107 protein-coding genes and 3 tRNA genes (1 of these 110 running past the window's edge) are annotated in these 115343 nt (G+C 65.9%); 52 read left to right on the forward strand and 58 right to left on the reverse strand.

Features of this window, described 5'->3' with window-relative positions; translation table 11 throughout:
• Positions 1 to 39: 39 nt before the first annotated feature.
• The 4 genes from ABEA50_RS25715 to ABEA50_RS25730 all read right to left on the reverse strand — a co-directional run bounded on the left by ABEA50_RS25715 (position 40) and on the right by ABEA50_RS25730 (position 2761).
• Entirely contained in the window at positions 40 to 774 is a 735-nt protein-coding gene (locus ABEA50_RS25715) for an SDR family NAD(P)-dependent oxidoreductase (RefSeq protein ID WP_345498591.1), read from the reverse strand.
• 372 nt (positions 775 to 1146) lie between these two features.
• Positions 1147 to 1743 (reverse strand): TetR/AcrR family transcriptional regulator, encoded by a 597-nt coding sequence (locus ABEA50_RS25720; protein ID WP_345498593.1) that lies wholly within the window; start codon positions 1741 to 1743, stop codon positions 1147 to 1149.
• A 194-nt stretch (positions 1744 to 1937) separates the two neighbouring features.
• Positions 1938 to 2429: an SRPBCC domain-containing protein gene (locus ABEA50_RS25725; RefSeq protein ID WP_345498595.1), complete on the reverse strand. Its 492-nt coding sequence runs from the start codon at positions 2427 to 2429 to the stop codon at positions 1938 to 1940.
• The gene (locus ABEA50_RS25730; protein WP_345498597.1) at positions 2426 to 2761 is read right to left on the reverse strand and encodes an ArsR/SmtB family transcription factor; all 336 of its coding nucleotides are present in this window, start codon (positions 2759 to 2761) and stop codon (positions 2426 to 2428) included. Before ABEA50_RS25730 ends, ABEA50_RS25725 begins: the two co-directional genes overlap by 4 nt.
• A gap of 148 nt (positions 2762 to 2909) precedes the next feature.
• Here ABEA50_RS25730 and ABEA50_RS25735 point away from each other — a divergent pair, with 148 nt between their 5' ends.
• The 4 genes from ABEA50_RS25735 (at position 2910) to ABEA50_RS25750 (ending at position 6627) form a co-directional block, all read left to right on the forward strand.
• Positions 2910 to 3326, forward strand: a complete 417-nt coding sequence (locus ABEA50_RS25735) for a hypothetical protein (RefSeq protein WP_345498599.1) — start codon at positions 2910 to 2912, stop codon at positions 3324 to 3326.
• Entirely contained in the window at positions 3323 to 4282 is a 960-nt protein-coding gene (locus ABEA50_RS25740; RefSeq protein ID WP_345498601.1) for an MlaD family protein, read from the forward strand. The genes ABEA50_RS25735 and ABEA50_RS25740 overlap by 4 nt, the downstream gene beginning before the upstream one ends.
• Positions 4283 to 4341: 59 nt before the next feature.
• Positions 4342 to 5031 carry a hypothetical protein gene (locus tag ABEA50_RS25745; protein ID WP_345498603.1) on the forward strand — a complete coding sequence of 230 codons (690 nt, stop codon included), beginning with the start codon at positions 4342 to 4344 and terminating at the stop codon, positions 5029 to 5031.
• 672 nt (positions 5032 to 5703) lie between these two features.
• Positions 5704 to 6627, forward strand: a complete 924-nt coding sequence (locus tag ABEA50_RS25750) for an Acg family FMN-binding oxidoreductase (RefSeq protein WP_345498605.1) — start codon at positions 5704 to 5706, stop codon at positions 6625 to 6627.
• A 762-nt stretch (positions 6628 to 7389) separates the two neighbouring features.
• Here the strand turns inward: ABEA50_RS25750 and ABEA50_RS25755 are convergent.
• Positions 7390 to 7800: a restriction endonuclease subunit S gene (locus ABEA50_RS25755; protein WP_345498607.1), complete on the reverse strand. Its 411-nt coding sequence runs from the start codon at positions 7798 to 7800 to the stop codon at positions 7390 to 7392.
• An 88-nt stretch (positions 7801 to 7888) separates the two neighbouring features.
• On the opposite strand from ABEA50_RS25755, the gene ABEA50_RS25760 reads away from it, so the two are divergent.
• On the forward strand, positions 7889 to 8212 hold the full coding sequence (locus ABEA50_RS25760) for a hypothetical protein (RefSeq protein ID WP_345498609.1): 324 nt from the start codon (positions 7889 to 7891) through the stop codon (positions 8210 to 8212).
• A 40-nt stretch (positions 8213 to 8252) separates the two neighbouring features.
• Here ABEA50_RS25760 and ABEA50_RS25765 read toward each other — a convergent pair.
• Positions 8253 to 8334 (reverse strand) — tRNA-Leu (locus ABEA50_RS25765).
• Positions 8335 to 8722: 388 nt separating this feature from the next.
• Between ABEA50_RS25765 and ABEA50_RS25770 the strand changes: the two genes are divergently transcribed.
• Both ABEA50_RS25770 and acpS read left to right on the forward strand, forming a co-directional pair.
• Complete coding sequence (locus ABEA50_RS25770; RefSeq protein ID WP_345498611.1) at positions 8723 to 18118, forward strand: fatty acid synthase subunit beta domain-containing protein; 9396 nt, start codon at positions 8723 to 8725, stop codon at positions 18116 to 18118.
• Between the two features lie 11 nt (positions 18119 to 18129).
• Complete coding sequence (acpS, locus tag ABEA50_RS25775; protein WP_345498613.1) at positions 18130 to 18567, forward strand: holo-ACP synthase AcpS; 438 nt, start codon at positions 18130 to 18132, stop codon at positions 18565 to 18567.
• 120 nt (positions 18568 to 18687) lie between these two features.
• On the opposite strand, the gene ABEA50_RS25780 is transcribed toward acpS, so the two are convergent.
• Both ABEA50_RS25780 and bcp read right to left on the reverse strand, forming a co-directional pair.
• Positions 18688 to 19308, reverse strand: a complete 621-nt coding sequence (locus ABEA50_RS25780) for a TetR/AcrR family transcriptional regulator (RefSeq protein WP_345498791.1) — start codon at positions 19306 to 19308, stop codon at positions 18688 to 18690.
• 226 nt (positions 19309 to 19534) lie between these two features.
• A complete protein-coding gene (gene bcp, locus ABEA50_RS25785; RefSeq protein WP_345498615.1) occupies positions 19535 to 20008 on the reverse strand; it encodes a thioredoxin-dependent thiol peroxidase in 474 nt (157 codons plus the stop codon).
• A gap of 170 nt (positions 20009 to 20178) precedes the next feature.
• Between bcp and ABEA50_RS25790 the strand changes: the two genes are divergently transcribed.
• Positions 20179 to 20400 carry a DUF3618 domain-containing protein gene (locus ABEA50_RS25790; RefSeq protein WP_345498617.1) on the forward strand — a complete coding sequence of 74 codons (222 nt, stop codon included), beginning with the start codon at positions 20179 to 20181 and terminating at the stop codon, positions 20398 to 20400.
• Between the two features lie 64 nt (positions 20401 to 20464).
• Here ABEA50_RS25790 and ABEA50_RS25795 read toward each other — a convergent pair whose 3' ends face one another.
• A complete protein-coding gene (locus ABEA50_RS25795; protein ID WP_345498620.1) occupies positions 20465 to 20764 on the reverse strand; it encodes an excalibur calcium-binding domain-containing protein in 300 nt (99 codons plus the stop codon).
• Between the two features lie 623 nt (positions 20765 to 21387).
• On the opposite strand from ABEA50_RS25795, the gene ABEA50_RS25800 reads away from it, so the two are divergent.
• Positions 21388 to 21840 (forward strand): MarR family winged helix-turn-helix transcriptional regulator, encoded by a 453-nt coding sequence (locus tag ABEA50_RS25800; protein ID WP_345498622.1) that lies wholly within the window; start codon positions 21388 to 21390, stop codon positions 21838 to 21840.
• A gap of 97 nt (positions 21841 to 21937) precedes the next feature.
• On the opposite strand, the gene ABEA50_RS25805 is transcribed toward ABEA50_RS25800, so the two are convergent.
• From ABEA50_RS25805 to ABEA50_RS25820, 4 genes are all read right to left on the reverse strand, one after another.
• Positions 21938 to 22141: a hypothetical protein gene (locus ABEA50_RS25805; protein ID WP_345498624.1), complete on the reverse strand. Its 204-nt coding sequence runs from the start codon at positions 22139 to 22141 to the stop codon at positions 21938 to 21940.
• 170 nt (positions 22142 to 22311) lie between these two features.
• Positions 22312 to 22821: a DnaJ family domain-containing protein gene (locus tag ABEA50_RS25810; RefSeq protein WP_345498626.1), complete on the reverse strand. Its 510-nt coding sequence runs from the start codon at positions 22819 to 22821 to the stop codon at positions 22312 to 22314.
• Positions 22822 to 22964: 143 nt separating this feature from the next.
• Positions 22965 to 23279: a hypothetical protein gene (locus ABEA50_RS25815; protein WP_345498628.1), complete on the reverse strand. Its 315-nt coding sequence runs from the start codon at positions 23277 to 23279 to the stop codon at positions 22965 to 22967.
• 686 nt (positions 23280 to 23965) lie between these two features.
• Positions 23966 to 24604, reverse strand: a complete 639-nt coding sequence (locus tag ABEA50_RS25820) for a transglycosylase SLT domain-containing protein (protein WP_345498630.1) — start codon at positions 24602 to 24604, stop codon at positions 23966 to 23968.
• 754 nt (positions 24605 to 25358) lie between these two features.
• Between ABEA50_RS25820 and ABEA50_RS25825 the strand changes: the two genes are divergently transcribed.
• The 9 genes from ABEA50_RS25825 to ABEA50_RS25865 all read left to right on the forward strand — a co-directional run bounded on the left by ABEA50_RS25825 (position 25359) and on the right by ABEA50_RS25865 (position 35382).
• Positions 25359 to 25958, forward strand: a complete 600-nt coding sequence (locus tag ABEA50_RS25825; RefSeq protein ID WP_425577713.1) for a TetR/AcrR family transcriptional regulator — start codon at positions 25359 to 25361, stop codon at positions 25956 to 25958.
• Between the two features lie 601 nt (positions 25959 to 26559).
• The gene (locus tag ABEA50_RS25830; protein ID WP_345498792.1) at positions 26560 to 27273 is read left to right on the forward strand and encodes an MlaE family ABC transporter permease; all 714 of its coding nucleotides are present in this window, start codon (positions 26560 to 26562) and stop codon (positions 27271 to 27273) included.
• 11 nt (positions 27274 to 27284) lie between these two features.
• A complete protein-coding gene (locus tag ABEA50_RS25835) occupies positions 27285 to 28130 on the forward strand; it encodes an MlaE family ABC transporter permease (protein ID WP_345498635.1) in 846 nt (281 codons plus the stop codon).
• 6 nt (positions 28131 to 28136) lie between these two features.
• Positions 28137 to 29462: an MCE family protein gene (locus tag ABEA50_RS25840; RefSeq protein ID WP_345498637.1), complete on the forward strand. Its 1326-nt coding sequence runs from the start codon at positions 28137 to 28139 to the stop codon at positions 29460 to 29462.
• Positions 29459 to 30481, forward strand: coding sequence for an MCE family protein (locus ABEA50_RS25845; protein WP_345498639.1), 1023 nt, complete (start codon positions 29459 to 29461; stop codon positions 30479 to 30481). The genes ABEA50_RS25840 and ABEA50_RS25845 overlap by 4 nt, the downstream gene beginning before the upstream one ends.
• Positions 30481 to 31515: an MCE family protein gene (locus ABEA50_RS25850; protein WP_345498641.1), complete on the forward strand. Its 1035-nt coding sequence runs from the start codon at positions 30481 to 30483 to the stop codon at positions 31513 to 31515. The genes ABEA50_RS25845 and ABEA50_RS25850 overlap by 1 nt, the downstream gene beginning before the upstream one ends.
• Entirely contained in the window at positions 31512 to 32762 is a 1251-nt protein-coding gene (locus ABEA50_RS25855) for an MCE family protein (RefSeq protein WP_345498643.1), read from the forward strand. Before ABEA50_RS25850 ends, ABEA50_RS25855 begins: the two co-directional genes overlap by 4 nt.
• Complete coding sequence (locus ABEA50_RS25860) at positions 32759 to 33904, forward strand: MCE family protein (protein WP_345498645.1); 1146 nt, start codon at positions 32759 to 32761, stop codon at positions 33902 to 33904. Before ABEA50_RS25855 ends, ABEA50_RS25860 begins: the two co-directional genes overlap by 4 nt.
• Positions 33904 to 35382 (forward strand): MlaD family protein, encoded by a 1479-nt coding sequence (locus tag ABEA50_RS25865; protein ID WP_345498793.1) that lies wholly within the window; start codon positions 33904 to 33906, stop codon positions 35380 to 35382. The genes ABEA50_RS25860 and ABEA50_RS25865 overlap by 1 nt, the downstream gene beginning before the upstream one ends.
• A 338-nt stretch (positions 35383 to 35720) precedes the next feature.
• On the opposite strand, the gene ABEA50_RS25870 is transcribed toward ABEA50_RS25865, so the two are convergent.
• The 3 genes from ABEA50_RS25870 to ABEA50_RS31060 form a co-directional block, all read right to left on the reverse strand.
• Positions 35721 to 36413 carry a class I SAM-dependent methyltransferase gene (locus ABEA50_RS25870; protein ID WP_345498647.1) on the reverse strand — a complete coding sequence of 231 codons (693 nt, stop codon included), beginning with the start codon at positions 36411 to 36413 and terminating at the stop codon, positions 35721 to 35723.
• Between the two features lie 89 nt (positions 36414 to 36502).
• Entirely contained in the window at positions 36503 to 37204 is a 702-nt protein-coding gene (locus ABEA50_RS25875; RefSeq protein WP_345498649.1) for a twin-arginine translocation pathway signal, read from the reverse strand.
• A complete protein-coding gene (locus ABEA50_RS31060; protein WP_425577717.1) occupies positions 37201 to 37983 on the reverse strand; it encodes a hypothetical protein in 783 nt (260 codons plus the stop codon). The genes ABEA50_RS25875 and ABEA50_RS31060 overlap by 4 nt, the downstream gene beginning before the upstream one ends.
• Positions 37984 to 38872: 889 nt before the next feature.
• Here ABEA50_RS31060 and ABEA50_RS25885 point away from each other — a divergent pair.
• The 3 genes from ABEA50_RS25885 to ABEA50_RS25895 all read left to right on the forward strand — a co-directional run bounded on the left by ABEA50_RS25885 (position 38873) and on the right by ABEA50_RS25895 (position 41301).
• Positions 38873 to 40372 carry a class I adenylate-forming enzyme family protein gene (locus tag ABEA50_RS25885; protein WP_345498653.1) on the forward strand — a complete coding sequence of 500 codons (1500 nt, stop codon included), beginning with the start codon at positions 38873 to 38875 and terminating at the stop codon, positions 40370 to 40372.
• A gap of 31 nt (positions 40373 to 40403) precedes the next feature.
• Positions 40404 to 40706 carry a hypothetical protein gene (locus ABEA50_RS25890; RefSeq protein ID WP_345498655.1) on the forward strand — a complete coding sequence of 101 codons (303 nt, stop codon included), beginning with the start codon at positions 40404 to 40406 and terminating at the stop codon, positions 40704 to 40706.
• A 247-nt stretch (positions 40707 to 40953) separates the two neighbouring features.
• The gene (locus ABEA50_RS25895; RefSeq protein WP_345498657.1) at positions 40954 to 41301 is read left to right on the forward strand and encodes a hypothetical protein; all 348 of its coding nucleotides are present in this window, start codon (positions 40954 to 40956) and stop codon (positions 41299 to 41301) included.
• 307 nt (positions 41302 to 41608) lie between these two features.
• Here ABEA50_RS25895 and ABEA50_RS25900 read toward each other — a convergent pair whose 3' ends face one another.
• From ABEA50_RS25900 to ABEA50_RS25920, 5 genes are read right to left on the reverse strand one after another with little or no spacing between them, the layout of a single operon-like run.
• A complete protein-coding gene (locus ABEA50_RS25900; RefSeq protein WP_345498659.1) occupies positions 41609 to 43234 on the reverse strand; it encodes an FAD-dependent oxidoreductase in 1626 nt (541 codons plus the stop codon).
• A 26-nt stretch (positions 43235 to 43260) separates the two neighbouring features.
• Entirely contained in the window at positions 43261 to 44073 is an 813-nt protein-coding gene (locus tag ABEA50_RS25905; protein WP_345498661.1) for an acyl-CoA thioesterase, read from the reverse strand.
• Positions 44074 to 44078: 5 nt separating this feature from the next.
• Positions 44079 to 44270 (reverse strand): ferredoxin, encoded by a 192-nt coding sequence (locus ABEA50_RS25910; protein WP_345498664.1) that lies wholly within the window; start codon positions 44268 to 44270, stop codon positions 44079 to 44081.
• 14 nt (positions 44271 to 44284) lie between these two features.
• Complete coding sequence (locus tag ABEA50_RS25915; RefSeq protein WP_345498666.1) at positions 44285 to 44497, reverse strand: ferredoxin; 213 nt, start codon at positions 44495 to 44497, stop codon at positions 44285 to 44287.
• Entirely contained in the window at positions 44494 to 45810 is a 1317-nt protein-coding gene (locus ABEA50_RS25920) for an NADH-ubiquinone oxidoreductase-F iron-sulfur binding region domain-containing protein (protein WP_345498795.1), read from the reverse strand. The genes ABEA50_RS25915 and ABEA50_RS25920 overlap by 4 nt, the downstream gene beginning before the upstream one ends.
• 66 nt (positions 45811 to 45876) lie before the next feature.
• On the opposite strand from ABEA50_RS25920, the gene ABEA50_RS25925 reads away from it, so the two are divergent.
• On the forward strand, positions 45877 to 46347 hold the full coding sequence (locus ABEA50_RS25925; protein WP_345498668.1) for a hypothetical protein: 471 nt from the start codon (positions 45877 to 45879) through the stop codon (positions 46345 to 46347).
• Positions 46348 to 46370: 23 nt separating this feature from the next.
• Here the strand turns inward: ABEA50_RS25925 and ABEA50_RS25930 are convergent, their stop codons facing one another.
• From ABEA50_RS25930 to ABEA50_RS25960, 7 genes are all read right to left on the reverse strand, one after another.
• Positions 46371 to 47240: an alpha/beta fold hydrolase gene (locus ABEA50_RS25930; RefSeq protein ID WP_345498670.1), complete on the reverse strand. Its 870-nt coding sequence runs from the start codon at positions 47238 to 47240 to the stop codon at positions 46371 to 46373.
• Positions 47241 to 47254: 14 nt separating this feature from the next.
• On the reverse strand, positions 47255 to 47599 hold the full coding sequence (locus tag ABEA50_RS25935) for a Rieske (2Fe-2S) protein (RefSeq protein WP_345498796.1): 345 nt from the start codon (positions 47597 to 47599) through the stop codon (positions 47255 to 47257).
• A gap of 142 nt (positions 47600 to 47741) precedes the next feature.
• On the reverse strand, positions 47742 to 48887 hold the full coding sequence (locus ABEA50_RS25940; protein WP_345498672.1) for an amidohydrolase family protein: 1146 nt from the start codon (positions 48885 to 48887) through the stop codon (positions 47742 to 47744).
• 20 nt (positions 48888 to 48907) lie between these two features.
• Positions 48908 to 49999 (reverse strand): amidohydrolase family protein, encoded by a 1092-nt coding sequence (locus tag ABEA50_RS25945; RefSeq protein WP_345498674.1) that lies wholly within the window; start codon positions 49997 to 49999, stop codon positions 48908 to 48910.
• A 146-nt stretch (positions 50000 to 50145) separates the two neighbouring features.
• The gene (locus ABEA50_RS25950) at positions 50146 to 51513 is read right to left on the reverse strand and encodes a cytochrome P450 (protein WP_345498676.1); all 1368 of its coding nucleotides are present in this window, start codon (positions 51511 to 51513) and stop codon (positions 50146 to 50148) included.
• A gap of 45 nt (positions 51514 to 51558) precedes the next feature.
• Entirely contained in the window at positions 51559 to 51750 is a 192-nt protein-coding gene (locus tag ABEA50_RS25955) for a ferredoxin (RefSeq protein WP_345498678.1), read from the reverse strand.
• Positions 51751 to 51818: 68 nt separating this feature from the next.
• On the reverse strand, positions 51819 to 52679 hold the full coding sequence (locus ABEA50_RS25960; protein WP_345498680.1) for a mycofactocin-coupled SDR family oxidoreductase: 861 nt from the start codon (positions 52677 to 52679) through the stop codon (positions 51819 to 51821).
• 343 nt (positions 52680 to 53022) lie between these two features.
• Here ABEA50_RS25960 and ABEA50_RS25965 point away from each other — a divergent pair, with 343 nt between their 5' ends.
• From ABEA50_RS25965 to ABEA50_RS26045, 17 genes are all read left to right on the forward strand, one after another.
• On the forward strand, positions 53023 to 54561 hold the full coding sequence (locus ABEA50_RS25965; protein WP_345498682.1) for an AMP-binding protein: 1539 nt from the start codon (positions 53023 to 53025) through the stop codon (positions 54559 to 54561).
• Positions 54562 to 54767: 206 nt separating this feature from the next.
• Entirely contained in the window at positions 54768 to 56414 is a 1647-nt protein-coding gene (locus ABEA50_RS25970) for an FAD-dependent oxidoreductase (protein ID WP_345498685.1), read from the forward strand.
• A 64-nt stretch (positions 56415 to 56478) separates the two neighbouring features.
• The gene (locus ABEA50_RS25975; RefSeq protein WP_345498687.1) at positions 56479 to 57342 is read left to right on the forward strand and encodes an alpha/beta fold hydrolase; all 864 of its coding nucleotides are present in this window, start codon (positions 56479 to 56481) and stop codon (positions 57340 to 57342) included.
• A 1-nt stretch (position 57343) separates the two neighbouring features.
• Positions 57344 to 59047: a bifunctional 3-(3-hydroxy-phenyl)propionate/3-hydroxycinnamic acid hydroxylase gene (locus ABEA50_RS25980; RefSeq protein WP_345498688.1), complete on the forward strand. Its 1704-nt coding sequence runs from the start codon at positions 57344 to 57346 to the stop codon at positions 59045 to 59047.
• A complete protein-coding gene (locus ABEA50_RS25985; protein ID WP_459077168.1) occupies positions 59004 to 60044 on the forward strand; it encodes a 3-carboxyethylcatechol 2,3-dioxygenase in 1041 nt (346 codons plus the stop codon). The genes ABEA50_RS25980 and ABEA50_RS25985 overlap by 44 nt, the downstream gene beginning before the upstream one ends.
• Positions 60041 to 61804, forward strand: coding sequence for an FAD-binding protein (locus tag ABEA50_RS25990; protein ID WP_345498689.1), 1764 nt, complete (start codon positions 60041 to 60043; stop codon positions 61802 to 61804). The genes ABEA50_RS25985 and ABEA50_RS25990 overlap by 4 nt, the downstream gene beginning before the upstream one ends.
• A 14-nt stretch (positions 61805 to 61818) precedes the next feature.
• Positions 61819 to 63120, forward strand: a complete 1302-nt coding sequence (locus ABEA50_RS25995; protein WP_345498690.1) for an LLM class flavin-dependent oxidoreductase — start codon at positions 61819 to 61821, stop codon at positions 63118 to 63120.
• 10 nt (positions 63121 to 63130) lie between these two features.
• A complete protein-coding gene (locus tag ABEA50_RS26000; protein ID WP_345498691.1) occupies positions 63131 to 63946 on the forward strand; it encodes a coniferyl-alcohol dehydrogenase in 816 nt (271 codons plus the stop codon).
• A 3-nt stretch (positions 63947 to 63949) separates the two neighbouring features.
• A complete protein-coding gene (locus tag ABEA50_RS26005; RefSeq protein ID WP_345498692.1) occupies positions 63950 to 64939 on the forward strand; it encodes a cyclase family protein in 990 nt (329 codons plus the stop codon).
• A gap of 7 nt (positions 64940 to 64946) precedes the next feature.
• On the forward strand, positions 64947 to 65543 hold the full coding sequence (locus ABEA50_RS26010; protein ID WP_345498694.1) for an NADPH-dependent FMN reductase: 597 nt from the start codon (positions 64947 to 64949) through the stop codon (positions 65541 to 65543).
• Between the two features lie 49 nt (positions 65544 to 65592).
• Positions 65593 to 66513 carry an alpha/beta fold hydrolase gene (locus tag ABEA50_RS26015; protein WP_345498695.1) on the forward strand — a complete coding sequence of 307 codons (921 nt, stop codon included), beginning with the start codon at positions 65593 to 65595 and terminating at the stop codon, positions 66511 to 66513.
• Positions 66503 to 67339: an SDR family NAD(P)-dependent oxidoreductase gene (locus ABEA50_RS26020; RefSeq protein WP_345498696.1), complete on the forward strand. Its 837-nt coding sequence runs from the start codon at positions 66503 to 66505 to the stop codon at positions 67337 to 67339. The genes ABEA50_RS26015 and ABEA50_RS26020 overlap by 11 nt, the downstream gene beginning before the upstream one ends.
• A 59-nt stretch (positions 67340 to 67398) precedes the next feature.
• Positions 67399 to 68085 (forward strand): TetR/AcrR family transcriptional regulator, encoded by a 687-nt coding sequence (locus tag ABEA50_RS26025; protein ID WP_425577714.1) that lies wholly within the window; start codon positions 67399 to 67401, stop codon positions 68083 to 68085.
• A gap of 200 nt (positions 68086 to 68285) precedes the next feature.
• Positions 68286 to 68480, forward strand: coding sequence for a ferredoxin (locus ABEA50_RS26030; protein ID WP_345498699.1), 195 nt, complete (start codon positions 68286 to 68288; stop codon positions 68478 to 68480).
• A 40-nt stretch (positions 68481 to 68520) separates the two neighbouring features.
• Positions 68521 to 69762, forward strand: coding sequence for a cytochrome P450 (locus ABEA50_RS26035; protein ID WP_345498700.1), 1242 nt, complete (start codon positions 68521 to 68523; stop codon positions 69760 to 69762).
• A gap of 229 nt (positions 69763 to 69991) precedes the next feature.
• On the forward strand, positions 69992 to 71194 hold the full coding sequence (locus ABEA50_RS26040; protein ID WP_345498701.1) for a cytochrome P450: 1203 nt from the start codon (positions 69992 to 69994) through the stop codon (positions 71192 to 71194).
• A gap of 96 nt (positions 71195 to 71290) precedes the next feature.
• Positions 71291 to 72127, forward strand: a complete 837-nt coding sequence (locus ABEA50_RS26045; RefSeq protein ID WP_345498702.1) for a mycofactocin-coupled SDR family oxidoreductase — start codon at positions 71291 to 71293, stop codon at positions 72125 to 72127.
• 98 nt (positions 72128 to 72225) lie between these two features.
• Here ABEA50_RS26045 and ABEA50_RS26050 read toward each other — a convergent pair whose 3' ends face one another.
• The 10 genes from ABEA50_RS26050 to ABEA50_RS26095 form a co-directional block, all read right to left on the reverse strand.
• Complete coding sequence (locus ABEA50_RS26050) at positions 72226 to 72915, reverse strand: hypothetical protein (RefSeq protein ID WP_345498703.1); 690 nt, start codon at positions 72913 to 72915, stop codon at positions 72226 to 72228.
• A gap of 374 nt (positions 72916 to 73289) precedes the next feature.
• Positions 73290 to 73787 carry a hypothetical protein gene (locus tag ABEA50_RS26055; protein WP_345498705.1) on the reverse strand — a complete coding sequence of 166 codons (498 nt, stop codon included), beginning with the start codon at positions 73785 to 73787 and terminating at the stop codon, positions 73290 to 73292.
• 338 nt (positions 73788 to 74125) lie between these two features.
• Positions 74126 to 76555 (reverse strand): CaiB/BaiF CoA-transferase family protein, encoded by a 2430-nt coding sequence (locus tag ABEA50_RS26060; protein WP_345498707.1) that lies wholly within the window; start codon positions 76553 to 76555, stop codon positions 74126 to 74128.
• An 88-nt stretch (positions 76556 to 76643) separates the two neighbouring features.
• Positions 76644 to 77657 (reverse strand): enoyl-CoA hydratase/isomerase family protein, encoded by a 1014-nt coding sequence (locus tag ABEA50_RS26065; protein ID WP_345498709.1) that lies wholly within the window; start codon positions 77655 to 77657, stop codon positions 76644 to 76646.
• A gap of 5 nt (positions 77658 to 77662) precedes the next feature.
• Positions 77663 to 78787, reverse strand: coding sequence for a M24 family metallopeptidase (locus tag ABEA50_RS26070; RefSeq protein ID WP_345498710.1), 1125 nt, complete (start codon positions 78785 to 78787; stop codon positions 77663 to 77665).
• A complete protein-coding gene (locus ABEA50_RS26075; protein WP_345498712.1) occupies positions 78787 to 80037 on the reverse strand; it encodes a M24 family metallopeptidase in 1251 nt (416 codons plus the stop codon). Before ABEA50_RS26075 ends, ABEA50_RS26070 begins: the two co-directional genes overlap by 1 nt.
• A gap of 116 nt (positions 80038 to 80153) precedes the next feature.
• Entirely contained in the window at positions 80154 to 81323 is a 1170-nt protein-coding gene (locus ABEA50_RS26080) for an amidohydrolase family protein (RefSeq protein ID WP_345498714.1), read from the reverse strand.
• Between the two features lie 570 nt (positions 81324 to 81893).
• Positions 81894 to 81969, reverse strand: a tRNA-His gene (locus tag ABEA50_RS26085).
• A 54-nt stretch (positions 81970 to 82023) separates the two neighbouring features.
• Positions 82024 to 82668 (reverse strand): oligoribonuclease, encoded by a 645-nt coding sequence (gene orn / locus ABEA50_RS26090; RefSeq protein ID WP_345498716.1) that lies wholly within the window; start codon positions 82666 to 82668, stop codon positions 82024 to 82026.
• 48 nt (positions 82669 to 82716) lie between these two features.
• On the reverse strand, positions 82717 to 83958 hold the full coding sequence (locus ABEA50_RS26095) for a L,D-transpeptidase (protein WP_425577715.1): 1242 nt from the start codon (positions 83956 to 83958) through the stop codon (positions 82717 to 82719).
• Positions 83959 to 84253: 295 nt separating this feature from the next.
• Here ABEA50_RS26095 and ABEA50_RS26100 point away from each other — a divergent pair.
• Positions 84254 to 84326, forward strand: a tRNA-Lys gene (locus ABEA50_RS26100).
• Positions 84327 to 84458: 132 nt separating this feature from the next.
• Here the strand turns inward: ABEA50_RS26100 and ABEA50_RS26105 are convergent.
• Positions 84459 to 84776 carry a hypothetical protein gene (locus tag ABEA50_RS26105; protein ID WP_345498719.1) on the reverse strand — a complete coding sequence of 106 codons (318 nt, stop codon included), beginning with the start codon at positions 84774 to 84776 and terminating at the stop codon, positions 84459 to 84461.
• Entirely contained in the window at positions 84773 to 85963 is a 1191-nt protein-coding gene (locus ABEA50_RS26110) for a hypothetical protein (RefSeq protein ID WP_345498720.1), read from the reverse strand. Before ABEA50_RS26110 ends, ABEA50_RS26105 begins: the two co-directional genes overlap by 4 nt.
• 261 nt (positions 85964 to 86224) lie before the next feature.
• Here ABEA50_RS26110 and ABEA50_RS26115 point away from each other — a divergent pair, with 261 nt between their 5' ends.
• From ABEA50_RS26115 to cyaB, 6 genes are read left to right on the forward strand one after another with little or no spacing between them, the layout of a single operon-like run.
• Positions 86225 to 86443, forward strand: coding sequence for a hypothetical protein (locus tag ABEA50_RS26115; RefSeq protein ID WP_345498721.1), 219 nt, complete (start codon positions 86225 to 86227; stop codon positions 86441 to 86443).
• Positions 86440 to 86565, forward strand: a complete 126-nt coding sequence (locus ABEA50_RS26120) for a hypothetical protein (protein WP_345498722.1) — start codon at positions 86440 to 86442, stop codon at positions 86563 to 86565. The genes ABEA50_RS26115 and ABEA50_RS26120 overlap by 4 nt, the downstream gene beginning before the upstream one ends.
• Positions 86562 to 86741: a hypothetical protein gene (locus tag ABEA50_RS26125; RefSeq protein WP_345498723.1), complete on the forward strand. Its 180-nt coding sequence runs from the start codon at positions 86562 to 86564 to the stop codon at positions 86739 to 86741. Before ABEA50_RS26120 ends, ABEA50_RS26125 begins: the two co-directional genes overlap by 4 nt.
• Positions 86738 to 86905, forward strand: a complete 168-nt coding sequence (locus ABEA50_RS26130; RefSeq protein WP_345498724.1) for a hypothetical protein — start codon at positions 86738 to 86740, stop codon at positions 86903 to 86905. Before ABEA50_RS26125 ends, ABEA50_RS26130 begins: the two co-directional genes overlap by 4 nt.
• A gap of 30 nt (positions 86906 to 86935) precedes the next feature.
• Complete coding sequence (locus ABEA50_RS26135) at positions 86936 to 88297, forward strand: hypothetical protein (RefSeq protein ID WP_345498725.1); 1362 nt, start codon at positions 86936 to 86938, stop codon at positions 88295 to 88297.
• Positions 88298 to 88314: 17 nt separating this feature from the next.
• On the forward strand, positions 88315 to 88860 hold the full coding sequence (cyaB, locus tag ABEA50_RS26140; protein ID WP_345498727.1) for a class IV adenylate cyclase: 546 nt from the start codon (positions 88315 to 88317) through the stop codon (positions 88858 to 88860).
• 243 nt (positions 88861 to 89103) lie between these two features.
• Here cyaB and ABEA50_RS26145 read toward each other — a convergent pair whose 3' ends face one another.
• The 6 genes from ABEA50_RS26145 to ABEA50_RS26170 all read right to left on the reverse strand — a co-directional run bounded on the left by ABEA50_RS26145 (position 89104) and on the right by ABEA50_RS26170 (position 97255).
• A complete protein-coding gene (locus ABEA50_RS26145; protein WP_345498728.1) occupies positions 89104 to 90321 on the reverse strand; it encodes a hypothetical protein in 1218 nt (405 codons plus the stop codon).
• Between the two features lie 121 nt (positions 90322 to 90442).
• A complete protein-coding gene (locus tag ABEA50_RS26150; protein WP_345498729.1) occupies positions 90443 to 91300 on the reverse strand; it encodes a hypothetical protein in 858 nt (285 codons plus the stop codon).
• A gap of 377 nt (positions 91301 to 91677) precedes the next feature.
• On the reverse strand, positions 91678 to 91968 hold the full coding sequence (locus tag ABEA50_RS26155; RefSeq protein ID WP_345498730.1) for a VOC family protein: 291 nt from the start codon (positions 91966 to 91968) through the stop codon (positions 91678 to 91680).
• A 129-nt stretch (positions 91969 to 92097) separates the two neighbouring features.
• A complete protein-coding gene (locus ABEA50_RS26160) occupies positions 92098 to 93294 on the reverse strand; it encodes an amidase (RefSeq protein WP_345498732.1) in 1197 nt (398 codons plus the stop codon).
• A 62-nt stretch (positions 93295 to 93356) separates the two neighbouring features.
• Entirely contained in the window at positions 93357 to 95174 is a 1818-nt protein-coding gene (locus ABEA50_RS26165; protein ID WP_345498733.1) for a hydantoinase B/oxoprolinase family protein, read from the reverse strand.
• Positions 95171 to 97255: a hydantoinase/oxoprolinase family protein gene (locus ABEA50_RS26170; protein ID WP_345498734.1), complete on the reverse strand. Its 2085-nt coding sequence runs from the start codon at positions 97253 to 97255 to the stop codon at positions 95171 to 95173. Before ABEA50_RS26170 ends, ABEA50_RS26165 begins: the two co-directional genes overlap by 4 nt.
• A gap of 393 nt (positions 97256 to 97648) precedes the next feature.
• Between ABEA50_RS26170 and ABEA50_RS26175 the strand changes: the two genes are divergently transcribed.
• Positions 97649 to 98401 carry a FadR/GntR family transcriptional regulator gene (locus tag ABEA50_RS26175; protein ID WP_345498735.1) on the forward strand — a complete coding sequence of 251 codons (753 nt, stop codon included), beginning with the start codon at positions 97649 to 97651 and terminating at the stop codon, positions 98399 to 98401.
• A 492-nt stretch (positions 98402 to 98893) separates the two neighbouring features.
• Here ABEA50_RS26175 and ABEA50_RS26180 read toward each other — a convergent pair whose 3' ends face one another.
• The 4 genes from ABEA50_RS26180 to ABEA50_RS26195 all read right to left on the reverse strand — a co-directional run bounded on the left by ABEA50_RS26180 (position 98894) and on the right by ABEA50_RS26195 (position 103996).
• Complete coding sequence (locus tag ABEA50_RS26180) at positions 98894 to 99355, reverse strand: hypothetical protein (RefSeq protein ID WP_345498736.1); 462 nt, start codon at positions 99353 to 99355, stop codon at positions 98894 to 98896.
• Between the two features lie 789 nt (positions 99356 to 100144).
• A complete protein-coding gene (gene cmrA / locus ABEA50_RS26185; RefSeq protein WP_345498737.1) occupies positions 100145 to 100984 on the reverse strand; it encodes a mycolate reductase in 840 nt (279 codons plus the stop codon).
• Between the two features lie 371 nt (positions 100985 to 101355).
• A complete protein-coding gene (locus ABEA50_RS26190) occupies positions 101356 to 103413 on the reverse strand; it encodes an NADPH-dependent 2,4-dienoyl-CoA reductase (RefSeq protein ID WP_345498738.1) in 2058 nt (685 codons plus the stop codon).
• Positions 103414 to 103438: 25 nt separating this feature from the next.
• Positions 103439 to 103996, reverse strand: coding sequence for a PadR family transcriptional regulator (locus tag ABEA50_RS26195; protein ID WP_345498740.1), 558 nt, complete (start codon positions 103994 to 103996; stop codon positions 103439 to 103441).
• Positions 103997 to 104104: 108 nt separating this feature from the next.
• Here ABEA50_RS26195 and ABEA50_RS26200 point away from each other — a divergent pair, with 108 nt between their 5' ends.
• Entirely contained in the window at positions 104105 to 105451 is a 1347-nt protein-coding gene (locus tag ABEA50_RS26200) for an MFS transporter (RefSeq protein ID WP_345498742.1), read from the forward strand.
• Positions 105452 to 105460: 9 nt separating this feature from the next.
• On the opposite strand, the gene ABEA50_RS26205 is transcribed toward ABEA50_RS26200, so the two are convergent.
• Positions 105461 to 106111, reverse strand: coding sequence for a TetR family transcriptional regulator (locus tag ABEA50_RS26205; RefSeq protein ID WP_345498744.1), 651 nt, complete (start codon positions 106109 to 106111; stop codon positions 105461 to 105463).
• Positions 106112 to 106311: 200 nt separating this feature from the next.
• Here ABEA50_RS26205 and ABEA50_RS26210 point away from each other — a divergent pair, with 200 nt between their 5' ends.
• The 4 genes from ABEA50_RS26210 (at position 106312) to ABEA50_RS26225 (ending at position 109557) form a co-directional block, all read left to right on the forward strand.
• A complete protein-coding gene (locus tag ABEA50_RS26210) occupies positions 106312 to 107391 on the forward strand; it encodes a ferredoxin reductase (protein ID WP_345498745.1) in 1080 nt (359 codons plus the stop codon).
• Between the two features lie 20 nt (positions 107392 to 107411).
• Entirely contained in the window at positions 107412 to 108560 is a 1149-nt protein-coding gene (locus ABEA50_RS26215) for a fatty acid desaturase family protein (protein WP_345498746.1), read from the forward strand.
• A complete protein-coding gene (locus ABEA50_RS26220; protein ID WP_345498747.1) occupies positions 108561 to 108956 on the forward strand; it encodes a hypothetical protein in 396 nt (131 codons plus the stop codon).
• A 271-nt stretch (positions 108957 to 109227) separates the two neighbouring features.
• Entirely contained in the window at positions 109228 to 109557 is a 330-nt protein-coding gene (locus ABEA50_RS26225; RefSeq protein ID WP_345498749.1) for a hypothetical protein, read from the forward strand.
• A 53-nt stretch (positions 109558 to 109610) separates the two neighbouring features.
• Here the strand turns inward: ABEA50_RS26225 and ABEA50_RS26230 are convergent, their stop codons facing one another.
• The 7 genes from ABEA50_RS26230 to ABEA50_RS26260 form a co-directional block, all read right to left on the reverse strand.
• Complete coding sequence (locus tag ABEA50_RS26230; RefSeq protein ID WP_345498750.1) at positions 109611 to 109733, reverse strand: hypothetical protein; 123 nt, start codon at positions 109731 to 109733, stop codon at positions 109611 to 109613.
• A gap of 23 nt (positions 109734 to 109756) precedes the next feature.
• On the reverse strand, positions 109757 to 110746 hold the full coding sequence (locus ABEA50_RS26235; protein ID WP_345498752.1) for an ABC transporter ATP-binding protein: 990 nt from the start codon (positions 110744 to 110746) through the stop codon (positions 109757 to 109759).
• Positions 110747 to 110748: 2 nt separating this feature from the next.
• Positions 110749 to 111567, reverse strand: a complete 819-nt coding sequence (locus tag ABEA50_RS26240) for an ABC transporter permease (protein ID WP_345498753.1) — start codon at positions 111565 to 111567, stop codon at positions 110749 to 110751.
• Positions 111560 to 112387, reverse strand: coding sequence for an ABC transporter permease (locus ABEA50_RS26245; protein WP_345498754.1), 828 nt, complete (start codon positions 112385 to 112387; stop codon positions 111560 to 111562). Before ABEA50_RS26245 ends, ABEA50_RS26240 begins: the two co-directional genes overlap by 8 nt.
• A gap of 308 nt (positions 112388 to 112695) precedes the next feature.
• A complete protein-coding gene (locus tag ABEA50_RS26250; protein ID WP_345498755.1) occupies positions 112696 to 114033 on the reverse strand; it encodes an acyltransferase family protein in 1338 nt (445 codons plus the stop codon).
• Positions 114034 to 114038: 5 nt separating this feature from the next.
• Positions 114039 to 114944 carry an SGNH/GDSL hydrolase family protein gene (locus ABEA50_RS26255; protein WP_345498757.1) on the reverse strand — a complete coding sequence of 302 codons (906 nt, stop codon included), beginning with the start codon at positions 114942 to 114944 and terminating at the stop codon, positions 114039 to 114041.
• Between the two features lie 47 nt (positions 114945 to 114991).
• Positions 114992 to 115343: the 3' portion of a hypothetical protein gene (locus tag ABEA50_RS26260; RefSeq protein ID WP_345498759.1), read on the reverse strand. Its footprint extends 38 nt past the window's final position; the window shows 352 of its 390 coding nt (coding positions 39-390); its start codon lies beyond the right edge, outside the window; it ends in the stop codon at positions 114992 to 114994.

The raw sequence follows: 115343 nt of genomic DNA on the forward strand, positions 1-115343 counted from the left end.
GAGCGGGAAGCGTCGGAATGTGCAGTGGGCAGCGAGCATTCACACCTGTGCGTAGCCACCGTCGGCGAAGAACTCGGCACCGTTGACATAGCTCGACGCGTCCGAGGCGAGGAACGTCGTGACGGCGGCGATCTCCTCGGGCTCGGCGAGGCGACCGAGGGGTACGGCAGCTTCGGACTGCTCGAGTACCTCGGGGGAGAGCAACGCGAGCAGGCCGGGGGTGCGGGTGCCGCCGGGGGAGACGACGTTGACCCGGAAGCCGTGCGCGTGCGAGCTGCGGGCCCAACCGCGAGCGAGGCTGCGGACCGCGGCCTTCGATGCCCCGTAGACCTCTAGGCCCTGATCGGGCCGCGTTGCGGCCGTCGAACCTGTCAGAATCACCGAGGCGTTCGCGCCGAGGTGTGGCAGCGCCTGCTGCACGGTGAAGATCGTTCCCTTCACGTTGATGTCGAATATCGAGTCGATCAGATTCTCCGTCACCGTGCCGAACGGCGCAGCGGCACCTATTCCGGCGTTGGCGACCAGTACGTCGATCCGCCCGGCCCGGTCGCGCACGGTCTCGTAGAGCGCGTCGAGATCCGAGGGCACCGAAGAGTCGCAGACCACGCCCGTCACATCGGGTCCGAGCTCGCCGACCGCCGCGTCGAGTGCGTCTTTGCGGCGGCCGGTGATGAACACCCTGGCGCCCTCGTCGTGGAATGCGCGTGCGGTCGCGAACCCGATGCCGGTGCTCGCCCCGGTGACCACGGCGACCTTGTCTGCCAAGACGGACATGCCGTTCTCCTTACTAGTTATGGACCCTAACGTCCATAACCCTGGCAGATATGGACCGAACGGTCAAGATTTATCCGGCATCGGAAGGGTCAGCTCTTCGTCGTGATCGCGGCGAAGAGCTGAACACACTGCGGCGCAGCAGATCCCAGCGCGACCTCAGGGCTGCTGGACGGGTGTCTGCCGTGGCCGCCCGGCTGAGTCGAACGCCGCAGCGGGTATCAGCTGGTCTGTAGCCCGAACCGGCTGACAGTCGGGAGCCGCGCCGGAGGTTGGTAGACCTCGGATGGACCCCGGCCCAGCACGAGCCGCGGTGTGCGGCCCAGGGGCACATTCGCCGGTGTTCGGTGGCGCGGGTCGGCTGGTGCGTTGTCGCTACTGCGTGGGGGCGTGCGGCAATCCCGCCAGGATGGACTGGGCCGCCGTGGTGAGCACGGCGATATCCGTGCCGGTGCGTCCGAGTGCGGTGAGGCCGAGTTGCGCGACGAGGACCGCGCGGGCGATCTCGGCGGGATCAGCGTCCGCGTCGAGGTCGCCTTCGCGTTGAGCGCGCTGTAGCGCGGTGGTGAGGATGGAGGTGATCGCGTCGTAGCTGCGGCGAGCCTCGGCCGCCACAGCGGGCGTGCTGGTGGCGAGCTCGGCGTTGCTGTTGGCCAGGAGACAACCTCGACGCGCGGTCGCCCCGGTCGGGTCGTCGGCCGGGGCGACCACGAATTCGCGGACCAGATCGATCCCCCGTGTCGCAGCCGCCAGGTGCTCGCGCAGGGCCAGCAGGTTGGCGTCGTCGTATTCACGCAATACTCGCAAGAACAAGCTGAGCTTGTCCCCGAACGCCCCGTAGAGGCTGCCTTTGCCCAGGCCGCTCACCCGCAGTAGGTCGTCCATTGTCGTCGCCGCGTAGCCCTTGTCCCAAAACTCATCGCGCACAGCGAGAACCACGCGGTCTTCATCGAACTCACGAGGGCGGGGCATGTCCGCCACCCTACTAATTCTGGACCGCATGGGCCACAATGCTGCGACGTCAACTTGCCCGCGACACCGGTCGGATCCGTGGCTGACCGCTCCTGGGCCGGATCCTGCCGCGCTCGATCAGGTCGGCTCCGCCCCGGCTGAGGCATCACCTCGACGCGCGCTGTCGAGGGTGTCGAACCGAGTGACGTTGATCCTCACGCCGCGGCCTCCTGCTCTGCCAGGTTCGCGAGTGCCGCGGTGACCGATCCCCACCCTTCGAAGAAGCCCAGGTCGTGGTGTCGCGCACGAATCGCGGGGGTGCCGTGGCGCACGACGACCTGGTAGTCGGTGCCGTCGGGGTGATCAGCGAGGACGATTTCCGCGGTCATCGCCACCGGTTCCGGTGCGGCGGGCCGCCAAGCGCTGCTGACCGCGTTGGTGAACACCAGCCGACGGTCCTTTTCCACGACGAGGAACACCCCGTCGGTATGCGAGACGAATTCCTTGCCGTCCTCGCTCATGCTGGTGACGAAACCTCCGCCCGGGCTGACGTCGAGCTGGTCGACGCGGGTGACCATCGGTGCCGGAATCCACCACTGCGCGAGCCGCGCGGGATCTGTCCATGCCCGCCAGATATCCGAGGCGGATGCCCGGATGACGCGTTGCAAGGTGAGGTCGTAGTCGGAATCTACTGCGGGGCTTGTCACGGTGTCTCCTTCAGGTGATCGAGGGTCTGTTCGAGGCGGTCGGTGCGGTCTTCCCAGATGAGTCGCTGCTCGGCCAACCAGTCGTTGACGAGCGCGAGTCGCGCCTTGTTGAGTGTGCAGGTGCGCACCCGCCCGGACTTGATCGTGTGAATCAGTCCGCTCGACTCCAAAGTCCGCACATGTTTCATGAACGAGGGCAGCGTGATCGGGAACGGACCCGCCAATTCCCCCACACTCACCGGCCCACGCCCGAGTCGCTGGATCACCGCGCGCCGAGTTGGGTCGGCAAGCGCCATGAGCACGTCATCCAGCGGGTGTAGATGGTTAGCCACAGGGGAAAGTGTTGCACAAACTTAGCCGCTCGGCAAACTATTTGCGCGCGCAGAAGGTGCGCCAGGCGGAGGTCATGTCGGCGGGCCGAGGAGTTCCGGTGGATGCCCTGCGACGCGGCCGGGCAAGATCGCCGGGTTCGAGCTGCTCATGACGGCGCTGGTCGGCGGCGATGCAGCTCGCCCTGACCGTTGCGCCGAGAAGTCCCCTGCGGGTGAGGCCCTGGCGACGATGTTCTCCCAGGGCAGCGTGCACTACTGGCGTCGGGTCGCGGTGAGCATCGTCTCCTACATCAGCCAGATCCTGCCGTCGGTGGGCAGCGTGTACGAAGGCGGCCTGTGGATGGTGCCGATGCTGAATTCCTTGGCCGACGCGGGTGGGACCCTGCGGGGGATCTGGGACGAAGGCCCCGCCGACACGGCGAAACTGTCGGAGTTCTTGCGCACCACCGTTTTACCGTTCGCCGAGCACCCATCGGTCGACATCCGGTCGGTCCAGACGGCCGACGGCGAACAGGTGGTCACCGATGTCGAGAACGTACTGCGCATGTTGGGAGCGGTGAAATGAGCGCAAAGACCTACCTCTCGATCGTCGGCATGGTCGCCATCGCCGTGTCGTCGGCGGTCTATCTCGACCGGATCGGATTGGAGACCGGTGTACTCGACGACGTGAAGTCGGCCAGCATGCCGTTACCCGACTCCAACGGCCTGGTCGTCGGGTCGCGGGTGTTGCTGCGCGGGGTTCCGGTCGGCCACATCACGGCGGTGCACTCCGATGTCGACAAGGTCGCCATCGAATGGAACTACGACCGCGAGTACGAGATTCCGGTCGAGAGCCGGTATCGCGTGGACAATCTCTCCGCGCTGGGGGAGTCGTATCTCGCGGTCTCGCCCGTGCGGTCGTCGGGGCCGTACCTGGCCGACGACGCGGCTGTTCCCGCCGCCGATGTCGTCGTGCCCACCACCTTCAAGGAGCTTTCGGAGCGGCTGACCAAAATGCTCGAACAGGTGGAGCCGCAACGGGTGCGCGAGATATTCCGGACCATCGATGTCGCGCTGCCCGAGGACTCCTGGGTGCTCGCCGACCTGTCGCGTGCCGGTGAACTGCTGGCGAGCGAGCTGACCAACGAGTCCGGCAATCTGACCACGCTGTTGACCAAAATTCAGCCGCTGTTGCAGCAAACCGGTTCGGTACCAGGAGATCTCGCGGCGGCCGCGCCCAACCTGCCCGCCTTCGGCTCCGGTTTCCGCGACGTACTCGGCGGGGTGTATTTCGCGGCATCGTTCGGACCGCTCAAGGACGGGATCGAGGTCGGCGCCGCGCCGCTGATCGACCAATTGCAGGCATTCCTGGACAAGACATCCGGCGACCTCCAGACCCTCGGCGTCGATCTCCTGCCCGGTGTGCGTGCCGGGGCGGCGGCGATGTCGACGGTGAACGTGGGGCAGGTGCTCGACGCCGCGCTCGCCTCGACCGCATCCGGTGACGCGATCACCGTCCACCTGCGGCCCCCGGGGAGGTAGTGCCCCCACGAATCCCCACTCTCGACAGACAGACCGAACCCGTGCGAAGAAGGCCGAAAATGACTCAACTCACCAGCGTTGTCGACAAGAACGCGAAATCCGAAACCACCGCGGCGTCAGTCGAAGAGCCGAGGGAAGCCACTGCCTCGCACGCCGACCCAGGCGCGCGCAAGCACTCGGTCGTGAACTCAGCTCTGCGTCGGGGGCGCGACGCGGGTGACTCCTCCATCAAGGTGCGGACCGTCGTCGCGGGGGTCGTCGCGGTCGCGATGGCGGTGACGATCGGTGTCCTGGGCTGGCAATTACACAGCAAGACAGGCGAACTGACCGGGATCAACGATCACGCGGCGCAGGTCGCGCACGCCGAGCAGGTAGCACTCGACTACTCGGCGGGCGCCGCGGAAATGAACTTCCAGGACCTGGCCAGCTGGCGAGGACGGCTGGTGCATGGCACGAGCCCCGAGCTGTCCAACCGGCTGACCCAGGCCGCGAACTCCATGGAACAGATCATCACCCCACTGCAATGGGTCTCCACCGCACAGCCCGTGGCGGCGAAGGTCCGTTCGGAGGCGAACGGGGTGTACTCCGTCGACTGCTTCGTCAGCGTGCTGACCAAGAACAGTCAGGCGCCCGAAGGTATCCAGTCCACCGCCACTTACCAACTCAGCGTCGACAGCCGAAACGGGTGGAACCTGACCGACATCGGCGGCGTCGGCGCCCCGTTCGGTGGCGCGCAGCCTCCCCGGTAGATCCGGGAAAATCGGGTGGTCTGGTCGGGGTTCTGTCGGTCGTCGGAGGGGTCGGCTCGTGCAGCACTCGGTGCGCGTCGACCGACACCGTGTCGCGCACAGTGCTCGGATGAGCCGACTTTTCACGTCGCGCCCCCGACCCAAAGTGCTCGGATTCTCGACTTCGCGGCGGCCCCCTGTGCGTGGGACGCAAGTGGGCGCCGCGATCGCGGCTGGCCAGATTCCCGTCATCCGCGCGGGACCCGGACAAGATGCGTCCTCCGGGCACGGGGGTTCACGCACGACGGCGCCGTCGTGCGATCCGGCGATTCAGTGCGGTAGGAGTGCGCGCTGCGGTCGTATTCCCTGACAGCGGTATCAGCTGGGCCGACCCGGTAACAGAAGGGTGTAGACCCTGCGATTTCTGTCACCCCGCGGAGTCGGTGACGGACCGGCGAACGACCGGGGCGGAACCGGTGTGAACTCCGCCCAGGGCGCCGATCCTGCGGCGCTGTGCACGGATTCGGACGGTCGGTCACGCGTCGGTAACGACCAGAGAACTCGGTCGTTCGTTCAATTGCGTCGGCTATTTTGCGTTCGTACGGAACTTTGGCTCTAAGACGGGTGTGATCTGATTCGGAAGGGATGTGCCGTATGCGACCCAGCCTCGCGACGTGTCGAGACGCGCTCGAGATGACCGTACGGGCGCCTTCGGTGCACAACACGCAGCCTTGGCGGTGGCGAATACTGCCGGACCGAATCGACCTCTACGCGGACTCGCACCGACATTTGAAGGCCACTGACCCGCTGGCGCGCGCGATGGTGGTCAGCTGCGGTGCCGCGCTGCACCACATGGAGATCGCTTTCGCGGTTTTGGGCTGGGGAGTGCAGATCATGCGGTTCCCCGATGCGACCGACCGTGATCTCCTGGCCTCGGTGCGGTTCGTGCCGCGCCCGATCGCTGATACCGATATCCAGTTGGCCGCCGCGATTTTGCTGCGACGATCCGATCGCAGGCGTTTCCCTGCCGGGGAGTTGCCTGCGGGCAGTATCCGGGCGATCGCGGCAGCGGGTTGCAGACTCGGCGCGGCCGCACGGCAGATGCCCGAGCGCTTCTTGCACCAGTTGGGCGGTCCGATGCGGGAGGCGGCCGACCGTCACGCCATCGATCCCGAATATTGTGCGGAACTGGCGGCCTGGAGCGGATGTCACGGGGCGGCGTCGGGCGTCCCCGCTCGCAACACTCCTGCCGCCAGATCGGCGGACGAGCTACCGGTCCGCGCATTCGCGGGGCCGGAACTGCCGGAATTCACCTCGGCGCCGGACGCGGCGCAATGGTTGGTGGTGTGCACCCCGAACGACGACCGCTCTTCGCAGCTGCGGGCCGGCGAGGCGACCAGCGCGATGTTGTTGCAGGCCGCCCGTCTCGGCCTCGCCAGCAGTGTGCAGTCGGAACCGTTGGGGATGTTGGATCTGCGCGACCAGATTCGACAATCGGCGCTGCACCGGTGCGCTTATCCGCACATAATGATCCGCGTCGGTGCGATGCCGAGCGGCGCGAGCCCACTGCAATTCACACCGCGCCGTTGCGTCGAGGAAGTCATTCAGGTGGCCTGAGCGCGGCTGCGCGCAGGTGCCTCGGGTGCCTGTGCCCAGTTGGGCACACACAGCAGAGGGGGCGAAGCACGCGCCGAGTCGCCCAGGTCGCAGATCGGATTCGTGCTGGTCTCGCGGGCGAGAGTTCACGTGACACCGTTGGCGGTGCGTGGGTACCATCTGCGCTGGACAGCTGAACCGGAGGGGAGCTCGTGGGCGAAGAATTCAAGTAGAACCTGATTATTTGGACGTCGCCGCCGGAAAGCTTCGCAAGCTGGCTGACGACAACGCACAGATCGGTACACATCTGAACAACTGGCTCGCACTCCGCCCTCGGCCGCGGCCGAACTCTTCTGTGAATGGTCGGTGTGCGCGAACTGTGTCAGGCGGCGGCGAGTGCTTCGTTGGATCAGCTTCGCCCTCGTCTCGGTCGGTGCTATTGCACTCGCAGGACTGGCATTGGGTGGGTATCTCGGATTTGTGACGGCCCCGCCTGCAGTGCCATTGGTTCTTGCCCTTGTTCCTGGATGGTTCCCCGTAGGTATCGTGATCGCCGTTGTGCTGGTGGACCGGTCGAGCAGATACGTTCTGATCAACCCGATCGTCGTCGACGATGAGGTCGTGCTTCGCGCGCATCCACGATTCGCTGAATCAGTTGCAGCACAATGATCCGGTGTTCACTGCGCCAGCGCACGGCGTATCGGCACTACGGCGTCTTCTTGGCGGGCCAGGCACAGTTGGTCGAGCCGACGGTGCGTTGGACGACGTCCCTGTGTTGACCGCCTACTCGATCTCGAGTGCTGGGGTTGACGACATCAGAATCGCTAGAAGTGTTCTGTAAATTTCCCCTGTGTTCGTTGCGATCTGATTATGCGTTGACGCTGTTTTAACAGGGTCGAGGATCTCGACGATTGAGCGCTGAATGTACAAGGGCAGCAGTCGAATTGACATGCCACGCAAGGTCGTCGTATTGACATGCTGGATAGCGGTGAGCAGACGATTGAAGTGCGCGTTGTAGGTCCCGCGGGTGCCTGTGCCCCATCGGGCACGGACCTTGGGTATCACGTCACCGAAGGTCGGCATTGCGGTTGCGACGCCGACGAGATCGGCGGGCCCGATACCCATCTGCGACAACAGCATGCGCGCTGCGGCGATCGCTTCAGCGTTGGCATGGGGACGAGTAGGTGTCGTCATATGCTCACTGCTCCAGCAGACGCAAGCATGTGGAGAACACTTCATCGAGCGTTGCGGCCGGACGGATCAACAGCCGTCGGCGGGCCCGGTGCCCGATCAGCAGGGCGCGGTCATCGATGAACAGGCTCGTCCGCCGACGCTGGCGATACGGGATCCGAAAGAAACGACCCGCAGTGACAGCGGTATCTGCCGCCTCGACGTCCACGGCGTCACTGACCAGCAGAACACCTTCATCGAGGCACCGAACCTCGAGCCGACTGCCTGGGTGCCAACCCGCCGCCGCGGGCATTGTTCTGTCGAGGATTCGCCCGGACTCACCGATCGTGCACATGCCATAGACGATGTTCTTGTCCGCAGTGCGCACCGCCGCAGGAACGACACTCGGCCCGTGGATGAGCTCTTGCAGCGGTGACTGCGGCGGAACAACTGGCGACCTGTATGCCACAAATCTGTGCGCGAGAGGGGACTTGAACCCCTACGTCCGAGGACACCAGAACCTAAATCTGGCGCGTCTGCCAATTCCGCCACTCGCGCTTGCTTGGTACGACCGTCCAAACTCTACCGGGCTTGACGGGGATTGCGAAGCTCTGGGCGGGCGTGGCGTACTGGCCGGTAACCCCACCTGGGGTTATAACGATTAGATAACGGTCAACATGAGGAGCACTCATGTTTCGTACGGGTTGGTAACCGAGGCGACCAGCGGGTTCAAACATGAGGAGGGGTCATGTTTCTGCGAGTTCTTGTACGGGTGTGCACGAATACTCGGGAGTATCCGGCTCACCGACGGGCAAACGTGAGGCTTTCCTCATGATTTTGTGCCATCCTCGCGTCTATCAGGCCAAAGGCTGAGGAACGCCCATGCACCGGTAGGGAGCGGCGTGTCCCCGCAGGGCATGTCGCCAGAGAAGGAAGTCGAAACGTCTTGACGATCAATGAAGGCACCGAGGCAGGTACCGGATCGAACTCGAAGGCAGCCAAGGCTGCTGGGAGGGGATCGAAGACCAGCGCCCGCTCGCCGCTGTTGGATCGACTGTTGACCGGCACGCCCTACGCTCTCGCCTTCGGTGGGCAGGGCGCGCAGTGGCTCGGGGAGCTGGAGGAGATCGCTCGCGACAGCGCGCTGGAGCCGGAGCTGACCGCTCTGGTGAACGAGGCGCAGCAGTTGCTGGAGCCGGTCGCCGAGCAGCTACTCGTTGTACGACCCGTCGGCTTCGACCCCATGGGATGGCTGCTGGAGGACGAGCTGGCCGACCCTGATCAGGGCGAGGTCTCCTCGGGACCGAGCCCGCAGGTGCTGCGCTCGGCCGCGGTGTCGATGCCGGGTGTGCTGCTGGCGCAGCTCGCCGCTACGCGTTCGCTGCGGTTGCAGGGGCTGGACACGGGTGTGCAGGCGCCCGTCGCGGTGGTCGGGCATTCGCAGGGACTGCTCGCCGCGGCTGCCGTGGAAGCCAACGGTGAGCGCGACGGCGAACTGCTCGCGGTGGCCCAGATGATCGGCGCCGCAGCGGCTCTGGTCGCGCGGCGGCGCGGTTTGATGTCGGTGGGCGATCGTTCGCCGATGATCGCGGTGTCGAATGTCGACCCCGAGCAGTTGCGTGCCGTTGTCGCCGAGGTGAGTGCGGGCGTCGACCCGAACCTCGCCGCGGTGGTGTCCATCCGCAACGGACGCAAGCGCGTGGTGCTGTCGGGTACGCCCGCGCACCTGGAGCGAGTGCGCCAGCGGTGCGCGGTGATCCACGACGAGCAGACTCGTGAGCGCGAGGCCAAGGTGCGCGGCGGCGCGGTGTTCGCGCCGGTGTTCGAGGACGTGTCGGTGGACGTCGCGTTCCATCACCCCGCCCTGGCCGACACCGTCGACCTGGTGCGCGGCTGGGCGACCCAGTGCGGCGTCGACGCGGAATTCGCCGGGTCGCTGGCGCGCGCGATTCTCGTCGACCCCATCGACTGGGTCGCGATCGTCGACAGCGTGATCGGCGCTGGCGCGCAATGGATTCTGGACCTGGGCCCCGGTGATCTGCTGTCGCGGCTGACCGGTGGTTCGCTCAAGGGCACCGGCGTCGGTGTCATCGCGGCGGCGACACGGCCGGGTCAGCGCAGCCTGCTCACCCCGGGTGCAGCGCCGGAACTTGCCGCGCCGTGGTCGGCGTTCGCGCCGCAGCCGGTGCGACTGCCCGACGGGCGGATCGTCGTGCAGACCTCGTTCACGAAGCTGACCGGACGTTCCCCGATCCTGCTCGCGGGCATGACCCCGACCACGGTGGACGCGAAAATCGTTGCGGCAGCGGCGAACGCGGGACACTGGGCGGAGCTGGCCGGTGGCGGCCAGGTGACCGAGCAGATCTTCGCCGACCGGGTGACCGAACTGAAGCAGCTGCTGCACCCCGGTCGCTCGGTGCAGTTCAACTCACTGTTCCTCGACCCCTACCTGTGGAAGTTGCAGCTCGGCGGTAGGCGGCTCGTGCAGCGGGCGCGCTCGGCGGGTGCGCCGCTGGACGGCGTGATCGTCACGGCGGGCATTCCCGAGCTGGAAGAAGCGGTCGCGTTGATCGCCGAGCTCTCCGAGGTCGGCATCCCGCACGTGGCGTTCAAGCCGGGCACGGTCGCGCAGATTCGCGCGGTGCTGCGCATCGCCGACGAGGTGCGGGACTACCCGGTGATCATGCACATCGAGGGCGGCAGGGCCGGTGGTCACCACTCGTGGGAGGACCTGGACGACCTGCTGCTCGCCACCTACGCGGAGCTGCGTAATCGCGCCAACGTGGTGGTGTGTGTCGGCGGCGGCATCGGCACTCCTGAGCGGGCGACCGAATACCTGACCGGTGTCTGGGCGAACGCGCACGGCTACCCGGCCATGCCGCTGGACGGCGTGCTGGTCGGCACGGCCGCGATGGCGACCCTCGAGGCGACGACGGCGCCCGAGGTGAAGCAGCTGCTCGTGGACACTCCCGGCACTCAGGACTGGGTGGGCGCTGGCACCGCGAACGGCGGAATGGCCTCCGGCCGCAGCCAATTGGGTGCCGATATTCACGAGATCGACAATGCCGCCTCGCGGACCGGTCGCCTGTTGGACGAGGTCGCCGGCGACGCCGACGCGGTGGCCGAGCGCAGGGACGAGATCGTCGCCGCGCTGAACGCCACGGCGAAGCCGTATTTCGGTGACGTGCGCACGATGACCTACCTGGACTGGCTGGAACGCTACGTCGAGCTGGCGATCGGACTCGACCGGCGCAAGGACTTCGATTGCGGCAGCGACCTGGGTGACGCGATCGCCGACGCGACGAGTTCGGTGTGGTTGGACATCACCTGGCGTGACCGTTACGCGGAGATGTTGCGCCGCACCGAGTCCAGGATGCACCCGGCCGACCGCGGCGAGATCCCGACGCTGTTCGGTGCCGACGAGGACCTCGAGCAGCCCGTCGAGGCGCTGTGCGCGCTGAAGGAGCGCTACCCCGCGATCGAGCAGACCGTCCTGCACCCCGCGGACGTGCCGTTCTTCTTCTCGCTGTGCAAGACGCCCGGCAAGCCGGTGAACTTCGTGCCCGTGGTCGACGGTGATGTGCGTCGTTGGTGGCGCTCGGATTCGCTGTGGCAGGCCCATGACCCGCGATACTCCGCCGACCAGGTCTGTGTCATTCCCGGCACGGTGGCCGTCGCCGGCATCACCAGGGTCGATGAGCCCGTGGGCGAACTGCTCGATCGGTTCGAGCAGGACACCGCGTACTCGTTGGTGCGCGGTGGTGCTACTCCCGCCGCGGTGGACGCGCGCCGCGTCGCCGGGGTCACCGCCGGTCCGATCGATGCCGTGCTCGCCGCGCCGGATGTGCAGTGGGCCGGACGCACCACGATCAGCCCGGTCCACCGCCTCGGTGACATCGCGGAGTGGGTCGTCGACAACAAGGGTGCGGCGCACCCGCCGACCGGCGCCACGCTCACCGAGACCACGGGACCGGAATCCGAGCACGCGTATGTCGAACTGACGGTCCCGCTTTCGGGTCGCGCTGTGACCGGCGCCGCTGTGCGGATCAGGGTCACCGTCCCGGTTTCCACGTACAACGGTGGCGCACCGGTCGTCACCGAGGACGACGCGCACGCGGCGATGGCCGCCCTGCTGGCCGTGGCGGCGGGTCAGGAGCTGCCAGAGGTGAAGGGCAAGGTCGCGCACCTGAACATCGCGTGGACGCCGGACCTGATCGCCGATCACGCCGGGGTCACCGGCTCCGGCCTGCCCACCACCCTGAGCACGCTCGGCCGTGCGGTGCCCGACGTCCTGGTCGGTGCCTGCTGGCCCGCCGTGTTCGCGGTGCTGGGTGCGGCACGTGCGCACGCGGGACAGAGCGTGATCGAGGGCATGCTCGACCTGGTCCATCTCGACCACCAGATCGATCTGAGTGGCGAATTGCCCACGGAAACAGCCGTTCTCGCGGTGCGTGCGGAAGCGGGGGAGACCCTGGACACCGATCTCGGCCGCGTGGTCGAGGTGCGGGTGCGCATCAGCACCATGCTGGACAAGCCGGAGACCGGCATGTCCATGCCGACCATCGCGACGCTCACCGAGCGGTTCGCCATTCGTGGCCGCACCGGTGCCGGTGAGCTCACCGATCCGGCGCGCGCGGCGGGCACCGTGTCCGAGGACGCCACCGAGACGCCGCGGCGCCGTCGTCGTGACCTCACCCTGATCGCGCCGCGCGCCATGCACGCCTTCGCGTCGGTGTCGGGCGACCACAACCCGATTCACACCAGCGAGTCGGCGGCCAAGCTCGCCGGGCTCGGCAGCCCGATCGTGCACGGCATGTGGCTCTCGGCCGCCGCGCAGCACGCGGTCTCGGCGCTGGACCCCGAAAGCTCCACTCCCGCACGAACAGTGACGGCGTGGACCACCCGTTTCCTGGGCATGGTCCGGCCGGGCGCGGAGATCGATGTGCGCGTCGAGCGGGTCGCGTTGGACGCGGGCGGCGAGATCATCGAGGTGTCCTGCCGCACCGGCGGTGACCTGGTGTTGACCGCGACCGGTCGGATCGCGGCGCCGAAGACCGTGTACGCCTTCCCCGGTCAGGGCATTCAGGCCAAGGGGATGGGTCTGGACGCGCGGTCGCGGTCCAAGGCGGCCAAGGAGGTGTGGGAGCGGGCCGACAAGCACACCCGTGCGGCGCTCGGCTTCTCCATCCTGGCTGTCGTGCGCGACAACCCGACATACCTCAAGGCGCGCGGTGTCGAACACCGCCACCCCGACGGCGTGCTGCACCTGACGCAGTTCACCCAGGTCGCGATGGCGACGCTCGGTGTCGCCCAGGTCGCCGAACTGCGGGAATCCGGTGCGTTCGTCGAAGGTGCGATGCTGGCGGGACACTCGGTCGGCGAATACAACGCACTGGCCGCGGTGGCCGGTGTGCTGCCGCTGGAAGCGGTGCTCGAGGTGGTGTTCCAGCGCGGCTCGGCGATGCATGAGCTGGTACCCCGGGACGAGCAGGGCCGCAGCGATTACCGGATGGCGGCCATTCGTCCCTCGCAGATCGGACTGCCCGACGACGAGGTGATCGACTTTGTCACCCGCGTCGGCGCCGAGGTCGGCGAGTTCCTCGAGGTGGTGAACCTGAACCTGCGCGGCGCGCAGTACGCGATCGCGGGCACCGTTGCCGGTCTGGAGGCGCTGGAGACCGAGATCGACCGTCGGCGTGCGGAATTCGGCGGCAAGCGTGCCTTCATCCTGGTGCCGGGCATCGACGTGCCGTTCCACTCGACGGTGCTGCGCAAGGGCGTGCCGGAATTCCGGCAGAAGCTCGAACAGCTGCTGCCCGCCGACCTGCACCCGGAAGTCCTTGTCGGACGCTATGTGCCGAACCTGGTGCCGAAGCCGTTCTCCTTGGCGCGCGCGTTCGTCCAGGAGATCGCGGATCTGGTGCCCTCGGAGCCGCTGCGCGCGGTACTCGACGATTTCGACGGGTGGGCCGCCCGGCCGACCGAGCTGTGCCGCGTGGTGCTCGTGGAGCTGCTGGCCTGGCAGTTCGCCAGCCCGGTGCGCTGGATCGAGACCCAGGACCTGCTGTTCGCCTCGGTCGCCGACGGCGGTCTCGGGGTGGAGCGGTTCGTGGAGATCGGTCTGGGAGCTACCCCGACGGTGGCGAACCTGGCCAGCAACACCTTGAAGCTGCCCGCCTTCGGCGACGCGGTGGTCGAGGTGCTCAATATCGAGCGTGACGCCCCGATCGTCTACGCGACCGACACCGATCCCGCTCCGGTGGAGGAGCCGGTCGAGGAGACGGCCGAAACCCCCGCTGCCGCAACACCTGCCGCCGCGCCGGTCGCGAGCGCACCGGCGCCGAGCTCGGGTGGCCCGCGTCCGGACGACATCTCGTTCACCGCCGCCGACGCCACCCGCGTGCTGATCGGGTTGTGGACCAAGCTGCGGCTGGACCAGATCGGCCCGGTCGACACCATCGAAGGTCTGTGCGACGGCGTGTCCTCACGGCGTAACCAACTGCTCGTCGACCTCGGCGCGGAACTGTCGCTCGGTGCGATCGACGGTGCCGCGGACGCCGACATGGGTGCGTTGTCCGCCACCGTCGAACGGTTGGCGCGTACCTACAAGCCCTTCGGCTCGGTGCTCTCGGACGCGATCGGTGACCACTTGCGCAAGGTCTTCGGTCCTTCCGGCAAGCGCCCCGCGGCGATCGCGGAGCGGGTCAAGAAGGTGTGGGAACTCGGGGACGGCTGGAGCAGCCATGTCACCGCGGAGGTTTCGCTCGGGACTCGCGAGGGCGCGAGCGTGCGCGGCGGCGATCTCGGCGGCCTCGTCGCTGGCGCGTTGACCGACGGTGCCTCGGTGGACGCAGCGATCGACGCGGCCGTGCAGGCGGTCGCGGCGCGACGTGGGATCGCGGTGTCGTTGCCCGCCACCGGTGGCGGCGGCGGTGCGACCGTGGATGCCGCGGCGCTCGGCGAGTTCACCGAACAGATCACCGGTCGCGACGGCGTGCTCGCCACGACCGCGCGGGTGATGCTCGAACAGCTCGGTCTCAGCGAGCGGGTCTCCGCACCGGAGGTCGACGACGACACCCTGGTCGACCTGGTATCGGCCGAATTGGGTTCGGACTGGCCACGATTGGTCGCACCGGCGTTCGACGCGCGCAAGGCCGTGCTGATCGATGACCGGTGGGCCACCGCGCGTGAAGACCTGGCCACGCTGTGGCTGAGCGAGGACCTCGGCTCGGCCGAGGAGCCGGTGTCCGGTTTCCTCGGTGCGGGCGAAGCCGTTGCCGCGCAAGCGGACTGGTGGCGTGATCGGGCCAAGCACGAGGCGCGTTCGGTGTTGGCCCGGCACTACGAGCGGATCGCGGAGGCGGCCCGCAGTACCGACGACACGGGGCTGTGGTCCGGCGATGTCGCCGTGATCACCGGTGCGAGCATGGGTTCCATCGCCGCGGCGGTGGCGGGTCGACTGCTCGGTGGCGGTGCGACGGTGGTCGTCACCACCTCCAGGCTCGATGACGCACGTCTCGGCTTCTACCGAAACCTGTACCGGGACAACGCCAGGAACGGTGCCGCCCTGTGGGTGGTGCCCGCCAACATGGCCTCCTACGCCGATATCGACGCCCTGATCGACTGGGTCGGCACCGAGCAGGTCGACAACGCGGGCGGCGCGAAGATCAAGACCAAGGACGCGATGACCCCCACCCTGTTGCTGCCGTTCGCGGCACCGAGGGTGGCGGGCGATCTCAGCGACGCGGGTGCGCGCGCGGAGATGGAGATGCGCGTGCTGCTGTGGTCGGTCGAACGGCTCGTGGGTGGCTTGTCCGCGCTCGGCGCCGATCTGGATGTCGACGCGAAACTGCATGTGGTGCTTCCGGGTTCGCCCAACCGTGGTTTGTTCGGCGGCGACGGCGCGTATGGCGAGGCCAAGGCCGCGTTGGACGCGGTGGTGACCCGCTGGCGGGCGGAGAAGTCGTGGTCGAGCCGAGTGACGTTGGTGCACGCCCTCATCGGATGGGTACGCGGAACCGGTCTCATGGGCCACAACGATCCGATGGTCGGTGCTGTCGAGGCGGCGGGTGTACGCACCTGGTCGACCGTGGAGATTGCCGACGAACTGCTGAATGGGTGCACGGCGCGTGCCCGCGAGGTCGCCGGTACCGAACCGCAGCAACTGGATCTGACCGGCGGACTCGCGAAGGCGAAGTTGGATCTGCCCGAGCTGGCCAAGCAAGCCGCCGAGGCCGAGGCCGCGGGCGCCGACACGGAAGACGATGCGGTACCGACGATCTCGGCGCTGCCCGCACCGCCGACGCGCACCTCCGCGCTGCCGGTCCCCGAATGGGGTGCGGTGAGCGCCGACCTCGCCGACATGGTGGTCATCGTCGGCGCGGGTGAACTCGGCCCGTGCGGTTCGGCGCGCACCAGGTTCGAAATCGAGGTCGACGACGAACTGTCGGCCGCCGGTGTGCTCGAACTCGCCTGGACGACCGGTCTGGTCGTCTGGGAGAACGAGCCCAAGCCGGGCTGGTACGACACCGAATCCGGTGAGTACGTGCCGGAGTCCGAGCTCGCGGACACCTACCACGATGTGGTGGTCGAGCGTTGCGGCATCCGCCGCTACGGTGACGAGGGCGCGATGGTCGAGAACACCTCGCCACTGATGACCTCGGTGTTCCTGGATCACGACCTGTCGTTCACGGTGGGCGGTGAACCGGAGGCGCGTGCCTTCCACGCCGCCGACCCCGAGCACACCGTCATCACGCCGGTCGACGGTGCCAGCGACTGGACCGTGACCCGCAAGGCGGGTACCGAGATTCGGGTGCCGCGCAGGGCGAAGCTCTCGCGGACCGTCGGTGGTCAGATCCCCACCGGCTGGGACCCGACCGTCTGGGGTATCTCGGCCGACATGGCGAACTCGATCGACCGGGTCGCGCTGTGGAACATCGTCTGCACGGTGGACGCGTTCATCGGTTCCGGGTTCAGTCCCGCCGAATTGATGAGCTGGGTGCATCCCTCGCTGGTCGCCAATACCCAGGGCACCGGCATGGGTGGTATGTCGTCGATGCGTTCGCTTTACATCGACAACCTGCTCGGTGAGCCGCACGCCAACGACATACTGCAGGAGGCGTTGCCGAACGTGGCGCTCGCCCACGTGGTGCAGTCCTACGTCGGCAGTTACGGCGCGATGGTGCACCCGGTGGCCGCGTGTGCCACCGCGGCGGTCTCGGTGGAAGAGGGCGTCGACAAGATCCGGCTCGGCAAGGCCGATGTGGTGGTCGCAGGTGGCTACGACGACCTCGGCATCGAAGGCATCGTCGGCTTCGGTGACATGTCGGCGACCGCGGACTCGGCGGCCATGAGCGCCAAGGGAATCGACGACAAGCGCTTCTCCCGCGCCAACGATCGTCGCCGCGGCGGCTTCGTCGAATCGCAGGGTGGTGGCACGGTGCTGCTGGCTCGCGGTGATGTCGCTGCGGAGTTCGGGCTGCCGGTGCTCGGTGTGGTGGCGTTCGCGCAGTCCTACGCCGACGGCGTGCACACCTCCATTCCCGCACCGGGTCTCGGCGCCCTGGGCGCCGGTCGCGGCGGGCGGGAGTCGCGGTTCGCCGCGGAGCTGCGCAAGCTCGGTGTCGGCCCCGACGACGTCGCGGTGATCTCCAAGCACGACACCTCGACCGCGGCCAACGACCCGAACGAGTCGGAATTGCACGAGCGGCTCGCCACGGCGGTCGGCCGGTCGGACGGTGCGCCGTTGTTCGTCGTCTCGCAGAAGAGCCTCACCGGGCACGCGAAGGGCGGCGCCGCGGCGTTCCAGCTGATCGGGCTGTGCCAGGTGCTGGAAAACGGTGTCGTACCGCCGAACCGGAGCCTGGACTGCGTCGACGAGAAAATGCGCGAGTACCCGCACCTGGTGTGGGCGCGTGAGCCGCTGCGCTTCGGCGAGCGTTTCCCGCTGAAGGCCGGTTTGGTGACCTCGCTCGGCTTCGGGCATGTCTCCGGTCTGGTCGCGGTGGTGCACCCCGAGGCGTTCATCCAGGCGATCGAGCCGTCGAAACGCGCGGACTACCAGGAGCGGGCGCAGCAGCGTCAGCTCGACGGGCGTCAACGTTTCGCCGAGGCGATGTGTGGTGGCGAGGCGCTGTACGAGCGACCGGCGGACCGCAGGTTCGGAGCCGACGGCACGCCAGCCAAGCGAGTTCGGCAGTTGGAGGCCGACGTCCTGCTTTCGGCGCAAGCGCGCCTCGGCACCGACGGCGCCTACCGTGCGGACGGACGTGGTTGCGGCGGTTCGGTTTCGGCGCCACTGGCTGTCGATGTTTCGGGCACCAGCGGCCCGAGTAAGTCGTAGGCTGCGCGGCTATGACGATCCTCGGTATCGGCCTGGACTTGGTCACCATCTCCGAGTTCTCCGAACAGCTCGAACGTGCGGGAACCACCATGCTCAGGGAGAGCTTCACCGCCGGTGAGCGGCGTTACTGCCAGAGCAAGGGGACCGACCCGCACCGCAGCTACGCGACTCGATGGGCGGCGAAGGAGGCCGTGCTCAAGGCGTGGGCGTCCTCGCGCTTCGCGCGCAGCCCGCAGATCGGGGACAACCCGTATCCGCTCATCGAGGTGGTGAACGACGCGTGGGGCAGGCCGAGCATCAAGCTGCACGGCCTCGCCGCGGAGTTCCTGCCTCGGGTGCGGGTGCACCTCTCACTGACCCATGACGGCGATACCGCCGCCGCCATGGTGGTGTTGGAGGATCCCGGTGAATTGGCGGACCTGATCGAAGGGCGCGAATCCACCAACTGAGCGTTCGACGAAAACTGAAAGAAAACGAATCTCGCCGGGGCCGTGCGGTCTCGGCGAGATTTGTCGTCGACGCGCGGTCGAAATCCGGTGGATGGAGTGTGCGTGTGCGGAATTCGGCGGCTAGCGCTGGCTGGCCGTGCGCGATTCCTTTTCGGCAATGAGCAGATACGCCACCATCAGCCGCTTCAATTCGGCGACGGCTTCGGCGTTGCTCTGTTCGTTCTGCACCGAGAAATTGAGCATTGAATACACCACGTGCACAAGAACTTCGGCCATCATCGTGCGCCGCGCCCGGGGAGTGCGCGGGGTCAACGGTCGCAGCATCTGCGAGACGACCTCGGCGAACTCCTTCTCGTGGATCGCTCCTGTCGCCCTGGTGGACGGCGTGGATTGCATCGCGAGCCACACCTCGCGGCGCGAGGGATCGGTCGTCCACAGGGTGGCCAGGTGGTCGACGAGTTGGTTCATGTGGCGCAACCAGTCCAAGGACGGTATGCCGCCGTGGAAGTCGGCGAGTTCCTGGGAAACCGCCACCAGGTCCTGCCGATTCAGTTCACACACGATCACGTATTTGTTGGCGAAGAACTGATACAGCGTGCCGATCGGCACCTCGGCGCGCGCGGCAACCTCTTCGCAGGTGAACGATTCGAATCCGACTTCCACCAGCAATTCACGGGAAGCTTGCAGGAGCGCGTCGAACTTGCGTTTACTGCGCTGCTGGGTCGGCCTTCGCCTCGGCATCAGCTCCTGCGGGTCGTCCTGGAGTTCCAACGCGGGATCGAGGCGCTGCTTCGACCCGGTCTGCGCGTGTGGTTCCACCTGTCCAGGCTAACCGTAGGGCCGCGAGCTCGACACGCCCACCGGGTCGACGCGGTCGGGTTCTGTCACGTTTCACCATTCGGCCACGTCGGATATAGCGGAATACATAACGTGGACTACGGGCGTTTCGCGATGTCCTCGGCGAGAATCACACCGAGAGATCGCGCCGCAGTTTCGCGACATGACCGGTGGCGCGCACGTTGTATTGCGCGAGCGCGATCTTGCCTTCCTCGTCGACCAGGAAGGTGGAGCGAATCACGCCGGTGACGGTCTTGCCGTACATCTTCTTCTCGCCGAACGCGCCCCACGCGGTGAGCACGGTGCGTTCGGGGTCGGAAAGCAGCGGGAATGTCAGCGCCTCGGCGTCACGGAATTTGGCCAGCTTGGCCGGTTTGTCCGGGGAGATGCCGACGACTTCGATTCCCGCGCCGTCGAGTTCGGTCAGGCTGTCGCGGAAGTCGCAGGCCTGCTTGGTGCACCCCGGTGTGCTTGCGGCGGGGTAGAAGTAGACGATGACCTTGCGGCCCCGGTAATCGGCGAGCGAGACGTCGTTGCCTTCGGCGTCGGGCAAGGTGAATTCGGGGGCGGTGTCGCCGGGTGCGAGTCGTTGGTTGTCGGTCACCCCATGCACGGTAATGGAATGCACCGACAATGCGAGCGTGCAGCCGGTGCGGGAAACGAGTACTCGAGGTGAGCGCGACGCCGCAGAGGAACGCGACCCCCGAGCGCTAGACTCGTCGCGAGCCAAGGCTGACTCGCGGCGGCGCGGCAATCGAATACAGGAGGCTGAACGTGGCAAGGGATACCGAGCGGATCGAGCAGGAGATCGAAGCCGCGCGCACGCGGCTGGCGAGCACGCTCGACGAGCTCGCGGTACGCGCGGACCCGCAGAAGATCGCGACCGACACCAAGCAGATCGCGGTGCGGAAGCTGAACGAGCCCAAGGTGAAATACAGCCTGATCGGGGCTGGCGCGCTGGTCGTCGGACTGGTGCTGATCAAGATCTTCCGCTGAGTCCGACCCCCGAACACAAAACACCCGGTGCGGCCGTAGCCGCACCGGGTGCTTCGAGTCGGGATCAGACCGTCGGGCAAGCGAACCCGTCGCCGTCGGGATCGAGGTGCGGGCCGTAGCCCGGCTCGCCGCGGAACAGCGGGGCGTGCCCATCTGCCTTGGCGTCTTCGCAGTTGGCGTAGGTGCCGCCGGCTGAACCGGACTGCGAGAGACCGGCGGAGCCGGTCGCTGCCGAGCCGCTGTCGACTGCGGAAGAACCGGTGCCTGCGGAACCGGACGGAGGGGCGGCCAGTGCTGCGGCAGGCGCCGCAAGGAGGGTCAGTCCCGCGACGGCAGCGCTGACGATAAGCCGGCGAACGTTCATGTATTCCTCTGTGTGTCTGCTGCGATGAATGGACGTCCGACCGGACGCCGCATCCACTGTCGTGACGGCTCGGCGCATTGTCAACCGGATCGCCGCGAAACTAGGACATTAGGGGATTTCGCACCTCCGCCATTTGTCGGGTGGAACAGATCCTTCTCGGACGTCATTCGCCGCGGTGCGGAGTCGATGCCCGACGCGATCCGTAGTGCGCGTCCGGAGGTGGCCCGATCGCCGGAACCCGCTTGACCGTGGACATTGCGCACGGCGACGCCGCGTCGCGGGTCGGCGCGGTCGCGTCTGATCGATGCGTGCGCACCGGGTCTTCGGATTGCCCGGTCCATGTTTCGCGATCGGACCATGGTTGCGCGTGCCCGCTGTGGCCTGTGGTGGCGCGCGTCGCGTGTTGTGAGGATCACACTCGCGCCATCGTGGTGGGTGGGTGATGTGGTCGCATGACGCTCGGCCGGAATGCTCGTTGCGTTCGGAAAGTGTTGCGGAAGCGTCGATTACAGAGGCGCCGCCAGTCGCGGGTGTCGCTGTCCGCGCGACAGGTGACGACATGAGGCAATTCCGTTGTCGCATCAACTAACCGCGGATTAGACTCGGCTCCCATGGTCCGATGGTTGAGCGACGATGAACAGACGACCTGGCAGGCGTATGTGCGATTACGCCAGCGTCTCGAGGCCGCGATGGCGGCCGGGCTGGCCGAGGACGGCGTCTCCTTCGCGGATTACGAAGTCCTCGTCGCGCTTTCGGCGGCACCCGAAAGCAGCCTGCGCGCCAAGGAACTGGCCGCCGAGGTCTGCTGGGAAAAGAGTAGGTTGTCCAAGCATTTGGCCAGGATGGCGGCGCGCGGGCTGGTCGAGCGTCTGCCGGTCTCCGAGGACGCGCGCGGCATCCTGATCAAACTCACCGACGAAGGCCGTACCGCCGTCGAGTCCGCCGCGCCCAATCACGTCGCCCTGGTGCGCAAGCTGTTCGTCGACCAGGTGACGCCGGAGGAGGCGCTCGCCCTGCGGTCGCTGACGGAAAAGGTGGTCGACGCGGTGGAGCGGTCGGCCGACGGCAACGCGTGAAAGGTGCTGTAGGGCCGCTGTGTTCGTGCTGAGGCGACCGTCGGTTGATCGGCGGGCTTGGGCGAACAGTTCCCGCTCGCCCAGGCCGGACGGATTATCAGCGTGCGGAACCGCTTTCGATGAATTCACGGATGAAGCAGAGCGGGCAGATGGGATCGAACGGCGCGGTGATCTGGGTCGAGGTCGTGGTCGATGGCGCCACCGGGAGTCCGTTCGGCGCGGCCGCGGCGAACGCGGGCTGGAGGGCGAGCGCGACAGCAAGCGCGCCGCCGACAGTGAGATTCAGGACGGGACGGTACAAGAGATTCCTCCGCTGGTGCGATGAGCCATGACGCTAGCAAGGCCCGTCGCGGCGGTCATGCCCCCAAACCTTCGACTTTCACGCGTGGATTATTTGCTCCGAAGCGCTACGGGCGCGCCGGAGGCTATCGACCGGATCGGTGCGAGCGGCTCACCGTCGGTGCGGTAGTTCTAGCCCCTGCGCGCGAGCCTGCGCCACCAACCGCGTGTGTCCTTCGCGCGCTCGCGGGCCGAGGAAGCGGCGGTGGGCGTGCTGGTCGGCGTCGGACGCGGCGTCGGCGCGCGTTCCGCACGCCAGCGTGTGACGACCTCGTCGGCGTCCACCGTGCTCACCGGGACCTGCGGCCCGGACGGCGCGCGCATCCACTCGACGACGCGCTGGTTCAGCTCCGCCACGGTCGTGCGCACCGCCGGTTCGGAATCCAGCTCGCGCACGGTGTCGGGCAGCCGCTCGATATCGCGGCGCAACAGCAGCGACGGCGGCAGCATCGCCTCGGTGCCGACGCCTTCCTTGCGGAGGTAGTTCTTCAGCCACCAGTGCTCGTCGTCGCCGACGCCGTCACGGGGGATCGGCTTCCCCGCGCCGGGCAGGTCGGCGAATTCGCCGCGTTCGGTGGCTTCGCGGATCTGCTTGTCGATCCAGGATTCGTGGTTGAGACCCGCGGGTTTACGTTCGGTCATAGTCGCTCCAGCATCGGCTTCGCTGACGAGTGGCGACTTCCATAGTACCGAGGCCCGTGGCGGCGCGCCCGGTGTCGCGGCGCGGTTGATCTCCAGTCGAATAAGGGTGAGAGGTGTTGTCGCACAGTGGAGTTCGACGGAACTCAGGGCCAGGGGGTGATCGGTGGCTTCACCCACATCAGCTTCTCGTCGGTGTGCGCGCGGCGCGCGGACGGATGTTCGGGATGGCGAGCGGCCCATTCGTCCTTGTCCGAAAGCATCCGCGCCACCGTTGCCCAGGTTTCCTCGGTGCTCGGCGGGTTCGTGTCGGCCGCTCGCGCCAGCTTGCGCCGCGTCGCGGACGGCAAAGCCAGCAGTTCGGGTCCGGTGATGCCGCGTTCCCAGACATAACCGGCCAGCCGCAGCGCCTTCTGCGCCCGACTCTTGGCGGCGGTATCGCTGTGTGCGTAATCGGTCATCGCGAAGTTCTCAGGGGTCTCGGTTCTCGTCGGGGTCGGTGTCGTCGTGCAGTGCAGGCCCCACGATGATGACACTTGCGCGACCAGCTGGCGATCGGCGGCTCGGCGAGAGTGCTGCTGTCGACGGAGTATTGGCAGGGATTCGCCGTGGAACCGCGTGCCAGGACCACGTCATCCGGAAGCGCCTCGACGACAGGGACCGATTCGTTCCCCTGCATGTACGGCTGGCGTCACGAGTACCGACAAGGCCGCAAGCTCCGGGCCGGCACGCCCGGTCCGACCCGAGCAACGTGTTCGCAAGGCAAAACGCCCCGAGATCATCGAAGACCTCGGGGCGCGCTGGATCGGAATGTTTCACGCCGCCCAGCCACACTGCACGAGCCGCCCGAACACGTGTTCCGAGCGCAGCGAGACCGGCACGGTAAGTTCGCGGCCGTCTCGCTGCCCGGTTTCGTAGGCGCGCGCCCCGGCTACCCGGTGAAATCGCCATGTCCCGTACCCGACTCAGCCCTCCCTACGAGCCGCCTGAACACGTGTTCCGAGCGTAGCGAGACCGGTACGGTAAGTTCGCGGCCGTCTCGCTGTTGAGTGCCCGTTTCGTAGGCGACGAAGGAGCAAGAAACGGGTACTCAACAGCGAGACTCAGGGCCGCGAACCACGCGGCGCCAGCCGCCAAGAACTCAACCTCAGTACGCGCTGTCGACGTTGTCCATCGAGCCGTAGCGGTGTGCGGCGTAGTTGCAGGCGGCGGCGATGTTGGCGACCGGGTCCCACACGTCGTGCGAGGTGCCCTCGACGTGGTAGGAGTTGAATGTGGGGTCGATCACCTGGAGCAGGCCCTTGGAGGGGATGCCAGCGATGGCGTTGGAATCCCAGAGGTTGATGGCCTTCGGGTCGCCGGTGGACTCACGCTGGATGTTGCGCATGATGCCTTCGTAGCTACCGGGGATGCCCTTTTCGTGCATGATGTCGAGCGCCTCGCGGATCCAGCCGTCGAGGTTGTTGGCGTAGGTCGGGGCCGCGGGGGCCGGCGCCGCCTCGGGGGCGGGCGCGGGGATCGGTGCGGGGGCCGCCGCGGCCGGGGTCGGCATGGAGGGCAGGCCCGGCAGGACCGGTGCCTTGGCGGGGGCGGGGATGGAATCCGAGACGGGCTCGGCGTCGGCCTGCTGCTCGGCCACCATCGCGACGCGTGAGCCGTCGTCGTTGTTTGCGACCGAGACCACCGAGGAGGTGGCGACGGCGATGAGGCCTGCCGCGGCTACGGCTGCGGTGATGTTCTCGCGCAGGGTCGGACGGCGAAGGACGGAGAGACGACTTTGAGGCATTGCTGGATCGGTTTCCTTGGTCGGGGATTGGAGATCGATCCGGCCGCACGAAGAGCAGCACGGATCTCGCGGCGCTGGTCCGGGTGGACGCACGCCGATTCGGCTGTGTGCTGTTGTGGGGTTTGGTTGTGGGGACACTCGGTCCTGTGGAATGCGACGGTTCCTGCGGGACGGCGCGGGCTGCGCTGTTGGCCGCGGTCGCGTGGATCTCCGCGTTATCGGGTGCGGAGCCACCGGCGGAAGTTGGGGGTCGCCGAGTCGTTGCCGGTTTCATCCGGGGTCGCGGTAGGCTTGACGCTTGCCATCGCGATCGTTTTCCGAATGCGTGTGAACAACTCTTCGGTTTAACCAAACTTCAGGTCGCTTTATGACCTGCATTGCAGAATGGTCACGAGTTATGAACGCAAGGTAAACGGAAATTGAACGGATGGGGTTGCTGATCTTGGAAACCCCAGGGCGTGGATGCGGAACCGTTACCTATGCAGGGGTTCTGCCGTTAAACCTAAAGTGGTTCAGGTCACATAATTTCTTCGTGACGATTCCGGTTTTCGCCGATCCGAGTGCGGTTCCGGTGGGTGATTACCGCCGCTGCGGGGCCACGGAAACGGTCCGCTCGAAGGTCTCGAATCACGCCTTGCCCGGTAGTTGCCGAAGGTGGTACGCACACCCGTGTTTGTCGCCCCGGGGAAGACCAACCTACTGTGTGTTCATTAGGTTGTGCTTTACAGGTATGTCCTCCACGACGGGAGTCAGGGTGTCCACTCCTCGCCCATACGACACGCTCCTCGCCAAAGGCGAGGACCGGAAACAGCGCATCCTCGCCGTCGCGCAACGGCTGCTCACCCGCAATGGGTGGCGCAACACCACGCTGGCGCTGATCGCCAAGGAGGCCGGTGTGAGTCCGGCGGGGCTGCTGCATCACTTCCAGTCCAAGGAACAGTTGCTACACGCGGTCCTCGACGCGCGCGATGCCGACGACGACGCGCAAGCCGATCGCACCGGCGACATGATCGAACAGATCCGTAAGGTAGCCGACCGCATCCAGAGCTCGCCCGAGCTGGTGGGTACCTTCACGGTCCTGTTGGTGGAGAACCTGCTGCCCGATGCGCCACTGCACGACCGGCTGCTCGATCGGTGGAAGGTGGCCGTGAGCATCGTGGCCGACGCGATCAGGCAAAACCAGGAGAGTGGTCGTTTTCGCGCCGATATCGATCCTGAGGTGCGCGCGGTGGAGATCGTCGGCTTCATCAACGGGATGGAGATCTCGTGGTTGCTCGACCGATCCATCCCGTTGACCGAGGTGTTCACCGAGTACGCGCGGACGCTGGAGGAAGATTTCGCCCCTAAGGGGTGAGCGGGGGGTCGGATGGGCCGACCTACGCATCCACACCGTGGTTACCGCGCCTTGTACTGCTCGGTTCTTGCTCGCGCTCACGCCTGTGTCCTTGTGGCCTCTGTGGACACCCCGCCCATGGGTAAGTCGAAGTAGTCCGGGAGGGCGATCGGGGGTAGGCGCATCGGCGTTGGGGCGGGGGTTCGCCCGCCGCGAATCACGGTGTCCTGGATGGGTCTCTTGATGCGGCATGTCTGGGACAGGTTTGCCGATTGGGATTCAGATTCTCTGTAATGACATGTACTCTTCGCTCTAGATGAGAACGTAATTTCCTTGGAGTGGGAGCGAAGATGCCATCAGTGATCGGGACGGCACGCGCGGTGATCGCTCGGGAGATTCGCGCAGTTCGGGGCGGTTTTTCGGCCGGTTCGGTGGGCGAAGGGGTGGGGCAATGACGCGGAATCGGCTGCCTCGGTGGAACGAGGTACGTGCCTCGGGGCAGGTGCGGGCCTGGCAGCAGGACGGTGACGACGACGCCGTTGCCCCCGTGCCGAAGAAGACGCGAAAGTTTGCCCCGCGCAACTACACCGGGGCGTTGGAAGCGGTGGGTGGACTGTTCGCGATGTCCGCCGACGCGGTGAAATTCGCGTTCCGTCGGCCGTTTCAGGGTAGGGAGTTCCTCGAACAGTCCTGGTTCGTCGCGCGGGTCTCGCTGGTGCCGACACTGCTGGTGGCGATTCCGTTCACGGTCCTGGTGAGCTTCACCCTCAATATTCTGCTGCGCGAGCTCGGCGCGGCCGACCTCAGCGGGGCTGGCGCGGCCTTCGGTGCGGTGACGCAGGTCGGTCCGATGGTGACGGTGCTGATCGTCGCCGGATCGGGTGCCACCGCGATGTGCGCGGATCTGGGGTCGCGCACGATCAGGGAAGAGATCGACGCCATGCAGGTGCTCGGGATCGACCCGGTGCAACGACTGGTCACCCCGCGCATGTTGGCCTCGGGTCTGGTCGCGCTGCTGCTCAACAGTCTGGTCTGCATTATCGGCGTGCTCGGGGGCTACTTCTTCTCCGTCTATGTCCAGGACGTCAACCCCGGCGCGTTCGCCTCGGGCATCACTCTGCTGACCGGTGTCGGCGAGGTGATCATCTCCTCGGTCAAGGCGCTGCTGTTCGGGTTGGTGGCGGGCCTGGTCGCCTGCTATCGCGGGCTGATCGTCTCCGGCGGCGCGAAAGCCGTCGGTAACGCGGTGAACGAGACCGTCGTCTACGCGTTCATGTCGTTGTTCGTGATCAATGTCGTCGTCACAGCGATCGGCATCCGAATGACCGCTGGCTAGGAGGCGCGACGATGACACTGACCGCGAGGTACCCGCGTGCGATCCGACGGTTGAACAAGCCGATCGTCGGGCTCGGCCGGATCGGCGACCACACCCTCTTCTACGGCAAGGCGCTCTATCGCGCGCCGATGGCGGCGTGGCGCTATAAACGCGAAACCATCCGGCTGATCGCCGAAATCAGTATGGGTTCAGGCGCTTTGGCGGTATTCGGCGGCACCGTCGTGATCGTCGGCTTCCTTACCCTCGCCACCGGCGGCACCCTCGCGGTGCAGGGCTACAGCTCGCTGGGCGACATCGGCATCGAAGCGTTGACCGGCTTCCTGTCCGCCTTCATCAACGTACGCATCTCAGCGCCTGTCGTCGCGGGGATCGGATTGGCGGCCACCTTCGGCGCCGGTGCGACCGCGCAACTGGGTGCGATGCGGATCAACGAGGAGATCGACGCGCTGGAATCCATTGCCATCGAGCCGATCGCCTATTTGGTCGGTACCCGCATCGTGGCGGGGATGGTCGCGATCGTCCCGCTGTACGCGCTCGCGGTGATCGCCTCCTTCGTGGCCAGCCGCTTCACCACGGTGATCTTGCTCGGACAGTCCGCCGGGCTCTACGACCACTACTTCTCGACATTCCTCAATCCGATCGACCTGCTGTGGTCGTTCGCCCAGGCGATCTTGATGGCCCTGGCGATTCTGTTGATCCACACCTACTTCGGATTCTTCGCCAGCGGCGGGCCCTCCGGCGTCGGCATCGCGGTGGGTAATGCGGTGCGCACGTCGCTGATCGCGGTCGTGTCGGTGACCTTGCTGGTCTCGTTGGCCGTCTACGGCTCCAACGGCAACTTCAACCTGTCCGGGTAGGTGGCGATGCTGCGGAAAACACTGGGCAGGACCGCGACGGTCCTGCGTCCCTACGGCCGACCGCTGGCCGGGTTGGCGACCATCGGCTTGGCGATCGTCATCGTCGCGTTCGCGGTGACGATGTTTCGCGGCGGCTTCGCCGACACGGTGCGGGTCACGGTGCTCTCACCGCGCGCGGGACTGGTGATGTATCCCGACGCGAAGGTGAAGATGCGCGGCGTCACGGTCGGCAAGGTCTCCTCGGTCGAGGAGCGCGCGAACGGTACGGCCGCGATCCAGTTGGCGATGAATGTCGATCAGCTGACCGATATTCCGGACAATGTGGTGGTCGACATCGCCTCGACGACGGTGTTCGGCGCCAAGTTCATCCAGTTCCTCCCGCCGGCGCAGCCGTCGGCCGAATCCTTACGTGCTGGCCAGGTTTTCGATTCCCAGCACGTCACCGTCGAGATCAACACGGTGTTCGAGCAGCTGACCGAGGTGCTCGCGCGCATCGAGCCGGAGAAACTGAACGAGACCCTCGGGGCGATCGCCGCGGCCACCAGCGGACGTGGCGAACGGGTCGGCCAGATGCTCAGCGACCTCGACGGGTTCCTGAAGAAGATGCGACCGGCGCTGCCAGCACTGGAGGCGGACATGACCATGGCGCCGCCGGTGGTGAACTCCTACGCCGACAACGCGCAGAACCTGCTCGATACCGCGGGCAACGCGGGCAAGGTGAGTGCGACGGTCGTCGACGAACAGCAGAACCTCGACGCCATGCTGATCAGCCTCATCGGGCTCGGCGACACCGGCAACCAGGTGCTCGGCGACAACCACGACGCGTTGGCGAGTTCGCTACGGCTGATGGTGCCGACCACCGATCTGACCAACGAGTACCGGCAGGCACTGAACTGTTCGCTGACCGGTTTCGCGTATCTGAATTCGGTGGTGCCCAAGGACATTCCCGGTGTCGCATTGTCGGCGAGCTTCATTTTCGGCAATCCCGCGTACACCTATCCGAAGAACCTGCCGAAGGTGGCGGCCAAGGGTGGCCCGCAGTGCGACGCCGTTTTCCCGGTGGGATTCAACGAACATCCGCCGTTGGTCGTCGCCGACATCGGCGTGAATCCCGGTGAGCGAACGAATCAGGATCTCGCGCTCAATACCGGCAGTCTCGGTCAAGCACTGCTCGGTCCGCTGGTGGGTGCGCCGATGCCCGCGCCCGTCCCCGCGCCCGCTGCCGCGCCGCCCGAGGGGCCGCAGCTGCAATTGCCGGGCCTGCCCGGCATTACCCTGCCGGGCATTCCGTTACCCGAGATCGCCCTGCCGGGGTTGGGTGGGCCACGATGAGTCCACGTAACGCGCCCTTGCTGAAATTCGGGGCATTCGCGGCCGTGATGGTGGTGCTGTCGGGAATGCTGCTGCTCGTATTCGGGCAGTATCGCACAGGCGCCGCCAGCGACTATTCGGCGATATTCACCGACTCGTCCGGGTTGGAATCGGGTGACACCGTTCGGGTCGCCGGAGTCGAGGTCGGCACCGTGAAATCGGTATCGCTGCAAGACGATCACCGGGTGAGCGTCACCTTCAAGGCCGATCGCGGGGTGGTCTTGACCAGTGGTACCACGGCCGCTGTGCGGTACCTCAACCTCACCGGCGACCGCTACCTGCAATTGGCCGAAGGCCCCGGTTCGACCCAAATCTTGGCCAAGGGCGCCCAGATTCCGGTGGAACACACCGCACCGGCGCTGGATATCGACTTATTGCTCGGCGGCCTGAAACCCGTTGTGCAAGGTCTGAATCCGAAGGATGTCAACGGACTCACCTGGTCGCTGCTGCAAATTATGCAGGGCAAAGAGGACACGGTGAATTCGCTGTTGTCGAAGACCTCGTCGTTCTCCTCCGCGTTGGCCGACAACAATGTCGTCGTTCAGCAATTGATCGACAATCTGAATACGGTCATGGACACCCTGGCCAAGGACGGCGGAAATTTCTCCGACTCGATCGATCGCCTGGAGCAACTCGTCAGCCAGTTGGCCGGTGATCGCGATCCGATCGGCACCGCCATCGACGCGCTCGACAAGGGGACCGCGTCGGTCGCCGACCTGCTGACCCAGGCCAGGCCCCCGCTGGCGGGCACGGTGGATCAGCTCGCCAGGCTCGCGCCGCTGGTCGACGACGACAAGGCCTCCTTGGACGCGGCATTGGGCAAGGCGCCGGAGAACTTCCGCAAGATGACCCGCACCGGTTCCTACGGCAATTTCATCCAATACTTCATCTGCGGGATCACCGTTCGGCTCAGCGACCCCTCCGGTGAGGTCGTCGTGCTGCCGTGGATCAAGCAGGAAACGGGAAGGTGCGCGTACTGATGCTTCGTTATCGCGGTCGTCATCTGGTCCGGCCGGGGCTTGTCGGGATTGTCCTGATCGTGTGCGCCATCCTGGTGGGTTTGCAGTCGGAGAAGTTCCTCACCCTCAGCAGGCCGGTGCGCTACGAAGCGATCTTCACCGAAGCCGGTGGCCTGGTTCCCGGCGACGAGGTGATCTTGTCCGGCGTGAAAATCGGGACGGTGGCGAAGGTTTCGTTGCGCGAAGGGGACGCGGCGGTGACCTTCGCGATCGACAACAAGGTCCGGCTCGGTGCGGCGACTACCGTCCACATCAAGACCGGTTCACTGTTGGGCAAGCGCATCCTCACGGTCGTCTCCGAGGGCTCGGGCACATTGCGTCCGCTCGACGTCATCCCGACCACCCGGACCTCCTCGCCGTATTCGCTCACCGACGCGGTAGGCGAACTCGCATCCAACGCGGCGGGTATGGACACGACCGCCGTCAATCAGTCGCTGGACATGTTGTCGACCACGCTGGATCGGATCGCACCGCAATTGGGTCCGACCTTCGACGGCTTGGCGAACCTGTCGAAATCGCTCAACAGCCGAAACGACGCACTGCGTTCGCTGCTCGATTCGACCAAGGACGTCACGGGCATTCTCGCGCAGCGCAGCGATCAGGTGAATTCCCTGATCCTCAACGCGAACTCGCTGCTCCAGGTGCTTGCCGAGCGACGGCAGGCGATCGTCGACCTGCTCGCCAATACGTCGGCGGTAGCCCAACAGCTCTCGGGGCTGGTCGCCGACAACGAAGCCGAACTCGCGCCGACGCTGGACCGGTTGAATTCGGTGGCGGCGATGCTGGAGAAGAATCGCGACAATATCGCGAAGGCGATTCCGGGTCTGGAGAAGGTGACACTCACCCAGGGTGAAGCGGTCTCCGGCGGACCGTTCTACAACGCTTTCGTCGCCAATCTCATCGACGGGCACGACCTGCAACCGTTCATCGACGCCGCTTTCGGCGTGCAACCGCCCAGCCAGTTCCCGATACCGCACCTGGAGCCGCCGCGATGAAACGAAGCAGGGTTATCGGGATCGTCGGTGCCGCGCTCGCGGTGGTGTTGCTGGTGGGTGCCGCCTATGTGGGGCAACGGGAGTTGTTCGGCCCCAGGAAGATCACCGCGATCTTCACCAGCGCCACCGCGATCTACGCGGGCGACGACGTTCGGGTGTCCGGGGTGAAGGTGGGCAGGATCGCCTCGGTGCGACCGCACGGCACGTCGGTGGAGATGGAGTTGGCGGTCGACCACGGGGTGTCGATCCCGGCGCAGGCCGAGGCGGTGATCGTCTCGCAGAGCTTGATCGCGGCGCGCTACGTGCAGCTCACCCCCGCCTATCGGACGAGTGGCCCGACCATGGCCGACGGTGCGGTGATCCCGCTCGAGCGCACGGCGGTGCCGGTCGAATGGGATGAGGTGAAGACGCAATTGACGCGTCTTTCCGCCGAGCTGGGCCCCGACGGCGATCTGTCCAGCAGTGCCACCGGCCGCTTCATCGACAGTGCCGCCGACGCCATGGGCGACAACGGAGACAAGCTCAGGACCATGGTGACGGAGCTGTCCGGGGTCGGGCGGATCCTGGCCGACGGCAGCGGGAACATCGTCGACATCATCAAGAATTTGCAGACCTTCGTCACCACCCTGCGCGACAGCAACACTCAGATCGTGCAGTTCGAGAATCGACTCGCGACGCTGACGAGCGTGCTGGACGACGGGAAATCGGATCTGGACGCCGCGTTGCGTGACCTCTCCGTGGCGATCGGTGACGTCACCCGATTTGTGTCCGAGAATCGGGACAGGGCCAGCGAACAGGTGCGGCGCTTGGGCAACGTGACCCAGAATCTGGTCGACCACAAGAAGGAACTCGAACAGCTGCTGCACGCGGTGCCGAGCAGTCTGGCGAACTTCGTCAATATCTACGACCCGAATATCGGCGAGGCCGCCGGGGTATTCGTATTGAACAACTTCTCCAATCCCTTGCAGTTCGTCTGCGCGGGCATCGGCAGCATCGAGAACGCGACCTCGGCGGAATCGGCGAAGAAATGCGTCGACTACCTCGGGCCGGTGTTGGGTCTGCTGAACTTCAATTATCTTCCCGTGCCGGTGAATCCGGTGCTCGGCCCGGCACCGCGGCCGGAAAACCTGCACTACACCGAGCCCGACCTGGTTCCCACCGCGGTCGGCGACACGGCCGCCGCGTCGCCGCCGCCCCCACTGACACTTCCAGACCTCCTGTCTCCCTGGGGAAGGCCGCCGTCATGACCGACCGTCGTCTCGCACGCACCTGTCGCAGGGTGGTGCTGTTGTGTACGTGCGCCTTGCTCGCCGCCACCGGATGCGGTGGGTGGCACGGCGTGAACTCGTTGCCGTTGCCCGGTGCGACGGGCCGTGGCGCCGATGCGACCACCTATCACCTGGAAATGGCGGATGTCGGTACGCTGGTGCAGAATTCGCCGGTCATGATCGATGACATCACCGTTGGCAGCGTCAGTGCGATCGCGGTCGACGGGTGGCACGCCCGGGTGGACGTTTCGGTGCGGCAGGGCGTGGTGATCCCCGCGAACGTGGTGGCCACGGTCGGGCAGACCAGCTTGCTCGGCTCCAGTCACGTGGCGTTGAATCCGCCGCCGGGGGCCGCGCCGGCGGGACAGTTGGCGCCCGATGCGACGGTGGCGTTGAACAAGTCGTCGACCTACCCGTCGACCGAACAGACCCTCGCCTCGCTGTCGGTGGTGCTCAACGGCGGTGGTCTCGGTCAGCTGGGGGAGATCATCGGGAACCTGAACTCGGCGTTCGACGGTCGCCAGGGCGATGTGCGCGATCTGCTCGACCAATTGGATACCTTTGTCGGCACGTTGGATGCGCAGCGCGACAATATCGTCGCGACGATCCAGGGCTTGAATCGATTGTCGGGGACCTTCGCCGGGCAGCGCGACGTGGTGACCGAGGCGCTCGCCAAGCTGCCACCCGCGCTCGATGTGCTGATTCGCGAGCGTCCGAATATCACTACCGCATTACAGAAGCTGGGTACCTTCAGCGATACCGCCAACGCGGTCGTCAACGATGTGCAGGACGATCTGGTGACGAATCTGCGCAACCTGGAGCCGACCATCAGCGCGCTCGCCGACGTGGGTCCGGATATCGACAAGGCGCTCGGGTATGCCACCGTCTTCCCCTACGGCCAGCACGCCATCGACTACGCCATTCGTGGCGACTACCTGAACCTGTTCGCGACCGTCGACCTCACCGTGCCGCGCCTGCAACGAGACATGTTGCTGGGCACGCCTTTCGGTGATCCGACTGCCGTGGTGCAGGCGGCGGTGGGCGACCCCGGCTATGGGCAGCAGACCAATGATCCGCTCGGCGCACCCTTGGCGCCGCCGGAGAACGGAGGCCCACGATGATTCTCTCGCGTTTCGTCCGGGCGCAGCTGGTGATCTTCGGGATCCTGTCGGTCATCGGTGTCGTGGTGATGGCGGTGGTGTACATGAGCGTGCCGACGCTGCTCGGTGTCGGGACCATGCAGGTCACCGTCGAACTGCCTGCCGCGGGCGGGCTGTATCGGTTCGGCAATGTCACCTATCGTGGCGCGCAGGTCGGCAAGGTGACCGCCGTGGATCTGCGCAAAGAAGATGTACGCGTGGAGCTTTCGATCGACAACGGCTTCCGTATCCCGTCGGATCTACAGGCGCAGGTGCGCAGCGTATCCGCGGTCGGCGAGCAGTACGTGGAATTGCTGCCGCGCACCGATTCGCCGCCCTACCTGCACAACGGCTCGGTGATCGACGCGCGCGATACCGTGCTGCCGCAGCCGGTGGGTCCGATGCTCGACAAGCTGAGTGCGCTGGTGAACACCATTCCGCAGGACAAGCTGCACGAGTTGTTGGACGAGATGTACAAGGGTGTCAACGGGACTCGCACCGATCTGGACTCGTTGATGAACTCGGCCTCGACCCTGGCCGCGGACATGAACGGCCTTGGCGACACGGCGAAGACGCTGACCGAGGATTCGGTGCCGCTGTTGGATTCTCAGGTCCGCAGCACCGACGCGATCGATCTCTGGTCGCGCAGCATGGCGGGGATCACCGGGCAGTTGGTGACCAATGATCCGCAGCTGCGCACGGTCCTACGCGACGGGCCGCAGATGGCACGGGAGTCGGAGCAGATCCTCGATCAGGTGAAGCTGACGCTGCCGGTACTGCTGGCGAATCTGACCACCATCGGACAGCTCGGTGTCACGTATCACGCTGGGCTGGAACAGGTTTTGGTATTGTTACCCCCGATCGTCGCCAGCACCACCGCGTATCAACCGACCAAGAATTCCTCCGGACTCGGCCTCGGCGCGTTCCGGATGAGCGGGACCTCCGATCCGCCGGCGTGCACCGTCGGCTTCCTGCCGCCCACCGAGTGGCGACCGCCGTCGGATACCACCACCATCGACACCCCCGACGGCCTGTATTGCAAACTGCCGCAAGACTCTCCGGTCGCGGTGCGCGGCGCACGCAACTACCCGTGTATGAACGATCCCGGCAAGCGGGCCGCGACGGCGGAGGTGTGCAACAACGAGCAGGAATCCGAGCAGCCGGTCGCCACGGAACAGCCCGTGGTCGGGCCGTACCCGCGCGACCCGAACCTCGAATCGCAGGGCATCGCACCGGATGTCCGGCCGATTCCCGGTGACGGGTCGGGACCGCCGTTGCCAGGCCGGGAGGCGACGCCGAGTGCCTACCGGGACGAGCAGCCGCAGGGACCTTCGGTGGCGACCGCCGGTTACGACCCGAAGACCGGCAGGTACCTCACGCCGGATGGCCAGTTGTTCCAGCAGAGCGATCTGGTCTCGCCGGGAGACCCCGGCACCTGGCGGGACATGATCCCGCACTGAGCGCCGAGCGCCGCGGTGGCTGGTCAACGGGCTTGCCGCGCTTCGAACAACCGCCAGTTGTGGTCGGTGTCGCGGTCGCTTCGGCGCCTTCGGGCCAATCCAGTCGGTGACATGCTCAACGCCATCGTCGGCTGGCTGCCGAGGCTGTTCGTCGCGCTCGGCCCTGCCTCGGGATCGTCGGCGCTGGGCTTCGGGAAATACACCGGTCGCGGGTACCGACGGAGCACCCGGCTCGGTGGCAGATGTGCGACCAGGTCGGGGTGGTTGTCCCTTGGGGGCCATGCGGTAACGAAGCCGACGACGAGTCGCGTGAACGCGTTGTCGGGTCGGCGCGTGGATCAAGCGCCGCAGGTCGATTCGAGGGGTTTGGTCCATTCGGCGGTGTAACGGAAGGCCAGACGGTGCCGAATGCGGGCCCCCGGCATGCGGGCGGCGAAGCTCTCGCGCAGGGTGGCGAGGGGGATCCGCGGGTCTTTGATCGGCACCTGCGCCGCGGCCATGGTGCCCTGCCCGGTTGAGCGCGGGTGTTTGATCAGGCCGATGAGCGGGTTGGTCAGCGCGGAGGCGAGATCCCATGCGACGTCGCGGCGGGTGGTCGGCGGTGCGAGCCCGACGACCAGAAAGCGACCTCCCGGCGCGAGCAGTCGCTCGACCTGTGTGATCGCCTCGTCGGCGTCGAGATGGTGCAGCACGGCGACCATGGTGATCAGGTCGTATTCGCCGTCGAGTTCGGCGAGTTGGCGGTTGGCGACGGCGACGTTGGCGCGGTCGCGGCAACGCTCTCGGGCGCCCGCGCGCACGTCCGCGTCTCGATCAGTGCCTTCGACGGCGGCGAATCTCGAAGCGAGGCCGAGTAACAGCCGGCCGCGACCGCACCCGACGTCCAGCGCGCGCCCGCGTTCGCGCGGCAGGCGGCGCATGATCCATCCGTGGAAGTGGTCGTTGTGATTCCACGGATGGCGTGCGTTCAGCCGCGAGAGCGCGCGAACCGCCCCGGTGACGGCGGGATGGGTCGATGCTCTGACGTCCATGCACTCGTGTGTACACCCGGAGGCGCACCGGCGGGGTCACAACGGGGACGGTGCACGGTGGCGTTGCGCGGCCAGCGTGGTCGGGGCGCCTATACCGGGTCGAAGGACGAGATGCGCCAGTTGTCCTCGACTTTGGTGAGCGACACCTGGACCCGGCTCGCCGCCATGGTGGGGTCGGGTTTCTCCGAACTGGTGGTGGTCTGGTTGATGAAGACCAGCACGACCGCCGAGTTTTCGTTCAGGTCCGAGATCGCGGAGCGCACTACATTCGCGGTGGTCTTCACCGCCTTGTCCTTGGCGGCTGGAGCGACGACCTGCTGGGTGAACTGGGCGTAATAGGTGAGGAAGTCGCCGGTGAGATGTGTTTTGGCGGAATCGAAGTCGCGGTCGAGCGTATCGGGGGAGTAGGACAGGATCGAAACGGTGCCGTCGGTTGCCGCCTTGATCGCCGCCTGGCGGGCCGCGTCGTCGGTGCGGCTGTCGGGACGGTACTGGACGAAATAGAGGGTGAGCGCCAGCGCCACCGAGGCGATGACGAGCACACTGATCGCGACCGGGACGACGTTGTGCCGCAACATCTGTGCCGCGCGCCGCATGGCGCCCTTGCTCGTTCGGCTGGCGGAATCGCCGTCGGCTTCGCCGGGCGCCGCCGGCCCGTCGGCGACGGTGCTCGGTGCGTCGGTGGACTTCGGCTGTGTCGCGGCATCGTCGACGGCCGTGGCCCGGCCCGCGGTCGGCTTGTCCTGCGCGACCGACGCTGTCTCGGTCGTCGTCGCATTCTCTGTTTTCACGGCACGAACTCGACTTTCGACATCTTGAGTTGCCCGGCGTCTCTGGTGACCGTCATGCTCAACCGCCACGCGCGCGGTTCCTGTTGCGCCCCTGCGGCATTGGTGACCTGCGAGGTCGCGGCGACGAGCACCACGGCGGAATCCTGGGTCATCGATTCGACCGCGGCGACGTCGGCCTTGCCTTCGGTGGCGACCTTCGACTGCTCGATCACCTTCGTGAAATCCTCGGCCCTGCTTTGGAAGTCGTCGCGGAATTCGCCTGTGGAGTTGTCGATGATGCGCTGCACGTCGTCCTTGGCGTGATTGAAGTCGAGCGAGGTGAGGGTGACCGCGCCTTGGCGGGCCGCGGCGCTGAACTCGGCGGTGCGCTGCTGGTCGGCGGTGGTTGCGTGGTGCTGCCAGAGCATGAACCCGCTCGCGCCGAGTGCCGCGCAGATCAGCACCGCGGCGGCGAGGAAGGCGACGGCCCTGCGGCCCGGGCGAGGCAGGGTGGCCAAGCGCCGTTGGGGCGCGCGCGGTTTCCCGGTCGTTGTGTCCTCCGGCGACGCGGGCTGGTCGCGCTCGGTGCTCGGCTCCAGTGCCGCGTCTGTCTCCGTGCCGGGGCGAGGTGCGTGTGTGTCGGCTTGCCGCAGGGCGGTGACGCCCGGCTCGCGCGAGTCGGCTGCCGTGGCGGGGTGTCTGTCTGAGCTGTCCGACAGTAGCTCCGGTGCCGTGTCGGTGGTGTCCGCCGCGGGCGGGGATGGGTCGCCCTCGACCGGCGGCACCGTAGTGTCGGGCAGTGGGGCCTCGACCGACGACGAGGAACTGTCCTTGGCGGGCAACGGTTCTGGTGACGCGTCGCCGGTGTCCTGCTTCGGCGGGGCGTTCGATGGGGGCGCTGTGGTGGCTTTCGGCTCGAGCGTGTTCCCGGTGGTGCCGGACGTGTTATTCGCGGCGGCGGTGTCCGCTGACGGTGGGTCGGAGTCGGTGGGAGGTGAGTCGGCGTGACGATCATCGTCGTCGGACTGTCGGGTGTTCGTGGCTGTGGCTTGTCGTCGCAGCCGGGCGGCGCGGGCTCGAGCGCGCGCCGCGGCCGCCGTTGCCTCGCTGGCTTCGGCTTCGGCCTCGGCTTCTTGCGCCGCCAACAGCAGATCCGCTGCGCTGAAAGAGGATTCGTCGGCACCCGGCGGATCTGTGGTGGGTGATCGGGTGGCGGCGTGGTTGGTCATCGAAACCCTCGGATCACGCCGGGTCGAACAGACGGGGCGGGTGGGATCGTCGGGCGTCGAGGGTGTTCGGCTCGCACCACGGGGCTGGGCGAGTGCGCGCTGATCGGCATGGGCTGGCTCCTGATCCGCTCGTCATCGACGAGAATGACGTTACCTCAATATGTGACCCAGGTCATCGGTTCGGGTAATAACAGACCGATTCGTCTGGATTTCACGGCGGAAATGCCGTTAACGTGCGAGATTGTCTCCGGGTGGGCATGTGTGATGTCGATGGCGCTGCTGCGGTAGGCGGCCGAGTCCCCTTTGTCGATGGTGCGACGCGGGTTCGTCGCTACGGGGCCTCGTGACCCGACTCGACGCTGAGTGAATATGTTATTCTCCTTTGACGAGAATCATCATTTCAGTGTGGTCGGACACTGCTGCGTGTCAGCGCCGACGGCGTTCAGGGAGAGGTTGCGCAATGAGCATTTCGCTGTTGCTGGAGATGGCGGCATCGAGCGACCAGGACCGAACGGCCGTGGTTTCCGACGAATTGCGTTTCACCACTGGAGAATTGAGTGCGCTCGCCGACGGGGGAGCGGGCGTGATCGCGGCCTCGGGTGCGCGAAGTGTCGCCTATGTCGGCACCGGTGGCGCCATGCTGCCGCTGCTGCTCTTCGCTGCCGCGCGCGCGGGAGTCCCCCTCACCCCGTTGAACTACCGGCTCAGTGGTGACCGGCTGCGCGAACTCATCGATCGTCTGCCGGACCCGTTGCTTATCTCCGACGACGAATACCGCAACGCCGCAGGAGCTTCCGTGCGGCGCGCGCTCGGCTCCGGTGAGTTCGTCACGGCGGCACGGGCGAGTGAACCCCTCTCGTTGTCACCCGACCCGGAAGATATTGCCGTCGTCCTGTTCACCTCGGGTACCACCTCGCGTCCGAAAGCCGTTGAGCTGACGCACAATAACCTGGTCAGCTACATCACCGGCACGGTCGAGTTCGCTGGCGCGCAACCCGAGGACGTGGCGCTGATCTGTGTGCCCCCCTATCACATCGCGGGAGTCGGTGCGGCGCTGTCGAACCTGTACGCGGGCCGAAAAATGGTGTACCTGCGCAGTTTCACGCCCGAGGAATGGATTCGCCTGGTCAACACCGAAGCCGTCACCACGGCCACGGTGGTGCCGACCATGCTGGACCGAATCGTCGGCGCGCTCAGCGCCACCCCCACCCCACTGCCCACCCTGCGCAACCTGGCCTACGGCGGTTCCAAGGTGGCATTGCCGTTGGTGCGCAAGGCACTCGACCTGCTGCCCGAAGTCGGATTCGTCAACGCCTACGGGCTCACCGAAACCAGTTCCACCATCGCGGTACTCACCCCCGACGATCACCGCGCCGCGCGGGCGTCCACCGACGAGGACGTACGTAAACGCCTCGGCTCAGTCGGTCAGGCGGTGCCGGGCATCGAAGTGCAGATTCGCAGTGAGCAGGGTGCGGTGTTGCCCGCGGGACAGCCCGGCGAACTCTATGTGCGCGGGCCGCAGGTATCGGGCAAATACACCGGGATCGGTTCCGTCCTCGATGCCGAAGGATGGTTCCCCACCAAGGATTTGGCGGTCCTGGACGCCGAGGGATACCTCTTCGTGCACGGCCGCAGCGACGACACGATCATCCGCGGCGGTGAGAACATCGCCCCCGCCGAGCTCGAGGACGTGTTCGTGGAACATCCGGACGTGCACGAGGTCGCTGTCGTCGGGGTCGAGGACGCCGAGTGGGGCCAGATCATCGTCGCCGTCGTAGTCCCCACGGCGGGAACGACTCCCGACCCGGAAGCACTGCGCACCCACATCCGCAACAACCTGCGCGGCTCGCGCACCCCCGACCGTGTGGTCTTCCGCGACCACCTCCCCACCACTCCCACCGGGAAAGTGTTGCGCCGAGAACTCGTCGCCGAACTCACCCTCGAACCCGCGGACCAGTAGCGCCCCGCACCCACAGCGAGAAAGGACCGTCATGGTCAAGAACGGCACCCGCCTACGCAGCCAGGTATGCGACACCGAAGTCATCGTCGTACGAGCCACCGAAACCCTCGACGACCTCCGCGCCGGCGGCGCCCTGATGCTTCCCTTGGACGCCGACCGCCCCGCCGCAGCTAGCCTCGCCCCCGACCTCACCGACGGCAATGTTCTCGGGAAACGCTACGTCGACCCCGACGGAGCGGAGATCCTGGTAACGAAAGCGGGCAAAGGCACCCTCACCATAGGCACCACCCCGCTGACCTTGAAAGAAGCAAAACCCCTGCCCGCCAGCGACTGACCCGCCTCGAGATCACCAGGCCCACCGTGTGCAGACCCCCTCACGCCCGCTGACCCGGTAAAACGCTCCCTGGGCAAACCGACGGTATCAGCCCGCAGTCTAGAACCGGCGTAGACCTGAGATCACCAGGACAGCATCGGCCGACAACGCGGAAATCACCGCACCCGTGTCCTTCTGATCGTTTAGCCGCACACCTCTGAACATACGAAACCAGACCTAGCGCCCGCTCACTTGAAGGATCCCTGCCATGCCCGACGCAAAGATGCTCGTTTTCTCCAACGCTACCGAGGGTCAAGACGCGACATTCAACGAGTGGTACGACACCGTCCATCTGGCGGACGTGCTCTCGGTTCCCGGTGTCGTCGGCGGCCAGCGATTCGAACTTGTGCCGAATTCCCTCCCTGGCCAAGAAGCCCCGGAGCATCGGTATCTCGCGGTCTACGACCTGGACGCCGACCCCGATTCGGTGGTGCGCGCGTTTCAGGAGCGTGCGGGTTCCGGGGAGATTCCGCTGAGCCCCGCGTTGGATGTGCGGAGTCTCGCGGTGTCGGTATGGCGGGCTTCCGGTGAACGCCAGGTGCCGGACGTGGAGTGAGCCGACACGGTCTCGTGCCGGATTCACGTTCATACTGAACCCGTCCTGACTCCGTTATGGATCACGTCCTGCGGAAACGGCGACATCGACGCGGCTTCCCGTTTCCTGTTGGTTCGCGGGGTCTTTCGGTGTCTCGTAGGTCGGTCGGGCGACGTGTGAACTATCAAGCGGGTGAGGGGGCGCGTGGTGAGTCACAATCCTGGGACGTGGCCTGCTGGGTGATGCGCACCCGACGATGCTCGGACAAGTCGTTCACGACCGACACTGGGCGTAACGCCTCACGTCCGTGCTGCGCGTCTGTCCGTGTCTACCCCCGCGCCACGGCCAGCATCTCCTCGATGGTGACGAACTTGACTCGCGGGCGTTGCGCTTCGGTGCCCCGTGCGCGTTCGGCGGCGTCGATCGCGCGCCACCCCGGCCAGTCGACGGGAGCGATGTCGCGGTCGGCGAGGGCGGTCAGTAGGGAATCGCGGTCGGACACTGTGCGTTTCAGTGCGCCGGTGTCGAAGTCGGCGAGGAGAGCGGCGACGGTTTCTTCGGCGCAGGAGCGGTTGGTGCCGATGACGCCGCGGGGGCCGCGTTTGATCCAGCCGGTGACGTAGACGCCGGGCAGCGGCGTGCCGTCGTCGGCGATCACCCGGCCGTGTTCGTTGGGGATGGTTCCGGTGTCGGCGTGGTGGGGGAGGCTGGCTACGGCGTTGCCCCGGTAGCCGATCGAGCGCAGCACCAGGGTGGTTTCGATGAGTTCGGTGGTGTCGCTCGATCCGGGGTGGCCGTTGGTGCCGACGTCGTTGTGGACGACGCGCACCCCTTCGACATGGTCCGCGCCGACGATTTCGGCGGGGGAGACGTGGAAGCGGAAGATGATCCGTTTGTTGCCGGGTGTCGTGGTGCGCGTGCGGTATTCGGCGGCGAGTTGGAGTTTGAGAGCGGTCTCCACGCTATCGTCGGGGTCGGGAGACAGGTCGGCGTCGTCGACGAGTACGTCGATGCCGTCGAGGCTGCCGAGTGCGAGGAACTCGCCCATGGAGAACGCGCTGTCGCGGGGGCCGCGTCGGCCGAGGATGACGACTTCCTCGATATCGCTGTGCGCCAACGCTTCCAGTGCGTGTTCGGCGATGTCGGTGCGGGTGAGCCGGTCAGGGCCGAGCAACAGCACCCGTGCCACGTCGAGCGCGACATTGCCGTTGCCGACGATGACGGCCCTGCGCGTGGACAGGTCGAAGGCGTGGCGCGCGTAGTCGGGGTGGCCGTTGTACCAGGCGACGAAGTCAGCGGCGGGATGATGACCGGCCAACTGCTCGCCGGGGATGCCGAGGTCGCGGCTGGCCGAGGCGCCGACGGCGTAGATGACGGCGTGATGGTGGGCGAGCAGGTCGGCGTGAGTGAGGTCCGTACCTACCTCGACGTTGAGGTGGCAGCCGAACCTGCGGTCGGCGAAGGCCTGATCGAACAGGCGGACAACGGATTTGGTGCGTAGGTGGTCGGGCGCCACGCCCGCGCGAATGAGTCCGAACGGGGTGGGTAGTCGTTCGAAGAGGTCCACCTCGACACCGCGCACGGCGAGGAGTTCGGCGGCGGCGTAGCAGGCCGACGGTCCCGCGCCGACGATCGCGACACGCAGCGCACCCGGTTCGACGGAGGCGGCGGGTCCGAGCGGTTCCGGGAAGGCCGATTCCAGTGGGTGTCGCTCGAAGTAGGCGGCGTTGATGTCCTTGAACGGTGCCAGCTCGGCGGGCAGATCCAGTTCGGAGTAGATCGCGTCGACCGGGCATTCGTCCACGCAGGCGCCGCAGTCGATGCAGGTCTCCGGGTCGATGAACATCTGGGTGCTGTCGGGTTCGTCGCTGGTGGCCGGTCGGATGCAGTCGACAGGGCATGCCGAGACGCAGCTGGCGTCCTTGCAGCAGTTCTGGGTGATGACGTAGGCCATCCGGTGCCCTCCTCTGTGGTCGGGTATTACCTGTCGATGCGGACGAGGGCTTCTTGGGCATAGGAGGCGACCAGTGCACCGTCTTCGGTGAGCATGTCGCCGCGCCCGTAGCAGCGGCCGTTGGCCAGGATCGGGCTGTGTTGCCGCAGCAGCAACCAGTCATCGGTGCGCAGCGGTCGATGGAACCAGAGGGTGTGTGAGGTGACGGCGGACAGGAACTGGGTCCCGTTGCCGCCCTGGCTGATTCCCTCGATCGGCCGCAGCGCGGTGCCGATCAGTGTGAGGTCGGTGGCGTAGGCCGCGAGTGCGGTGCCGAGTTCGGCGGCGACGGCGGGCGTTCGCATCCACATCCGGTAGTCCGCAGGGCCGATGTCGGTGGCGTCGAGGTCGTCGGCGGTGCGAATCTCCCAGGGGATCAGGCTGATCGGCTTGCGGTATCGCGTGCCGAGGACGGGCGGGACCTCCTCGGTGTTCTGATGTTCGGGTCCGCCCTCCGGCACGTGCATCGAGACCGACGCGGTGGCAATGAGTTTCGTGCCTTGCGTAGCGACGACGGTCAGTGCCGCGAAGGATCTGCCCTCGTGGTGCCGCGTCACCTGATAGCGGACCGGCTGGTCGTCGTGACCTTCCCTGGCGAAGATCGTGTGGATCGATTTGATGATCTTCCCCGGGCAGCTCAGTCGGGCTGCCTGGATGAATTGGCCAAGGATCTGCCCACCGAACAGGCGGTGGTATTCCAGGTGCTGATTGTCGCCTTCGTAGACGCGGTCTTCCGCTGTGCCCGTGTCGATCGGGCGCAGGTCGAGGCAGGCGAGCAGGTCGTCCCACATGTCGGTCATGGCGCTCATTTCACGAGGGAGATGGCTTGGCGCGGGCACTGCCGTACGGCGTCGTCGACGCCGGCCGCGATATCCGGCGTGACCTCTTCGCGCAGGACGTTGAGGAAATCGCGGTCATCGAGTTCGAAGACCTGGGGGCTGGCGGCCACGCACAGGCCGTTGCTCTCGCAGAGGTCGAAATCCACGGAAATTTTCATCGGAGGCTCCAAAGTCAGTGCGGCGGCAGGTCGTCGGTCAGTTCCACGATCGCGTGGGCCGGGCAGTCGAGGAGGGCACGCAGGACGGCGGGACGATCCTCGGGCGGCACGGTGCCGTCGCCGACGAGGCTGGCGTACCCCCAGTCGTCGAGGGAGAAGTACTGCGCCGCGTGTTTGGCGCAGGTGCCGAAGCCGTCGCACAGGGTGCGATCGAGTCGAACTCTCATGGGTGCGTCACCGCCTCCACTTCGTAGGGCCGTGCGGCGTCGAAGGCGCCGGATCGGCAATTCTGGCAAGGGGTTTCGAGGTGGCGGGCGACCTCGTCGGGGAATCGAGACAGCAGCGAGGCCGCGATATTGGCGGCGCCGTCGAGGGTCGCGCAGGCGCCGCGTCCGCGCAGCACCACCGACCAGCGTTCGAGTCGAGTGAGGTCTTCGGCGGTGGCAAGGCCGTCACGCAGGCCTCGCGCGGCGGCGGCCATGGCGGCGGTGCCGTTGAAGCAGGAACCGCACTGCCCGGCATTTTCCCTGTCGAAGTAGGTCAGCACCGAAGCGGCGACGGCGACGGGGCATTCCGTGGTGAGCAGTGAGATCGCACCGCAGCCGAGTCCGCTGCCGAGTCCCCGCAGCGTCTCGTGGTCGAGCGTCGCGTCGAGGATGTCCCGATTCAGTAGTCCGGCGAAGTAGCCGCCCATCAATACGCCACGCACCGAGGTCGCCGCAACACCGTGTAGGGCAAGGACTTCGGTGAACGGAATACCCAGGGGCAGTTCGTACAGCGCAGGGGGAAGACCCGCGCCGGTGAGCGTGGCCAGGATGGTCCCCGATGACCGTTCGGTGCCCTCGGTGCGGAATTCCTCGCCGCCGTGGCTGTGCAGAAAGGGCAGGTTGGCCAAGGTTTCCACATTGCTGACGGCGGTGGGTCGACCGTCGACACCGTGCTGGAACGGGCGCGGCGGTTTGTCGCTCGGGAGGGCGGGGCCGCCGTTGAGCGCGCGCACCGCCGCTGTCTCCTCGCCCGCGACATAGCCGGGTTCGACGGTGCGCACGCCGACGGTGAGCCCGGCGAGGGTGGATTCGTCGAGTTCGGCCATGGCCTCGGTGATTCGGCGTGCCGATTCGGCGTCGGAGACGTAGAGGTGGACGGTCTCGGCGGCGATGAGGTGCGCGGCAAGGCGTGCGCCGTCGAGCACGAGGTGCGGGCGGTGGCGCATCAACCACTTGTCCTTGGCCGACGCCGGTTCGCCCTCTTCCCCATTGGCCACGACGACCGGAGTGCGACCGCGCCGGCCCGCGTCCCGTACCGAACGCAATTTGGTGCCGAGCGGGAACGCAGCACCACCGCGGCCGAGTAATCCGCTGCGTTCGATTTCGGCCAACAGCGCGTCGGCGGATTCCAGCCGCCGATATCCGCCGCCGTTCCGATATTCGGCGAGTCCTTCGACATCGGCGCCGCCCTCGAACGACGTGCGCAGCAGGCGTGGTCGGCAGTGCGCCGCGGCGACAACCAGTTCCCTGATCGGCTCGGAGGTGGTGTGCATACTCATTCCTGCTCACTGGAATTCGGGTGGCGCCGCGACAGGCGTGTCGCGGTTATGCTGGCCGATATGCGAACGGCGGTGGTGCGGGTCGGTGTCGACCCGAACGGCGAATTGACCGGGACCCAATTGGACGACGGTGTCGCCCGGCTGATTTCGCTTGCCGAGGTGACCGGCGCGGAGGTTGTCGCGCACAATCTGGCGGCACTGCCCGGCCCGCGACGCGAGGTGCAGGTGTTGCTCGCCGCCGACGCCGAGGAGTTGACCGCCACGGCATTGCGTCTGTGCGCGAAAGCCTTCGCCACGACCCCGGTCGTCGGAGTGGTCACCTACGTGAGCCGAGGTACCGACGAAGACGCCGACGGCGTGCTCGCCGGGTTCGGCCTGGTCGGCGCCGTGGAACGCGAACACGGTGCCGAAGGCTGGGACATCGTGCGGGTGCGGTTGCCGAGGGCGGACCTGGAGCGCGTGCCCGAGAGCCGGATACACACCGCCCTCGAGGCCGCCCTGAACTGCGAGGTACACATCCTCGCGGTCTGATGGCCGAGGCGGGATCGGCGGCCTCATCGGCGATCCAGAAATTCGAGGATGGCCGGTGCGGCCCGCACCCAGGTGTCGAACATCGGGAAATGGTCGAGCTTGCCCGAGGAATATTCCTCGAAGGCGCGCTCCCAGTAATCCTCCGGCCACGGCGGTTCGATCAGTGTCGAGCCCTCGATCAGGCAGTGCACCTCCAGCGAGGTGCGTTTCGGATGATCGAGATCGTTGGCGCCACCGCGAATAATGAGACTGGGTACCCGAATACGATCGAACATCTCGTCATCAACACCGGGAATGGTTTGTCCCGGTTTGGACACGTAGGCGTTGAGCCAGCGCAGCGACAACTTGACGAATTCGTCTTTGTCCAAGGCGAGCAGCCGTTGCTCGTTCGCCGGATTCTCCGCGATGCGTTCGCGCCATTCCCGCATGCGGGGTAACCCCGCGATACCACGACCACGCACCGTTTGCAGGCTGGGGAGCACGTAAAAGGCACCGAGATTGAACGTGCCGTAGATACCGCCGACGATATTCCACAGCACCAGACCGGTGACCAGCTCGGGATACAGCATCGCGGTCAGCATCGAATCCCGTGCGCCACCGGACCCGCCGGCCAGGACGCACGGACCGATAGCCAACGCGCGCAACAACTCACGCAGGGTCTCGGCGCGCATGTGTGATTCGGTGGGCCCGAAGAACTGCACATCGGAGGCGCCACAGTTGGGTCGGTCCCACAACAACACGCGGTACCCGCCCGCCACCAGCGCCTCTGCGAGCGGGCGCAGACCGGATACGTCCTTGCCGAACCGGCCGCCCGGCGTGAGCACGATGAGATCGCCTGTGGTACCGAGTATTTCGTAGACGACCCGGCCGCCATTGACTTCCACGGAAGACACGATCGCGCTCCCGCTCAAGCCGTCACGAGGACGTCGTCACCGACGACCCGGACGGGATAGGTGCGGATACTCCACTCGGGCTTCACCGCGGTGGTGCCGGTCGCGAGCTCGAAACCCCATTGGTGCCATGGGCAGAAGATGAACTCCAGGTCGCGCACCATTATCGCGTCACCGGGCACGCTGTCGTCGACGATGGTGCGTCCGCGCGGGCGTCCCGCGCACAGCGGGCCGCCCTCGTGCGGGCAGTAGTTCGCGATGGCGTAGAAGGTGCCGCCGACATTGAAGACGCCGACACCGTGCCGCCCGATCGGCACCACTTTCGAAGTGCCAGGCGGTATTTCGTCTACCGTGGCGACGATATGCTCGCGCCCCTGCGCGAGCCGGGGCGCGGCGGGATCGGTGCTCGCCGCTCGCGCGGGCGGCTGCTGCGGCGCGGCGCCCGGCGCCGGTTTCGCGGATCCGCCGGTCGCCGCTGCGGGTTGTGCGTTCGGTTCGGTCAATTCAGAACACCCGCGCTTGTCCGTCGAGCGCGGGCACCGTTTCCGGCAGGTGATAGGTCTCCAAGCCGTTGCGGAACATCACTCGCTCCCGTGCGTTCTCCGGCAGATGCTTGAGCAGCCAGCGCGGATCGTCGAAGGTCCAGTGCGGGTAGTCCGAGGAGAACAGCAGGATCCTCTCGGCCTCCATCCATTCGAACGCCCTGGTCAGCTCGATCTTGTCCTCGGGATAATCCAAGGGCTGGGTGGTGAAGCGAATGTGTTCCTTGACGTAGTCCGACGGCTTGCGGCGCAGCCCGGTGAAGGACTTGCGCGCGGCGTAGATCGCGTCCATCCGCCACATCAAGGGAAGAATCCAGGTGAAGGCATGCTCGACGAACACCACTCGCATGGTGGGAAAACGCTCGAAGACGCCGTCGAAGATCATGCTCATCACTTGATTTGCCGCGAGCAGCGAGTAGGTGACCATGAAATCGTGGTTGTAGCTGGGGAATCCGACCGGCGGCATCGGCATGGTCTCGTACGCGCCGCGGCCGAGATGGCAGCTCACCGGCAGGTTGTGTCGCACGGCGGCGGCCCAGACCGGGTCGTAGCGCGGGTCGCCCCAGGAGGGTCGCGGCTCGGCCTTGATCAGAACCTGTGCCATGAACGGGTGCTCGGCCCATGCCTCGATTTCGCGCACGGCGCTGTCGGGGTCGTCGATGGCGACGCAGATCGAACCGCGCCAGCGTTCGTGTCGATTGTTCTGCGGGTCGAGCCAGTGGTTGGCCAGCCAGGTGTTCACGCCGGTAGCCATCGCCGCGGTGGCCTCGGGCAGGCGGGTGGCCTTGACCGTCGGTTCCAGGATCGCGATGTCGGACCCGGCGTCGATGATCAACTGTTGTAACGCCAATTCCGGGTCGCTGCCGGGGAATCCGCCGTCGGTGGGGAAGGTGTCGGTGCGCATCGCGAAGGAATGCGCGTAGTCGGGCGCGTCGTAGATGATCGTGTCGCCGACCTTGTGGCTGCGGAAATACGCGCTGCGGTGCGGCTCGGGGATGTACTCCACGAGTTCCCTCGGCCTCGGCACGGGATGCACGTCCGAATCGACGACGCGCACCGCGACCCGCTGCGGGGCCGGAGCGCGCTGTTGCTCATGGGCCAGCGTCATGTCGTCTCCCTTGCTTGCGACTAGGTGGTGGCCGAACCGACGGGAATGTCGATGCCGTAGAGCTGTGCGGCATTGCGCCAGCAGAGTTTGTCGCGTTGTTCGGCGCTGAGTGCGCCGGTCAACGCGTCGACCGTGCCCATCTGCCAATGCGGATAGCTGGAACCGAACATCACCATGTCCTGCTTGCCGGTGAAATCGAGCCATTCGCCTGCGAATTCGGCGTCGCCGGGGCCGTCGAGGCTGCTCGCGACGAAGTACACGTGGCCTGGCAGGTAGTCGCTCGGCATCCGCGGCGCCCACGGGGTTTGCTCGAGGTGCGGTCGTCCGAAGGTGTCCATCCGCCAGATGAAGGGTGTCAGCAGGTCGGCGCCGCCGTCGGCCCAGACGAACTTCAGCTGTGGCATCCGCTCGAACACGCCCTCGGCGATCATGTTCATCAGGTGATAGAGGTAGTTCATCGCCATGAAGCCCAGGTACTGCTCATAGGTCCTGGTGTGCCCGGACGGTGTCGGCGGGAAGGCGACACTCTCGCCGGTCTCGATATGCGCGGCCACCGGAAGTCCCGCCGCGGCGGCGGCTTCCCACAGCGGCCAGAATTGCGGCTTGCCGTAGACTTCCCGCGATTGCAGCGGGATACCGACCTGGACGACGCCGGGATGGTCGCGATATTTCTCGATCTCGCGCAGCGCGCCGGGGATGTCTTCCGGGTTCACCCGAATGGTGCCTCGGTAGTGGTCGCGGTAGTGGCCGGAGTCCAGCCAGCGTGTCACCATCATCTCGTTGTGCGCGGCGAGGACGGCGCTGGTGAGATGTCGATCGGGCAGCACACCCCTGGTCATCGGGTGCAGCACGGCGACGTCGACGCCGCGGTCCTCGAACAGCTGCGCGCCGACGAATTCCGGGTCCGAGCCGGGATAGCCACGATCGGGTCCCTTTGTGCCCTCGGCGTATTCGCCGCCGGGTGCGCCGTACCAGTCCATCTCCGGGTCGGGAATACCTCGGCTGGCGAACGGCTCGCGCAGGTGCGCGCGCATGTCCCGGTTGGAGGTGAAGAAGATGTGCACGCTGGCGTCGATCAGCGGCGTGCTGGTGCCGTCGGGGTGTTGTTTCATCGGGCGCCTTCCGCGCGTGGATCAGCGACATCGCCGCGCTGGGGTACGGACTGAGAGCAGCAGCGCGGCAACGAGTTCAGTACCCGCTTCGGTCCTTCGAGTGGCCGCACCGGTGGCAGCGAGTGGCACGGTGTCCGCACGGGTCGTCAGTCCTCGATCCGAGCGGCCTCGTTGCGGACGGTGACCGATTCCGCGAGGTGCTGCTCGTCGCAGATGCGTTGCAGCTTGCTCAGGGTCTCTTTCAGTCCTGCACCGAGGCGCGGGCCGGGAGTGAATTCGGCGGGTAGATTCCGCATGCCCTGGATGACGCCGATCGTCTCGTAGTGCACGGCCGTGGCGGGGTCGCAGCGGTAGTCGGGCATCCGGTCGAGCACGGCGGTGAGCATGGACTTGAACACTGTGCGCGCGACATTCGATCCGATGCAGCGGTGCACCCCGAGACCGAAGCTGAAGTGGCGGTTTCCCTTGCGGTCCAGCACGATATCGTTCGGGTCGGGGAAGATCGCCGGATCCCGGTTGGCCATCGCCCAGGACAGCCAGAGGCGTTCGCCCTCGTGGAAATCCGCGCCGTCGATCCCGAAATCCTGGGTGATCGTGCGGCCGTCGCCGGGTGCGGGCGTGTAGAACCGCAGGAATTCCTCGGTGGCGGGATTGAGCAGGGTGTCCCGTTCGCGACTGAGTTCGGCGCGGCTGTCGGGGTTTTCGGAAAGCCATTCCAGCGCGTGCGCGGTGAGCGCGGTGCTGGTGTCGAAGCCGCCGCCGATGACGAGTCCGAGCATGCCGAGCAGTTCGAGGTCGGGGGCGGGCTCGCCGTCGATGCGTAGGTCGACCAGCGCCTTGATGATGCCGGGGCGCGGGTTCTGCTTCACCTCGTTGAGATTGTTGATCAGGTCGATGCCCATCGCCCTGTGCATTTCGGCGACGCGTACCGAGTCCGGGGAACTCTCCGGCGTGTAGACCGCGGCGTGGGTCGGCTCGCTGTAGGTTTCCCACTGCTCGATCGGGATGCCGAGCATCGCCAGGGTGAGCACGGCGGGAACGATATTGGCGAGATCGTCGACGAAGTCGATGTGCCCGGTCTCGATCTTCTCGTCGATCGCGGCGCGGGTCACCTCGTCGATGAACGGCTCCCACCGCTTGACCGCCGCGGGGGACAGATAGGGGTTGAGCACCGCACGGTAGGTGCGGTGTTCGGGATCGTCCATTTCCAGCATGCCGCCGCGCACCATCGACGCGCGTTTGGCGGTGGGGATGGAGATGCCCTTGTAGCCGTTGCGGTCACCGGAGATGTCGTGATCGTTGGAAACGTAAGGGCAGCGGGCCAATTCGAAGACCGCGCCGCTGCTCGCGGCGACCCAGTGTCCGTCATAGGTGTCGCTCCACGCCACCGGGCACTTCTCGTGCATCTCCTCGGTGATCGCCTGGAACTCCTCGCGATAGGCGGGGGTGTGCCGATCGAAGTGGTACCGATTTCGCTTGCGCTGTTCGTCGTCGACCAGGTCGTCAGTACTCAAGGTGTTGCCCCTCGTGTGCGTGCACCCGCTCGGGTGCGTCAGTTCTCAGGAGATGGAGATGGCGCGTTCCGGGCAGGAGTGCATCGCCTCGCGCACCTGCCCTTCCTGATCGGACGCGACTTCTTCGGACACCGGTGCGGAGTGACCGTCGATATCGCTGAGCTCGAAGGACTTCGGCGCGATCATCGCGCACAGTGTGTGTCCTTGGCAGCGTTCGGAATCGACCTGAACCTTCACTGTCTTGCCTCCGCGTTGATCTGTGCTTGTGCTGGCGTATTTGCGCTGTTCATGACGTCGAGGAGGGGTCAGATGTGGTAGTCGTACCACTTGAGGTAGCCGCCGCCGTCGACGCGCAGCTGCATGCCGGTGATGTACCTGGCTTCGTCGGAGACGAGGAACACGATCGCGTTGCTGATGTCGATCGGCTCGATGAACGGGATCTTCATCGCCTGTTGCACGGCGAAACCGGGCTCGGCGTCGGCGCGGGTGGGGTGCTCGAGGTCGGGGCGGAAGGAGCGGTACATCGGCTCGCTCTGCAACATGTCGGTGTCGCAATTGGTGGGGTGTACGACGTTGGCGCGGATGCCGCGCGGCGCGAGGTGGGTGCCGAGGTCGTTGACGTAGTGCGCGAGTGCGCGTTTGGAGTGCATGTAGGCGGCGCCGCCGAGGTCTTTGCCTGGATTGTCGGTCTTGCTGATGTCCATCAGTGCGGCGGTCGAGCCGGTCGCGATGATGACACCGCCCTCGTTCAGGTGCGGCAGCGCGACCTGGATGGCGTTGATGGTGCCGACCAGGTTGGTGTTGATCACATCGCACCACGCGTCGACCTGCGGCTCGCCCTTCATCCCGGCGACGCCGGCCTGGGCGATCACGATGTCGAGCTTGCCGAACTCGGCGAGGCCCTGTTCCAGTGCGGTGCGTAATTGCTCGGCGATCCGAACATCCGCCTGTGCGGTGACGATGCGGCGGCCGGTCTTCTCGACCAGTTTCGCAGTCTCCTCCAGATCCTCCGGTCGCGCAAGGGCGTAGCCGATGGTCGGAATGTCCTTGCACAGATCGACCGCGATGATGTCGGCGCCTTCCTCGGCCAGGCGCACAGCGTGGCTGCGGCCTTGGCCGCGTGCGGCTCCCGTGACGAATGCGACTTTGCCCTCAACACGTCCCACGACAGTCCCTTTCCTGCGTTCTTCCCCGGGCTCGAATCACCGTCCCGCGCGGATCGGCGTGGCACCCGCCGTGCGGGACGAGCCATCGTGAAGAACAGCCTTTGCGATTCATGAGAACGGTACTCTCTGCCTGTCTTGCCTGCAAGATGTTGCCACTCACCGGCGGAACGTTGATTTGGTATCTCGGCGTAGTCGGACTCGTCTCGATGCAGTCGGCATGGTGTTCGACCGGCCTTCGAAGTGCCATATGAATGTATGATTCGCGTTTACAGAGAATCATATTTCCGCCGTTCGGTGGAGTATTTCGCGCTTTGTCTCAACGATCGAGGAAGTGGTGATCGGCATGCGAACGATCCCGACCGCACTGCGTGCGCGCTACGAAGCGGCGGGCTGGTGGCGCCGCGACACCCTGGGTGAGCTGCTTGCCGGTGCGCTCTCGGGTTCCGAAAAGCTGGAATTCCGAGTGCATTCCGATATTCGGCCGTGGTCAGGCACCTATTGCGACGTCGAACGGATGGCGCGCAGGCTGGCCGAGGGGCTGCGGAACCGAGGTGTCGGTTCCGGCGATGTGATCGCGTTCCAGTTGCCGAATTGGCGGGAGGCCGCCGCGACCTTCTGGGCATCGGCGCTGCTCGGTGCGGTGGTGGTGCCGATCGTGCACTTCTACGGTCCCAAGGAACTCGGCTACATCCTCGATACCGCGCGTCCGAAGGTCTTCATCACCGTCGAGCGCTTCGGGCGGATGCGGTATCGGCCGGACCTGTGCGCGCGGGTGCCGATCGTGGGGGTGGTCGACCGCGACTTCGACCGGCTGCTCGCCGCCGAGCCGATGCGCGGCACCCTGCCCGCCGATCCCGAAGGGCCCACGCTGATCGCGTTCACCTCCGGCACGACCAGCTCGCCCAAAGGTGTTGTGCACAGCCACCAAACGCTCGGCTGCGAAGCGCGTCAGCTCGCCGAGCAGAACGCACACGACATGGCCACGCAGCTCACCGCCACCCCCGTCGGGCATTTCATCGGCATGGTCGGCGCGTTCTTCATTCCGGTCCTGCTCGGCAAGCCCATCCACCTCGCCGACACCTGGAATCCCGGCAAGGCGCTGGCATTGATGAAGAGCGATCGCGTCGCGATCGGCGGTGGCCCACCGTATTTCGTCACCAGCCTGCTCGACCACCCCGACTTCACCGCCGAGCACCTCGACGGCGTGCGCTATTTCGGACTCGGTGGCTCGGCGGTGCCCACCGCGGTGACGCGCAGGCTGACCGATCTCGGTATCACCGTCTTCCGTGCCTATGGCAGTACCGAGCACCCCTCGATCACCGCCTCCCATCACGAGGCGCCCGAACACGAGCGGCTGTTGTCGGATGGCCGGCCCATGCCAGGGGTGGAGGTTCGGCTCGGTGCCGACGGCGAGATCCTGAGTCGCGGACCCGATCTCTGTCTCGGCTACCTCGATGACGCGTTGACCGAGCGGGCCTTCGACGCCGAGGGCTGGTATCGCACCGGCGATATCGGCGTGCTGCACCCCGACGGCTATCTGACGGTCACCGACCGCAAGTCCGACGTGATCATCCGTGGCGGCGAGAACATCAGCGCCGTCGAGGTGGAAGAGGTATTGCTCGCCATGCCCCAGATCGCCGAGGCGGTAGTGGTCGCCGCGCCCGACGCCCGCTTCGGTGAGCACGCGTGTGCGGTTGTGCGAGTGCGGGAAGGTCACGTGCTTCCGGAGCTGGCTCAGGTGCGCGCGCACTTCGAGCAGGCGGGTCTCGCGCGGCAGAAGTGGCCGGAGGAAGTGGTCGGTGTGGACGACTATCCGAGGACCGCGAGCGGGAAGGTGCGCAAACACCTGATTCGCCAAGGTATTGCGACTCGGTCGTCATGAGAATAGTATTCTCATAAATCGCGAATCTAATTTCATGCTACACGCTGCGAATATGCCAGCAATCGCCGAGAGGCGAACGGCGCGAATTCCCCGATCGGTGCAGAGACGGGTCGGTGCGGCGGCCACGGCATGAGACGCGAAGGGCGCTCGAACGGCGAGCGTCGCACGGGGATGCCCCGCGAAGCCCTGCCGAAAGGATCAGCCCGGTGAACCAGCCAACGCAGCAGTCGCAAACCTGGGACCACGAGGTCGATGTCGTCGTGCTCGGCACCGGCGCCTCGGGCTTGACCGCCGCACTCGCGGCCTCGGCAGCCGGCGCGTCGGTGGCGATCTACGAGAAGGCCGATACCGTCGGCGGCACCAGTGCGGTGTCGGGTGGTATTGCCTGGATCCCGGCACACCATCGCAGTCCCGACGGCGAACTCACCGTCGCCGAGGCTATGAGCTACCTCAGGGCGCAGTCGTTCGGGTCCATGGACGAAGCACTGGTCGAGATCTTCGTGCGCACGGGTGAACAGGCGATCGAGTTCGTCGAGACCCACAGCGAGGTGCGCTTCGAAATCGCCGACGGTTTCCCGGATTACAAGCCCGAACTACCCGGCGGACGTCCCGGCGGCGGCCGATCGCTGAGCCCGACAGCCTACGACGTCTCCCGCCTCGGATCATGGCGCGAGCGCCTCACCGCCTTCCCCCCGGACTGGAGCAATGTCGGCTTCGACGCCGAAACCAGGGCGCGGCTGCACGCGGCGATCGATGACGACTCCGCCGACCTGGTCGTCGCCGGTGCCGCCCTGATCGCCGGATTGCTGCGCGGGGTGCTCGACGCGGAGATCGAACCGCGCACCGGCGCGCGTGCGGTCGACCTGATTGCCGAGGGGCGTCAGCTCGTAGGCGTGCGAATCCTCGCCGAAGGTAGGACTTTCCGCGTGCGAGCGCGCAGCGGCGTGGTGCTGGCGACCGGCGGATTCGAATGGGACAGCGAGCTGGTGAAGACCTATCTGCGCGGGCCGATGAACGGTGCGGTCTCCCCGCCCAACGACACCGGCGACGGGCTGCGCATGGCCATGGCACACGGCGCCGACCTCGGCACGATGAGCGAAGCGTGGTGGGTGCCGATCGTGCGCATCCCCGGCGACACCATCGAGGGCAAGCCGCGCAGCCGCAGTGTGCGACTCGAGCGCACCAGGCCGCGCAGCATCATGGTCAATCGCGCGGGGCGGCGCTTCACCAACGAGGCGGGCGAATACAACTCGATGGCCGGTGCGTTCCACTACCTCGATCCCAAGAGCGGCTACGTCAACGATCCCGCGTGGATCGTCTTCGACCACGAGCACTTCCGAAAATACGGTTTTCTCGGTGTCGCTCCGGGTGGCGAGGCGCCGGAATGGTTCTCGCCGTCGGCGGATCTCGCCGCGCTGGCCGCGACGACCGGCATCGACCCCGAAGGTCTCGCCGCGACCGTCGCGCGGTGGAACACGGTCGTCGCCGGTGGGCACGATCCCGACTACGGGCGCGGTGGGAGTGCCTACGACGGCTATTGGGGTGACGACAACGCCGAGACAGTGCCGGGTCGCACCCTCGGCCCGCTCGATACCGGCCCCTATTACGCGGTGCCGGTGACGGTGGGTGCGATGGGGACCAAGGGTGGTCCGCGTACCGACGCCGACGGTCGGGTGCTGCATGTCGACGGGACGGTGTTGCCGGGACTGTTCGCGGTCGGTAACGCGATGGCAGGGGTGACCGGCCGCGCCTACGGCGGCGCGGGCGGAACGATCGGTCCCGGCATGGTTTTCGGCTATCGAGCCGGTCATGCCGCCGCCACCGGCAAGTCGGTCAGCGGGCCGGTCGAATGACCACGCCGAGGTCTAAAAGACTGGCGCACAGTCGGTTACACAACTCTTCTGGCCGGAGGTAAGAGTGTCGGAATACGAGAGCATCTGGAGCGACCTGCAAGCGGTCGCGTTCACCCAGGGGTACCTGGACGCCGGGGGAGTGCGCACGCGCTACCTGCACGCGGGCACGCCGGACAAACCGGTGCTGGTGTTCCTGCACGGCTCGGGCGGTCACGCCGAGGCCTACGTGCGCAATCTCGCCGCCCACGCCGCGCATTTCTCCACCTGGTCGATCGACATGCTCGGCCACGGTTACTCCGACAAGCCAGGTCATCCGCTCGAGATCGAGCACTACGTGCGCCACCTGCTGGCCTTCTTCGACGCTATCGGTGCCGAAAGCGTTTGTCTGAGTGGAGAATCGCTCGGCGGCTGGGTCGCCGCGCGCGCGGCCGTCGATCATCCCGAGCGTATCCGCCGCCTGGTGCTCAACACCGCGGGCGGCTCGCAGGCCGACCCCGAGGTCATGCGTCGAATCATCGAGCTGTCCATGGCCGCGGCGCGCGATCCTTCGTGGGACACGGTGCGGGCCAGGATCAAGTGGCTGATGGCCGACAAGACCAAGGACTACGACGACATCGTCGCCAGCAGGCAGCGAATCTACCGGCAGCCGGGGTTCGTCGACGCGATGAGCGACATCATGGCGTTGCAGGATCCGGTGATCCGTCAGCGAAATCTGCTGGGCCCCGACGAATACGGTGCCATTACCGCGCCGACGATGGTGGTGTGGACCAGCGATGACCCGACCGCCGACGTCGCCGAGGGTAGGCGCATCGCCTCGATGATCCCCTCGGCGAGGTTCGAGCTGATGCCGGGGTGTGGCCACTGGCCGCAATACGAGGATCCGAAGTCCTTCGACGCCCTGCATCTCGAATTCCTGTTGGGCGGTTGAGATGTCGAGCGAGGCCGCAGGAAAATCCGAGCGCACGGCGCGCGCGGTCGATGTCGTGGTGGTCGGCGCGGGACCGGTCGGCCTGACGCTGGCCAATATCCTCGGGTTGCGCGGAGTGCGCACCCTGGTGCTCGAACAGCGGCCGACGTTGATCGACTACCCGCGCGGCGTCGGCCTCGACGACGAGTCCCTGCGCACCTTTCAGTCGATCGGCCTGATCGAGCAGGTTCTCCCACACACGACGCCGCACCAGATCATGCGATTCGTCGACGCCAAGCGTCGGCTGCTCGCCGAGATCGCGCCGGCCGACACCTCGTTCGGCTGGCCCAAGCGCAACGGATTCGTGCAGCCGCTCGTCGACGCCGAACTCCTGGCCGGTCTGGACCGGTTCCCGCACGTCGAGGTGGCGTGGGGCAGCCCGATGGTCTCCTGCGAGGAACAGCCCGACGGGGTTGTCGTCGGGGTCGGCGACGACAATCCCGACGACGAATCCGAGGCCGAAAGCTACACCGTGACAGCGCGTTACGTGGTGGGCTGCGACGGCGGCCGGAGCGCGACCCGGCGGCGGATGGGCGTGGCGTTCGACGGCACCACCTCGCCCACCCGCTGGCTGGTGGTCGATCTCGCCACCGACCCGCTCGGTCATCCCAATATCGAGGTGGGGGCTGACCCGGCGCGGCCGAACGTTTCGGTGTCGATCGCGCACGGAATTCGACGCTTCGAGTTCATGATTCATGCCGACGAGTCCGACGAGCGGGCCGAAGCCCCCGGGTTCGTCGCCGAAATGCTCGCGCCCTTCGTGCCCTACCCGGACCGGGTCGAGGTCATCCGGCATCGCGTCTACACCCACCACTCGCGCATCGCCGCCTCGTTCCGGCGCGGACGGTTGCTGCTCGCGGGCGATGCCGCACACCTGATGCCGGTGTGGCAGGGTCAGGGGTACAACAGCGGCATCAGGGATGCGGCCAATCTCGGCTGGAAGCTGGCCGCCGTGGTCGCCGACCACGCCGCCGATGCCCTGCTCGACAGCTACGACACCGAACGTCGCGTGCACGCGCGGGCGATGATCGACCTGTCCACCATGGTCGGGCGGGTGATCTCGCCGACCAACCGTGCGGTCGCCGGGATGCGCGATGTCCTGGTGCGTGGCGCGGCCGCGGTGCCCGCGTTGAAGCGGTACGTGCTCGGGATGCGGTTCAAACCGATGCCACGCTACGAGCGAGGCGCGGTGGCGCCCAGCCGTTTTCGCGGTCCGGGTTCAGCGGTGGGCACGCTGTTCATTCAGCCACGCGTCGACATTCGCGAACAGTCGGGCGTGCTGCTCGACGACGTACTCGGACCGTGGTTCGCCGTGCTGTGCTGGAACAACGACCCGCGCGGCGTGCTCGGCGACGCGGCGTTCGCGCAATGGAAAGCGCTGGGGGCCACGTTTATCGAGGCCCGTCCGCAGACTCAGCTGCACTGGGACGGACACGACCACCCCGACGTGATCGTCGTCGGCGACCGTGGCGGTGACCTCAAGCGGTTCTTCGACCGACAGCTCGATTCGGTGCTGTTTCTGCGTCCCGATCGCTGTATCGCCGGTGCCTGCATCGCGCAGCGCGCCCCCGAGCTGAGCGCGGCATTGCTCGACGCGCTCACCTTGCGTCCGGGAGGTGAACATGTCGCTGGCACTGGCTTGCGTATCGCACAGTCCCCTGCTTGAACTGCCTGGACCGCCACCGGATCTGGTCGCCGAGGTGGACGCGGCATTGGCGGTGGCACGGGATTTCGTGCGCGACTTCGACCCCGAACTGGTGGTGATCTTCGCCCCGGATCACTACAACGGGTTCTTCTATCAGCTCATGCCGCCGTTCTGCGTGGGCACCTCGGCCAGCGGTGTCGGGGACTACGGCACCCACGAAGGCGCGCTCGATGTGCCCGAGGGCCTGGCCACCGATTGTGCCGCGGCGGTACTCGACGCGGGCGTCGACGTGGCGCTCTCGGCCGGGATGGCGGTCGATCACGGCACGGTGCAGCCGTTGGCGCGGCTGCTCGGTTCCGCGACCGCGCGTCCGGTGCTTCCGATCTTCCTCAATTCCGTTGCCGTGCCGCTGGGTCCGCTCGCCCGTGCGCGGGCGCTCGGTGCCGCCGTCGGCGCATATCTCGCTGGTCTGAACAAGCGTGTACTGGTGATCGGATCGGGCGGGCTCTCGCATGATCCTCCGGTACCCACCTTGGCGGGCGCCGTCGGTCCCGTGCGCGAGCGCATCGTGTTCGGCACACCGATGAGTGCCGAGCAGCGGTTGGCACGGCAGCGCCAGGTGATCACGGCGGCGCGGGAGTTCGCCGAGGGCACCGCCCCGTTACGTCCGCTGAATCCGGAATTCGACCACCGCTTCCTCGACGTGCTCGATCGCGGCGCGCTCACCGAACTCGACGGGTGGACCAATGCCGCGATCACCCGTGACGCGGGCCATTCGGGTCACGAAATCCGCACGTGGGTGGCGGCTTTCGCCGCGATGGCCGGGCAAGGCGGCTACCGCACCGGGTCGCGGTACTACCGCGCCGCACCTGAACTGATCGCTGGCTTCGCCGTGCGCACCGCCGTGGCGGACAGGACAACCGGCGTGGGCGGCGCGGAATCTTCGCGCTCCGCACGACCGCCCTCGGACAGCACAGCATCGGCCGAGCAGTCTTCGGCAGGCAGGAGTATCCCGTGACGACACCATCTTCCGAGGAGTTCGACCACACCGTCGACGTGCTTGTTGTCGGTTCCGGCGGTGGCGGTATGACCGCGGCGCTGGCCGCCGAGGACGCCGGTCTCGAGACCCTGGTCATCGAAAAGGGCGCGCGCTTCGGCGGTTCCACGGCGCTGTCCGGCGGGGGCATCTGGGTTCCCGGCGCGCCCTCACAGGTCGCCGCGGGGTATCATCTGGATCCGGAGTCGGTGATCGGCTACCTCCGCACGATCACCGAGGGCTCGGTGAACGAGGCGCGGCTGCGCCGCTACGTCGAAGACGCGCCACGCATGATGGCATTCCTCGAAAAGTCCAGTTCCTGGCTGAAATTCGTGTGGAAGCCGGGGTACGCCGATTACTACCCCGAACTCGACGGCGGATCCGAGCAGGGCAGCACGATCAACGTCCCGCCGATCGACCTGCGTGAGCTCGGTGAGCTGGAACAGCAGTTGCTGCAGCCCCTCGCGCTCGCGCCGAAGGGAATCTGGCTCGGCCCCAAGGAGCTCCGCTCGTTCTACCGGATCAGGCAGTCCTGGGAGGGCAAGGCGGTCCTGGTGAAATTGCTCTGGCGCATGGTGCGCGCCAGGGTATTCGGCGACCGGATCGCGGCGATCGGCCAGTCGTTGGCCGCCCGGCTGCGGCTGGCGATGCGCGACCACGACATCGCACTGTGGTTGAACACGCCGATGACCTCGCTGCTCACCGACGCCTCGGGTGCGGTCACCGGCGCGGTGATCGAGAAAGACGGTCGGCGGCAACGTGTTCGGGCCAGGCGGGGGGTCATCGTCGCCTCCGGCGGCTTCGACCACGATATGGCGTGGCGCAAGGAACAGCAGCCGCTGGTCGATCAGGACTGGAGCTTCGGCAACCCGCTGGCCACCGGCGACGGCATCCGGGCCGGTGAACAAGTCGGCGCCGCTACCGGGATGCTGGACGAGGCGTGGTGGTTCCCCGCCATCCAATGGCCCGACGGACGCATGCAATTCATGCTCAACGAGCGCATGATGCCCGCGCAGTTCATCGTCAACGGCGACGGTGTCCGCTTCTGCAACGAGGCCGAACCGTACATGGACTTCGGCCACCACATGCTCGCGGGACAGCAGACCGGCGTCACACACATTCCGTGCTGGTTGATCACCGACCACCGGTCGTGGAAGCGCTACGTCATCGGCGGGCACCTGCCGATTCCCAAGGTGCCCTTCGCTCCCGTGCCCACCGGGGACAAGATTCCGCGCGCCTGGCTGGAATCCGGTGTGGTGAAGGCGGCGGGCTCGATGGAGGAGATGGCCGTCAAGATCGGGGTGCCACCGGAACCGTTGCGCGCCACCGCGGCTCGGTTCAACGAGATCGCCACCGCAGGGTACGACGCGGACTTCCAGCGTGGTGACAGCGCCTACGACAACTACTACGGCGACCACACCCTGCCCAATCCCAATCTGTTCCCGCTCGGCAAGCCGCCGTTCTACGCGTTCCGCATCGTGCTCGGCGACCTCGGCACCTCGGGCGGGCTACGCACCGACGAGCACGCCCGCGTGCTTCGCGCCGACGACAGCGTGGTGGCGGGCCTGTACGCGGTCGGCAATGCCTCGGCGGCGGTGATGGGGCGAAGTTACGCGGGCGCGGGCGCCACCATCGGCCCCGCCATGACCTTCGGCTACGTCGCGGCCAGGCACATCGCCGAACACCGAGGCACCGACACGGCCGTCGAAACCGGGGGCGCACAACAAGAGTCGCCCAACTGACATCGGAGGTAGCAATGAAGATATCCCTGTTCTACGAATTCGCCCTGCCACGGCCGTGGGTACCCGACGACGAACGCGTGCTGTTCCAGGACGGCCTCGACGAGGTCGAGGCCGCCGACAAGGCGGGCTTCTCGACGGTCTGGCTGACCGAACACCACTTCCTGGAGGAGTACTGCCACTCCACCGCGCCGGAGATGTTCCTGGCCGCCGCGAGTCAGCGCACCGAGAACATTCGCCTCGGCTTCGGCGTGATGCACCTGCCGCCCGGCATCAACCACCCGGCGCGGGTGGCCGAGCGGGTGTCGACCCTGGACCTGATCTCCAACGGTCGGGTGGAGTTCGGGACGGGGGAGTCCTCGTCGGTGGGCGAGCTCGGCGGGTTCAATATCGACCCCGCCGACAAGCGCGGCCAGTGGGAGGAGGCGTTGGAGGTCGCGGTGCGCTGTATGACCGAGGAGCCGTTCACCGGATTCCAGGGTGAGCACATCCAGCTGCCGCCACGCAATGTGATCCCCAAGCCCGCGCAGGCGCCGCATCCGCCGGTCTGGGTGGCCTGTACCCGGCCCTCCTCGGTGCAGATGGCGGCCCAGAAGTGCCTCGGCGCACTGAGTTTCGCCTACACCGGCCCCGGTCCGTTGGCCGAGCGCGTGAATGGCTATTACAAGGAATTCGAGGAGAAGGGCGTCCCGGTCACGCCGCAGGTCAACCCGAACCTGCTCGCGATCGGCGGTGACCTGTCGATGATGGTCGCGCCCACCGACGAGCAGGCGATCCAGCGGCTCGGTGTCGGCGGCGGATTCTTCTCCTTCGGCATCATGCACTACTACATGACCGGCGAGCATGTTCCCGGCCGCACCGGGGTGTGGGAACGCTACCTCGAAGAGGTCGACAAGGACCCGACCCTGGCCTACGGGCCGGGTCGTGGCGCGATCGGATCACCCGACACCGCACGGGAATTCCTGCGCAGTTACGAGGAAAGCGGTGTGGACGAGATCATCCTGCTGCTGAACCCGCGCAGCCACGAGGCGTCGATGGAATCCATCGAACTGCTCGGCAAGCACGTGCTGCCGGAATTCATCGAGCGCGACGAGAAAGCCGTCGAGGCCAAGCGCAAACGGCTGGAACCGGTCATCGAGAAGGTCGAGGCCCGCAGGCCCGCTTCGACGGCCCCGGTATTCGACGAGACCTATTCCTTCGGTGGACTGCCCACCGGGCGCGGCGGCAAGTTCACCGCCAGCGAGATCCCCGAGGCGATGGCGGAGATCAACGAGGGCAGGGTGCAGGCCGCGCGGCTGGCCAAGGAACAAGGCGAGTAGCGGTCACCCCATGGGAAGCATCGAGCAGTGGTCGCGTTATGACGGGCGGCGGGTGGTGGTCACCGGCTGCGCATCGGGGATCGGCGCCCACCTGGCCGGTCAGCTGCGTGAGCTCGGCGCCGAGGTGATCGGGCTCGACCGGGTAAGGCCGCGTGCCGAACTCGCCGAATTCCACGAGCTCGATCTGGCCGACCCCGCGTCGATCGACCGCGCGATCGCCGCGGTCGGCGGGCCCGTGGACGCGCTGTTCAACGTGGCGGGCGTGTCTTCGGGGATCGGTGACCCGCTGCGGGTGGTGACCATCAACTTCCTCGGCACCCGTCGGCTCACCGAGGGGCTACTTGCCACGATGGGTGCGGGATCGGCGGTGGTCAGCGTGTCCTCGCTGGCCGCGGCCGGATATCTGGACAACAAACACAGCGTCGAAGGATTGCTGCGCACCGCCGACCTTGCCGAAGGTATCCAGTGGTGCCATCGCTATCCCGAGGCTCTCGCCGACGGCGGCTATCGCCTGTCCAAGGAGGCGATCATCCTGTTCACGATGAGCAAGGCGGTCGCGTTGGGCGCGCGCGGAATTCGGATCAACTGCACCGGGCCCGGCGTCACCGAGACACCGATCCTCGACCAGTTGCGCGGCGCGTACGGGCAGGACTATCTCGACGGTTTCCCGCAACCACTCGGCAGGGTGTCCGACCCGGCCGAACAGGCGTCGGTGCTCGCGTTCTTGAACAGCCGTGCCGCCGCCTTCGTCACCGGCCAGGTGCTCTGGGTCGACGGCGGCATCGTGGCGAGTCGCGTCGCGGCCGAACTAGCGGAAAGGAGGTGAATCGTGGCTACTCTCACCGACTTTCGGCGCGTTGCCCGCGATGTCAGCAATTGGGGACGATGGGGTGGCAGTGACGAACTCGGCACGCTGAACTTCATCGACGCCGCCAAGGTCGCCCAGGCGGCGAGCCTGGTGCGGCACGGGAAGGTCTTCGCGCTAGGTGTCGACTTCGGTTCCTCGGGTCCGCAGGGCGCGTTCATGTTTCGGCAGAATCCGGTCCACGTGATGACCGTCGACGGCGGCGATGCCAGCACCCTGGTGCGCTACAGCCCGCAGTCGGAGCGCAATGCCGTCGGTCGCCAGCTCAGCGGATTTTTCGAGGACAACCCGTTCCGGTTCAACGACGACATGATCATCATGCCCTTGCAGGCAGCCACCCAGTGGGACGCGCTCTCGCACGTGTACTACGAAGACCAGCTCTACAACGGGTTCCCCGCCGACTCGGTGACCAGTCTCGGCGCCTATCACTGCGGCATCGACAAGGTCGACGTCAAGGGCATCACCACCCGCGGCGTGCTGCTCGATCTGGTGCGCCACCGCGGCGCGGAAACCTTTCTCGAACACGGCGATCCGATCACCCCGGCGGAACTGGATGCGGCCGCCCGAACGCAGGGGGTACGCATCGAGCGCGGCGATGTGGTGTGCGTGCGCACGGGATGGTGGGCGCGTTTCCTCGAGGCGGGCGACGGTGGCGAACCCGCCGCCGGCCTGGACTGGCGATGCGCGTCCTGGCTGCACGATCACGAGGTGGCCGCGGTCGCCGCTGACAACCTGATGGTCGAGGACCCGATCTCCGGTGTCGAAGGCACCTTCCTGCCGATGCACATGCTCTGCCTGCGCGATATGGGCCTGATGCTGGGGGAGTACTGGGATCTGGAGGCGTTGGCCGCCGACTGCGCCGCCGACGGGGTGTACGAGTTCCAGCTCGTCGCGCCGCCGCTGCGGGTCACCGGCGCAGTCGGGTCTCCGGTCAATCCGATTGCGATCAAGTAGGTGTGAGATGACAGAAACGTTTCCTGCCGCGCGCGGCCCGTTCGTCGTCGGTATCGGCGGCACCCTGCGCTCGGATTCCTCGACCGAACGCGCACTGCGGCACTGTCTTTCGGTGGTGCGCGAACAAGGCGGACGCACTGAGCTGTTCTGTGGTGCCGATATCGATCTGCCGATGTACAACCCGCAGGACCCCGTTCGCAGCCCCAAGGCGGTGAAACTCGTCGAGGCGCTGCGCGTGGCGGACGCCGTGGTGGTGAGCTCGCCCGGATATCACGGGGGAGTGTCGGGTCTGGTGAAGAACGCGTTGGACTACATCGAAGACCTCCGCGGCGATCCGAGGGTGTATCTGGACAACACCCCGTGGGGGTGCATCACCTGCGCCTACGGCTGGCAGGCCGCGGTCGGCACACTGGGGCAGCTGCGGGTGATCGGACACGCGCTGCGTGCCTGGCCGACGCCGGTGGGCGTGGCGATCAATTCGGCGGTGCAGGTGTGGGACGCCGAAGGCGAGTTGACCGACACCGCGGTGCGAGACCAGCTGGGGCTGCTCGCCGCGCAGGTCTCCACCTTCGCGCTCGGTCGCACGGCCGGGGCACCGGCATGAGGGGCATTCGAGCCCGGATTCGGGTGTTTTCGTCGGTACGGAGGCGGAGATGACCGCCGAGTCGGATACGTCGGTATGTCGAAACCGGCACGCGGACAACGGCACCCGGTTCGACCGTAAGACCGTGCTGGTGGACGGCCTTTCGACCAGCTATCTCGAGGCGGGCGAAGGCGAACCCGTGATCCTGTTGCACGGCGGCGAGTTCGGCGCCGCCGCGGAACTCGGCTGGGAACACACCATCGCCGCCCTCGCCACCCGCTACCGGGTGCTCGCTCCCGACCTGCTCGGCTACGGCCACACGGCGAAGGTCATCGATTTCACCGACGGCCGAGGTATGCGCACCAGACATGTCGCGAGACTGTGCGCACTGTTGGACATCGAATCGGCGCACTTCGTCGGCAATTCGATGGGTGCGATCATGCTGCTCAACGACGCCACCTCCGCGGCACCGGTGCTGCCTGTGCGCAGCATCGTGAGTATCTGCGGCGGCGGCGAGATCCAACGCAATGGTCATATGCAGGCCCTGCAGGACTACGGGGCGACCATTCCCGCCATGCGGCGCATCGTCGCGGCGCTGTTCCACGATCCCAGCTATCCGGCAGACATCGATTTCGTGCAGCGCCGTTACGACTCGAGCATGCTGCCCGGTGCGTGGGAAGCAGTGGCGGCGGCGCGATTTCGCCGACCGGGCGCCTCCCCGCCGCCCAATCCCACGACCGATCGTCGCTACGAGCGGATTACCGTGCCGACCCTGGTCGTGGAGGGCGGGGGCGACAAGCTGCTGCCACCCGGCTGGGCGGCGCAGATTGCGCAGCGGATCGCGGGCGCGCGCTCCGCCGTAGTCGAGGCTGCGGGACATTGTCCGCAGATCGAGCAGCCGGGCGTGGTGAACGCGCTGCTGCTGGACTTCTTCGACAAGCAACGGGTTGCCGAGCACGAAACGAAAGGCGGTGCACGCCATGGGCGATGACCTGTCGGGCAAAGTAGCTGTCGTCACCGGCGGCGCGTCCGGTATCGGTAGGGCGATCGTCGAGCGGTTCCTCGCCGAGGGCGCACGGGTGGTGATCGGCGACGTCGACGCCGAACGCGGCACGGCGCTCGCGGCCGAATACGGTGCGGACGCGGTGTTCCTGCGCACCGATGTCGCCGAACCCGACCAGCTGACCGCGCTGGTCGAGCGTGCGATCGACGCCTTCGGTGGGTTGCACGTGATGTGCAACAACGCCGGTGTCTCCGGCACCATGCACCGCGGTTTCCTGCACGACGACCTCGCCGATTTCGACCGGGTGATGCGGATCAACGTGCGCGGGGTCATGCTCGGTACTCGGTTGGCCGCGCGGCACATGGCCGACAACGGCGGCGGGTCGGTGATCAATCTGTCGTCGATCGGTGGGATACAGGCCGGTGGTGGGGTGATGACCTACCGCGCCTCCAAGGCCGCGGTCATCCAGTTCACCAAGTCGGCGGCGATCGAGCTGGCCTACCACGAGGTACGCGTCAATTGTCTTGCCCCTGGCAATATTCCGACGCCGTTTCTGGCCTCCTCAGCCTCGGCGATGAGCGAGGAGCAGATGGCGCGCTACACCACCGCTGTGCGGGCGAAGATGCGCGAGGACCGTCCACTGCAACGGGAGGGTACGCCGGAGGATGTGGCCGAGGCGGCGTTGTATCTGGCGAGCGAGCGCTCGGTGTATGTCACCGGAACCATTCTGCCCATCGACGGCGGGACGACGGCGGGCATGGCGATTCGGCGCAAGAGCAGGTCGAACGGCGACACACCAAAATCAGGGTCATGAATTTAAGTCAACTGCTTGACTTAAATATCCGGCGGACTTTCAATGGGATGGACAGCATGATGCGAAGGAGCGTGGCCGTGACCCCCTCGAAGTCCGCCCCCCGCCGCGCGGGAAAGACCGCGCGCGCCAGCGAAACCCGGGACGCGATCCTCACCGCCGCCGAGCGCTTGTTCGCCGAGCGCGGCGTCTTCGCGGTCTCCAATCGGCAGGTCGGCGAGGCCGCGGGGCAGGGCAACAACGCCGTCGTCGGCTACCACTTCGGCACCAAAGCCGACCTGGTTCGCGCCATCGTGCACCGGCACAACGTGCACATCGAACAGCTCTGTCAACGGATGGTGGCCGAGGTCGAGGAGTCCGGTCAGCTGCGCGACTGGGTGGCCTGCCTGGTCCGTCCCTCCATCGAACACCTTGTCGCGCTGGGTAATCCGACGTGGTATGCGCGTTTCAGCGCGCAACTGTCATCGGATCCTGGATTCCGCGACGTGGTGTCGGACGAATCGCTCGGTTCGCGCTCGGTACTGCGCGTGATGGAGGGGCTGAATGCTTCCCGTCCCGAGTTGCCTCCTCGGATCCGGATCGAGCGAAACGCCATGGCGCGCTTACTGATCGTGCACACCTGTGCCGACCGGGAACGCGCGCTCGCCGAAGACTCCGCCGCGACGGCGAGCTGGGAATCCACCGCGGCCGGTTTGATCGACGCGATCACGGGTCTGTACCTGGCGCCGGTCACGGGAGCGACCGCATGACTCAGCACACCGAGGCCCTGGATGTTTGGGCGGGATCGAACACCGCCGAAGCGCCGCGGAGCGAGAAATCCTCCCGACGAAGCACCGCGCCGGATGCGGAACCCCAGCTGTCCCACAGCCGTCCGGCCAGCCCCTGGCGGCGCGCATCGCGCAGCGAGCACCGCGCCGCCCAACCTCGCACCCGAAGAAAGTAGGACCCGATGAAGGTGACCGTCGATGAGAGCAAGTGCGTCGCGGCCGGGCAGTGCGTAGTGCACGCCGGTGCGGTGTTCGACCAGCGCGACGAAGACGGGGTGGTCATCCTCCTGTCGGAGAACCCATCCGAGGACCTCGCCGACGACGTGCGCCAGGCCGCCGCGGTGTGCCCCGCCTCGGCGATCCTGCTGACGCGATAGCCCCGATGGCCGCGCAGCGACCAGCCCCGAAGGAGTGGCAGTGACCGAGACGACGACCGGTGCGCGCAGCGGCGTGACCGACGAGATCCCCGAGTATCCGATGGTGCGCGAGCGGGGGTGCCCGTTCGCGCCACCGGCTGAGGTCCGTGCGCTGGGCACGCGGAAACCCTTGAGCCGCATAAAGATTTGGGACGGCAGCACGCCGTGGCTGGTCACCGGCTACGACGAGTTGAAGACCCTGATGGCCGATCCGCGAGTGAGCGTCGACGATCGGCGGCCCGGCTTTCCGCACTGGAACGAAGGCATGCTGTCGACGGTGCACAAGCGTCCGAGGTCGGTATTCACCTCCGACGGCGACGAGCACACGAAATACCGCCGAATGATGACCCGTCCCTTCACCTTCAAACGGGTGGAAGCGCTGCGTCCGGCGATCCAGCAGATCACCGACGACCACATCGATACGATCCTGGCCGGACCCAAGCCCGCCGATCTGGTCACCGAACTCGCGCTGCCGGTGCCCTCACTGGTGATCAGCGAATTGCTCGGTGTGCCCTACGAAGACCACAAGTTCTTCCAGGACCACGCCACCATCGGCGTCGACCGGTTCGCGACCAAGAAACAGGCGACCGCAGGCGTGGTCGGTTTGGCGACCTACCTGAAGGATCTGATCGAGAAGCGCCTTTCCGAACCCGCCGACGACATGGTCACCGAGCTGGCGGGCCGAGTGCGCGCGCAGGAGATCAGCCTGAGCGAGGCCGGACAGATCGCCACCGGGCTGCTGATCGCGGGGCACGAGACAACCGCGAACATGATCGCGCTCGGAACCCTTGCGCTGCTGGAGAATCCCGAGCAACTGGCGATCGTGCGCGAGACCGAGGACCCGAAGGTGGTCGCGGGCGCGGTGGAGGAACTGCTGCGCTACCTCAGCATCATTCAGAACGGGCAGCGCCGCGTCGCCACCGAGGACATCGACATCGGCGAGGTCACCATTCGCGGCGGCGAGGGCATTGTCATCGATCTCGCTCCGGCGAACTGGGATCCGAAGGCGTTCGCCGCACCGCAGGATCTGGATGTGCGCAGGCAGGCGGTCTCGCATGTGGGTTTCGGTTTCGGACCGCACCAGTGTGTCGGCCAGCAGCTGGCGCGGGCGGAGTTGCAGATCGTGTTCCGCACGCTGCTGCGGCGCGTGCCGACGCTGCGGCTGGATATCCCGTTCGATGACGTCGAGTTCAAGCACGATCGGCTCGCCTTCGGTGTCTACACGTTGCCGGTGAGCTGGTAGCCGAAGCCGAAAGTCCACGCCGCGAGCACATTTCGTCGCTGTGGCGCGGCGTCGGCACGGAGTGCGCGGGCGCCCCGTGGCTGATGAGAATGACGCTCTCTTCTGAAGAGATTCACAATTGCAAACCAGGATGGATCGACCTAGACTCGATCACATCCTCGATACCGAGTCATGGCGGAATCCTGCGCAGATCGCGTGCGAACACCGCTACTGCGAGAGGCGAGAACCAGTGACGATCAGTGCGGCCAGCGACGTCCACTACGACCCCTACGACGTCGAACTCAACAAGAATCCGTACCCCATGTTCCGGCGGCTGCGCGAAGAAGTTCCGCTCTACTACAACGAGACACACGACTTCTACGCGCTGAGCCGCTTCGCGGACGTCAACGCGGGCTTGATCGACAAAGACACCTTCATCTCCGGCCGAGGAGCCATCCTCGAGCTGATCAAGGCCAATATCGCGATCCCGTCCGGCGTGCTGCTGTTCGAGGACCCGCCGATCCACGACATTCACCGCAAGCTGCTCGCGCGCATGTTCACCCCGCGCAAGATCTTCGCGCTGGAACCCAAGATTCGTGAGTTCTGCGCGCGCAGCCTGGACCCGCTGGTCGGCTCCGGCGGTCTCGACTTCGTCGCCGACCTCGGCGCCCAGATGCCGATGCGCACGATCGGCATGCTGCTCGGCATTCCCGAGGACGACCAGGAAGCGATCAGGGATTACGCCAACGAGCAGATGCGCACCGAGGAGGGTCAGCCGATGAAGGCCGCCTCCGACGGTATGGACACCGGCGACATCTTCGGCGCCTACATCGACTGGCGTGCCGACCACCCCTCCGACGACATCATGACCGAACTGCTCAATGTCGAATTCGAGGACGAGACCGGGACCTGGCGCAAGCTGCGCCGCGAAGAACTGCTGACCTACATCAACGTGGTCTCCGGTGCGGGCAACGAGACCACCACCCGGCTGATCGGTTGGGCGGGAAAGATTCTCGCCGAACATCCCGACCAGCGCAGGCAGCTCGTCGAGGACTTCTCGCTGATTCCCAGGGCGATCGAGGAACTGCTGCGGTTCGAGGCGCCAGCGCCGCACGTCGCCCGCTACGTGACCCGCGATGTGGAGTACTACGGCCAGACCGTCCCCGAGGGCAACGTGATGATGTTCCTCATCGCCTCGGCCAACCGTGACCACCGCCAATTCGGTGACAGCAGCGACACTTTCGATATTCACCGGGACGCGCGCTCACATCTGACCTTCAGTGTCGGCACGCACTACTGCCTGGGCTCGGCACTGGCCCGGCTGGAGGGTCGAATCGCCATGGAGGAGATCCTGAAGCGGTTCCCGGAATGGGAGGTCGACCTCTCCGACGCTCGGCTCTCGCCGACCTCGACGGTTCGCGGCTGGGACGCACTGCCAGCCCGAACACCCTGAGCCACACTATGATTCGGCGCTTTCGGGGCCGGGTCGGACAGCAGCGCTCAGCACGGTGTTGAGCCAACGATCACCAATTCGGAAATGAGGTCTGTCATGGCGGGAAGAACTGAAGGCAAGGTCGCCTTCATCACCGGCGCCGCGCGCGGTCAGGGGCGTAGCCACGCCATCGCGCTGGCGCGCGAGGGTGCCGACATCATCGCCATCGATGTCTGCAAGCAGCTCGACAACGTGCCGTTCCCGATGTCGACACCCGAGGACCTGGACGAAACCCGGTCCCTGGTGGAGAAGGAAGGGGGCAAGATCATCACCGGTGAGGTGGACGTCCGCGACTTCGACGGACTGAAGGCGATCGTCGACCGCGGCGTCGAACAGTTCGGCAGGCTCGACATCGTCGTCGCCAACGCGGGCATCGGAAACAGCGGCGCCGCACTGGTGGACATGGACGAGGTGCTGTGGCGGGACATGATCGACGTCAACCTCACCGGCGTGTGGCTCACCGCGAAAGCCTCGATCGAGCACATCGTGGCGGGAGGTCGCGGCGGCAGCATCGTGCTGACGAGTTCGGTCGGCGGGCTGAAGGCTTACCCGAACGTCGGTCACTATGTGGCCGCCAAGCACGGCGTCGTCGGTGTGATGCGCACGCTCGCCGTGGAATTGGCACACCACAAGATTCGGGTGAACTCGGTACACCCGACCCAGGTGAACACCCCGATGGTGATGAACGACGCGACCTTCCGCATGTTCCGCCCCGACCTGGAAAACCCGACGCGCGAAGATTTCGCCCCCCTGTCGCAGATGGCGCACATGCTGCCCGTCCCGTGGGTCGAATCCGAGGACATCAGCAACGCGGTGCTGTTCCTCGCCTCCGAAGAGTCGCGATTCATCACGGGCCTGACCCTGCCGATCGACGCGGGCAGCCTACTGAAATAGCGGCGTACGGTCTGACGTTCGACCGAACGTCAGTCCCGGCCTCGGCACGTTCTCCCATTCGATGCGTTGTCACGGGGCGGCTGCGTACCCGCGGTTTGTCACACTTCCAGTGCCCACGCCTCCGGCCACCGTTGCCGTTGCGGCATCGGGACGGGGCCCTTCGGGATCTGGTCGCGGGGCAGTAGCGGGATCACAGGGAACAAAGGTGATTCGGCGTCGAGGCCGAGATCTTCCTGCGCACGGCCGAAGACCTCGATGGCTTCGGCCAGATACTCATCTGTCGTCGCCGCGACGCGGTATTCGGCGTACGACGCGAGGAGATCATCGTCGGCAGGACCGCTGCGGTAGGTGGCCTGCATCGGTACGTTCAGGGCGGCAGCGTCCAGGAACTCCTGTAACTGGTGGACCAGATTCTGGATTTGCTCCAGTGCCTGCGATCCCACGGTCGCCGCGTGTTGCGCGATGTCGACGGCGGAACTCTGCGTGTCGCGCCAGAGTGTGGAATGCGTGTGCATGGCGTCGCTGGAATTCGAGTAGGCGGCCGTCGTGAACCCCGACAGGCCGACCGGCAGCTCTGGTTTCGGAGCCGCTGGCGGCGGTGCGGGGGGATCGACCGCGTAATTCGGGCTGCCCAGCGTATCGACCAGTTCTTGGAACACCGATCGGATTTCGGTGATGAAATGGGCCAGGGCCTTCGATGCGCGCGCAGGGGGGCGCAGCGGGACCTGCCAGGTCTTGGGTTTCGGCGGTGGCGGCGTAGGTGGAGGGCCTGGTGATGGCGACGGCACCGGGACCCATCCCGGCGGTCGCTCCTCTCGTAAGGGCGGCGGTGGTAGTGATTCATGTGATGGTGGCGGCTGCGTCGAAGAGGGCCCCGGCGTCGCGTCGGGTGCCGGTGTTTCCGGATTGTTCGCCATGCGAGAGGCCCTCTGTCGATGCGCGGTTTTCGGGTCTTCAGCTTCGCACCCGACGCGCGTGCCGCCTTCCCACCGCTGGCGGATTCATGAGCGAGTACAAGGCTTTTCGCGCGTCGCCACACCGTCGATGACAGCGACGTAGTCCCTGGCCTCTTCCGCCACCTCGCCGCGTTGACGTGCGTGCGTGAAAACGTTTGTGTCGAGCTCCGTGATCAATTGCGTGACCGGTGTCCTGGTGAGTCGACTCACGTCCCGGACGCGAGTCGGCTCACCTCTGCGAAAGCGCGGCGGGCATGGTCGAAGGTGGTGGGGTCTGCGGCGGCGAGGCTCCAGGCGGACCTACGGGGTGAACTTTCGGTATTGGCGATCTGGCCGACTCGCTGGAAGGTGGTCCCCACCAGTTCGGCGATTTCGCGCATGGGGATTTTCTCCGAGGTGAGTTCGTCCGCGAGTATTTTCGTTTCGCGCTGAACGTCCTGCTCGAGTTGTTCGATCAGCTGCCGAGCAGCCTTGATCCAGGTCGACCGCTCCTGGACGTTGCGGGCGCTCCCGAGGTCATCGATAACGACCTCGACTTCCACGGTCGAGGGTGCGACGTCCATGGTGACGGCGATGTAGTCCCTGGCTTCTTCTTCTACTTCGGCGAGCCGACGTGCTTGCGTGAGAGCGTCTTCGCCGAGCTCTGGAACCGTGACAGCCCACCATCGGCCGTCGCGCCCCGTGACGTGGACTTTGTAGGTCATGCCTCCTCCTTCGCGCGTTCGCACGAACAACCCGAGGTGGCGTTTCCTATCTTGCGCACCACGCCGGGGCTGATATCGCCGTGACCACTGGGAATGGTCGTCGTGTGCGTGCGGGTCGGGCATTGCCACACAGCGTGACTGCCTTTGCCTTCTCGTTGAGCGTCAACCCAGCTCGGGTGAGCCTCTTCAGCATGACGCGAGTGGGCTGTTCGCTGATCACCAGTGTATGTCTAATCGATAGACAATTTTCAGTCAAATAGCTAGACATTGCTGGATCGGCTGTACCGTGCCGCCGCCGTACGAGACTCGAGGCGTCCGAGTGGTCTCGGCGTGCTGGCTTATCTCGCCGGGGTGGAGCCGATTACGCCGTCGGCCTCCAGTTCGGTGATGTCCTCGCCGCCAAGGCCGAGTTCGGTCAGTAGTTCGTGATTATGTTCGCCGAGTAAAGGGGCGGGGGTGTGGTGGAAGCGGGTTGGGCCGCCGGAGAAACGGGCGGCGATCGTGCTGTGGCGGGCGGTGGGGTTTACCGGGTGGGTCAGGTGCTCGAAGAAGCCGCGGTGTGCCAGTTGCGGTAGGTCGGCCTGGCGGTGTGGTTGGAGCACCTTCGCGACAGGAATTCCCGCATCCCAGAGGAGGTGGACTATGTCTTCGCAGCTGCGGTCGGCGCACCACGCGGTGAGGTGCTGGTCGATCGCGTCGTGTGCGCGGTGGCGCCCGGCGGCGGTGGTCAGTTCGGGATCTCTCGCCCAGGATGGATTGTCGAGCACCTCGCGCAGTGCCGCCCACTGCTCGTCGGTCGAGACCGCGATCGCTACCCAACTGTCGGCGCGGCCGAACTCGTCGATGTCGTTGCCGCGGTAGAGGTTCTGTGGTGCGGCCGTGGGTCCGCGATTGCCGTCGCGGTTCAGCAGCGCGCCGTAGGCGGAGTACTCGATCACCTGCTCGGCGGTTACATTGAGCGCTGCCTCGACCATCGGTGCCTCCACCAGCACGCCTTCGCCGGTGCGGCGGCGGTGTTCGAGGGCGAGTAGCAGGGCGTTCAGTGCGTGGATGCCCGCGTTCGGGTCGCCGATCGAATACGGTTCGATCGGGTTCTGGTCGGGGTAGCCGGTGAGCCAGGTCAGTCCGGCGGTGTCCTCGATGACGTAGGCGAATGCGGGATTGTCCCGCCACGGGCCGTCCAGGCCGAAGCCGGGCATGCGCACCATGATCGCGTCGGGTCGCAGCTCGCGCACGGCCGCGTAGTCGAGACCGATGTTCTCCAGCACCCTCGGCGTGTAGTTCTCCACGATCACATCGCAGGTTCCGATCAACTCCCGCAACAGCTCTCGCCCACGCTCGGTACGGAAGTCCAGGGTAAGACTCTTCTTGTCGGCATTGAGACCGGCGAAGATCGGCGACTTCTCCCACCACTGCTCCTCGCTCACCGGCACGCCCGCGATGAGCCGGGTCCCGTCCGGCCGCGCCGTGGATTCCAGGTGGATGACTTCCGCACCGAGCATGGCCAGGAAATGCGTACAGGACGGACCGGCCCAGAAAGTGGTCATATCCAACACGCGCATCCCGCGAAAAGGTAAGTGCTTGGCGGTTCCTCGTTCGTTTCGAGGCACGGGGGTCGGCGCGAGACCTCGGTGATGCTCGGTGTGCTCGCCGAGACGCGGCGCGGGCTCCGGGGCCCTGAGCACGTCCGGGGTCATCCGATACGGCATTCCGGGTTGGGTGAACCCGTCGCGCGGATTGGTGACGAACGAGCCACGCGCCCGATGGTGGTCGGCCTCGGCGGCGTTGGCGCCGTTGATCACCGGCCCGTTCGGAATGCGGAAAGCCGTTGCCACATCACGGATCTCGTCCACGGTGTGCTCGGCCATCCACGCGTTGATCTGGTGCGCGTGCAGGTTGGCCTGCTCGGTGATCGACAGCGCCGAATCCTCGTCGATCCACTCCGCGTGCCCGACCATCGCGCACAGGTCGAACCACTGCTGGGCGGTGCCGCAACCCAGCGCGACCATCCCGTCCTTGGCCGTGGCCACGCCGGGCACACTGAGCTTGCGTTCGGTCCGAAACGGTCGGCCGAGCATCTCGAAGAAGCCGACGGGATAATAGGTGAGGCTGAGAATCTGCGTCTCCAACATCGACAGGTCGACCAATTCCCCCGTGCCGGAATCGATCTGCCGAAAGCGTGCGGTCATCGCCGCTGCCGCCGCATACGCCCCCGCGAACCACTCGCCGATCTGTCCTCCCACGAATACGGGTGCCCGATCCGCTGCGCCTCGGCCCAGCCCGACGATGCCACCCGACCACGCCTGCACGGTGAATTCCGTTGCGGCACGGTCGCACCACGGGCCGTCGAGCCCGAACGGGGTGATCGCGGTGACCACCAGATGCGGGTGGTCGCGCCGGATCTCGGCGGGTGCGAAACCGCGATGCTCGCCGACCCCGCCGCGCGACCACACCACCGCGTCCGCCCCCGCGAGCAGATCGTGCAGGAACGCCACGTCGGAGTCGATATCGATATCCACGACCACACTGTGTTGGGTGCAGGCGAGAAAGCTGAACAACGCGCCGTCCTCGCCCTCGGCGATCCGCGCACCGGAGGCCGACCAGCCGCGCAGTGCATTACCCTCCGGCGGCTCGACCGCGATGATGTCGCCACCACCGTCGGCCAACAGTTTCGTGCAGTACGCCGCGGCGATACCGGCCGAAAGATCGATGACCGTGTAGCCACTCAACGGTGACGATGTCGGCCGGTTGTGCGGATTGCGCACCATGACACTCACTTCTTCATACCGCGGGCGCCGGCCGCCGAGCGCTGGCGGTGGGGCGCCGGAGCCAGGCGAAGAGCGGACGCGGTAGGGGTTATGCCGAATTCCCGGTGGGACCGGCGGTTTCTGTGTCCGTACCCGGCCCGGTGGCCTGCTGTGGCGCCTGGGCGCGGCCCGACTTGCTCAGCCGAAATTCCGGAGGGAACCGGCTGTCGTTGTCCTTCACCGACTCGTTGAGTCCGCGATCGAACGTCGAGTCGTCCAACATCAGGTCCTCGTCGTCGGGTCGCACCGAGCCACCCATCGACTCGAAGAAGCCGCTGAGCAGGCTGCCCATGTACTCGCCCTGCTGCTGCTTCATCACCTCGAAGAACACCTTCTGCTGAAACACCGTGTCCACCGGCCGATTACGCGCACACGCCTGGGCGTATTTCGCGGTCTCGGCCTCGAGTTCGTCCCTGGGCACCATGCTGTTGATGAAATTGCACTCGTCCATCTCGGATGCGGTGAACGGACGCCCGGTGAACACCATCTCCTGGAACTTGCGCAGGCCGATCATCTGCGCCCACGTCCACATCCGCGGACCCCAGCCGTAGTACCGAAACGACGGATGGCCGAAAAGCGTGTCGTCGGAGGAGATCACGAGATCGGCGTCGGTGGCCTGATAGAAATGCCAGCCGTAGCAGTAGCCCTTGGTCTCCACGATGCTGATCTTTTTGAACTCCTGCAAACTGCGACAACCAGCCTGCGGGTTGGCATACCACTGACTCACCGAGGCGCCGAAGCGGAACGATCCGCGTGGCGGGAAGGTGACGTCCTCGGGGTCGAGCTTGAATTCCCGCAGCCGGCGGGTGGGATCCTCGGCTTTCTGGTTGGCCATGAACTCCGGCAGATCCGCGCCGGTGCCGAAGTCCTCGCCGACACCGCGCACCACCAGGACCTTCACGTCGTCATCGATATTGCAACGGTGCAGCAGTTCGGCGTAACGCAGCCGGGCCGCCGCCGTCGGCGCGTTCAGGTGTTCCGGTCGATCGAAGGTGATCGTGGCGATCCTGGTCTTCGGATCCTTCTCGAACAGGATGATGTCTTCGGGTGCGGGATCGGACATGTCGGCTATCCCTTCCACGCGGGACTGTCGGTCAACACCTCGGGTCCGCCCTCGGTGATGAGCACCGCGTCACGGCCGAAGACCGCGCCGACACCTTCCTCCCAGACATAGCCGGTGACCGCCAAGACCATTCCCGGCTCCAATAGCTCCTCGGCCGCTGTGGCGGGCAGGTGCTGGGAAATTACCGGCGGATCGAAGCCGAGTCCGAGTCCGCGCGCGACCGGCATGGGCGGCAGCGCTTCCCCCGCCGATTCGTACGCGGCGAGCAGGGCATTCGCCGACGCACCCGCCTTGCAGGCATCGAGTAGCTTGTCCCACAACGCGTTCCACCGACCATAGAGCTTTCCGGTGGCTGCGGTGTCGCCGCCCTCGACCGGCCAGGTCCTGCCGACCTCGCCGATGTAACCGTCGCCGAGTACCCCCGACGCGAACGCTACGAGGTCACCGGGTGTGGTGCGTCGGTCGCCGCCGACCCGTTGCCAGGGGTGTTCGCGTGAGGTCACCCACGCCGCGTCCTGGGTGGCGGGTGTACTCACCCCGCCCGCGGCCATCGCTTCCAAGAGCACACCGGCCAAGGTCTGTTCGTCGACGCCGACGCGCAGTTGCGCCACCGCGGCCGCCAAACCCGCGTCGGCGACCCGCAAGGTTGCCCGCAGCGCGAGGATCTCTTCGGGCGTCTTGATCCGGCGCGCGGCACGTAAAGCCAGTTCCCCGTCGACCAATTCGGCATTCGGGAACGCCTGCGGCAGCAACTGGGCGAACGAGGGGGACAAAGAATCGACCCCGACCCGCCGCGCGGTCTGCGCGCCCTCGATATTGCGCAGTACTTCGATGAGCGTCAACGGGTTCCACGCCAGTCCGTAGAGGTGCTCGTGCGGGATCTCTTCGGGGATGCCCTCGTCCCATGTACTCAGCAGGTGTACGTCCCCGGTCTCGCGCACCAGCGTCGCCACCGGCCCGAACGGTCGGGTCCCCGCGACCCACAGCTGTGGCGCGCCGGAGATGTAGCGCGCGTTGGCTTGTCGGCCGACGACGAGGATGTCGAGGTCGTTGGCGTGCATCTGGGCCAGCGCGCGCTCGCGCCGCCCACGGCGCAGCGCACGATCATCCGGCAGGATCTCGGTGGCCATCAGCGGGTACCGCCCGTCGGACCGTAGGGGGCGTAGGGGTAATCGGTGAGCCCGATCCAACCGTCTTCGGTCACCACGACGATCTCCTCGCTTCGGTATCCTCCGGTCCCGTCCTCCCACACCACGGGTTCGAAGACGAGCACCATCCCTGGTTTCAGCACGAAGTTCTCATCGAACGCGGGCCCGAGATCGGTGCCGATCATCGGCGTCTCGGCCGCGCTGACGCCGATACCGTGCCCGATATAGAAGTGCGGCAGCCACGGTTTCGCGCCGCCGTTGGCCGCGGTGGCCGCCCTGGCCAAGTCGGCGGCCGTCGCTCCGGCGCGGGTGGCGCCACGCACCGCGGTGATCAGCTCCCACCACTGGTCGAACTGCGCCTGCTGACGCGCGTTCGGCTCGTCACCGACGATCCACGTGCGCCCGAAATCCGAGCAGTAGCCGCCGTAGGTGATGCTCACGTCGGTCCACAGCACATCGCCCTTGCGCAGTTCGCGTTCGGTGGTGAGCAAGGGCAACGCGAGATCGCCGTGGGTGGTCCACACGCCGTCGCTCTTGCTGTCGGGCATCACCTGCCAGATGGCGTCGAGCATGGTGGCGGTGGCGCCGAGTTCGAAGGCGCGGCGCACGAAACTCGCCGACAGGTCGATCTGGCGGATGCCGGGCGCCAACGCCGCCTGCACGTCGACCATCGCCTCCTCGGTGATGCGGCAGGCGTTGCGGATGCAGGACAGTTCGTCGGGCGTCTTGATCAGCTTGGCGGCGCTGATGATCACCGCGGCGTCACTCGGTGCGCCCGAAGGGAAGAGTCGACGCGGCTCGCGCAGCATCGCGCCGGTGTATTCGTCGACGGCCACGGTGGCGCCCGAGGGCACCAACCCGGCCAGCTCACCGGCGAAATGCGCGACGCCCTCGTCGAATTCGAGGTAGACCGGGCCGTGTAGATGATCGGCGGGCAGGTCGGATTCGGCGCTGGCACCGGCGCGAAACGGCAGGAACAGATGTGGCACAGGGTCATCGGCCAGTACCACCGCGACCGGTCGTTCGACGTGGGCGAGTCCGGCGTCCCCGAGCGGCCAGTTCGCGCCGGAGGCGTAGACGACATTGTTGTTGTTCAACAGGAGCAAGGCGCCCACGTCGTGCTCAGCCATGGTCGCGCGCAGTCGCGCACCCGTTTCTCTGCGCATCCTGGCACGATCGGGCCGTTCGGGGATATCGATGGTGGCAGTGCCTGCGGTCGGTGGTGAAGTCATCGCACGTTGTCTCCGGGCTGGAAGGAATCGGGTCGCGCACGCGGCGCGCGTGGACGTCGGCCCGCGTGGTGTCGGCGGGGCGCCCGTCGTCGGAAACGGCGGTGGCGCGGTGACATTCAGAGGCCGAGGAACTTCTCGGCATTGCCGCTCACGACCTGGGCCGCCGCGTCCGGCCCGAGCGCGTCGACCACGGCGGCGATCGATTTCTCGGAGTAGCCGAAGGTGCTCTCGTTGTGCGGGTAGTCCGACGACCACATCACGTGATCGATGCCCACGTCCTCGATCAGCCGCAGCCCGAGCGGGTCCATCATGAACGACGCGCTCATGTGGTTGTCCCAGTAGTAGCGCACGTCGTGCTCGACCGGTCGATCGAACATGTGCCGGAAGGAGGCCAACATGTGTTCGGCGTCCTGGATGGCCGAAGGTACCCAGTTGATGCCGCCCTCGAACCAGCCGACCTTCAGGCCGGGGTGACGGTCGAGGATTCCGCTGAAGATGTACTTGGCGAACATCTCTCGGAACGGCGCCACATTATGCATCATGCCCACCGCGACGCTGTTGACCTCGCACGGACTCGACAGCGGTGACTCACCGATGTGATGGGAGACCGGAACACCGGACTCCTCGATCACATCCCACACCGGGATCATCGCGGTGCTCGCGTAGTCGATCGGCTGCTTGTTGCTGTCCTTACCCGCCGACAGCGGCATCAGGAAGGTTTTGAGCCCCAACGACTTCAGCTCGTCGAGGGTGCGGCGGGTGCCCTCGGCATCCCACCAGTTGATCAGTCCGACACCGTAGAAGCTGCCGTTGGAGCGTTCCTGGAGCTCGGCGATGTACTCGTTGTACACCCGGAAGGCGAGTTCGCGAATCTCCTTGTCGGGGAAGAACAACAGCGCCAGTAGCGCGTTCGGGAAGGCCAGTTCCTTGGCGATGCCGTCCTCGCGCATATCGCGCATGCGCGCGTCCAGGTGGGTGCTTCCCGAGCCGTCCAGCGGGTCGTACTGCATGAGCACATGACTGAAATCGCCTGGCAGGAACGATTTCCCCTGCATGCCCAGCTGGTAGGCCCCCTCCTCGTACCAGACGCGCGGCGCGCGGTCCTTGAGGTTCGCCGGAAACCGTTCGTAGAAGATGTCGTCGGCCAACGAGATGTGGTTGTCCGCCGAGAACACCTGCGTCCCCTCCGGTAGACCCGAAGGTCCCGAGGCTCGTCCGCGCCGGTCCTTCGGCGGACCGAATCCCTCCGGCGGATACAGCGACACATTGCTGGCCGAAACCGACATTTGACCCTCCAATGGATCAGTTACCGCGTGGACCGGGGTATCCGTTCGGCGAGCTGTTGCCGCGACCCACGGGCGACGCCCACCTCGTTCGGTGGGTAATCACCATGTCCAATTACGGTAATCACATTATCACGATGTGCGCACTATGGACCAGGTAGTGAGCGTCAGATTGGACTCTGACGCATTTCAAATGCGAGAATTACATTCTCTAAAACAGAGAATGTATTGAACTTCGTATTGCGGCGCATTCTCCTGTAGCGATCCCCGCACCCGAGAGCGCGTCGCGACACGGTTGATCCTCGACCTTCGGGGACGAGTGTGCCGCTGTCCACCGACGCGGGCGCACCGAGGCGCCGCGCCGACGACGGGCCGATTCACTGCGCGATCACCACGCAGGAGCATCCGACGACCCGATCGATGCCGAGAGTCTGAGAGTCTGGGCCAGGTCGTTCGCGGCTTCGACGCAACCCCCACGACCGGCAACTGCGGGCAGGGCTACCGGCTGACGTACACACGGACGCGGACAAAAAAGATCCGGGAGGCTCGATTTCTCGAACCTCCCGGATCATCTGGGGTGAGCGACGGGGCTCGAACCCGCGACATCCAGGATCACAACCTGGTGCTCTACCAGCTGAACTACGCCCACCATGGCCGGTCGTAACCGGCGACGTCGATACTAGCGTGTTACCCCCGCTAGTCCCTAATCGGTTTTCGTCGGCGTTTCTACCTGCGGTGATGCCGGGGCCGTTCCGGTGATCTCCGCGGTGACCGCCGCGACCTCCTCCGTGGACGGGCCGGGAGCCGCGACGAACGCGGTGCGGCGGTAGTACCGGAGTTCGCGGATCGACTCCTTGATGTCGGCCAGTGCGCGGTGGGTCAGGCCCTTCTCCGGCTGGCCGAAATACACCCTCGGGTACCAGCGGCGGCACAGCTCCTTGATCGAGCTCACATCGATCAGCCGGTAGTGCAGAAACGCGTCCAGCTCGGGCATGTCGCGGGCGATGAAGCCGCGGTCGGTGGCGATCGAGTTGCCCGCCAACGGCACCGTGCCCGGCGCGGAGACGTACTGCTTGATGTAGTCGAGCACCTGCTGCTGTGCCTGCTCGATGCTCACCGTGGAACGGCGGACCTCCTCGGTCAACCCGGAACGCTCGTGCATCTGGGTCACCACGTCGGGCATCGCGGCCAGCGCGTCGTCATCCGCGTGGATGACGATGTCGACACCGTCGCCGAGGACGTTCAGATCGCTGTCGGTCACCAGGGCGGCCACCTCGATCAGCTTGTCGCTGTCCAAGCGCAAGCCGGTCATCTCGCAATCCACCCACACCATCAATTTGTCGGACACGCGACTAACCCTAGCTGTGGGTTCGGTGTGCGCGGTGATGCGTCCGCCTCAGAGGTCGGCTTCCGCGTTGCCCGCTTTCCATTCCGCCCACGGGACGTTCCAGTCGCCGAGACCATCGACGCCGGACAGGGTGGGGCCGACGGTGTTCCTGACGATCGCGATGTCACCACGCTTGGAGTTCTCGAAGACCCATTGCGCGTCGGCGGGGCTGAGATTCAGGCAGCCGTGGCTGGTGTTGGCGTAGCCCTGTTGGCCCAGCGACCACGGTGCGGAGTGGAAGAAGATGCCGCTGTAGGACATTCGGGTCGCGAACTCGACCGGGGTGCGGTAGCCGTCGGCGGAGGCGACCGCGACGCCGTAGGTGGAGGAGTCCATCACGATTTGGCGGTGGCGATCGCCGATGATGTAGATGCCGTTGTCGGTGGGCGCGGAGTTCTTACCCATCGAGGTGGGCATGGTCCGCACCACCTGGCCGTTCTGCTCGACGACGACCTGTTTGGTGTTGTCGTCGGCGGTGAAGATCAGCGGTTCGCCGACTGTGAAGGACGAGTGGATGCTGTCCTGTCCGAACAGGCCAGCGCCGAGATCCCTGCCGTAAGCGTTGACGTCGATGGTGACCGTGGTGCCCGGAGCCCAGAAGTTCTCCGGTCGCCACCGCACCTCGTGCTGGTTGACCCAGTAGAAGGCGCCCTCCACCGGAGGATTCGTGGTGATCTTTATCGCATCCTGCGCGGCCTTGCGGTCGGGGATGTTCTCGTCGAACGACACCGCGACGGGTTGGCCGACCCCGACCACCTCGCCTTCGCCGGGGATCAGGTACGGCCTGGTCTGATTGCGCGGCTTGCTCGTGGTGAAATTCACCGCGGTGGAGGCGGTGCCACCCAGGCCGATCGCGTTCGCCTGTAGTCGGTAGGTGCTGTTGTAGTCGAGCGCCTCGGTGCTCACCCAGGAGCGGCCGTCGGCGGCCAGTTCGCCCGCGACGGGTTGGTTGCGCGGATCGGTGAGGGTGACGTTGGTGAACGCGCCGTCCTCGACGCCGACGCTGACCGGGAATCCGGGAGAGACTCCGGCGTCGCCATCTTTCAGCGGGGACAACAACTTTGGTTGCAGCAGTGCGGTGACGGGATTGCGCTCGACCGGCGCGGCTGGCTGTGCCGCTTGGGAGGGCGAACACGCCGTCAGCGCGACCGCCGAGGCGAGGGTGGTCACGGCGACCAGCACGCCGGGTGTCAACATTCGCTTGATCGTGCGCCGCGCGCTCGATCGACTCCGACGATGACCAACGTTCATAACCAACCCCGTTTCAAGTCTCGATGCGCCCGATCCGCACCGATGGCTTCGGATCTCGACCACTCGCGACCACGTTCACGTGCCGTCGAGACCACGTCCTGACAGTCTGCCAGTCCCGCACGCCCCGACCAACGCCAAAACAAGGTCGTCACCGTGGTGTTACTCGGTGGGGATACATATCCGCGCCCCCGCCGTTACACCGTCCCCACACGAGCCCCCGCGCAGCTCAGAGCGCGATTTCACTTCTGCGCCCCCGACCTGTTAATCTTTGTGCCGCGCCAGAACATCGGCGCAGGCGCCATTAGCTCAATTGGCAGAGCAGCTGACTCTTAATCAGCGGGTTCGGGGTTCAAGTCCCTGATGGCGCACCTATATTGGCAGGTACCCGGCGTTCTCGCCACTCCACCGAAACACGGGGAATCGACTCAACCCCACATTTATCCCACGGTATCCGCGACAGTCGCCCCACGCACTCCGGCTGCGTGGGGCGACTGTCGGGATCAGCCTCCGAGCACGTGACCCCGCAGCCGGGATGAGCCCGTCCGGGCAGTGTCGATGATGTGCGCAGCCTCGCGCCCCGTCAGGCCGAGACGCTTAGCGAGCGCTATCGGGACGGTTTCGGCGTCGCCAGCCAACTCCACGAGCAGCCGATTACGCGCCTGCTCGGCGCGGTGGATCGCCGCCTTCGCGGCCTTGAACCTGTCCGAGCGTCGCGGTGATCGTCCGCCACCGCTGCGCACGTTCTCCTCGCCGGTGCCTGCCAACTCGGCGCGGGCGCGGGCGAGTTGCACCATCACCTCGGCTTCGCGATCACTCACACGATCACGATATCGCGAGCGGACAGCCGTGCATCCAGCTCCCGAACAGCTTGGGAGGCTGCCCACGGTGACAGTGCCCGCCGCCCGTCGGTGATCGCGGTCGCCAGACGTGGCGATCGGTTGCGCTCGGTCAGATCCACCGCCTGCACCACCGACGCGGCGGCCTCATCGATATCGCCAACCTGAATCAGTGCGCGCTCCAACTCCAACATCGTGATCGCCTTGTCACGAGTGCGGGTCGGCTCGATCGCCGCAATCGCCCGCCGAGACGACGTCACCGCTTGGACGCCGTCGCCGAGCAATGAGAAGCACTGGCCCCGGTACGACTCCAGGAACGGGTCCGACACGAAGTACGCGCGGGACTCGGCCGGGGTCAGACCAGTTGGGAGCCCGTCCATGTCGCGTGCCGCATCCTCCAACGCATCATGGCAACCGCGTCGCTGTCCCGCCGTCGCGTACGCCTCCGCCGCCCGCATCGCCACGTAGGCGCGCAAGGCGCGGTCGTTCGACTGCGCGACCCAACTCCGTGCCGCGACAGCGTGATCCACCGCGATACGCGGTTTACCCTCCCAGATCGCGAGCTGCGACAGATGGCACAGCATGTATCCCGCCCCGTCGCTGTCCTCTGCCTCGTGTGCGTAATCGCGGGCGAGGTTGTACAAGCGTGCCGCCGTGCGGTAGTCGAGTTGGTCCCACGCCAACGCGCCCGCGAACCCCAACCATTCCGCGTGCAGGGCAAGCATCGGCTGCCGGAGGTCGGCCGGGGATTCGCGCAGCATTGCCTCGGTCAAATGCTGCTGAGCGAGGACCATCCCGTGCGCGGCAGGCGATCCCAGCGCGTCATCGAGCAGCATCGCCGCGTGCAGGGTGGTGCGGACGCATTCCAACGCCCATGCGTCCGGGCGGCCAGCACCCGACAGCAGCCATTCGCCGCGCGCTGCGTCACCACCTAACCCAATGGCGGCGAACCCAATATCAGCGGTTGAGAGCATCTGACGGCGATCCACATCGTCCTCCTGATCGGGGCGTAGCCGTGCCCAGAAGGCGCCCACGATCTCATCGGATGCTCTCGACAGCGTTGTGTCGAGGGCGGCTTGGTAGACGTTGGCGATCCCACCGCCTGCCTCCCAAGCCTTGACGGTGCGAATGTGGGCGCCGAGTTTGGCTGCGAATTTGGCCTGGCTCATACGGAGTGACTGACGAAGGGCCAGCACTTCCGATCCAGTCCACTCCCCGACGTTAGCCATGCGATCCCCTGATGACGTAGTGGTGCGGACCACTGTAGCTGCCGAAAACCACCACGACACCACCAAAGCAGCACCACGTCAGCACCAGTTGGGCCACGAAACTCCTTGGTAGCACTCGCCGTCGGGGCGCGCCTATCTCCCCCGGATCAGGCCCCCGGCGGCGAGTGCCCCAACCCAACACACAACGCAATGAGGTCTCCGATGATCGAGATCAACACCGTCGCACTGCTCGACGAGGCGGACATCTGGGCTCCGCTGTCCCACAGCGTCCCACCCAATCCCCTCACAATCCTCGAAGCCCATCAGCTCATGCAGGATCACCGCGTCTGCCGGGTCGACGGCTGTGCCTGCAAGCGGTGCGCGTGGGAAAGACTGGTCGATGCCGGGCGCATCGTGCCGGACACGGGTCGCGCCCGATGAGCGCGCCGACCACCCTCGCGGAAGCCGCGCGGGTGTTGGAGGATGTCCCGGACGCCGAGATCGACATCCTCCGCCGCGTCGCCAAGGCGCTGCGCGGCCTCGACACCGAGGCCGAGTCGTGAACGTCGTCGCCCCCGCTGCGGTCCGCTCACGGTGGGCGATCAACGCGGCCGACTGCTACAGCCGACCGAACGTCGAGAGCCTGGAGCACGCCCGCTATTTGATGTCCGCCCCCGCCGGTCACGGTGGATGCCCGCAGTACCTCGGCGCGCTTGCTTACGGGTCGGCGGTCCGGTGAAGCGCTGGCGCATCACCTGGGACGAGGCCAACCGGCCGGAAGAGCCGCAGGGCTGGTTGCGGCGCGATGACGGCACGGTCGCGATGGTCGGCGAGGACGGGCGGGTCCTCGACCCCGCAGACATCGACCCCGATGGGCGCAGTAGCGGCCAGCACTCGATCTGAACCTGTGGGCAGGGGAACCGGAGGACGCCCATGAAAACCTTTCCGCAAGCACAGAAGACCACGTCCGCCTACCTCGATCTCGCGGCCAACGACCACGGCGCCGAAAAGGGTCTGCTCGCGCACCGCGCGCTCGGCCGTGTGCAGCACGCCCGGCCGCGCATGGTGGAGATCGGGCCCGGCGGTGGGTCGGCGGTGGAACACCTCGCCGCGCAACTGCGAGAGTCGAACACCGCAGTTGACCTAACCCTGATCGAAGCACCCGGCGTGGTGTCGCAGTCGCTCCTACGGGCGATCGACGAGTTCGGGGCAGCGGGCTCCTGTGTCCTCACACATGGTCTCGCGCAGGACATCGGCACCCTACTCGCTGAACCTGTCGACGTGATCAGCGCATCCGCGCTCATGCACGAGGTGTATTCCTACGGCGGTGGGTACAACGGCTTGCATGCCATGATGCGTATGCTCCCGGCCGTGTTGGGCCCCTATGGGTTCTTCGCCTACCGCGACATCTACGCCGTCGACGCGCCGTCCCTGCATGAGCGAGTCGTCCAGTCCTACGGGTCGCAGTCCTGGCTGCTGTTCCTGCGCATGTTCGTCAGCCAATACCTCGAGCACGGAACACACCCCTACCATCACCTCGACGACGAACTGGTGGCGCGGCAGAACTCCCGCATCACCCCTGTTGAGGAACTGGACATCCGCACGTGCGCGGTGATCACCGCGCCGATCGGGTTGTTCCGAGAAGTGCAGCGCCACTACATCACCCTGCGCGATCACGTCTGGCGATCCGGCGTTCTCGGATTCCGGCCCGTCCTGGACGGGCAACTGGCCGCCGACTGGCTCGACTTCGCGTCCGGGCACAAACGCGTCCACTTCGCATTCACCGAAACCGACTGGCTCAGCGAAGCGCAACGGGCGATGCTCGGTGCGGTCAGCGAACCCTACGCCGGCCATCAAACGGTCGACGGGGACATCTTCGACGAGGTGACCGACCTCGTCCTGATGGCGTTCCTCGCCAAGGCCGAACAGGGCGAGCCCGATTGCCTCGCGACGTGGGAAGCATGGCTTGCCCGCGAGGGTCGCGAGACCTACGCGTACATGACTGTTGACGAACTGCTCGCCGCGATGGCCACACATTCGGTCGAAGCACACCGCGACACCGTGCTGATCCCGGTCGGGTGCGATGACATTCTGAAGAACCGGCGGCACTACTACAATCGGTTCCTCACCAAGCGGTTGTCCAATCCGATGGACGACGCCAAGCAGCTGGTGCTGTTCCAGCACGTCCCTTTGGGGGACACCGATGTGCTCATGAGGGGATTGAGCGCAATTCGAACGCTGTGCAGCAAGCCAAGTCTGGCGCGGGTGCACGCGGCGATTCAGTCGAGAGGATGAGGATGACCACCACGCGGTTGATCGAGGTCGAGCGGAAACGGGCACTGCCGGATGTAGACGTGCTACGGCGGCGGCTTGCAGATCTCGGGTACGCCGCCGAGGCATCGACGGCCGAGACGGATGTGTACTACTCGCGGCCAGATGTGGATTTCATGGAAACCGTAGAGTGCCTTCGGATCCGACGGCGCGGCGAGTTCGCCGAGGCAACGTACAAGCCGCCATCGAACAAGGGCACGCACAGCGATGCCGGGGTGATCGCGAAGCATGAGACCAACGTGCGACTCGCACCCGATCAGGCGGAGCCCGCGCAGGATCTTCTCGTCGCGATCGGCATGGTTGAGCTGGCGACCGTGGAGAAGCATCGCACGGTCTACCGCCGCCGTGAGGGCGCCCTGGTGTCGATCGACCACATCACCGGCGTCGGCGACTTCGTGGAGGTCGAGGTGCTATCCCCGAAGGTCGACGAGGCCACCGCCGTCCTCGAGGCGGCCGAGCGGGAGCTGGGACTAGACGGTGACGTAGTGACGCTGCCGTACCGGGACCTGGTGATGCAGGCTCGATAGACGACGAATAGCCCCCCGCCGTGATCTTGGATTCCAGGGAAGATGGCGGGGCGATGTTGTTTTCAGGCGGCGGGTTCGACGTTGCCGCCGTCCTGGTGTCGTCGGATCATGCGCAGGTCCTAGCGGTGGTCGGCGCGTCGCGCGGGCCGGATGATGCGTGCGATCTCGCTCGGTGGCGATCCGTGGGCGCTCGAGAACGGTAGGTCCGCGTGCCGTCCGCTCCACACACGCGGAGAGTGCGCGTTATCCGCGGTGAGGCCGGTACAACAGACGCAGGACGCGGCTGCCGTGCACGATCGCGATTGACGACAGCAGCGTGGTCTTGGCTTCCCGCAGGCTCCAGGTCGGCAGCTCGCCGTTGCGCATCCAATCGGCCAATATGGCGGGGAGGGTGAAACTGAACCGGAAACCGGCCCCGTCGATGGGCACGATCTGCCAGTCGCTGCTCGAGGCCCGGTTGTCGCCTCGGGGCCGGTTGTGGTGGTCAGTGGGTTCGAGGTACACCTGCAGGTCCGGATTGCTCGGGTTGTCGATGTACTCCCTGAACGCTGTGGGGTCGTCGACCAGCAGGACAAGGATGAACGGCGCCGCCGGGAACCCGAGAATCAAGTGGTCCAGTGCGACTTGGCCGACTGCGGTGACGATATCCGCCAGTTGATCAGTCGGTAGTTCCCGCATGAGCGGGAGATCGTCGTCCTCGTCGGCTGGTTCTTCGCGCCGTTGAATCACAGGCAACCCGACTAGGGTCCTGTCATCGGCGGCAGCCAGACCGAATTCTGGAGTTGGGAAGACCGCCTCTGCGGCCGACCCGAGCAGCAGATTGATGCGTCCCGCAAGGTCGGGAAATATCTCGTCGTCGATATTTCCGGGCCAGGTGCCCAGAGCGTGGCGGAGTGCATGCCGGACTTGGTTCAGCGGCAACGACGCGAGATCAATACGGGTTGCCAAGTCGACGATCCGGACGGCGATGTCATTGGCGACATCCAATAGCGCAGAGAACCCCGGGTTGGACAAGTCGATCAGTGAGATCTGTTGCGCGAGAGCATATTCCTGAGCTGGTTTGGTGAATCCGTTGGCGGAGAACAGGGCGTATTGGTATTGGTGGCGCTTCATCGGGATTCGATACGCCCCGGGGGTCCAGGTGCTGTAGTACTCGTTTACGTCACGGATGGTCCCATAAGCGTTCCGTGCGTACTCGATCCCCAGCCGTCCGTTGCGATGCTTGGCCTCGACGAACAAGCGCAGAGGCAACGAGAACGGCAGCGGTAAATCCAACTCGCCGAGCACATCAACTTGATGATTCGTGCCACGACCGCGAACCAGCAAGCCCTTGCCACTGTCCTTCAATGCCTCCCGATCCTGATCCGCCGCAACGAGAAGCCGATAACCATTATCCTGCAGTAGCCGGGCGAGAAGTTCCTCGAGAACGTAACCTCGCACGGTCGACACGCTGATCGGCACCAGACCCCCTCTTGTCGTACCTCCGGCTACCCGCAGTAATGCCGCATTGCCCCCGGTCACTGCATCGAGCCACAGCGAGCCGGGACGGCCCACCGTTCGGCATCAGTGAATCATGCTGGGCTCACAGACGACGAATGGCCCCGGACGTGAACCACTGAACAAGAGTCACCGCAGCATGCGTTGCCATTTGGGCTGCTTCCCGGGTGATCGGCACCGCGCGTGTGACGCCTTCGTGGCGGTCGGTGTGTCCGTCCCACAACAGGCGAATCAACTGAACCACCACCGTGATTGGCAGGGATACTCCTGATCGGTCGTTGATAGCCATTTGGTAGAGATGGCCCTGTTGATTGAGCTGTCCCAGAACGTGTCCCAGCGTCGCATCGGCTTGATTCGGCACAACAACCGGGATCGCCGCCGCTTCCACAGCCAAGATAGCCTCGCGGTAGGCCGTAGACGGGTCCGGATGGAATCTGTACGCGGCATCCCATGCGGCTCGCAAATGGGTCGCCCCCGCGTCACGACCGGCTCGCACCGCGCTTTCAGTAGTGTCGCGCGCCGCCGCCGTCACTGTCGAGTCATGACGTCTCTCCAGAGCGTCGCCACTCGCGCCGACCTTCCAGACTGAACGGCCGTCTCGCAGAACCGCATCTACCTCCCCGACATAGCGCGGGATCAACCTGTCCCTGTAGCTGCTGCGGTGGGTCATGACATGTAACGTCGCGTCGACCCACTCCAGAAGTGAGTGCGTCGGCACACCCTGCGCGTTGAAGCCGTACCAGTACCGAACACGCGGAATGTAGCGCAGGCGTGCCATAACCTGCTGGCGCCACCCGTTATTAACCACCAGTCGGCTACTCAACCACTCTCGCAACGGGTACTCGAGCCATTCGGGCACCCCCTCGTACCAAGCCGGATCAGCAGATCGTCCCGCGTTTCGGTCGTTGAAGGATTGCCATGCCTGAGCCCCGTGGACAGTCATGGGGTTCGAGCGTAGCGACGAATCGACAGCAGTGCGAGGAACTTTCCAGCGAACAGTCCTTCAGACCCCAATGGTGGATCCGTTCCGGGCGGATCTCGTCCACAACCGCGATCTCCTGGCCGCTGGATGTGCCGGTCATGGTGATCCGCGATTCGCGAGATTCGCTGCGCACGATCGCAGTTGGGCCGCCTCCGGCGGAATCTCGTGGGTTCTCGAGCCTCCGACGACGTGAATAGACCTGTCGTGTGGGTATGGAGTCGCGAGTGCGGACCAGCATCAGAACCAGGCGGTGTCTCCCACCGGAACTGTGGACTCGAAGCTGTAATGGCCCGAGGTCAGGCAATATTCAGCTACCCACGGGAACGCGGCGAGAGTGATCAGGAAGAGCAGCGAATATCGGCGAGCATTTCCATGTACGCAAGGCACGCAGAAGACTGCGAAAGAGCAACCGGCCAGGCTGTTTGCTCGAAATCGTGCGGTGAAATACCGAACGCAAGATGGTGCACACCCTGGAACGGTGCCCCCTCGACCACGATCAGCCTGCTGCTACCGATGTCTATGGCGATGCCGTCGGGGTGCTCGGTGACGGGAAGTTCGAGCAGACCACGGTAGAATCCGGCGGCGGCTTCGAGATCCGTTGCGGTGACGACGGCTTCGATAATGTGCATGTCTCTACTCCCTTGGCTCGAGGGAATCGAGATTAAGACCTCGACCATGCTTCAGGTCAAGGACGCCGCTCGGAGTACGTGCCCGGGGCCGAGCCCCGCGCGGGGAAACGGGAACCGACCAGACAGCGTTCAGCCCATCATGATCGGCGGAATCACGTTGTGCCAGTTGGTTATCTGTTGATATCGCTGCCCGAGTTCGAACAGTTGCGCTTCTCGATCCGCCGCCGCGGTCAGTTGCGCACCGATGGGCATGCCGGATTCCGGATGGAAACCAACGGGGATCGCGAGCGTGGGCCCCTCGTGCAATGACCACGGGTAGCTGAACTGACCCATCCGTCGTGACTGGGCGACGACGTCGTCGCTCTCCTCGACGGGGGGCACATCGATCGGCATCGTCGGAGTAAGGACCACATCGACTTCGCCGAAGGTCCGCGCGAGGGTGCGCCGGTAGCGGAGCAGGCTCGATTCCGCCGCTGCCCGCTGTGATTCGCTGATGTCGAGCCCCAACGAGACTCGCTCGAACGTGGCCTTCTGGAACAGGGAAGGACTGCGCGCGAGCCGATCTCGATGCAGCTGTGCCACCTCGGAATAGAGCAGCGTATAGACGACATCCTGAGCGTCCTCGACGCCCGGAATATCGATGGGAACGATCTCGTACCCGAGCCGCGCCATCGCACCGGCCACGGTCTCTACCGCCGCCGCGATGGCGGGATCGATGTCGTCGGTGATGAAAGTCCTCGGGACACCGACTCTTCGGGCCGCAGCGCCGCTGGTCACTCGACGCGTTGTCAGCACATCGAAGACGCGCGCGACATCGGCGACCCGTCGTGCCATCGGCCCGACCGTGTCGAACCGCGCACTGACCGGAAATACGCCGCCGTTGCTGATCGCACCCCACGTCGGCCGCAAACCCGCGACGCCACAGGCCGAGGCGGGCAGTCGGACCGACCCGCCGGTGTCGGTACCCAACGACGCGTCGACGAGACCGGCCGCGACGGCGGCTCCCGACCCCCCGCTGGAACCCGCGGGCACCCGCTCGAGATCCCAGGGGTTTCGCACCCCACCCGCGGCCGAATTCTGCGACGTCACACCCACGGCGAACTCCGCCATGTTCAGCTTGCTTGTCACGATCGCACCGGCGGCGCGCAGCAGGCGCACAACATCCGCGTCGGTGCGCGCGATGCGATCGGCGAAGAACCGGGACCCACAGGTGCTCGCGACACCCGCCACGTCGATATTGTCCTTGACTCCGACGCGCATGCCCGAAAGTGGCCCGTCAGTGGCTGTCTCGGGGGCATCGATCCAGGTGACGACGCTGTTCAGCACGGCATCCGATGAGCGCGGGGCAGGGCCGCGATCGTCTTCGGCCCTGCCCCGCTTCGACTCGCTCAGACCGTGCTCCTCGCGCGCAGGCGTTCGGTGGCTGCCTCGTCCACCGTCCACGCCTCGGTGTCGACGACGACTCCGTAGTCGCGACGAGCGTCCTCGGCGGTGATGTATTCATCCCAGACATCGCTGAGTACCTGGAACTTGTCGCGCAGGAACGGATCACCGAATCCGCCGCCGGAAGGCAACTTGATCTCCAGGGTCTCACCGGCCAGGATCGTCTCCTGGGTCACCTTCGAGTACAGCACCTCCTCGCTGTCGGTGCCCGCGTTACGAGTGAACGAGCCCGCGACACCGTCCTGGCCACCCAGTGCGCCCGCGGGCGGATCGGACCGGTTGTCGGCTTCGGACCCGAGGAAGGTATCGGTTTCCATCAGCCACTTGCGAACGCTGCCGATGCCACCGCGCCACTGTCCCGGGGCCGGAGCCTCGTCACGCAGTTCGTACCGCAGCGCGCGCATGGCGTGATTGAGTTCCAGTTCCTCGATGGGGTTGTTGCGCGTGTTCGCCATCAGGGCATCCACGGCATCCATCCCGTCTTTGCCGTTGCGGCCGCCGTAGGAGCCCTCGTTGATCTCGATGTACACCCAGTACGACTCGCCGTCCGGCGCGATTCCGGAGTAGGCGATGGCGCAGAGCGCGGCCGAGGATCCGGCGACCGCGGAGTCCGGAAGTACCGGCGCGAGCGCCAGGTTGATCGAGTCGAAAATCCGGTTCACCTGGGAGAATCGTGCGAAGCACGAGGCAGGGAAAGCGGGGTTGAAGATCGATCCTTCCGGGGCGTACGCCTTGACCGGACGGAAGCATCCGTCGTTTTGGGGCACGAACTCCTCGGTCAACGCCTCGTCCAGCAGGATCGTGCGGATGGCCGAGACCGCGACAGGAAGCACAGAGCCTTCGAATGGAACGTTGAACGCGGTGGGCACCTGATCATTGGATCCGGTCAGGTCGATGAGGACGTTGTCGCCCTCCACCTGCACGCGGACGGCGACCTTCAGCGCAACGTCGCGGTTCTTGCCGTCGTCGTCGAGATAGCCGAGGGGAGCTTCGTAGCTGCCATCCGGTATCTCCCGAATTCGACTGCGCAGCATGTTCTCCGAGTAGTCCATCCAACGCTCGGCCGCGCTCATCACCGTGTCGAGGCCGTATTTCTCCAGCAGTTCGATGAAACGCTTCTCGCCGATGCGCGAGCAGGCGATGAGCGCTTCGAGGTCGCCTCGGTTCTGTTCGGGTGTGCGAACGTTGTCGAGGATGTGCTGGATGAGGTAATCGTTGCGCACTCCGGCGTCATAGATCTTCATCGAATCCATGAGCTTGCCTTCGGCCCACACATCGACGACGTCCATGCACAGTCCTGGGAAGTTTCCGCCGACGTCGGACACGTGACCGGTGCATCCGGCGAAGCCGATGTGCTGGCCTCCCCAGAAGATCGGGATGATGATGCCGTAGTCGGGCGAGTGCGCGGCGCCGTGGTACGGGTGGTTGTGCAAAATGATGTCGCCTGGCTTGTACGTTCCGGCGAGCTTGCGGTTGACCCCGCGGATGTAAGCAGGAATCGAACCGCAGTGCATCGGTGTGGAATCGGACTCGCACAGCTCACGGCCGTTGACGTCGAAGATTCCCGCGCCGAGATCCTCCGACTCACGGATGAGGCTGGAGTAGGCCATGCGGTAGAGGATCTGAGCCATCTCTTTGGCCATCGACTGTAGGGCTCCGCCGATGACGCGCAGGGTGATCGGATCGACCTCGACGTCGTTCCAGCTGCGGGTCGCCGCACCGGCGAGCGACACTCCCGTCTTCGGCATCAATGTCTTGCTCATGACCGGGTGTTCCTCTCGATGATGATGTGGCCGACCGCGTCGACGGTGGCGTGCTGGTTCATGCCGATGATGGTGGTGGAGTCGAACTGCTCGACAATCGCTGGTCCCTGGAACTTGTTGCCCGCCAACAGCAATTCCCGCTCGTAGACCGGTGTGTCGACCCATTCGGGCGCGGAGCTGTCGTCGCGCCAGAACAACGCGGGCGTCCTCGTCTTGATCGCGGCCGACGCGTCGGCGTCGCCCTTCTCGATCTCGGCGATCCGGACGTGCGGCACCGCGCCGACACCGGTCACGCGAATGTTGATGAGCTGCACGGACTTGTCGTCGAAACGCTGCGAGTACGCGCGTCCGTGCGCCTCGTGGAAGGCTTCCACCGTCGCCTTGACCCACACGCTGTCGATCTCGCCGTCCGGTGCGGGTACCCGTAGTTCGTATCCCTGTCCCACGTACCGGCAGTCGACGCTTCGTTCGAGGGTGATGTTCTCGGCAGGAACCTTGTCGGCTTCCAGTTGTGCGGTGGCTTCGCGTGACAGCCGATCCATCTGCTCGTTGAGCAGCCGCACATCGGGGTCCGCGGAGGAGGTCCACACCGTGGTGGGGACTTCGTAGCGGATGTCGGTGGTCAGCAGGCCGACAGCGGAGGTGATTCCGGGGTGTCCTGGCACGATGACGCGCGGTATGCCGAGCTGGTCGGCGATCTGCCAGGCGAACAGCGGTCCGGCACCCCCCTCGGCGATCAGCGAGAAGTCGCGTGGGTCATAGCCTTTGCGGACCGAGTGCAGGCTGATCGCTTCGGTCATCGAGTGCGCGAGGATCTTGAAGATTCCCATGGCGGCTTCATCGATCGACGTGTTGAGCTTGTCGGCGACCTGGGTCTGGATGGCGTCGCGGGCGAGCTCGGGTTTGACCGCCATGGTGCCCGACAGGAAACTCTTTTCCCGCAGCCAGCCCATCGTCACCATCGCATCGGTCGAGGTCGGCTCGGTTCCGCCGTTGTCGTAGCACGCGGGTCCTGGAACCGCGCCCGCGCTGCGCGGCCCGACGCGGAACATGCCGCCGTCGTCCACTACGGCGATGGAGCCACCGCCCGCACCGATGGTGTCGACCTCGGCCATCGGCACCATGGCGTGGTAATCGCCGATGCGAGTGTCGAGGAGGTGCTTCATGCGCAGCGCGCCGTCCGGTGCCACGCCGACGTCCGCGGAGGTTCCGCCGACGTCGAGGGTGATGACGCTCGGGTATCCCGACGCCTTGCCGATCGCGCATCCGCCGAGCAGACCGGCGACGACGCCGCTGGTCAGCAGTGACACGGGAATCTCGCTGGCGCTGCGTGAGGTGACGAGACCACCGGCGGAAGTCATCAGGTGCACGTCGTCGCCGATCTGGGCGACGGCCGCTTTCTTCGCGAGGTTATCGATGTAGTTCGAGGTCTTGGGGCCGATGAAGGCGTTGAGCGCGGCGGTCGAGAAGCGTTCGTACTCGCGGTACTGGGGCGCGACCTCACTCGACAGCGAGATGAACACCTCGGGGAACTCTTCGAGGATGATCTCCTTGACGCGACGCTCATGGGTCGGGTTGCGGTAGGCGTGCAGGAACGCCACCGCGATGGCCTGGACGCCACGCTCGCGCAGTAGTCGAACCTGTTCTCGCACGGCGGTTTCGTCGAGTTCGAGCAGCACCCGGCCCGCGGCGTCGATGCGCTCGGGCACCACGCGACGGTTGCGACGCGGCACCAATTGCCACTTCTGCCAGGGCAGGTCCTGGTAGTTGGAGTAGTTGAGCGGTCGCTTCTTGCGAGCGATGTGCAGCAGGTCGCGGAAGCCCTCGGTGGTGATCATGCCGACGTCGCAGCCGTTGTGTTCGAGAACGATGTTCGTCGCGACGGTGGTGCCGTGGAAGAACATGTCGATCTGCGACGAGTCGATGCCGGCGCGCTCGGCGAGCACCTCGATACCCGCCATGGTGCCGATCGACGGGTCGTGTCCGGTCGAGGGTGTCTTGTGCACGACGACTGTGCCGTCGTCGTCCCACAGAACAAGGTCGGTAAATGTTCCGCCGACGTCGACTCCGATGCGTTTCATCCAGCTTCCATTTCTTCCGGGGCTCACAGTGCGGCGCAACAGTGCGGTGATGGGCGACCGGGGCGAATCGCGTCCCTCGTGCGCACTGGCCACTACGGGAGGTGACTCGAGTCATAGTGCGGCACCAGCACACAAATAGCAATACCTCTGATGTTTAAGGTAAAAATCAGGCTATCTGGGGTGGATCACCACCGTTCGGCACTCGATGTCCGACAAAAGAGCCGATGTTTAAAGCGGAAGGGATCGCGGGTGATCAAAGGAGCGATCTGTTCTCTGGCACTCCACTCGATTCGCTACGCTCGAGCCACTCACCGACGAAACACCCCACGCAACGGGGTAGTAGCGACGGCGGTAACAAGCCAAGAGAGCACCCGAAAGGCAGCATCGACAGCCGTGACCGACCCGACGCCGCGCGAGACGACCACCAAGCGGCCGCCCGCTTACGCGGCACTCGCCGCCACCCTCCGAAGTCGCATCCTCTCCGGCGAACTGCAACCCGATGTCAGGCTGCCCGGTGAGGCCGAATTGACCGCGGAGTTCGGGGTCGGCCGAAGCACGATCAGGGAGGCGCTCCGATCGCTGGCCAGCCAGAACTTGATTCACACCACCCGGGGAGTCACCGGGGGCAGCTTTGTCGCGACGCCGAGCGTCGGTCACATCAGTGAGCACCTCGAGACCGGCGTCGCGTTGATGGCTGCGGCGGAGGCCGTCACCGTCGACCAGTTGATGGAGGTGCGCAACCTGATGGAGGTACCGGCTGCCGGAATCGCCGCGTTCCGACGTACGAGCGAACACCTCGAGCAACTGCGGGAGTCGATTTTCGTCCCCGACGGTATGCAGGGGCCGGACACGTACCGCAAGAACCAGGAGTTTCATCTCGTACTGCTGCGAGCGGCACACAACCCGATGCTGGAGCTGATCACCGCGCCTGTGTTCCGGGTGCTGTCGGGCCGGTTCGGCCGCGACAACGCGCCGGAGGGATTCTGGCACTGCGTCGACGACGACCATCGTGGCCTCCTCGATGTCGTCGAGTCAGGGGATTCGATGGCCGCGATGAACCTCATGCGCAAGCACCTCGACCACCTCGCGGACGCGTATCGGCAGATGGACCGACTGCGTTCGAGTGAACACCCTTCGAATACCTGACCTTTGGCGCACAACCGCGCGTAATAGCCGACAAACGAACCGGGTCGCCGCGTGCGTTGGTGAGTGTGGCGCCCCACGGTGCGGGCCGTAGCCTCGGTCCGTCCACGGGCTGACCAAAAGTGGAGCATTGTCTGGACGAACCAGGGGCACTACCTGTACGCCCGCCTACGCCTTCTCGACATGATTCGTACCATTGCCGCCGCCTTGTCCTTCGCTGCTCTCGCCGTCACCGGCGCCGGGTGGGCTGACAACGTTCACGCCGAACCCGTTGAGGTGCGCGACATCCTGCGCGCTGACCCCACCCCACGGGAAAGGAGGCGGCGCTGGCCTCGCTCGGCGACGAGCCCGGCCTGATCGCGGCGTACCTCCGTGGTCGTGTGCTCGGCGAAACGGTGAACACCCAGTGCTCCGAGTTGGTGCCCGTCGTCACGTAAGCCCGAACGCAAACGACCGCCCCGGATTCCTCGTGGAGTCCGGGGCGGTTTGCTGTGATCAGGCGAAGGTGTACTTGAGTGCTCGCTCTGCGGCGAGCTCGTCGGTACGGTCCTCCGCGCGTTGCGCCGAAGACTTCAACCGCGACAAGGCAGCAGCATACGGATTCAGTCCATGAACAAGACGGCTTCGTCCAGCCTCTTCCTGCCGTTCCTTTACCCGCGCGAGTTCGGCCAGGACGCTCAGCCGAACCGCCTCCGCGTACTCCGGCGCGTTCTCTGCTGCGAGGATCAGATCCGCCACGAACTCAGGCTCAACACCCCGGTTCGGGATTTCAAATCGCCGAGTCGCCACGACACCCTCTCTCGCGACGGCGAGTAGGGCTCCAGGGTTGCGCAAGTTGTGCCGAACTGCCTCGAGCATTCCCGCATCGTACGGGGCGTCGAACACTTCTCGAGACTCTGAGTCCGTGAGGTACACGAACAAGTGGTAGGTCGTATCACCATCCGGCTGGTCAAACACCCAATTCAACAGGGCACCTTTGGATAGCTTCGCCAGGGCCGACCGGCCATTCACCGGTACGACCTTGGGGGGATCCTCGAGCTCATCTGACGAGATTTCTCGCATCCAGTCAAACGGCCCACGTCTACGAATGTGGAACATGCTCAACCTCCGGACCTGCGACAAGCGCTTCCAGTTTGACACGTTCTGACCTGCCCCACCAGGAACGGTGGGATTTGACACTGGCCCCAGGGATGGGAGCCGAGATAGTCCCATGCCGGGGACTGCGCTCATGCGGACTCGAGTACACCCAGTATTCGCATACTTGCAGTGTTCCTGCACGGAAGTGGCGCACCGCGTCTTTGGGGCGCCGAGATCGACCGAACGCAGCATAGACCGCCTGGTCCACGTCGAGCCTCCCATCGACCACCGATAGGCTGTGTTCACGGTGCCATCGCGGTTCCTCGCTGAACTTGTTCGGCAAGTTGCCGCATTGGGTGACGCAAGTTCCTGGTGAAAATTGTTGCGCCTCAGATGTTTCCAGCTCCCACCAGCGCTGGCCCCTCTTTGTCATCGCCGCCATCATAGCCTGTGTCTATCGAACGCGGCTGTGAACGCTTCAGGTTACCGAACGGTAGCTAATTTGCTGTTCGCTGCCCTTGGTGCGGATCGTGACATCGATCATCCATGCCACCTGTGGCAAGTCCGGTTAGCTCGTGATTGCCCAGCGTCCGACGCAACTCCGCACGCGAGTCAAGGGCTCTACACAGTCGGCGGCCGTGCTGCCGGTGCTCGCGCAGCCCGGTGGTGCTATTTCCGAATAAACTTCCTGGGTCGCGGCGTGGGCTTGGCGCCGAGCTTCTTGTAGAAGGCGCCGGCGATGGGTGCGGTGAAAGAGCGGGGTCCGTACTGGCCCGCGACGCTCATGCCCTTGCTGATTACACCGGGAACTACCCGCATCTTGTTGCGGTACAGCGCGTCGATGGAGATCTTCGCGGTGTATTCCGAGGACACCCAGAGGAAGTCGGGAACAACCCGGTCGACTATCGACTGGTCGGTGGGGTCGGGGATCTCGGTGCGCACCGGCCCCGGCGCGAGCAGGCTGACGTGCACACCGGAACCCTTGAGCTCGCCGCGCAGCGACTCGCAGAAGGTGTTGGCGAATGCCTTGCTCGCCGCGTAGGTCGCGTTGTTCGGGATCGCCATGTTGCCGGCCGCCGAACCACTGATCAGGATGCCGCCCCCGCGCCGCTCGATCATGCCTGGCAGGACCGCGAGGGTCAGGTCGTGCACCGCGACGGCGTTCAATTCCATCTGTGTGCGCTCGTACTCCGGGTCGAGTTCGGAGACGGCGCCGAAGGTCGCGATGCCCGCGTTGTTGCACAGCACCGCGATCTCGCGCTTGGCCAGTTCGTCGGTGAGCACCCCACGCGCGATCCGGTCGGACAGATCCACCGCGCGGACCTCGACGGCGACACCGTGGGTCAATGTCAGCCGGTGGGCGAGTTCATCGAGCAGTTCCTCGCGGCGAGCGACGAGGATCAGGGAGAAGCCGCGTGTCGCGAGTTCGGTGGCCAGAGCGGCACCGATGCCGGAAGAAGCCCCGGTGACAACGGCGCGGCTCTCGGTGGTGGGGAGGGGCAAACTCACGTCAAAAGCCTATGCGATGGGCGGCGGGGAACAGACCAGCACCGCTCGGTTGATACTGCTCCGGTACCAATCGGCGCCGCGGCTGCGGCCGGTCCTGAGCGGTCGAGCATACCGGGTTGCGGTGTCCACGCCGGCGTCGACCTCGTCGTTCGATCGACGCTGGATGGATCGGACCAATGCGACCAAGCGGGCGCGCGCGTCGACGGTGGGGTGGGGAGTGTGTTGCGATCGACACCTGCTCGCCCGACCCAGGTTTCGCACGCGCGGTGTCAGCCATGACCGTTGTATCGGCCCGAGGTCGCCGAGCGCTACAGAACCTCGTTGCGCACGCGGCGGCGTATTCGCCCCGGCGGGGCCGTGATCGCCGCCGCTCACAGCCGCGCGGCCAGGCGTGTGCCCTGGTCGATGGCGCGTTTGGCGTCGAGTTCGGCGGCGACATCCGCGCCGCCGATGAGGTGGGGCGTGAGACCGGCCGCACGCAGCGGTTCTTCGAGTTCGCGGACCGATTCCTGACCCGCGCAGATGATGACGTTGTCGACCGCGATCAGGCGGGGGCGTTGGCGCTTCTCGCCGAAGCTGATGTGCAGGCCGTCGTCATCGATGCGTTCGTAGTTCACGCCGCCGACGTGCTCGACGCCCTTGGCCTTCACCGCCGCGCGATGCACCCAGCCGGTGGTTTTGCCGAGGCCCTTGCCGAACGGAGTGGTCTTGCGTTGCAGCAGCACGACATCGCGGGCGGCGGGGGAGGGCTCGGGTGCGATGAGTTGTCCGCGCAGCGAGTGGTCGTCGGCGACCACGCCCCACTCCTGTTTCCACTCATCGATTTTGAGGGTCGGATGCCCTTCGACGGTGAGGAATTCGCTGACGTCGTAACCGATTCCGCCCGCGCCGATCACCGCGACGCGCTTGCCGACCGGTCGGCCGTCGCGTACCAGTTCGGCGTAGGACAGCACCATCGGATGATCGATACCGGGGATGTTCGGTATCCGTGGCCGCACCCCGGTGGCGAGTACTACGTCGTCGAAACGTTCGTCGAGCAGCTCCTGCGCGCTGACTCGGCGATTGAGATGCACTGTGACGCGGGTGGTTTCGAGTTTTCGGGCGAAGTACCTGATGGACTCGTTGAATTCTTCCTTGCCGGGGATGCGGCGGGCGATATCGAATTGGCCGCCGATCTTGTCGTCGGCCTCGAAGAGTTCGACCCGGTGGCCGCGTTCGGCCAGTGCGATCGCGGCCGAGAGTCCCGCGGGCCCCGCGCCGACGACGGCCACGCGTTTGGTGCGGCGGGTGGGTGCGAGGATCAGCTCGGTTTCATGGCCTGCGCGCGGATTCAACAGGCAGGAAACGGTTTTTCGTTGGAAGACGTGATCGAGGCAGGCCTGATTGCAGGCGATGCAGGTGTTGATCTCGTCGTCGCGTCGCTGCTGGGCCTTGTTCACCCATTCGGGGTCGGTCAGAAATGGCCGTGCCATCGAAATCAATTGCGCCGCACCGCGGGTGAGGATCTCCTCGGCGGTTTCGGGCATATTGATCCGATTGGACGCACAGACCGGGATGCTGACCTGTTCGGTGATCTTCGCGGTGAATTCGAGGAACGCCGCACGCGGCACGGAGGTGACGATGGTGGGGACGCGCGCCTCGTGCCAGCCGATGTCGGTATTCAGTATGTCCGCACCCGCCGCTTCGAGTTCCTGTGCCAGCGCGATGATTTCGTCGAAGGTCTGCCCCTGTTCGACGAGTTCGGCCATCGAGAGTCGAAACATGAGGAGGAATTCGCGGCCCACCTTCGCGCGAATGCGGCGGACGACCTCCACCGCGAGACGGCGGCGATTCTCCGGGGTCCCGCCCCACTTGTCGGTGCGTCTGTTGGTGCGCGGCGCGAGGAACTGGTTGATGAAATAGCCTTCACCGCCCATGATTTCGCAGCCGTCGTAGCCCGCGAATTCGGCGAGGCTCGCGCAGCGCACATAGTCGTCGATGGTGTTCTCGACGCCCTTGCTCGACAGCGCCCGTGGTCGGAACGGATTGATCGGCGCCTTGATCGAGGACGCCGAAACACTGCCTGGCATATAGGAATACCGTCCGGCGTGCAGAATCTGAATGGCGATCTTTCCGCCGGCCTCGTGCACGGCCGCGGTGATCGTGCGGTGCCGGTACGCCTCGTTCCTGTTGGTGAGTTTCGCGCCGAACGGCAGCAACCAGCCGGTGCGATTCGGAGCGTAACCGCCGGTGACGATGAGTCCGACACCGCCGCGCGCGCGTTCGGCGAAATAGGCGGCGAGCTTGTGGGTGTCCCACGCTCGGTCTTCGAGGCCGGTGTGCATCGACCCCATCACCACCCGGTTGCGCAGCGTAGTCGCGCCGAGCGCCAAGGGTTCGAAGAGTGCGGGGAAGCCCCCGTGCGACGGTGCGGAACTCTGTGCGTTCATGGCGTCGAGTCGGACCTTTCTGGAGTCAATCCGCGTGCGGGGCTGGCGCGTGCGGCGGTAAGGCGTGCAGTACTTCGTCGCACCATTCGACGGCCCCGGCCTCGACGCGGATACCCGCGCGCAGAACCAGGTATTGGTGCAGTGCGGTGCCCGTGAGCTGGTCGGGCGTCGGGAAGTCGCGCTTTTCGATGCGGTAGTAGATGTCGAGTCGTTGGGCGTGTTGATCGCGGTGGCGCGCGACCTCGGTGCGCAAGGCGCCGAGGTCACCGTAGGCGGCGGCGCGAATTTTGACCGCGAGTTCGTTGCGTGGCGAGTCGGCGTCGGTGGGTTCGGCGATCCAGCGGGCCAATTCGGCGCGCCCGGCGTCACTGACCGCGTATACCCGTTTGTCCGGCCTGCCCGCTTGCGCGACGGGTTCGCTGTCGAGCCAACCGGATTCGGCCATTCGCTTGAGCACACGGTAGATCTGCTGGTGCGTGGCGCTCCAGAAGTAACCGATGGACTTGTCGAAGCGTCGCGCGAGCTCGTATCCGGAGCCAGCGCGCTCGGTCAGCGATACCAGCAACGCGTGCTCGAGTGCCATGCGGCTCAGAATAACCGTCACCGGCCGTACTATGCAACTAGGTGCATAGTGATCGGAAGGATTGTCGTCCGACCGGTAACGGCCGCGACAGCGCATTAAGCTGCGCGCATGAGCGAGGTGAACGCGCGAACGACTGTCGGGCAGGCCACGGGGCGCGGGCAGGTAATCGCGTGGGGGTTCTGGGATTGGGGATCGGCCTCGTTCAACGCCGTGATCCTCACCTTCGTCTTCTCGGTGTACCTGACCGACAAGGTGGGCGACGATCTACCCGGTGGGGTTTCGGCGAGCTCCTGGCTGGGCTGGGCGCTCGGCTTGTCCGGGTTGATCGTCGCGCTCACCGCGCCGATCAGCGGTCAGCGCTTCGACGCGTCGGCCAAACGTAAACGCTCGCTGGGGATTCTGACCGCGCTCACGGTCGCGGCGATGATGCTGATGTTCTTCGTCCACGACGACTACCACGACCTGTGGCTCGGCCTGCTGCTGCTCGCGGTCGGGTCGGCGTTCTTCGAGCTGGCCGGTGTGCCCTACAACGCGATGCTGCGCCAGGTCTCCACCAAGGACACCGTGGGCCGGGTGTCCGGATTCGGTTGGGCGATGGGCTATTTCGGTGGCATCGTCCTGCTGCTGATCTGCTACTTCGGCTTCATCTCCGGCGACGGTGACACCAGGGGACTGCTCGGCATCCCCACCGACGACGGCATCAACATTCGCCTCGTCGCAGTCCTCGCCGCCGTCTGGTTCGCCGTGTTCGCGCTGCCCGTGCTGTTCGCGGTCCCCGAATTACCGCCGACCGACGCCGATCCCGGCGCCGCGCGGGCCGGGTTCTTCGGGTCCTATCGGGTGCTGTGGCGCGATCTCACCGAGCTGTGGCGGGTCGATCGCCGCACGGTGGGTTTCCTGCTGGCCAGTGCGATCTTCCGGGACGGCCTCGCGGGAGTGTTCACCTTCGGCGCGGTGCTCGCCGTGCAGGTGTACGGGATCGCGGACTCGGATGTGTTGCTGTTCGGCATCGCCGCGAACGTCGTCGCGGCGATCGGCGCGGTAGTCGCGGGCCGGGTGGACGACAGGGGTGGCCCGAAACTGGTGATCGTGGTGTCGTTGGCCGCGATGCTGGTGTTCGGCACCCTCTTGCTGCTGGTGTCGGGTCCGTTGATGTTCTGGATCTTCGGCCTGCTGTTGACGGTGTTCGTCGGCCCGGCCCAGTCGGCGGCGCGTTCGTTCCTGACCAGGGTGGCTCCGCCTGGCCGCGAAGGCCAGCTCTTCGGGCTCTACACGACTACGGGGAGGGCCGTCTCTTTCTTGTCTCCCATGCTGTTCGGCCTGTTCGCCTGGATCTTCGAGGCCGATCGGGCCGGGATCATCGGCCTGTTGCTCGTCCTGGCCGTCGGTCTCGCGGTGCTGCTGCCGGTGGGTCGCCCCGATCGCGAGGAGTCGGCGCCGATCGCGGCGGAATGAGGACGCGGCTCAGGATTCGTTCCGCGGCTTCCACGCTCGGATTCCCAGTGAGATCAACCGGACCTGTTGCAGGGTTCGGTCGACGATCATGCGCTGATCGCGCGGTGCCGCCGAGACGTAGGCGGCGATCGAGTCGGTGACGGTGGCCACCAACAGATCGGCGGCGACCTCGAGATCGCGCGGTCGCCACTCGTCCAGTGCGCGGATGCGCGACAGGTCGGCGACGAGTTCACGCACGATCAGCTGAAGTTCCAAGGAGATCGCGGTGCGCAGCGCCAGTGATCCGCCGTGCCGTTCGCGGGTGAGGAAGCCGAACAGTTCGCGCTTGGGATCGACCTGCGCGAAAACGAAGCGAATGGTGTCCGACAGTCCCGCATCGGAATTGCGCCGCACTTCGCGCAGCGCCAAGCGCAGTGCGGTCACCCCGTCATCGACCAGGGTCGCGCCGAGATCCTCCAGTGAGGCGAAGTGCCGATAGAACGCGGTCGGCACGATGTTCGCCGACCTGGCGATCTCACGAAGGCTCAGCGCCGCGAATCCGCGATCGGCGGCCAGCGCGAGGGTGCCGTCCAGGAGTGCCTGCCTGGTGCGTTCCTTGCGCTCGCCTCGGGTTGCTGCCTGCTCGCTCATCTCGGTGTGCAGCATACATTCGTTCACCATTCGCTTGGTCCTGGATATGTTAGTCGGGTCACAGGCCGTGCCGGTTGACAGCTACCCCCTACCATCCGTCACACTTAATCAGTGTACAGACGTGCACTGAAATTTCTCTCCGACCCGGCGACCGCCCACCGCGCGCGTTCCGAGTCCAACGCACGTCTTCGGCCCGTAAGAAACAGCCAACTCGAGGTCACGGAGTACGAATGGTGGATCTGGTCAACCTGGTGCAGACCCTGACATCTCCGCACCACCTGGATCGCTATCTGGAACTGGTGAAACCGACGCTCACCGTCCGCGATATGCGGGCGGAGATCACCGACGTCGACCGATCGGTGCCGGGGTCGGTGACGCTGACCCTGCGCCCGACCAGGCAGTGGAAAGGTCACGCCGCCGGTCAGTACGTCGAGGTCGGCGTAGTGATCGACGGTGTGCGCCACACCCGCTGCTACTCACCCATCGACCCGCAGTACCGCAGCGATCGCCGCATCCGGCTCACCGTCAAGCGGCACCCCGAGGGCTTGGTTTCGGGGTATCTGCACCGCGCGGCATGTGCGGGCATGGTGGTCTCGCTCGCACCGGCCTCGGGTGTCTTCCGACTCCCCGAGACCCGTCCCGACCGGCTGCTGCTGATCAGTGGCGGCAGCGGTATCACCCCGGTGCTCTCGATGCTGCGCACCCTGGCCGACGAGGGGTACCCCGGTGAGGTGGTGTTCCTGCACTACGCGAAGTCCCCCGAGGCAGTGCCGCATCGCGCGGACTTGGCGGCTATCGCGGCGCGCCACAGCAACTTCCGTGTCGAATTTCGCTACCCGTCGATCGTCGACTCGGCCACGGGAAACCCCGGCGGTTACTTCGACCACGACGAGCTGGCGAGGGTGGCGCCGTGGTTCGCCGACGCGCAGGCCTTTGTCTGCGGTCCTTCGGCATTGATGGACGCCGTGCGCGAGGTCTACGAATCCCAACACCTCGAAAACAGCCTGCACACCGAGGAATTCACCCTTTCCACGACCCCGCTCGACGCCGACGAGGTGTTCGGTGCCGCGAACTTCCTCGCCAGCGGGGTCCAGGCGCAGAACGCGGGCGCGACGCTGCTCGAGCAGGCCGAATCGGCCGGGCTCGCCCCGGAATACGGCTGCCGCATGGGAATTTGCTTCTCCTGCACCGCCGTTCGCCGCACGGGCTGCACCCGCAACGTACGCACCGGTGAGACCAACAGCGATCCCGATCAGCCGATCCAGCTGTGCATCAGCGCGGCGGTCGGTGACGTCGAGATCGACATCTGAGCAACGAAACTGGAGTGAATATGACCATCCTGACCGAAACCGCGGACGGCCCACTGGTGCTGAGCCCCGACCAGATCGACGAACTCGGCCGTGAACTCGACGCGCTGCGCGCGCGCATCACCGCCGACCTCGGCGAGAAGGACCGCGAATACATCTACTCGATCATCAAGGCGCAGCGCGGTTTCGAGGTCGCCGGACGCGCCATGATGTACCTCGGCTTCCTGCCGCCGGTCTGGTTGGCCGCGGTGGCGTCGCTGAGCGTGTCCAAGATCCTGGACAACATGGAGATCGGGCACAACGTCATGCACGGCCAGTACGACTGGATGCGTGAGCCCGGCTTGAACTCTCGTCAGTTCGAATGGGACAACGTGTGCCCCGGTGAGCAGTGGAAGCACTCGCACAACTACCTGCACCACACCTTCACCAACATTCGTGACAAGGATCGCGACCTCGGCTACGGCATCCTGCGGATGACCGAGGAGCAGCAGTGGAACGTGCTGCGGCTCGGCCAGCCCCTGTACGCCTTCATCCTGATGGTGGCCTTCGAGTGGGGCGTGATGGGCCACGATCTCGAGGTCGAGAACATCGTCAAGGGCAAGCGCACCTTCGCCGAGACCAAGGAACTCGTGCGCGGACAGTGGCGCAAGGCGGGCAAGCAGGTGCTCAAGGACTACGTGGTGTTCCCCGCGCTGACCGGGCCGCTGTTCGTGCACACGCTCGCCGGCAACTTCACCGCCAACCTGGTGCGCAATATCTGGGCATTCTCGATCATCTTCTGCGGTCACTTCCCCGCCGGGGTGCAGTCGTTCTCCGAGGAGGAGACGGCCGAGGAGACCAGGGGCGAATGGTATGTACGCCAGATGCTCGGTTCGGCGAACATCACCGGAAGCCCGCTGTTTCACATCATGTCCGGAAACCTGTCGCACCAGATCGAACATCACCTGTTCCCCGACCTGCCCGCCAACCGCTACCCGCAGATCGCTCCCGAGGTGCGCGCGCTGTGCGAGAAGTACGGCCTGCCCTACAACACCGGGTCGCTCGGCAAGCAGGTCGGCACCGTGTGGAAGAAGATTTTCAAGCTCGCCGCACCGCCCCGTTTCGTGAAGAAGATGGCTTCACCCGGTGTTATCGTGATGCGTCAGCGGAAGGCGAGCGAAGTGGGCGTATAAATGATCGGCAAATTCGAAAGCAACAAGGACCGCATTCAAGAATTGACGTCCACCGGTGCCAAGCGCGTCGGCAATATCGCGAGCATCATCACCGGAACGGTCGCCGAAGTCACCCGCGAGATCGGCGAATGGGTGACGGATGTGATCGAGATGAACGAGGCCGCCGAGGCCGCCCGCAAGGACGCGGCCGCTCAGCGCGACGTCGAGCGTGCGGCGACCGCCGCTACGGAGGCAGACCAGCCCGTCCGATCGGAATCCGCTGCGGACGCCGATAAATCGCGCACGACGGCGCGGTTCGTCGACGGCGAGGTGGTCACGCCCGAGACCGCCGACATCATCGACGTCGAGACCATCGAAGACGAGGCGCCGACGCGCGGTTGCGACGACCGCCGCTGACGCTGCCCGCATCGACGAATTCCGGGGTCGGTGCCGCCGAGTGTATCGGCCGCACCGGCCCCGGCGCCATGCTTATTCCAGGCGGAACCGCGCACCGGCGCAATTCGAGTGGAACCCGCCTCGTGCGGCAAGTGTCGAAGTCGAACAAGAATGGACTGTCGGTAATTCGATGTGTAGCGCGGAATGTCGACGAAACCATTCGGCGGTAATTCGGTCGGACATCCGGCAACTTCCGTGCGATCGCCGATTCGATCGACTAACGTCGAGGCTCGTGCCCGCCTACGTGTCCTCGCCCGAGCTGACATTCGGATTCATGTTCGCCCTGGAAGATCCGGAGCGTATCGCGGAGGTCGTGCGCACGCTCATCGTCCGCAAGACCGTCTCGGTGTTCCGCCTCGCGCACCTGAGCGATCGTGACGGACCGCCCGAGCGGTATGTGGTGAATTGGGCGGTGATTCCGCAGATCTCGATCACCACCAACGCTCCGGAACCCGAGCGGCTGGATGCCACCCAGACCATGCTGGTGAACGCCTTCCTCAGCGAGGACGGCGAGGTGAGCCTGTATTCGGCGCAGGGCAACGGCCCCGGCGCCACGCCGTAGGGCCGGAGCGGATTCGTTCGGGCAGAGCGAATCCACCCCGCCCGTGCGAGGTGCTAGTTCTTGGCGCCGCGCTTCTTGGACACCAGCACGACGACCAGCAGTGCGGCAAGGGTCAGGACCAGGGGGCGTGTGATTTTCATGCTCGAATTACCCCACAGGGCAGTATGTTTCGTCAAATTTCGGGGTGACCATCCGCTGCTCAGCGGGTCGATTCGTAAATTCGGCGCACCACGTCCTCGATGTCGGGTTCCTCGATCGACAGATCGCGGACCTCCGTCCGCGCCGCCACCGACGCCAACAACTGTGCGGCGGTGAACTTCTCCGGGTCGAAGGCGAGTCGCTGGCGCATCCCCTCACCCTCGCTGCCGAGCAGGCTCGCACCGGGGATATCGTCGAGATCGCGGGTCGGTTCGGCCAGATCGACCACGAGCACCCGGCGAGCGCCGACGGTCTTACCGAGTCCGGTCAGTGAGCCGTCGTAGACGAGGCGACCTCGATCGACCACCAGCACCCGCTCACAGAGTCTCTCGATGTCACCCATGTCGTGGGTGGTGAGCAACAGGGTGGTGCCGTGTTCGGCGCGTTCGGCCCGCAGGAACTCCCGCAGCCGTTGCTTGGACAGCACGTCAAGGCCGATGGTGGGCTCGTCGAGGATCACCAGTTCGGGGGAGTGCAGCAGGGCGGCCGCTACTTCGGCGCGCATGCGCTGGCCGAGCGAGAGCTGACGGACGGGAGTGTTGAGGGTGTCGGCCATCTCCAACTGGCCGATCAGCGCCTGCGTCCGCGCCCGCGCCGCACCGGGTTCCAGCCGATGAATCGCCGCGAGTATCGAAAAGGACTCGCGCAGTGGCAGATCCCACCACAGCTGCGAGCGTTGGCCGAACACCACCCCGATACGCCCCGCCAACTCACGGCGCTGGCGCACCGGTTCCAGGCCGCAGGTGCGCACGTTGCCCCCCGTGGGCACCAGGATGCCGGTGAGCATCTTGATCGTTGTCGACTTACCGGCCCCGTTGGCGCCGATATACCCGACCGCGCTGCCGCGCTCGATACGAAACGACATGCGATCGACCGCGGTCAACACCTCACGCGAGCGGCGCCAACGCTTCCCGTTCTTGCGATACAACGTGAACTGTCGGGTCAGCTCGTCGGCTTCGATGATCGCTTCCGGTAGCACAGGTTTCGACACCGCTATCCCCCGCCTCCTTGATAGTGCCGAGTTCCGAGGCGCCAACACCCCGCGGCCAAACACCACACCCACAGCGCGGCCAGCGGTGTGCACCACACCAGCCAGGTCGGCAGCAGCGCGGGACCCGGCTGGGACAGCAGCGCGAGAGTGGGCAGATAACCGGTGAACGCCACGGGGATCGCAAACCCGAATAGCAACCGCAGCGGGGTCGGGTAGACCGAAGCGGGTTGGGTGGCCGCGAACGCGCCGCCATAGGTGAAACTGTTGGTCATCTCCGCGCCGTCGATCAGGAAGAACTGCAATCCCGCGGCACAGACGAACAAACCACCCGCCACCGCGACACCGGTCACCAGTGCCACCGCGACGATCGCGAAGGTCGCGGGGCCGTAGCCGATGTCGTTGCGTACCAGCCCGAATCCGAGAATGACCGCGGAGACCGCCGCCCGCGCAAGCCTGCGCAGCGAGATGTCACTGGTGATCAATTGCAGCAACAGTGGTTGCGGCCGCAGGTAGTACGCGTCGAGCTTTCCCATCCTGATCAGGGTCGGCAGCGTGTCGAGATGTCCGAAACCCACCTGTGCCAGCGCGAATGCGGTCTGGCTCAGGCCGAACAGCAGTAAAGCGCCGTCCAGATCCAGGCCACCGAGCACGCTCACATTGTGGAAGATCACCCACACCTCCGCGAACTCGACTACTCCGGTGAGTGTGGCGCTGAAGATCTCGCTCGCGAACGACAGGCGGTAGGAGCGTTGCGCACGAACACGGGAACGCAGCACCGCGGCATAGGGCCGGGCCCAGGACGTCGCGGCGAGTTCACCCACCCTGCACCTCCAGCTTGCGCCGTCCCGCCGCGAGCATGACCCGCCCGAGCAGTGCGATCACCAGCAACCAGAGCACCTGCACGCCGACCACACTCGCAGCCTCCATGCCGACTACCCGCCCGGAGAGCACGTCGATCGGTGCCTGCAGGATCGAGGGAAACGGTGTGGCCGACGCGATCGCGCGCAGCCAGGTCGGGAACATGTGGACGGGCACGAGCAGCCCGGCCAGGAAGGTGCCGACGATCTGATATAGCACCTGCAATCCGCGCGTCTCCACCACCCAGAAGCCGAGCAGCGCGACCGCGAACAGGCACAGGAACGAGATCGCCACCGCGACCACCACGCTGACCGCGCCGAGCAGATACGGGCCGGGGGTCGTAGGCATGACCAGGCCCGTCGTCAGCGCCCCGACCAGGACGCTCGGTGCTCCGCGCGGCAGCACGGTGCAGGCGGCGCGGCCGAGATCAGCGGCGAGATAACCGAACTGGATGTCGTAGGGCCGCAGAAAGTCGATCGCCACATCGCCGTTGCGTACCCGCTCCACCAGCTCGATCTGCGACCCCATGAACTGGGTGGCGCCGAGCATGCCCTGGGACAGCCAGACATACGCGCCGATGGTGCCTTCGTCATACCCGCCGAATTCCCCTGCCCCGCGTACGGCGGCCAGCAGTACCGACGCGCGCACGAACCCGAACACACAGTTGGTGAACAGTCCGGCGAACATCGCCAGCTTGTACTGCCATTGCCGTCGAAACCCGGCGCCCACCAGGTACACGTACACCGCTGATGCGCGCCAGAGATGTGTTGCCGCGGCGAGCATTACCGTCCCCCTCCGCCGTGCCCCACACCAAGACGTCTACTTTAATACGCCGGGAGGGCTGCGCGAGCGGTTTATTCACGTCGATCTGTGTGCGCAGCGTCACCGGCGCCCGGGTGGCCGCATCAGTCCGGTGGTCGCGGAGTCGGGGCAGCGCCGGTCGCGACCCGCCACCCCGTTTCCTTCCTCGAATGCCGCTGCCCGGCAGACGAATGCGCGCACCGTCGCCGCGAGCAGGAAGGACACGAGACCGAGGTGAGCGTCTGCGGGGTGGCAGGCCGCGAGCTATTCGGACGGCATCTCTGCGAGCGTCATGCTCTGCTCACGGACCCGGTGTCCGCCAGGTGCTGTGGTGTCGGAGGCACGGTAGCCGGTTCGGTGCGGGCACTGTCGGCGGGATCGGCGGGCGCGACTTCTTGTCCGGCCTCGACAGCGGCGGGTGTTCGGCGGCGCCGACGCCCGGAAAACCGGGACATGAGGGGTGCGTCGAGGCAGTGGTAGACGATCGCCGCACATCCCACCGACACGAGCAGGCTCAGCGTCGCCCAACCGATCCAACCGAGGAAGCCGAATTGTCTTCCGCCAATGCCGAATCGGGTGATCAACGCCATGACGGGAAACTGGACCAGGTAGAAGGCGAAGGAGGTGTTCCCCAACCACACCATGCGCGCGGACGCGTTGACCCCGCGGATCCCGGCCAGGTCGCGGGCGGCCATGGTGGCGACGACCGCGGTCATGGGTGCCAGAACGAGCGCGGACATCTTGTAGTTCGGCGGCACCACCCAGGTGGCCGCGTAGGCGAGCGCGAGTGTGAGCAGCGGCGGGGTCAGGCGCGTGTTGCGCCACCGGCCCTCCGCCACCATGCGTGCCGCCAGAACGCCGAGAAAGAATTCGGGCAAGCGAGTGACGGGGAAGTTGTAGCTGAGCCAATAGGACGGTGCGACAGGGATATTCGGCTGTGCGAACCACGCGGGGGAGGAGTGCAGCTCGAACAGTGGCGATACATCGCCGGGAACCAGGCGGGGGGCAAAGGTGTTCGCGACTGCCTTGGGGCCGGGAACCCAGAGGTAGAAGGCCGTGTGCATGGCCAGGATCAGGACGAGTAGACCGACGATCACCCACACCAACCGGTCGCCTCGGATCCGGCGCACCACCGGCATGGCCAACGGAAAGCTCAGGTAGAACAGCAATTCCGAACACAGTGACCAGGTGGGCACATTCAGTCCGCCCACCGTCGACCACTTCGGCACCCAGTTGTGGACCAGTGCGAGGTCGGGCAACCACACCACCAGGCGCGACAGCGGAACTCCGACGATCCCGATGTAGGCCAGCGCCGCGAGCAGATGCGTCGGGTAGATCTTCAGTACCCGCCGCCAATAGAACCGAGGCACCGAACTGTTCGGCCGAAACGACCAGTAGATGATGAAGCCGGACAGGACGAAGAAGAACGTGACACCCGCCGCGCCGAACTGCATCGGCACCACCTGGTGAATGGTGCGAAACAGCGGCGATTTCTGGAACGGGTAGACCGGCAGAAATACCAGGGCGTGCAGGACGAACACCGCGAACGACGCCCACCACCGGGCTCCGGTCAGCGACGGTAACGCCGGGCGGCCCTTCGTCGTGGTGTCGGTGGAACGCTCGGTCACCGCGGTCAACGGCCGAAGCGCTCGTACAGCGCGTCGGCGACGACCGCGTCACCGTGCGCCGAGGGATGGAACGGAATGCCGACGAAATCGGCGCGCGGGTCGAACACGCCGTTCAACCATGGTTGGTCCGAACACAATCCGTGGCCCTCGGTGATCGCGCGCGTGTCGAAGAAGTCGATCCGCAACAACGCGGCCGCTGCTCGCTGCGCGGCGTCCAGCCGATCCAGATACTCGATCACCGCCTCGCCGCGCGGCTGCACGACCTGACCGACGCCGAGAACATCGACACACACCGAGTCCTGCCCTGCGGGAAACAATTCCGGATAGCCGACGAGGACGATCCTGGCCCGCGGCGCGAAATGTCGCACGTAGGTGACGACTTCGCGGATGCGTTCGGCGTATTCGGTGCCGGAGACGCCGCGGTAGTCGGTCATCCTGCCCTGCTCGGCCGCCTCGGGACCACATCCGGCGGTGAAGTCGAAGACGCAGGTCCGCAGCGCCGGATACAACGACTGCGTACTCGAACCCCACTGGTCGTTCATTCCGGTCTGGATGGTGACCAGCCTGGTCTTCGGGCCGAAGGCTCCTTGTTTGTCGGCGGCCCGTGTCTCGTGCACCAACCACCAGCCGACACCGGAATCGATGGTGGAACCCGGACACGTCACATCGGCGATGTCGTTGTCCGCGAGGCCCATCCGTTGACCGAGCTGGGTCGGCCACGACGAGGGGCCGTGCGCGCAGTTCGGGTCGGTCGACTCCCAGCGCAGCCCGTTGGCCGCGAACGAGTCGCCCAGCGTGACCAGGGATTTTCCTTCGGATTTCGCGGCGGTGGCGGTCGAGGGAAGCAACCCCGTGACCGCCACCGCCAAGGTCGCGGTGAGCGCGGCGACCAAGCAGACGCCGCGACGCATTGTCCTGGTGATCGACTCGCTCCCTCGTACGGCTCGCGCCTGCTCGGTCAGTACCCGGCCTGCGGATCGAAACCAGGGTCGGTGAGCGTTGGTTCTGCTTCCTGTGTCGGTTCGGCCTCTTGCCGAGGCTGTTCGGGCTCCGCGCTCGGCGCGGGTGCTTCCACTTCCGGCGCACCGGGCTCGAGGACAGGCGGTCCCGGCTCGACGACAGGCGCCTGCTGGCCCGGCTCGAGCGCGGGATCGTCCGGTTCCACCGGCGTCGGTGTCTCGGGAGATCCGGAAGGCGCCGTACTGCTCGGACTCGCCGGGCTCGTCGTTGCCGGTGTCGTTGTCGTCGAGGTGTCGGACGCGGCGTCGTCACCGCATGCGGACAGGCCGACAATGGCTGCGGCACAGGCG

The sequence above is a fragment of the Nocardia callitridis genome, from assembly GCF_039543305.1.
GTDB lineage: Bacteria > Actinomycetota > Actinomycetes > Mycobacteriales > Mycobacteriaceae > Nocardia > Nocardia callitridis.

Bases quoted from the DNA above. Each gene is read 5' to 3' on its own strand.
- ABEA50_RS25900 (WP_345498659.1), bottom strand. From the start codon at position 43,234: ATGGCCTACGTCATCACCCAGAACTGCTGCAAGGACGCCAGCTGCGTC.
- ABEA50_RS26025 (WP_425577714.1), top strand. From the start codon at position 67,399: ATGCGAAGGAGCGTGGCCGTGACCCCCTCGAAGTCCGCCCCCCGCCGC.
- ABEA50_RS26135 (WP_345498725.1), top strand. From the start codon at position 86,936: ATGAAAACCTTTCCGCAAGCACAGAAGACCACGTCCGCCTACCTCGAT.
- ABEA50_RS25750 (WP_345498605.1), top strand. From the start codon at position 5,704: ATGACCGTACGGGCGCCTTCGGTGCACAACACGCAGCCTTGGCGGTGG.
- ABEA50_RS25840 (WP_345498637.1), top strand. From the start codon at position 28,137: ATGCTGCGGAAAACACTGGGCAGGACCGCGACGGTCCTGCGTCCCTAC.
- ABEA50_RS25995 (WP_345498690.1), top strand. From the start codon at position 61,819: ATGAAGATATCCCTGTTCTACGAATTCGCCCTGCCACGGCCGTGGGTA.
- ABEA50_RS26115 (WP_345498721.1), top strand. From the start codon at position 86,225: ATGATCGAGATCAACACCGTCGCACTGCTCGACGAGGCGGACATCTGG.
- ABEA50_RS26220 (WP_345498747.1), top strand. From the start codon at position 108,561: ATGATCGGCAAATTCGAAAGCAACAAGGACCGCATTCAAGAATTGACG.
- ABEA50_RS26080 (WP_345498714.1), bottom strand. From the start codon at position 81,323: ATGTCGGTTTCGGCCAGCAATGTGTCGCTGTATCCGCCGGAGGGATTC.
- ABEA50_RS25945 (WP_345498674.1), bottom strand. From the start codon at position 49,999: ATGAAACAACACCCCGACGGCACCAGCACGCCGCTGATCGACGCCAGC.
- ABEA50_RS25820 (WP_345498630.1), bottom strand. From the start codon at position 24,604: ATGCCTCAAAGTCGTCTCTCCGTCCTTCGCCGTCCGACCCTGCGCGAG.
- ABEA50_RS25735 (WP_345498599.1), top strand. From the start codon at position 2,910: ATGACGGCGCTGGTCGGCGGCGATGCAGCTCGCCCTGACCGTTGCGCC.
- ABEA50_RS25815 (WP_345498628.1), bottom strand. From the start codon at position 23,279: ATGACCGATTACGCACACAGCGATACCGCCGCCAAGAGTCGGGCGCAG.
- ABEA50_RS25795 (WP_345498620.1), bottom strand. From the start codon at position 20,764: ATGAACGTTCGCCGGCTTATCGTCAGCGCTGCCGTCGCGGGACTGACC.
- ABEA50_RS26255 (WP_345498757.1), bottom strand. From the start codon at position 114,944: ATGCGTCGCGGCGTCTGCTTGGTCGCCGCGCTCACCGCGACCTTGGCG.
- ABEA50_RS25860 (WP_345498645.1), top strand. From the start codon at position 32,759: ATGACCGACCGTCGTCTCGCACGCACCTGTCGCAGGGTGGTGCTGTTG.
- ABEA50_RS26170 (WP_345498734.1), bottom strand. From the start codon at position 97,255: ATGAAACGCATCGGAGTCGACGTCGGCGGAACATTTACCGACCTTGTT.
- ABEA50_RS26150 (WP_345498729.1), bottom strand. From the start codon at position 91,300: ATGACTGTCCACGGGGCTCAGGCATGGCAATCCTTCAACGACCGAAAC.
- acpS (WP_345498613.1), top strand. From the start codon at position 18,130: ATGACGATCCTCGGTATCGGCCTGGACTTGGTCACCATCTCCGAGTTC.
- ABEA50_RS26075 (WP_345498712.1), bottom strand. From the start codon at position 80,037: ATGACTTCACCACCGACCGCAGGCACTGCCACCATCGATATCCCCGAA.
- ABEA50_RS25980 (WP_345498688.1), top strand. From the start codon at position 57,344: ATGTCGAGCGAGGCCGCAGGAAAATCCGAGCGCACGGCGCGCGCGGTC.
- ABEA50_RS25885 (WP_345498653.1), top strand. From the start codon at position 38,873: ATGAGCATTTCGCTGTTGCTGGAGATGGCGGCATCGAGCGACCAGGAC.
- ABEA50_RS26165 (WP_345498733.1), bottom strand. From the start codon at position 95,174: ATGAGCAAGACATTGATGCCGAAGACGGGAGTGTCGCTCGCCGGTGCG.
- ABEA50_RS25740 (WP_345498601.1), top strand. From the start codon at position 3,323: ATGAGCGCAAAGACCTACCTCTCGATCGTCGGCATGGTCGCCATCGCC.
- ABEA50_RS25855 (WP_345498643.1), top strand. From the start codon at position 31,512: ATGAAACGAAGCAGGGTTATCGGGATCGTCGGTGCCGCGCTCGCGGTG.
- ABEA50_RS25910 (WP_345498664.1), bottom strand. From the start codon at position 44,270: ATGAAAATTTCCGTGGATTTCGACCTCTGCGAGAGCAACGGCCTGTGC.
- ABEA50_RS25905 (WP_345498661.1), bottom strand. From the start codon at position 44,073: ATGACCGACATGTGGGACGACCTGCTCGCCTGCCTCGACCTGCGCCCG.
- ABEA50_RS26010 (WP_345498694.1), top strand. From the start codon at position 64,947: ATGACAGAAACGTTTCCTGCCGCGCGCGGCCCGTTCGTCGTCGGTATC.
- ABEA50_RS26210 (WP_345498745.1), top strand. From the start codon at position 106,312: ATGGTGGATCTGGTCAACCTGGTGCAGACCCTGACATCTCCGCACCAC.
- ABEA50_RS26065 (WP_345498709.1), bottom strand. From the start codon at position 77,657: ATGTCCGATCCCGCACCCGAAGACATCATCCTGTTCGAGAAGGATCCG.
- ABEA50_RS26055 (WP_345498705.1), bottom strand. From the start codon at position 73,787: ATGACCTACAAAGTCCACGTCACGGGGCGCGACGGCCGATGGTGGGCT.
- ABEA50_RS25720 (WP_345498593.1), bottom strand. From the start codon at position 1,743: ATGCCCCGCCCTCGTGAGTTCGATGAAGACCGCGTGGTTCTCGCTGTG.
- ABEA50_RS25830 (WP_345498792.1), top strand. From the start codon at position 26,560: ATGTCCGCCGACGCGGTGAAATTCGCGTTCCGTCGGCCGTTTCAGGGT.
- ABEA50_RS25870 (WP_345498647.1), bottom strand. From the start codon at position 36,413: ATGGACGTCAGAGCATCGACCCATCCCGCCGTCACCGGGGCGGTTCGC.
- ABEA50_RS25780 (WP_345498791.1), bottom strand. From the start codon at position 19,308: ATGCCGAGGCGAAGGCCGACCCAGCAGCGCAGTAAACGCAAGTTCGAC.
- ABEA50_RS25965 (WP_345498682.1), top strand. From the start codon at position 53,023: ATGCGAACGATCCCGACCGCACTGCGTGCGCGCTACGAAGCGGCGGGC.
- ABEA50_RS25895 (WP_345498657.1), top strand. From the start codon at position 40,954: ATGCCCGACGCAAAGATGCTCGTTTTCTCCAACGCTACCGAGGGTCAA.
- ABEA50_RS25810 (WP_345498626.1), bottom strand. From the start codon at position 22,821: ATGACCGAACGTAAACCCGCGGGTCTCAACCACGAATCCTGGATCGAC.
- ABEA50_RS26120 (WP_345498722.1), top strand. From the start codon at position 86,440: ATGAGCGCGCCGACCACCCTCGCGGAAGCCGCGCGGGTGTTGGAGGAT.
- ABEA50_RS26020 (WP_345498696.1), top strand. From the start codon at position 66,503: ATGGGCGATGACCTGTCGGGCAAAGTAGCTGTCGTCACCGGCGGCGCG.
- ABEA50_RS25985 (WP_459077168.1), top strand. From the start codon at position 59,004: ATGTCGCTGGCACTGGCTTGCGTATCGCACAGTCCCCTGCTTGAACTG.
- ABEA50_RS26200 (WP_345498742.1), top strand. From the start codon at position 104,105: ATGAGCGAGGTGAACGCGCGAACGACTGTCGGGCAGGCCACGGGGCGC.
- ABEA50_RS26205 (WP_345498744.1), bottom strand. From the start codon at position 106,111: ATGGTGAACGAATGTATGCTGCACACCGAGATGAGCGAGCAGGCAGCA.
- ABEA50_RS25745 (WP_345498603.1), top strand. From the start codon at position 4,342: ATGACTCAACTCACCAGCGTTGTCGACAAGAACGCGAAATCCGAAACC.
- ABEA50_RS25755 (WP_345498607.1), bottom strand. From the start codon at position 7,800: ATGACGACACCTACTCGTCCCCATGCCAACGCTGAAGCGATCGCCGCA.
- ABEA50_RS25920 (WP_345498795.1), bottom strand. From the start codon at position 45,810: ATGCACACCACCTCCGAGCCGATCAGGGAACTGGTTGTCGCCGCGGCG.
- ABEA50_RS26015 (WP_345498695.1), top strand. From the start codon at position 65,593: ATGACCGCCGAGTCGGATACGTCGGTATGTCGAAACCGGCACGCGGAC.
- ABEA50_RS26045 (WP_345498702.1), top strand. From the start codon at position 71,291: ATGGCGGGAAGAACTGAAGGCAAGGTCGCCTTCATCACCGGCGCCGCG.
- ABEA50_RS26110 (WP_345498720.1), bottom strand. From the start codon at position 85,963: ATGAGCCAGGCCAAATTCGCAGCCAAACTCGGCGCCCACATTCGCACC.
- ABEA50_RS25715 (WP_345498591.1), bottom strand. From the start codon at position 774: ATGTCCGTCTTGGCAGACAAGGTCGCCGTGGTCACCGGGGCGAGCACC.
- ABEA50_RS25890 (WP_345498655.1), top strand. From the start codon at position 40,404: ATGGTCAAGAACGGCACCCGCCTACGCAGCCAGGTATGCGACACCGAA.
- ABEA50_RS25940 (WP_345498672.1), bottom strand. From the start codon at position 48,887: ATGACGCTGGCCCATGAGCAACAGCGCGCTCCGGCCCCGCAGCGGGTC.
- ABEA50_RS26095 (WP_425577715.1), bottom strand. From the start codon at position 83,958: ATGAACGTTGGTCATCGTCGGAGTCGATCGAGCGCGCGGCGCACGATC.
- ABEA50_RS25925 (WP_345498668.1), top strand. From the start codon at position 45,877: ATGCGAACGGCGGTGGTGCGGGTCGGTGTCGACCCGAACGGCGAATTG.
- ABEA50_RS25835 (WP_345498635.1), top strand. From the start codon at position 27,285: ATGACACTGACCGCGAGGTACCCGCGTGCGATCCGACGGTTGAACAAG.
- ABEA50_RS25845 (WP_345498639.1), top strand. From the start codon at position 29,459: ATGAGTCCACGTAACGCGCCCTTGCTGAAATTCGGGGCATTCGCGGCC.
- ABEA50_RS26195 (WP_345498740.1), bottom strand. From the start codon at position 103,996: ATGGCACTCGAGCACGCGTTGCTGGTATCGCTGACCGAGCGCGCTGGC.
- ABEA50_RS25850 (WP_345498641.1), top strand. From the start codon at position 30,481: ATGCTTCGTTATCGCGGTCGTCATCTGGTCCGGCCGGGGCTTGTCGGG.
- ABEA50_RS26155 (WP_345498730.1), bottom strand. From the start codon at position 91,968: ATGCACATTATCGAAGCCGTCGTCACCGCAACGGATCTCGAAGCCGCC.
- ABEA50_RS26060 (WP_345498707.1), bottom strand. From the start codon at position 76,555: ATGGTGCGCAATCCGCACAACCGGCCGACATCGTCACCGTTGAGTGGC.
- ABEA50_RS26000 (WP_345498691.1), top strand. From the start codon at position 63,131: ATGGGAAGCATCGAGCAGTGGTCGCGTTATGACGGGCGGCGGGTGGTG.
- ABEA50_RS26245 (WP_345498754.1), bottom strand. From the start codon at position 112,387: ATGCTCGCCGCGGCAACACATCTCTGGCGCGCATCAGCGGTGTACGTG.
- ABEA50_RS26190 (WP_345498738.1), bottom strand. From the start codon at position 103,413: ATGAACGCACAGAGTTCCGCACCGTCGCACGGGGGCTTCCCCGCACTC.
- ABEA50_RS26215 (WP_345498746.1), top strand. From the start codon at position 107,412: ATGACCATCCTGACCGAAACCGCGGACGGCCCACTGGTGCTGAGCCCC.
- ABEA50_RS26070 (WP_345498710.1), bottom strand. From the start codon at position 78,787: ATGGCCACCGAGATCCTGCCGGATGATCGTGCGCTGCGCCGTGGGCGG.
- ABEA50_RS26030 (WP_345498699.1), top strand. From the start codon at position 68,286: ATGAAGGTGACCGTCGATGAGAGCAAGTGCGTCGCGGCCGGGCAGTGC.
- ABEA50_RS25915 (WP_345498666.1), bottom strand. From the start codon at position 44,497: ATGAGAGTTCGACTCGATCGCACCCTGTGCGACGGCTTCGGCACCTGC.